At 67.0% G+C, this 113,518-nt stretch carries 96 protein-coding genes (1 of these 96 cut by a window edge); 42 read left to right on the top strand and 54 right to left on the bottom strand.

Annotated elements, in window-relative coordinates:
- Nucleotides 1-307: the 5' portion of a histidine phosphatase family protein gene (locus tag Q9Q79_RS00480; RefSeq protein WP_005407539.1), read on the bottom strand. 170 nt of this gene lie to the left of the window's left edge; the window shows 307 of its 477 coding nt (coding positions 1-307); it begins with the start codon at nt 305-307; its stop codon lies beyond the left edge, outside the window.
- 49 nt (nt 308-356) lie between these two features.
- The gene (locus Q9Q79_RS00475; RefSeq protein ID WP_076738899.1) at nt 357-986 is read right to left on the bottom strand and encodes a ParA family protein; all 630 of its coding nucleotides are present in this window, start codon (nt 984-986) and stop codon (nt 357-359) included.
- 123 nt (nt 987-1,109) lie between these two features.
- Between Q9Q79_RS00475 and Q9Q79_RS00470 the strand changes: the two genes are divergently transcribed.
- A complete protein-coding gene (locus tag Q9Q79_RS00470; protein WP_076738898.1) occupies nt 1,110-2,594 on the top strand; it encodes an AAA family ATPase in 1,485 nt (494 codons plus the stop codon).
- A 120-nt stretch (nt 2,595-2,714) separates the two neighbouring features.
- On the opposite strand, the gene Q9Q79_RS00465 is transcribed toward Q9Q79_RS00470, so the two are convergent.
- On the bottom strand, nt 2,715-3,350 hold the full coding sequence (locus Q9Q79_RS00465; protein WP_076738897.1) for a tetratricopeptide repeat protein: 636 nt from the start codon (nt 3,348-3,350) through the stop codon (nt 2,715-2,717).
- 171 nt (nt 3,351-3,521) lie between these two features.
- On the opposite strand from Q9Q79_RS00465, the gene Q9Q79_RS00460 reads away from it, so the two are divergent.
- The 3 genes from Q9Q79_RS00460 (at nt 3,522) to Q9Q79_RS00450 (ending at nt 8,953) form a co-directional block, all read left to right on the top strand.
- Nucleotides 3,522-7,208 carry an indolepyruvate ferredoxin oxidoreductase family protein gene (locus tag Q9Q79_RS00460; RefSeq protein ID WP_024956262.1) on the top strand — a complete coding sequence of 1,229 codons (3,687 nt, stop codon included), beginning with the start codon at nt 3,522-3,524 and terminating at the stop codon, nt 7,206-7,208.
- A 161-nt stretch (nt 7,209-7,369) separates the two neighbouring features.
- Nucleotides 7,370-7,627, top strand: a complete 258-nt coding sequence (locus Q9Q79_RS00455; protein ID WP_005407534.1) for a helix-turn-helix transcriptional regulator — start codon at nt 7,370-7,372, stop codon at nt 7,625-7,627.
- A 3-nt stretch (nt 7,628-7,630) separates the two neighbouring features.
- Nucleotides 7,631-8,953, top strand: a complete 1,323-nt coding sequence (locus Q9Q79_RS00450) for a type II toxin-antitoxin system HipA family toxin (RefSeq protein WP_049459435.1) — start codon at nt 7,631-7,633, stop codon at nt 8,951-8,953.
- On the opposite strand, the gene Q9Q79_RS00445 is transcribed toward Q9Q79_RS00450, so the two are convergent.
- On the bottom strand, nt 8,954-9,568 hold the full coding sequence (locus Q9Q79_RS00445; RefSeq protein ID WP_201862201.1) for a DUF938 domain-containing protein: 615 nt from the start codon (nt 9,566-9,568) through the stop codon (nt 8,954-8,956).
- A 693-nt stretch (nt 9,569-10,261) separates the two neighbouring features.
- Between Q9Q79_RS00445 and Q9Q79_RS00440 the strand changes: the two genes are divergently transcribed.
- Genes Q9Q79_RS00440 through Q9Q79_RS00400 form a run of 9 tightly spaced genes read left to right on the top strand, consistent with a single transcriptional unit; the run spans nt 10,262 to nt 22,610 of the window.
- A complete protein-coding gene (locus Q9Q79_RS00440) occupies nt 10,262-11,893 on the top strand; it encodes a TldD/PmbA family protein (protein ID WP_012478715.1) in 1,632 nt (543 codons plus the stop codon).
- 30 nt (nt 11,894-11,923) lie between these two features.
- Nucleotides 11,924-13,558, top strand: coding sequence for a TldD/PmbA family protein (locus tag Q9Q79_RS00435; protein WP_005407530.1), 1,635 nt, complete (start codon nt 11,924-11,926; stop codon nt 13,556-13,558).
- A 21-nt stretch (nt 13,559-13,579) separates the two neighbouring features.
- A complete protein-coding gene (locus tag Q9Q79_RS00430) occupies nt 13,580-14,914 on the top strand; it encodes a TldD/PmbA family protein (RefSeq protein ID WP_005407529.1) in 1,335 nt (444 codons plus the stop codon).
- Nucleotides 14,914-15,621: a DUF4159 domain-containing protein gene (locus Q9Q79_RS00425; protein WP_005411842.1), complete on the top strand. Its 708-nt coding sequence runs from the start codon at nt 14,914-14,916 to the stop codon at nt 15,619-15,621. Before Q9Q79_RS00430 ends, Q9Q79_RS00425 begins: the two co-directional genes overlap by 1 nt.
- Nucleotides 15,622-15,637: 16 nt before the next feature.
- Nucleotides 15,638-16,621 carry a MoxR family ATPase gene (locus Q9Q79_RS00420; protein ID WP_005407527.1) on the top strand — a complete coding sequence of 328 codons (984 nt, stop codon included), beginning with the start codon at nt 15,638-15,640 and terminating at the stop codon, nt 16,619-16,621.
- A gap of 7 nt (nt 16,622-16,628) precedes the next feature.
- On the top strand, nt 16,629-17,525 hold the full coding sequence (locus tag Q9Q79_RS00415) for a DUF58 domain-containing protein (protein WP_049395464.1): 897 nt from the start codon (nt 16,629-16,631) through the stop codon (nt 17,523-17,525).
- A complete protein-coding gene (locus Q9Q79_RS00410; RefSeq protein WP_201863846.1) occupies nt 17,522-18,643 on the top strand; it encodes a BatA domain-containing protein in 1,122 nt (373 codons plus the stop codon). The genes Q9Q79_RS00415 and Q9Q79_RS00410 overlap by 4 nt, the downstream gene beginning before the upstream one ends.
- Entirely contained in the window at nt 18,640-20,805 is a 2,166-nt protein-coding gene (locus Q9Q79_RS00405; RefSeq protein WP_201863848.1) for a hypothetical protein, read from the top strand. The genes Q9Q79_RS00410 and Q9Q79_RS00405 overlap by 4 nt, the downstream gene beginning before the upstream one ends.
- The gene (locus tag Q9Q79_RS00400) at nt 20,802-22,610 is read left to right on the top strand and encodes a hypothetical protein (protein ID WP_201863849.1); all 1,809 of its coding nucleotides are present in this window, start codon (nt 20,802-20,804) and stop codon (nt 22,608-22,610) included. The genes Q9Q79_RS00405 and Q9Q79_RS00400 overlap by 4 nt, the downstream gene beginning before the upstream one ends.
- Nucleotides 22,611-22,669: 59 nt before the next feature.
- Here the strand turns inward: Q9Q79_RS00400 and Q9Q79_RS00395 are convergent, their stop codons facing one another.
- Together Q9Q79_RS00395 and Q9Q79_RS00390 are read right to left on the bottom strand one after the other, a co-directional pair.
- Entirely contained in the window at nt 22,670-23,344 is a 675-nt protein-coding gene (locus Q9Q79_RS00395; protein ID WP_012478708.1) for a hypothetical protein, read from the bottom strand.
- A 40-nt stretch (nt 23,345-23,384) separates the two neighbouring features.
- Nucleotides 23,385-23,903, bottom strand: coding sequence for a hypothetical protein (locus Q9Q79_RS00390; RefSeq protein WP_044569323.1), 519 nt, complete (start codon nt 23,901-23,903; stop codon nt 23,385-23,387).
- A gap of 211 nt (nt 23,904-24,114) precedes the next feature.
- Here Q9Q79_RS00390 and Q9Q79_RS00385 point away from each other — a divergent pair, with 211 nt between their 5' ends.
- From Q9Q79_RS00385 to Q9Q79_RS00375, 3 genes are all read left to right on the top strand, one after another.
- Nucleotides 24,115-26,604, top strand: a complete 2,490-nt coding sequence (locus Q9Q79_RS00385; RefSeq protein ID WP_049395469.1) for a DEAD/DEAH box helicase — start codon at nt 24,115-24,117, stop codon at nt 26,602-26,604.
- Entirely contained in the window at nt 26,601-27,623 is a 1,023-nt protein-coding gene (locus Q9Q79_RS00380; protein ID WP_111197704.1) for a ribonuclease H-like domain-containing protein, read from the top strand. The genes Q9Q79_RS00385 and Q9Q79_RS00380 overlap by 4 nt, the downstream gene beginning before the upstream one ends.
- Before the next feature lie 66 nt (nt 27,624-27,689).
- Nucleotides 27,690-28,004: an I78 family peptidase inhibitor gene (locus Q9Q79_RS00375; RefSeq protein WP_201863851.1), complete on the top strand. Its 315-nt coding sequence runs from the start codon at nt 27,690-27,692 to the stop codon at nt 28,002-28,004.
- Nucleotides 28,005-28,070: 66 nt separating this feature from the next.
- Here the strand turns inward: Q9Q79_RS00375 and Q9Q79_RS00370 are convergent, their stop codons facing one another.
- Complete coding sequence (locus tag Q9Q79_RS00370; protein WP_111197701.1) at nt 28,071-30,068, bottom strand: M56 family metallopeptidase; 1,998 nt, start codon at nt 30,066-30,068, stop codon at nt 28,071-28,073.
- Between the two features lie 3 nt (nt 30,069-30,071).
- Nucleotides 30,072-30,458 (bottom strand): BlaI/MecI/CopY family transcriptional regulator, encoded by a 387-nt coding sequence (locus Q9Q79_RS00365; RefSeq protein ID WP_005407516.1) that lies wholly within the window; start codon nt 30,456-30,458, stop codon nt 30,072-30,074.
- 191 nt (nt 30,459-30,649) lie between these two features.
- Between Q9Q79_RS00365 and Q9Q79_RS00360 the strand changes: the two genes are divergently transcribed.
- Nucleotides 30,650-31,771 carry a serine hydrolase domain-containing protein gene (locus Q9Q79_RS00360; RefSeq protein WP_201863853.1) on the top strand — a complete coding sequence of 374 codons (1,122 nt, stop codon included), beginning with the start codon at nt 30,650-30,652 and terminating at the stop codon, nt 31,769-31,771.
- Here Q9Q79_RS00360 and Q9Q79_RS00355 read toward each other — a convergent pair.
- From Q9Q79_RS00355 to Q9Q79_RS00345, 3 genes are all read right to left on the bottom strand, one after another.
- A complete protein-coding gene (locus Q9Q79_RS00355) occupies nt 31,706-32,347 on the bottom strand; it encodes a hypothetical protein (RefSeq protein WP_024958664.1) in 642 nt (213 codons plus the stop codon). The two genes, Q9Q79_RS00360 and Q9Q79_RS00355, sit on opposite strands and share 66 nt — an antisense overlap.
- Nucleotides 32,348-32,521: 174 nt before the next feature.
- On the bottom strand, nt 32,522-33,928 hold the full coding sequence (locus Q9Q79_RS00350; protein ID WP_286244886.1) for an XVIPCD domain-containing protein: 1,407 nt from the start codon (nt 33,926-33,928) through the stop codon (nt 32,522-32,524).
- Between the two features lie 131 nt (nt 33,929-34,059).
- On the bottom strand, nt 34,060-35,178 hold the full coding sequence (locus tag Q9Q79_RS00345) for an SDR family oxidoreductase (RefSeq protein ID WP_005411829.1): 1,119 nt from the start codon (nt 35,176-35,178) through the stop codon (nt 34,060-34,062).
- 217 nt (nt 35,179-35,395) lie between these two features.
- On the opposite strand from Q9Q79_RS00345, the gene Q9Q79_RS00340 reads away from it, so the two are divergent.
- On the top strand, nt 35,396-35,704 hold the full coding sequence (locus Q9Q79_RS00340; RefSeq protein WP_005407511.1) for a hypothetical protein: 309 nt from the start codon (nt 35,396-35,398) through the stop codon (nt 35,702-35,704).
- On the opposite strand, the gene Q9Q79_RS00335 is transcribed toward Q9Q79_RS00340, so the two are convergent.
- Nucleotides 35,682-36,737 (bottom strand): DNA topoisomerase IB, encoded by a 1,056-nt coding sequence (locus tag Q9Q79_RS00335; RefSeq protein ID WP_005407510.1) that lies wholly within the window; start codon nt 36,735-36,737, stop codon nt 35,682-35,684. The genes Q9Q79_RS00340 and Q9Q79_RS00335 overlap by 23 nt on opposite strands.
- A 111-nt stretch (nt 36,738-36,848) precedes the next feature.
- On the opposite strand from Q9Q79_RS00335, the gene Q9Q79_RS00330 reads away from it, so the two are divergent.
- The 3 genes from Q9Q79_RS00330 to Q9Q79_RS00320 all read left to right on the top strand — a co-directional run bounded on the left by Q9Q79_RS00330 (nt 36,849) and on the right by Q9Q79_RS00320 (nt 43,397).
- Complete coding sequence (locus Q9Q79_RS00330; protein WP_005407509.1) at nt 36,849-37,238, top strand: I78 family peptidase inhibitor; 390 nt, start codon at nt 36,849-36,851, stop codon at nt 37,236-37,238.
- 174 nt (nt 37,239-37,412) lie between these two features.
- Complete coding sequence (gene gltB / locus Q9Q79_RS00325) at nt 37,413-41,867, top strand: glutamate synthase large subunit (RefSeq protein ID WP_201863855.1); 4,455 nt, start codon at nt 37,413-37,415, stop codon at nt 41,865-41,867.
- Nucleotides 41,868-41,951: 84 nt separating this feature from the next.
- Entirely contained in the window at nt 41,952-43,397 is a 1,446-nt protein-coding gene (locus tag Q9Q79_RS00320) for an FAD-dependent oxidoreductase (RefSeq protein WP_012478696.1), read from the top strand.
- On the opposite strand, the gene Q9Q79_RS00315 is transcribed toward Q9Q79_RS00320, so the two are convergent.
- A complete protein-coding gene (locus tag Q9Q79_RS00315; protein WP_044571112.1) occupies nt 43,383-45,791 on the bottom strand; it encodes an ATP-binding protein in 2,409 nt (802 codons plus the stop codon). The genes Q9Q79_RS00320 and Q9Q79_RS00315 overlap by 15 nt on opposite strands.
- Nucleotides 45,792-45,958: 167 nt before the next feature.
- Between Q9Q79_RS00315 and Q9Q79_RS00310 the strand changes: the two genes are divergently transcribed.
- Nucleotides 45,959-46,825 (top strand): methylglyoxal synthase, encoded by an 867-nt coding sequence (locus Q9Q79_RS00310; protein ID WP_012478694.1) that lies wholly within the window; start codon nt 45,959-45,961, stop codon nt 46,823-46,825.
- Nucleotides 46,826-47,150: 325 nt separating this feature from the next.
- On the opposite strand, the gene Q9Q79_RS00305 is transcribed toward Q9Q79_RS00310, so the two are convergent.
- Genes Q9Q79_RS00305 through ttcA form a run of 3 tightly spaced genes read right to left on the bottom strand, consistent with a single transcriptional unit; the run spans nt 47,151 to nt 49,852 of the window.
- Nucleotides 47,151-47,930 (bottom strand): SprT family zinc-dependent metalloprotease, encoded by a 780-nt coding sequence (locus Q9Q79_RS00305; protein ID WP_201863857.1) that lies wholly within the window; start codon nt 47,928-47,930, stop codon nt 47,151-47,153.
- Between the two features lie 59 nt (nt 47,931-47,989).
- Entirely contained in the window at nt 47,990-48,895 is a 906-nt protein-coding gene (locus Q9Q79_RS00300) for a recombination-associated protein RdgC (protein WP_005411825.1), read from the bottom strand.
- A gap of 36 nt (nt 48,896-48,931) precedes the next feature.
- Nucleotides 48,932-49,852, bottom strand: a complete 921-nt coding sequence (gene ttcA, locus Q9Q79_RS00295) for a tRNA 2-thiocytidine(32) synthetase TtcA (RefSeq protein ID WP_171956739.1) — start codon at nt 49,850-49,852, stop codon at nt 48,932-48,934.
- A gap of 90 nt (nt 49,853-49,942) precedes the next feature.
- Between ttcA and Q9Q79_RS00290 the strand changes: the two genes are divergently transcribed.
- The gene (locus Q9Q79_RS00290; protein ID WP_005407501.1) at nt 49,943-50,146 is read left to right on the top strand and encodes a YdcH family protein; all 204 of its coding nucleotides are present in this window, start codon (nt 49,943-49,945) and stop codon (nt 50,144-50,146) included.
- Nucleotides 50,147-50,234: 88 nt separating this feature from the next.
- Here Q9Q79_RS00290 and plsB read toward each other — a convergent pair whose 3' ends face one another.
- The 4 genes from plsB to Q9Q79_RS00270 form a co-directional block, all read right to left on the bottom strand.
- Nucleotides 50,235-52,871 carry a glycerol-3-phosphate 1-O-acyltransferase PlsB gene (gene plsB, locus Q9Q79_RS00285; RefSeq protein ID WP_044569309.1) on the bottom strand — a complete coding sequence of 879 codons (2,637 nt, stop codon included), beginning with the start codon at nt 52,869-52,871 and terminating at the stop codon, nt 50,235-50,237.
- Nucleotides 52,871-53,824 (bottom strand): hypothetical protein, encoded by a 954-nt coding sequence (locus Q9Q79_RS00280; RefSeq protein WP_012478691.1) that lies wholly within the window; start codon nt 53,822-53,824, stop codon nt 52,871-52,873. The genes plsB and Q9Q79_RS00280 overlap by 1 nt, the downstream gene beginning before the upstream one ends.
- Nucleotides 53,825-54,248: 424 nt before the next feature.
- Nucleotides 54,249-54,974 carry an orotidine-5'-phosphate decarboxylase gene (gene pyrF, locus Q9Q79_RS00275; RefSeq protein WP_005411820.1) on the bottom strand — a complete coding sequence of 242 codons (726 nt, stop codon included), beginning with the start codon at nt 54,972-54,974 and terminating at the stop codon, nt 54,249-54,251.
- Nucleotides 54,971-55,894 (bottom strand): 5'-nucleotidase, lipoprotein e(P4) family, encoded by a 924-nt coding sequence (locus Q9Q79_RS00270; RefSeq protein ID WP_021202272.1) that lies wholly within the window; start codon nt 55,892-55,894, stop codon nt 54,971-54,973. The genes pyrF and Q9Q79_RS00270 overlap by 4 nt, the downstream gene beginning before the upstream one ends.
- 101 nt (nt 55,895-55,995) lie before the next feature.
- On the opposite strand from Q9Q79_RS00270, the gene Q9Q79_RS00265 reads away from it, so the two are divergent.
- Nucleotides 55,996-56,649, top strand: coding sequence for a DUF480 domain-containing protein (locus Q9Q79_RS00265; RefSeq protein ID WP_012478689.1), 654 nt, complete (start codon nt 55,996-55,998; stop codon nt 56,647-56,649).
- A 77-nt stretch (nt 56,650-56,726) separates the two neighbouring features.
- On the opposite strand, the gene Q9Q79_RS00260 is transcribed toward Q9Q79_RS00265, so the two are convergent.
- Both Q9Q79_RS00260 and Q9Q79_RS00255 read right to left on the bottom strand, forming a co-directional pair.
- Complete coding sequence (locus tag Q9Q79_RS00260) at nt 56,727-57,251, bottom strand: GNAT family N-acetyltransferase (RefSeq protein WP_012478688.1); 525 nt, start codon at nt 57,249-57,251, stop codon at nt 56,727-56,729.
- 260 nt (nt 57,252-57,511) lie between these two features.
- Nucleotides 57,512-59,488 carry a UvrD-helicase domain-containing protein gene (locus tag Q9Q79_RS00255; RefSeq protein WP_012478687.1) on the bottom strand — a complete coding sequence of 659 codons (1,977 nt, stop codon included), beginning with the start codon at nt 59,486-59,488 and terminating at the stop codon, nt 57,512-57,514.
- 99 nt (nt 59,489-59,587) lie between these two features.
- Between Q9Q79_RS00255 and Q9Q79_RS00250 the strand changes: the two genes are divergently transcribed.
- The 3 genes from Q9Q79_RS00250 (at nt 59,588) to Q9Q79_RS00240 (ending at nt 61,582) form a co-directional block, all read left to right on the top strand.
- Nucleotides 59,588-60,316: an SEL1-like repeat protein gene (locus Q9Q79_RS00250; protein ID WP_049418736.1), complete on the top strand. Its 729-nt coding sequence runs from the start codon at nt 59,588-59,590 to the stop codon at nt 60,314-60,316.
- A gap of 66 nt (nt 60,317-60,382) precedes the next feature.
- Nucleotides 60,383-60,952, top strand: a complete 570-nt coding sequence (locus Q9Q79_RS00245; RefSeq protein ID WP_111193564.1) for a sel1 repeat family protein — start codon at nt 60,383-60,385, stop codon at nt 60,950-60,952.
- Between the two features lie 9 nt (nt 60,953-60,961).
- A complete protein-coding gene (locus tag Q9Q79_RS00240) occupies nt 60,962-61,582 on the top strand; it encodes a thymidine kinase (RefSeq protein ID WP_005407490.1) in 621 nt (206 codons plus the stop codon).
- A gap of 548 nt (nt 61,583-62,130) precedes the next feature.
- On the opposite strand, the gene Q9Q79_RS00235 is transcribed toward Q9Q79_RS00240, so the two are convergent.
- The 4 genes from Q9Q79_RS00235 to Q9Q79_RS00220 all read right to left on the bottom strand — a co-directional run bounded on the left by Q9Q79_RS00235 (nt 62,131) and on the right by Q9Q79_RS00220 (nt 66,205).
- Nucleotides 62,131-63,735: a glucan biosynthesis protein D gene (locus Q9Q79_RS00235; protein ID WP_012478684.1), complete on the bottom strand. Its 1,605-nt coding sequence runs from the start codon at nt 63,733-63,735 to the stop codon at nt 62,131-62,133.
- Nucleotides 63,736-63,841: 106 nt separating this feature from the next.
- Complete coding sequence (gene mutM, locus Q9Q79_RS00230) at nt 63,842-64,654, bottom strand: bifunctional DNA-formamidopyrimidine glycosylase/DNA-(apurinic or apyrimidinic site) lyase (protein WP_005407488.1); 813 nt, start codon at nt 64,652-64,654, stop codon at nt 63,842-63,844.
- 19 nt (nt 64,655-64,673) lie between these two features.
- Entirely contained in the window at nt 64,674-65,006 is a 333-nt protein-coding gene (locus Q9Q79_RS00225) for an EF-hand domain-containing protein (protein WP_005407487.1), read from the bottom strand.
- Nucleotides 65,003-66,205: a fatty acid desaturase gene (locus Q9Q79_RS00220; RefSeq protein WP_044569304.1), complete on the bottom strand. Its 1,203-nt coding sequence runs from the start codon at nt 66,203-66,205 to the stop codon at nt 65,003-65,005. Before Q9Q79_RS00220 ends, Q9Q79_RS00225 begins: the two co-directional genes overlap by 4 nt.
- A gap of 151 nt (nt 66,206-66,356) precedes the next feature.
- On the opposite strand from Q9Q79_RS00220, the gene Q9Q79_RS00215 reads away from it, so the two are divergent.
- Entirely contained in the window at nt 66,357-67,178 is an 822-nt protein-coding gene (locus tag Q9Q79_RS00215) for an ATP-binding cassette domain-containing protein (protein ID WP_012478682.1), read from the top strand.
- Nucleotides 67,179-67,361: 183 nt separating this feature from the next.
- Here Q9Q79_RS00215 and Q9Q79_RS00210 read toward each other — a convergent pair whose 3' ends face one another.
- The gene (locus Q9Q79_RS00210) at nt 67,362-68,564 is read right to left on the bottom strand and encodes a DUF4785 domain-containing protein (protein WP_012478681.1); all 1,203 of its coding nucleotides are present in this window, start codon (nt 68,562-68,564) and stop codon (nt 67,362-67,364) included.
- An 11-nt stretch (nt 68,565-68,575) separates the two neighbouring features.
- A complete protein-coding gene (locus tag Q9Q79_RS00205; protein ID WP_201863883.1) occupies nt 68,576-69,454 on the bottom strand; it encodes a hypothetical protein in 879 nt (292 codons plus the stop codon).
- A gap of 263 nt (nt 69,455-69,717) precedes the next feature.
- On the opposite strand from Q9Q79_RS00205, the gene Q9Q79_RS00200 reads away from it, so the two are divergent.
- Nucleotides 69,718-70,557 carry a phosphatase PAP2 family protein gene (locus tag Q9Q79_RS00200; RefSeq protein WP_005411807.1) on the top strand — a complete coding sequence of 280 codons (840 nt, stop codon included), beginning with the start codon at nt 69,718-69,720 and terminating at the stop codon, nt 70,555-70,557.
- A gap of 111 nt (nt 70,558-70,668) precedes the next feature.
- Here Q9Q79_RS00200 and Q9Q79_RS00195 read toward each other — a convergent pair whose 3' ends face one another.
- The gene (locus Q9Q79_RS00195) at nt 70,669-72,939 is read right to left on the bottom strand and encodes a TonB-dependent receptor (RefSeq protein ID WP_012478680.1); all 2,271 of its coding nucleotides are present in this window, start codon (nt 72,937-72,939) and stop codon (nt 70,669-70,671) included.
- Nucleotides 72,940-73,096: 157 nt separating this feature from the next.
- Between Q9Q79_RS00195 and Q9Q79_RS00190 the strand changes: the two genes are divergently transcribed.
- Both Q9Q79_RS00190 and Q9Q79_RS00185 read left to right on the top strand, forming a co-directional pair.
- Nucleotides 73,097-74,113 carry a TIGR00266 family protein gene (locus tag Q9Q79_RS00190; RefSeq protein ID WP_049418874.1) on the top strand — a complete coding sequence of 339 codons (1,017 nt, stop codon included), beginning with the start codon at nt 73,097-73,099 and terminating at the stop codon, nt 74,111-74,113.
- A 450-nt stretch (nt 74,114-74,563) separates the two neighbouring features.
- The gene (locus Q9Q79_RS00185) at nt 74,564-75,556 is read left to right on the top strand and encodes a patatin-like phospholipase family protein (protein WP_005411784.1); all 993 of its coding nucleotides are present in this window, start codon (nt 74,564-74,566) and stop codon (nt 75,554-75,556) included.
- 46 nt (nt 75,557-75,602) lie between these two features.
- Here the strand turns inward: Q9Q79_RS00185 and Q9Q79_RS00180 are convergent, their stop codons facing one another.
- Together Q9Q79_RS00180 and Q9Q79_RS00175 are read right to left on the bottom strand one after the other, a co-directional pair.
- On the bottom strand, nt 75,603-76,346 hold the full coding sequence (locus Q9Q79_RS00180; protein WP_005411783.1) for a hypothetical protein: 744 nt from the start codon (nt 76,344-76,346) through the stop codon (nt 75,603-75,605).
- A 147-nt stretch (nt 76,347-76,493) separates the two neighbouring features.
- On the bottom strand, nt 76,494-76,979 hold the full coding sequence (locus Q9Q79_RS00175; protein ID WP_005411782.1) for an Lrp/AsnC family transcriptional regulator: 486 nt from the start codon (nt 76,977-76,979) through the stop codon (nt 76,494-76,496).
- Nucleotides 76,980-77,104: 125 nt separating this feature from the next.
- Between Q9Q79_RS00175 and phhA the strand changes: the two genes are divergently transcribed.
- A complete protein-coding gene (phhA, locus tag Q9Q79_RS00170) occupies nt 77,105-77,998 on the top strand; it encodes a phenylalanine 4-monooxygenase (protein WP_201863882.1) in 894 nt (297 codons plus the stop codon).
- A gap of 242 nt (nt 77,999-78,240) precedes the next feature.
- A complete protein-coding gene (locus Q9Q79_RS00165; RefSeq protein ID WP_012478677.1) occupies nt 78,241-78,711 on the top strand; it encodes an Imm26 family immunity protein in 471 nt (156 codons plus the stop codon).
- Nucleotides 78,712-78,875: 164 nt separating this feature from the next.
- Here Q9Q79_RS00165 and Q9Q79_RS00160 read toward each other — a convergent pair whose 3' ends face one another.
- Nucleotides 78,876-79,931 carry a LacI family DNA-binding transcriptional regulator gene (locus Q9Q79_RS00160; RefSeq protein WP_024957474.1) on the bottom strand — a complete coding sequence of 352 codons (1,056 nt, stop codon included), beginning with the start codon at nt 79,929-79,931 and terminating at the stop codon, nt 78,876-78,878.
- A 238-nt stretch (nt 79,932-80,169) separates the two neighbouring features.
- Between Q9Q79_RS00160 and Q9Q79_RS00155 the strand changes: the two genes are divergently transcribed.
- From Q9Q79_RS00155 to Q9Q79_RS00140, 4 genes are all read left to right on the top strand, one after another.
- Nucleotides 80,170-80,760 carry a cysteine dioxygenase family protein gene (locus Q9Q79_RS00155; RefSeq protein ID WP_005411799.1) on the top strand — a complete coding sequence of 197 codons (591 nt, stop codon included), beginning with the start codon at nt 80,170-80,172 and terminating at the stop codon, nt 80,758-80,760.
- A gap of 113 nt (nt 80,761-80,873) precedes the next feature.
- On the top strand, nt 80,874-81,512 hold the full coding sequence (eda, locus tag Q9Q79_RS00150; RefSeq protein WP_005411778.1) for a bifunctional 4-hydroxy-2-oxoglutarate aldolase/2-dehydro-3-deoxy-phosphogluconate aldolase: 639 nt from the start codon (nt 80,874-80,876) through the stop codon (nt 81,510-81,512).
- A 96-nt stretch (nt 81,513-81,608) separates the two neighbouring features.
- A complete protein-coding gene (gene adhP / locus Q9Q79_RS00145) occupies nt 81,609-82,637 on the top strand; it encodes an alcohol dehydrogenase AdhP (RefSeq protein WP_033833528.1) in 1,029 nt (342 codons plus the stop codon).
- A gap of 167 nt (nt 82,638-82,804) precedes the next feature.
- Nucleotides 82,805-83,197, top strand: coding sequence for a hypothetical protein (locus Q9Q79_RS00140; RefSeq protein WP_005411776.1), 393 nt, complete (start codon nt 82,805-82,807; stop codon nt 83,195-83,197).
- Nucleotides 83,198-83,268: 71 nt separating this feature from the next.
- Here Q9Q79_RS00140 and ligD read toward each other — a convergent pair whose 3' ends face one another.
- The 3 genes from ligD to Q9Q79_RS00125 all read right to left on the bottom strand — a co-directional run bounded on the left by ligD (nt 83,269) and on the right by Q9Q79_RS00125 (nt 87,242).
- Nucleotides 83,269-85,755: a DNA ligase D gene (gene ligD / locus Q9Q79_RS00135; RefSeq protein ID WP_201863881.1), complete on the bottom strand. Its 2,487-nt coding sequence runs from the start codon at nt 85,753-85,755 to the stop codon at nt 83,269-83,271.
- A gap of 3 nt (nt 85,756-85,758) precedes the next feature.
- Nucleotides 85,759-86,679 carry a Ku protein gene (locus Q9Q79_RS00130; RefSeq protein WP_201863879.1) on the bottom strand — a complete coding sequence of 307 codons (921 nt, stop codon included), beginning with the start codon at nt 86,677-86,679 and terminating at the stop codon, nt 85,759-85,761.
- 164 nt (nt 86,680-86,843) lie between these two features.
- Nucleotides 86,844-87,242 carry a hypothetical protein gene (locus tag Q9Q79_RS00125; protein ID WP_014035432.1) on the bottom strand — a complete coding sequence of 133 codons (399 nt, stop codon included), beginning with the start codon at nt 87,240-87,242 and terminating at the stop codon, nt 86,844-86,846.
- Between the two features lie 147 nt (nt 87,243-87,389).
- Between Q9Q79_RS00125 and Q9Q79_RS00120 the strand changes: the two genes are divergently transcribed.
- The gene (locus tag Q9Q79_RS00120) at nt 87,390-87,728 is read left to right on the top strand and encodes a hypothetical protein (protein WP_005411772.1); all 339 of its coding nucleotides are present in this window, start codon (nt 87,390-87,392) and stop codon (nt 87,726-87,728) included.
- Between the two features lie 80 nt (nt 87,729-87,808).
- On the opposite strand, the gene Q9Q79_RS00115 is transcribed toward Q9Q79_RS00120, so the two are convergent.
- Nucleotides 87,809-89,902 (bottom strand): TonB-dependent receptor, encoded by a 2,094-nt coding sequence (locus Q9Q79_RS00115; protein ID WP_201863878.1) that lies wholly within the window; start codon nt 89,900-89,902, stop codon nt 87,809-87,811.
- Nucleotides 89,903-90,073: 171 nt separating this feature from the next.
- Here Q9Q79_RS00115 and Q9Q79_RS00110 point away from each other — a divergent pair, with 171 nt between their 5' ends.
- The 3 genes from Q9Q79_RS00110 (at nt 90,074) to Q9Q79_RS00100 (ending at nt 93,525) form a co-directional block, all read left to right on the top strand.
- Nucleotides 90,074-91,276, top strand: a complete 1,203-nt coding sequence (locus Q9Q79_RS00110; RefSeq protein ID WP_005411770.1) for an amino acid aminotransferase — start codon at nt 90,074-90,076, stop codon at nt 91,274-91,276.
- A 413-nt stretch (nt 91,277-91,689) separates the two neighbouring features.
- Nucleotides 91,690-92,706, top strand: coding sequence for a class 1 fructose-bisphosphatase (locus Q9Q79_RS00105; protein WP_043035283.1), 1,017 nt, complete (start codon nt 91,690-91,692; stop codon nt 92,704-92,706).
- Between the two features lie 108 nt (nt 92,707-92,814).
- Nucleotides 92,815-93,525, top strand: a complete 711-nt coding sequence (locus tag Q9Q79_RS00100) for a 2OG-Fe(II) oxygenase (protein WP_024958796.1) — start codon at nt 92,815-92,817, stop codon at nt 93,523-93,525.
- Nucleotides 93,526-93,587: 62 nt separating this feature from the next.
- Here Q9Q79_RS00100 and Q9Q79_RS00095 read toward each other — a convergent pair whose 3' ends face one another.
- From Q9Q79_RS00095 to Q9Q79_RS00085, 3 genes are all read right to left on the bottom strand, one after another.
- Entirely contained in the window at nt 93,588-94,058 is a 471-nt protein-coding gene (locus Q9Q79_RS00095; protein ID WP_197633364.1) for a hypothetical protein, read from the bottom strand.
- A 687-nt stretch (nt 94,059-94,745) separates the two neighbouring features.
- Complete coding sequence (locus Q9Q79_RS00090; protein ID WP_223846460.1) at nt 94,746-94,928, bottom strand: hypothetical protein; 183 nt, start codon at nt 94,926-94,928, stop codon at nt 94,746-94,748.
- A 351-nt stretch (nt 94,929-95,279) separates the two neighbouring features.
- On the bottom strand, nt 95,280-95,873 hold the full coding sequence (locus Q9Q79_RS00085) for a hypothetical protein (RefSeq protein ID WP_049461433.1): 594 nt from the start codon (nt 95,871-95,873) through the stop codon (nt 95,280-95,282).
- A gap of 318 nt (nt 95,874-96,191) precedes the next feature.
- Between Q9Q79_RS00085 and Q9Q79_RS00080 the strand changes: the two genes are divergently transcribed.
- Nucleotides 96,192-96,497: a hypothetical protein gene (locus Q9Q79_RS00080; protein WP_138970112.1), complete on the top strand. Its 306-nt coding sequence runs from the start codon at nt 96,192-96,194 to the stop codon at nt 96,495-96,497.
- A 148-nt stretch (nt 96,498-96,645) separates the two neighbouring features.
- Here the strand turns inward: Q9Q79_RS00080 and Q9Q79_RS00075 are convergent, their stop codons facing one another.
- The 15 genes from Q9Q79_RS00075 to dnaA all read right to left on the bottom strand — a co-directional run bounded on the left by Q9Q79_RS00075 (nt 96,646) and on the right by dnaA (nt 113,518).
- Nucleotides 96,646-97,737 carry a PA0069 family radical SAM protein gene (locus Q9Q79_RS00075; protein WP_049450315.1) on the bottom strand — a complete coding sequence of 364 codons (1,092 nt, stop codon included), beginning with the start codon at nt 97,735-97,737 and terminating at the stop codon, nt 96,646-96,648.
- A gap of 101 nt (nt 97,738-97,838) precedes the next feature.
- The gene (locus tag Q9Q79_RS00070; RefSeq protein WP_005411743.1) at nt 97,839-98,582 is read right to left on the bottom strand and encodes a pyridoxine 5'-phosphate synthase; all 744 of its coding nucleotides are present in this window, start codon (nt 98,580-98,582) and stop codon (nt 97,839-97,841) included.
- 9 nt (nt 98,583-98,591) lie between these two features.
- Nucleotides 98,592-98,861 (bottom strand): hypothetical protein, encoded by a 270-nt coding sequence (locus tag Q9Q79_RS00065; protein WP_012478631.1) that lies wholly within the window; start codon nt 98,859-98,861, stop codon nt 98,592-98,594.
- A gap of 40 nt (nt 98,862-98,901) precedes the next feature.
- A complete protein-coding gene (gene cls / locus Q9Q79_RS00060; RefSeq protein WP_012478630.1) occupies nt 98,902-100,362 on the bottom strand; it encodes a cardiolipin synthase in 1,461 nt (486 codons plus the stop codon).
- 102 nt (nt 100,363-100,464) lie between these two features.
- Entirely contained in the window at nt 100,465-100,878 is a 414-nt protein-coding gene (locus Q9Q79_RS00055; RefSeq protein WP_005411740.1) for a biopolymer transporter ExbD, read from the bottom strand.
- Nucleotides 100,879-100,881: 3 nt separating this feature from the next.
- Entirely contained in the window at nt 100,882-101,307 is a 426-nt protein-coding gene (locus tag Q9Q79_RS00050; protein WP_005411739.1) for a biopolymer transporter ExbD, read from the bottom strand.
- 62 nt (nt 101,308-101,369) lie between these two features.
- Nucleotides 101,370-102,131, bottom strand: coding sequence for a TonB-system energizer ExbB (gene exbB / locus Q9Q79_RS00045; protein ID WP_005411738.1), 762 nt, complete (start codon nt 102,129-102,131; stop codon nt 101,370-101,372).
- 94 nt (nt 102,132-102,225) lie between these two features.
- Nucleotides 102,226-102,783 (bottom strand): energy transducer TonB, encoded by a 558-nt coding sequence (locus tag Q9Q79_RS00040; protein WP_169449073.1) that lies wholly within the window; start codon nt 102,781-102,783, stop codon nt 102,226-102,228.
- A 254-nt stretch (nt 102,784-103,037) separates the two neighbouring features.
- A complete protein-coding gene (locus tag Q9Q79_RS00035; protein WP_005411736.1) occupies nt 103,038-104,225 on the bottom strand; it encodes a tetratricopeptide repeat protein in 1,188 nt (395 codons plus the stop codon).
- Between the two features lie 132 nt (nt 104,226-104,357).
- Nucleotides 104,358-105,164 (bottom strand): M48 family metallopeptidase, encoded by an 807-nt coding sequence (locus Q9Q79_RS00030; RefSeq protein ID WP_005411735.1) that lies wholly within the window; start codon nt 105,162-105,164, stop codon nt 104,358-104,360.
- A 71-nt stretch (nt 105,165-105,235) separates the two neighbouring features.
- Nucleotides 105,236-106,081 carry a CPBP family intramembrane glutamic endopeptidase gene (locus Q9Q79_RS00025; protein WP_012478629.1) on the bottom strand — a complete coding sequence of 282 codons (846 nt, stop codon included), beginning with the start codon at nt 106,079-106,081 and terminating at the stop codon, nt 105,236-105,238.
- Nucleotides 106,082-106,148: 67 nt separating this feature from the next.
- Nucleotides 106,149-108,608 carry a DNA topoisomerase (ATP-hydrolyzing) subunit B gene (gene gyrB, locus Q9Q79_RS00020; protein WP_005411733.1) on the bottom strand — a complete coding sequence of 820 codons (2,460 nt, stop codon included), beginning with the start codon at nt 108,606-108,608 and terminating at the stop codon, nt 106,149-106,151.
- A gap of 112 nt (nt 108,609-108,720) precedes the next feature.
- Nucleotides 108,721-109,815 (bottom strand): DNA replication/repair protein RecF, encoded by a 1,095-nt coding sequence (recF, locus tag Q9Q79_RS00015; RefSeq protein WP_012478628.1) that lies wholly within the window; start codon nt 109,813-109,815, stop codon nt 108,721-108,723.
- A gap of 995 nt (nt 109,816-110,810) precedes the next feature.
- Nucleotides 110,811-111,911, bottom strand: a complete 1,101-nt coding sequence (gene dnaN / locus Q9Q79_RS00010) for a DNA polymerase III subunit beta (RefSeq protein WP_005411731.1) — start codon at nt 111,909-111,911, stop codon at nt 110,811-110,813.
- A gap of 275 nt (nt 111,912-112,186) precedes the next feature.
- Complete coding sequence (dnaA, locus tag Q9Q79_RS00005; RefSeq protein ID WP_049418155.1) at nt 112,187-113,518, bottom strand: chromosomal replication initiator protein DnaA; 1,332 nt, start codon at nt 113,516-113,518, stop codon at nt 112,187-112,189.

The following is a 113,518-nucleotide window of genomic DNA, read 5'->3' as shown; positions in this document are numbered from 1 at the left end:
GCACCCGGTCGAGATCACGGCGGTCGTCCACCAATGCCGCCAAGGTGCCGGGGGTGGCTTCGTAGATGCGGTCTTCCAAGCGCTTTTCCACGTAACCGATGGTGCCGAGCACGGCTTCCAGGGTTTCGCGGGTACGCCGCGCCGGTGAGCACAGCACGCAGTCCGGCAGCAGGTTGTTCTCCTTCAGCCACTTGCCGGCGGCTTCGGCTTCGGCGAGCCCCACCGGCGACAACGGCCGGTCGAGGTCGGCCTGGCCGGGGGTAGCCGGTTCGGCATGGGCATGGCGCAGCAGGATCAGTTCACGCATCGCGGGTTTCCATGAAGAAGAGGATGCAGCAGGAAGAGTGACGCAGGCATCAAAGCTTGAGCCAGGACAGCAGCGGCTCCCAGTCGGCCTGATGCTCCCGCACCTGGGCCGAGCGGTAGTCGAACAGGCTGCGGCCGAGGCCGGTCATGACCACGTAGCTCTGGCTGTCACGCAGCTGCGCGACCACCGGGTACGGCCATTCGGCCAGCATCTGCAACGCCTGCTGCGAGGTCTGGGTCCAGGGCTTGGTGCGGTTGAGGACCAGCCCCACCGGCAGCTTGCGGCTGTGCACCCGCGGGTTCTGGGCCAGGCTGTTGAGGAAGCCGACGATGGCTTCGATGTCGAGCGCCGAGGGCAGCACCGGCACCACCACCGCGTCGGCAGCGTCAAGGAAATGGGGGATATCGTCGGCCAATGCGCCCGCCGGTGCGTCGATGATGACGGTTTCGGTGCCATCGGGCAGCTTCTGCGCCCACTGCTTCTTCCGATACACATCAATGGGGAGCACCGCGCTTTCCAGCCCGGCCCGCCGTTGCGCCCAGCGGGTGCTGGAGCCCTGAGGGTCGGCGTCGGCGATCACCGTGGCCCTGCCCCGCAATGCCGCGTACGCGGCCAGGTGGGTGGCGACGGTGGTCTTGCCCACCCCGCCCTTGGAACCGGCCACCAGGATCGTCTTCATGCCAGCCTCGCTTCCGGGTACGTGCCCCGAGCGTACACCGGCGGTGGTGACGGGAGGTAGCACCGCGCTGAACCTGCGGCCATCGCCTTTGCTATCGTGGCGCCCCCGAAGGATCGAACCGGCATGAGCGAGCTGCAGGACCTGAGCGCACTGATCCGCGCCAACACCCCCCTGATCGTGATCGAGACCCAGGACGAGGGTCGCATCGTCGACCTGTTCCGGCAGACGCTGATGCACGTCTGGCGGGCGCTGCACCGGTGGTCGATCACCGAGGGCCTGCGCCGCATCGACCTGGACAGCGAAGATCCGCCGGCCGGGCCACCCGACGCCAGCGCGGCCCTGCAGATGATCCGCCAGGCCGAGCAGCGCGGGGTCTACCTGCTGCTCGATTTCCACCCCTACCTGGGCTATGCCAGCCACCAGCGCGCCCTGCGCGACCTGATCCAGCGCCGCCACAGCGAACCGCACGTGCTGGTGCTGATCGGCGCCAAGGTCGAACTGCCGGCCGAGCTGGAAGCGCTGGCGGTCCGCTTCAACCCGCGCCTGCCCGATGCCAACGCCCTGCTGAAGATGCTGCGCGAGGAGGCCGATGCCTACGCCCGCGAACATGGCGGCCGCCGCGTCGAAGTCGACAGCGAGGCGGTGAAGAAGATCCTGAAGAACCTGCAGGGCCTGAGCCTGGTCGATGCCCGGCGCATCGCCCGGCAGCTGATCTACGCCGACGGCGCGCTGCGCGACGACGACCTGCCGCAGCTGGCACGGCTGAAGTTCGAGCTGCTCAACCGCAGCGGCCACCTGTTCTTCGAGCATGACAGCGCGCGGTTCGGCGACGTGGCCGGCGCCAACCGGCTCAAGCGCTGGATCAACCAGCGGCGTGTGGCGTTCATCGCTGGCTCCGCACCGGCCGGGCTGGACCCACCGCGCGGCATGCTGCTGCTGGGCGTGCAGGGTTGCGGCAAGTCGATGCTGGCCAAGGCCACCGCCGCCGGTTTCGGCGTACCGCTGCTGCGCCTGGACGTGGGCGCGCTGTACAACAAGTACCACGGCGAGACCGAGGCCAACCTGCGCCAGGCCTTGGCCTCGGCCGAGCAGCTGGCGCCCTGCGTGCTGTGGATGGATGAAATCGAGAAGGGCCTGGCCAGCGGTGGCGAGGACGGTGGCGTGTCACGCCGGGTGCTGGGCCATCTGCTGACCTGGATGGCCGAGCGCAAGGCACCGGTGTTCATCGTGGCCACTGCCAACCAGGTGCACGAGCTGCCTGCCGAGCTGCTGCGCAAGGGCCGCTTCGACGAGATCTTCTTCGTTGACCTGCCTTCGCCGGAGGTGCGCGTGGAACTGCTGCGGCTGCACCTGGGTCGGCGCCAGCTCAATGCCGACGACTTCGCGCTGCCGGCGCTGGCGGCCGCGGCGAATGGTTTCTCAGGTGCGGAGATCGAGCAGGCGATCGTGGCCGGGCTGTATGCGGCGCACGCCGAAGGGCGGCCACTGGATACCGAGCTGCTGATGAACGAGATCCGTGCGACGCGGCCGCTGTCGGTGCTGATGGCCGAGCAGGTCGAGGCACTGCGGGCATGGGCGTCGGGGCGGACGGTTTCCGCGGACGATTGAGGTTTCCCGCGAACGGCGCAGCCCCTCGTGGCGGCTGGTTGGCTGTGAACATCAAAAGCCGCGCTTGGCCGGGCGGGGTGGATTCGCGGGGGACGCCGTGAACCCGGCCGAACCCCTCCCTCAGGGCCACGCAGGCGGGGCCGCCGCCCAGGCCTGCTGCACTTCGGCCAACGACGCGCGCTCATCCTCGCGCCACTGCGGCAGCAGCTGCGCGTAATTGGCACTGGTGCTCCATTGCGACGGCTCGGTACGCACTGCTGCGGCATACCACTGCACGGCCTCCTGCTTCTGCCCCATCCGCCATAGGGCCAGCGCGTACGTGGGTGGCACCCAGCTGGGCTTGCTGCGCGCATTGCCGGCCGACGACAACCATTGCTCCAGCGCCGCCTCCGGCTTGCCCTGGCGCAGCAGGTCCCAGCCATAGTTCCAACGCACGCTGCGGCCCGCGCTGCTCTGTGCCGGCGCCTCCTTCAGGGCCTCGCCATACAGCTGGTCGGCCAGCTCGGCACGGCCCTGGGTGCTGGCCACCGAAGCCAGCTGCACGGTGGCTTCCACCGCGCGCCGGCCGCGCTCGCGCAGCCTCACCAGCTGGGTGACCAGCTCATCGCCTTCGCCCTGCATCACCACCATCGGTGCCGCCGCAAGGTCGCTGTCGAAGTAGAACTCCTGTGGTGCCGGCATGGCCGGCGCGGCCCACGCCGTGGCCGCTCCCGAGGCCAGCAGCACGCTGGCCAGGATCTTTCCTGGAACTGACATCCCTTCTCCCCAGGCTGCACAACCGCAGCCTCCCTCTCTCGCCCCGATCCTAACCCCAGCAGCGGCGCGGGCGCGAGTGCCGGGCCCACCACGGCCCCGCTGCTACAATTCGCGCCTTTCCCGCCGCGTGCCTGCACGCGGCCGGTGCCAGCCGATCCTACCGGGCCAGCCATGACCAGTACCGCGCAACTCACTTCGCCCTCCTCCGCCGACCTGCTCGACCGTGATTACACGCTCGACCACAAGTACACCCGCAACGAGGGGCGGATCTACCTGAGTGGCGTGCAGGCGCTGGTGCGGCTGCCGCTGATGCAGCGCCTGCGCGATGCCGCCGAAGGCATCGACAGCGCCGGCTTCGTCAGTGGCTACCGTGGCAGCCCGCTGGGTGGCTTCGACCTGGAACTGTGGCGCGCGCGCAAGCATCTGGAAGCGGCCAAGGTGAAGTTCACCCCCGGCCTGAACGAGGACCTGGGCGCCACCATGGTATGGGGCACCCAGCAGACCAACCTGTTCCCCGGCGCCAACGTGCAGGGCGTGTTCGGCATGTGGTACGGCAAGGGACCGGGCGTGGACCGCTGCGGCGACGTGTTCAAGCATGCCAATGCGGCCGGCACCTCGCGCTATGGTGGCGTGCTGGCACTGGCCGCCGATGACCATGCCTGCCGCAGTTCGACCCTGCCGCATGGCAGCGAGGACGAGTTCGTCAGCGCGATGATGCCGGTGCTGAACCCGGCCGGCGTGCAGGACATCCTCGACATGGGCCTGCTGGGCTGGGCGATGAGCCGCTATACCGGCCGCTGGGTCGGCTTCAAGACGATCGCCGAGACGGTGGAATCGTCGGCGTCGGTGCAGGTCGATCCGATGGCGCGCCGCATCGTGCTGCCGGAAGACTTCGAGATGCCGTCGGGTGGCCTCAACATCCGCTGGCCGGACCCGCCGCTGGACCAGGAAATGCGCCTGCACCGCTATGCGGTGAAGGCCGCGCAGGCCTTTGCCCGCGCCAACGGCATCGACAAGGTGGTGATGGATGCGCCGCGCGCGCGGCTGGGCATCGTCACCACCGGCAAGAGCTACCTGGACGTGCTGCAGGCGCTGGAGTACCTGGGCCTGGACGAAGCCGCGTGCGCCGACATCGGCATCCGCGTGTACAAGGTCGGCATGACCTGGCCGCTGGAACCGCAGGGCATCGCGCGCTTCGCGCAGGGCCTGGAAGACATCATCGTGGTGGAGGAGAAGCGTGCCTTCATCGAGCGCCAGATGAAGGAACAGTTCTTCAATTGGCCGGCCAGCTGGGGCCAGCGCCCGTCCATCGTCGGCAAGTACGACGAGAGTGGCGAATGGATCCTGCCGTCCACCGGTGAACTGACCCCGGCCACCATTGCCGGCGTGATCGGCCGCCGCATCCAGAAGTTCTTCAACAACGAATCCATTGAACAACGCCTGCAGTGGATGCAGCAGAAGGAAGCCGAGCTTGCGTTGCCGCGCGCCAGCTTCCCGCGCGTGCCGCACTACTGCTCGGGCTGCCCGCACAACACCTCCACCCAGGTGCCGGAAGGCTCGCGGGCACTGGCCGGCATCGGTTGCCATTACATGGTGACCTGGATGGACCGCAGCACCGACACCTTCACCCACATGGGCGGCGAAGGCGTGACCTGGGCCGGGCAGGCGCCGTTCACCGATACCCCGCACGTGTTCCAGAACCTGGGCGACGGCACCTATTTCCACAGCGGCTCGCTGGCGATCCGCCAGGCGGTCGCGGCCGGCGTCAACATCACCTACAAGATCCTCTACAACGACGCGGTGGCGATGACTGGCGGCCAGCCGGTGGACGGCCCGTTGAGCGTGCCCGACATCGCAAAGCAGATGCGCGCCGAAGGCATCCACACCATCGTGGTGCTGTCGGACAACATCGGCAAGTGGACCGGCCAGCGCGAGCACTTCCCCAGCGACGTGGAGTTCCACGACCGCAGCGAACTGGAGGAGGTGCAGAAGCGCCTGCGCGAAGTGAAGGGTGTTTCGATCCTGATCTACGAACAGACCTGCGCCACCGAGAAGCGTCGCCGCCGCAAGCGCGGCAAGCTGGAAGATCCGCAGAAGCGGGTGCTGATCAATTCGCTGGTCTGCGAAGGTTGCGGCGACTGCGGCAAGAAGAGCTTCTGCGTGTCGGTGCTGCCGAAGGAAACCGAGTTCGGGCGCAAGCGCGAGATCGACCAGTCCAACTGCAACAAGGACTATTCGTGCGTGAACGGCTTCTGCCCGAGCTTCGTCACCGTACACGGTGGCCAGCCGCGCAAGGGCAGCAAGCGCGATGCCTCCACGCTGCTGGACAACCTGCCGGCACCAACCATCCGCGGCACGCTGGAACAACCCTGGAACATCCTGATCACCGGCGTCGGCGGTACCGGCGTGGTGACCATCGGTGCACTGCTGGGCATGGCCGGCCACCTGGAAGGCAAGGGCGCGACCGTGCTCGACCAGACCGGCCTGGCGCAGAAGGGTGGCGCGGTGACCACGCACATCCGCATCGCACGCCGCCCGGATGACATCCACGCCGTGCGCATCGCCGCCGGTGAAGCCGACCTGGTGCTGGGCTGCGACATGGTGGTGGTCAACGACTACTGGGCGCTTTCGAAGGTGCGCGCCGGCCGTTCGCAGGTGGTGCTGAACACCTACGAAGCGATGCCGGGCACGTTCACCACCCGTCCGGACATGCAGTTCCCCGCCGCCGACATCATCGCCGGTGTGCGCGTAGCCCTGGGCGGCCAGGAGCCGTTGCTGCTGGATGCCACCCAGCTGGCCACCGCGCTGCTGGGCGATGCCATCGCCGCCAACCTGTTCATCCTCGGCTACGCCTGGCAGCAGGGCCTGGTGCCGCTGTCGTTCGAGTCGCTGATGCGCGCCATCGAACTCAATGGCGCCGCCGTGGCGATGAACCAGCAGGCCTTCGCCTGGGGCCGCCTGGCGGTGGTCGACCCGCAGGCCGTACAGCAGGCCGCCGGCCTGGTGCACAACCGCCACACCGATACCGAGTCCACCCCCGGCCCGCTGCACCCGCTGCCGCCGGGCGAGTGGGAAGGCAATGAATGGGGTGCGACCGCGGCACCGCGCAACACCGGCGACGAACGCGAGCTGCGTGGCCTGCCCTCGCACGGTGGCGACGTGGCATTCCTGCCGCTGGACGACGCACGCCTGTCGCGTTCGCTGGACGAAATGATCGAGCGTCGCGCCGCCTTCCTGGTCGATTACCAGGACGCTGCCTATGCCAAGCGCTACCGTGATCTGGTGGCACGCGTGCGCGCCACCGAGGCCGAGCGCATCGGCGGTTCCACTGCGCTGACCGAGACCGTCGCCCGCTACCTGTTCAAGCTGATGGCCTACAAGGACGAGTACGAAGTAGCCCGCCTGTACACCAGCGGTGACTTCCAGCGCCGCCTGCAGCAGCAGTTCGAGGGTGACTACCAGCTGCGCTTCCACCTGGCGCCGCCGCTGTTCGCAAAGAAGGATGAGCAGGGCCGCCTGCTGAAGAAGGAATACGGCCCGTGGATGTTCAAGGCCTTCGGCCTGCTGGCCAAGCTGAAGTTCCTGCGTGGCGGCCGCCTGGATGTATTCGGCCGTACTGAAGAGCGGCGCATGGAGCGCCAGCTGATCGCCGATTACGAAGCCACCGTGCAGCTGCTGCTGGATGGCCTGGAGGACGGCCGCCTGGCCCTGGCGGTGGAGATCGCCAGCGTGCCCGAGCACATCCGCGGCTTCGGCCACGTCAAGGAAGCGCACTACGAACAGGCCAAGGCGCGCGAGGCTGCCCTGCTGGCGCAGTGGCGCAACCCGAAGGCGCTGCATATCGTGCAGGTGGCTTGACGCGGCGCTGCGTCATGGAAAGGCAACCTATAGGTTGCAAAGCGATATAGCAATCGATAGGTTGCCTCCTCAGCGAGAAAGCGATAGGTTGCTTGTCGTAAAGCAACCTATCCTTTGCGTACGCGTTGGCGTACGGTCATCTTTCCTTGAGGACTGCCGGTATGGACAGGCCGCTGCACACAGTGAGGACAGCCCAACAACTTGCGCCCCTGATGCGTGCTTTCCGGCGCCAGGCGGGCCTGAGCCAGGCTCAGCTGGCGGAGCGACTCGGGATCAGCCGCCAGGCAGTGGGCGCGCTGGAACGCGACCCTGCATCGGCAAGTTTTGAACGCCTGATGCGGATCTGGGCGGTGCTGGGTCTGGAGGTCAGCCTCCAGCAACGAAGTCCCCAGGAGAACACGTCGTCATTGGAGTGGTGAGCCATGGGTACGCTGCAGGTCTGGATGAATGGTGTGGAAGTCGCACTTTGGGATGATGTCCGGAACGGGTCATCCCGGTTGTCGTATGTCAGCCAGTGGATCAGCTCGCCCCAGTCCCGACCGTTGTCGCTCTCTCTACCCCTGCTCCCAGATGGCGAGAGCCATCGGGGCAACGTCGTCAACGACTACTTCGATAACCTTCTTCCCGATAACGTCGCCATACGCAACCGGATCCGCGACCGGTTCGCCACGCGCGGCAGCGATACGTTCGATCTTCTTGAAGCCATTGGACGGGATTGTGTCGGCGCAGTGCAGCTGTTGCCGCCTGCGCATCCACCCGAAGACATCCAGCAGATCACGTGCGAGGTGTTGGACGAAGCAGGTGTCGCTACGATCCTGCGTCAGGTGACGACAGGGAACCTGCCTGGCGCACCCAGCCGTGATGATGCATTCCGCATTTCCATCGCCGGTGCGCAGGAAAAGACCGGTCTTCTGCTGCATGCTGGCCAATGGTGCATTCCTACCGGCAACACACCATCCACTCACATCTTCAAGCTGCCGCTTGGCATTGTTGGCAACATGCGGGCAGACATGCATCAGTCCGTGGAGAATGAATGGCTGTGCATGCATCTGCTTTCCGCCTTTGATATCCCCGTGGCCGAGACGCAGATGGGCCGCTTCAACGACCAACGTGCTCTCATTGTCGAGCGGTTTGACCGTCGCCTGTCTGCCGACCGCCGGTGGTGGCTGCGACTGCCACAGGAAGACATGTGTCAGGTCTTTGGTCTGCCGGCTGCCAGAAAGTATGAATCCGATGGCGGCCCCGGTATCGTTCCGATCATGGATCTGCTTCGACAGTCCGAACACCCCGAGGATCGCGCGATCTTCTTCAAGACGCAGATTCTTTTCTGGATGCTGGCCGCAACCGACGGCCATGCCAAGAATTTCAGTGTTCACCTGGAAGCCGGTGGACGCTTCCGCCTGACGCCCGTCTACGACGTGCTGTCGGTATATCCCATCCTCGGCTGGGGACCCAATCAACTCGATCCACGAAACGCACAGCTCGCCATGGCCGTACATGGCAAGAACCGCCACCGGAAACTGCACCTTGTGCGACGGCGGCACTGGAATGAAACCGCGCGCGCCTGCGGCGTTGCCGATGGTGCAGAACCATGGATCAAGACATTGATCGCGGCCGTCGAGCCCGCCATCCAGCAGGTCACCCGTCAGCTCCCGGATGACTTCCCCTCAAACGTGTCCGAACCGATTTTCAACGGACTTCGTGCTGCGGCAGCACGCCTTTCCAGCATGGCCCCCGAGGCTTGATCACCCAAACCGCCACAGCAGGAGGCGGTTGTTGGCCGGCATCGCCACGTCGCGCAGGCGGGTGAAGCCGTTGTCCTCGGCCAGCGCCTGCACGGCTTCCACATCGCGTATGCCGCTGCGCGGGTCACGTGCCTTCAGCCACGCATCGAACTGCGCGTTGCTGTCGCTGGTGTAGCGGCCGCCGTAGTTGAACGGGCCGTAGACCGCCAGCAGCGCACCGTGGCGCAGCAGCGGTGGCAGCGCGGCAAACAACGCCTGCACGTGCTCCCAGCCCATGATGTGCAGGGTATTGGCAGTGAACGCCGCATCGAACGTGCTGCCCTGTGGCAGGCTGAGCCCGGGCGCCGGTGGCAGTTCCACCTGCAGCGCCGCCGGCGGCAGCAGGTTCAGCAGCGCGGCCTCTGCACGCCAGGCTTCGATGCCGGGCAGATGGTCCGGATGATCACTGGGCTGCCAGCGCAGCCACGGCCAGCGCTCGGCGAAGAAGGCCGCATGCTGGCCGGTGCCACTGCCGATCTCCAGCACCCGACGGCGGTCGCCCATCCACGGGTCGAGTGCGGTGGCGATGGGCTCGCGGTTGCGCTCGCAGGCTTCTGAATACGGCTTGCTCGACATCAGGACGGGGTCCAGGCGGGGTCGGCCCCATTGTGCACGAGGGGGTGTTGCTCGGCAGGGCTTGCAGCCCTGCACCTGCTTCAAGCCACAGCAACGGCAACAGCCACGTCAAATTCAAAAGCGGGCTTTCCGTGGGATGGCGGGGTGGGTCCGATTGAGGGGGACGCTGCAAGTACGTCCATGTAAGCTCGGTCGCCGCATCCATGCGGCTCACGCCCCCTCAACCGGACCCACCCGCCTTCGACAGTTGGCCGCGATCTGTCGGAAACACTCTTGGGGTCAGATCCGTTTTCCGCAGGAAAACGGATCTGACCCCGAATTTCATTCGATATCTGACAGATGTGCCGACCAACGGTCGGCACCCACCAACAGCCACCGGCCAGCTGTCAGAGGTGGGGCGGTGTGGGTGGGCAGGACCGTTGGCGCCATGGATGGCGCCATCGAGCCCCCAGGGACGGGTTTACGGCGTGTCCTGCCCACCCACACCGCCCCGCCATCCCACGGAATGCCGCTCTGGCTCTGGCTTTGGCCGTTGCCGTTGCTCTGAGCAGGTGCAGGGCGCAGCCCTGCCGAAACACCCCCAACCATGACTGCAGTCACTTGTCCCCACGCCCCGCGCTGGCGAAAGTCGAGGAGTTGACGTGATCGGTCCGGCCCATTGCCAACCGCACGCAAGCGAGAGAGAGAAACGCTGTGCAACGACGTGAGTTCCTGGCTTTTTCCGGTCTGGGCCTGGCGGGCCTGCTGCTGCCGCATTCCCGTGCCATCGCCGCCGAGCAGCTGCTCGCCCCGGTCGATACCGCCCAGCGCAGGCGCCTGGCGGACGTGGCGCTGGCCGCCGCACGCACCGCCAAGGCCAGCTACTGCGATGTCCGCATCGGCCGCTATCTCAACCAGTCGGTCATCACACGCGAGCATCAGGTCGGCAATGTGACCAACCGCGAATCGTCCGGCGTGGGCGTGCGGGTGATCGTCAACGGTGCCTGGGGCTTCGCTGCAACCCATCAGCAGACCGAGGCCGCCGTGCGCGCTGCGGTCGAGCAGGCGGCGGCGATCGCCCGTGCCAACGCCAGCATCCAGACCCGGCCGGTGCAGCTGGCGCCAACGCCGTCGGTCGGCGAGGTGCACTGGAAGACCCCGATCCGCAGGAACGCGATGGCGGTGCCGATCCAGGACAAGGTCGAGCTGCTGCTGGCACTCAATGCCGCTGCGCTGAATGCGGGCGCCGACTACATCAATTCCACCCTGTTCCTGGTCAACGAGCAGAAGTACTTCGCCTCCAGCGACGGCTCGTTCATCGACCAGGACATCCATCGCATCTGGCTGCCGTTCACCGCCACCGCCATCGACAAGGCCAGCGGCAGGTTCCGCACCCGCGCCGGCCTGTCCTCGCCGATGGGCATGGGCTACGAGTTCCTCGATGGCGATGCGCGCGGCAAGGTGCAGCTGCCCGGCGGCATCACCGCTTACCGCGATTCCTACGACCCGGTCGAGGACGCCATCGCGGCCGCCCGCCACGCGCGCGAGAAACTGAAGGCGCCGTCGGTGAAGCCCGGCAAGTACGACCTGGTGCTGGACCCGTCCAACCTGTTCCTGACCATCCACGAGAACGTCGGCCACCCGCTGGAGCTGGACCGCGTGCTTGGCTACGAAGCCAACTACGCCGGCACCAGCTTCGCCACCCTGGACAAGCGCGATGCGGGTTTCCGCTGGGGCAGCGACATCGTCACCTTCTTCGCCGACAAGACCCAGCCGGGCAGCCTCGGCGCCGTCGGCTACGACGATGAAGGGGTGAAGACGCAGCGTTGGGACCTGGTGCGCGACGGCATCCTGGTTGACTACCAGGCCACCCGCGACGAGGCCCATATCCTCGGCCGCGATGCATCGCATGGCTGCAGCTATGCCGATTCCTGGTCCAGCGTGCAGTTCCAGCGCATGGCCAATGTCTCACTGGCACCGGGCAAGCAGCCGCTCAGCGTCGAGGACATGATCAAGGACGTGGAGAACGGCATCTGGATCCACGGCCGCGGTTCGTATTCGATCGACCAGCAGCGCTACAACGCGCAGTTCGGCGGCCAGCTGTACTACCAGATCAAGGACGGAAAGATCGCCGGCATGGTCGAGGATGCGGCCTACCAGATCCGAACGCCGGAATTCTGGAATGCCTGCACCGCCATCTGCGATGAACGCGACTTCCGCCTGGGCGGTTCGTTCTTCGACGGCAAGGGCCAGCCCGGCCAGGTCTCGGCGGTCTCGCACGGTTCGTCCACCACCCGCTTCAACGGCATCAACATCATCAACACCGCGCGCAGTCTCGGCGCTTGAGCCACCCATCCTTCGACATGGAGAGCAGCCTTGCAAAGACGTGACTTCCTGGCCCTGACCGGGCTTACCGCGGGCGGGCTGATCGTGCCCTCCTTCTTCGGCAAGGTGATCGCCGCCGAACAGCTGCAGAGCTCGCTGGACCTGGGGCTGAAGAAGCGCCTGGCCGATGCGGCGCTGGCCGCCGCCCGCCAGGCCGGCGCCACCTACTGCGACGTGCGCATCGGCCGCTACCTGCGGCAGTTCGTGATCACCCGCGAGGACAAGGTGCAGAACGTGGTGAACACCGAGTCCACCGGCGTGGGCATCCGCGTGATCGTCAACGGTGCCTGGGGCTTTGCCGCCACCAATGCGCTGGGTACGGCCGATGTGGCCAAGGCCGCGCAGCAGGCGGCGGCGATCGCCAAGGCCAACGCCGGCGTGCAGACCGCGCCGGTGCAGCTGGCCAAGGCGCCGGGCGTCGGTGAGGTGAGTTGGCGCACGCCGATCCGCAAGAACGCGATGGAGGTGCCGATCAAGGACAAGGTCGGCCTGCTGCTGGACGTCAACGCTGCGGCGATGGGTGCCGGTGCCAGTTTCGTCAATTCGATGCTGTTCCTGGTCAACGAGCAGAAGTACTTCGCCTCCACGGACGGTTCCTACATCGACCAGGACGTGCACCGTATCTGGGCGCCGATGACGGTCACCGCCATCGACAAGTCCAGCGGCAAGTTCCGCACCCGTTCGGGCCTGTCCTCGCCGATGGGCCTGGGCTACGAGTACCTGGATGGCGCCGCCGCAGGCAAGGTGGTCGGCCCCAATGGCGTGGTCAACTACAGTTCTTCCTACGACATGAAGGAAGACGCCATCGCCGCTGCCAGGCAGGCGCAGGAAAAGCTGAAGGCACCGTCGGTGAAGCCGGGCAAGTACGACCTGGTGCTCGACCCGTCGCATACCTGGCTGACCATCCACGAATCGATCGGTCACCCGCTGGAGCTGGACCGCGTGCTTGGCTACGAGGCCAACTACGCCGGCACCAGCTTCGCCACCCTGGACAAGCGCGAACAGCATTTCCAGTACGGCAGCGAACTGGTCAACATCTTCGCCGACAAGACCCAGCCGGGCAGCCTCGGCGCGGTGGCGTACGACGATGAAGGCGTGAAGTGCAAGCGCTGGGACCTGATCAGCAACGGCAAGCTGGTGGACTACCAGACCATCCGCGACCAGGCCCACATCCTCGGCAAGACCGAGTCCGACGGCTGCTGCTATGCCGACTCGTGGTCCAGCGTGCAGTTCCAGCGCATGGCCAACGTGTCGATGGCACCGGGCAAGAAGCCATTGAGCGTGCCGGACCTGATCAAGGACGTGGAGAACGGCATCTACATCATCGGTGATGGTTCGTTCTCGATCGACCAGCAGCGCTACAACGCGCAGTTCGGCGGCCAGCTGTTCTACGAGATCAAGAACGGCCAGATCACCCGCATGCTGGAAGACGTGGCCTACCAGATCCGCACGCCGGAGTTCTGGAACGCCTGCACCGCCGTGGCCGACGAGCGTGACTACCGCCTGGGCGGTTCGTTCTTCGACGGCAAGGGCCAGCCGGGCCAGGTCTCGGCGGTCTCGCACGGTTCGTCCACCGCGCGCTTCAACGGCATCAACGTCATCAACACCGCACGCAGCCTCGGCTGATCGGTCAGGAGCCCTTACACCATGAGTATCTTCACCGAAGCCCAGGCCAAGGCCATCCTCGACAAGGTCATCGCCCTGTCCAAGGCCGACGAATGCACCGCCGTGCTGGCCGGCGCGATCGACGGCAACATCCGTTTCGCACTGAACAATGTCTCCACCAGCGGCATCGTCGACAACACCGAACTGGCGGTCACCGTTGCCTTCGGCAAGCGCGTCGGCACGGCCTCGATCAACGAGTTCGACGATGCCGCGCTGGAACGCGTGGTGCGCCGTGCCGAAGACCTGGCCCGCCTGGCCCCGGAAAACCCGGAGTTCATGCCGGCCATCGGCAAGCAGACCTACCGCGCCAGCCCAACCTTCAGCGAATCCACTGCCGCGATCGATCCGGCGTTCCGTGCCAAGGTTGCCGCAGATTCAATCGCGCCGTGCCGTGGCCATGGCCTGATCGCCGCCGGCTTCCTCGAAGACGGCCAGGGCTTCCAGGCCACCGCCAACAGCAACGGCAACTTCGCCTACCAGCGCACCACCAACTTCAATTACACCTGCACCGTGCGCACCGAGGATGGCCGTGGTTCGGGCTGGGTCGGCCGCAACCTGAAGGATGCGGCTGACTTCAAGGCGGACCAGGACATCCGCATCGCCATGCGCAAGGCCACCGAATCGGCCGAAGCCAAGGCGCTGGAACCGGGCAAGTACACGGTGATCCTGGAGCCGGCTGCGGCGGCCGGCCTGATCAGCTTCATGATGAACTTCTTCAGCGCACGCTCGGCCGATGAAGGCCGCAGCTTCCTGTCCAAGAAGGGCGGCGGCAACAAGCTGGGCGAGCAGGTCTACGACCCGCGCGTGACCATGATCGCCGACCCGTGGCACCCGGACGCACCGGTGCTGCCGTGGGACAACGAGGGCCTGCCCCGCGAGCGCATGGCCATCATCGAGAACGGCAGGATCGCCAACCTGGACTACTCGCGCTTCTGGGCGCAGAAGCAGGGCAAGACCGCCAAGGCGTCGCCGGGCAACCTGCTGATGAGCGGTGGCGACAAGAGCACCGCCGAACTGGTTCGCGGCACCCAGAAGGGCATCCTGGTCACCCGCACCTGGTACATCCGCATGGTCGATCCGCAGACCGTGCTGCTGACCGGCCTGACCCGCGATGGCACCTTCTACATCGAGAACGGCCAGATCAAGCATCCGGTGAAGAACTTCCGCTTCAACGAATCGCCGGTGATCATGCTCAACAACATCGAAGAGCTGGGCAAGCCGGTGCGCGTGGCCGGTGATGAATCCAGCTACGTGATGATGATCCCGCCGATGAAGCTGCGCGATTTCACCTTCACTTCGCTGTCCGACGCGGTCTGATGGATCGCCGGGCCTGCCTGCGCTGGTTGGCCGCTGCCGCTTCGGCGGCGGCGCTGCCAGCCTGGGCACAGGCAGGCCCGCGCAGTTCGCGCTACGACTTCTGGTTCACCCGCCTTCAGTACGACTCCGGTGACTGGGACGTGGACGCGCGCATGCCGTCCAACCTGATCACCTCGCTGATCGACTACACCTCGCTGCGCGTGGACCCACAGGAACACGTGGTGGCGCTGGCCGACCCACGCATGCTGGAAGCGCCGTTCTGCTACCTGGCCGGGCACACGCTGGTGGAGTTCAACGCCGCCGAGCGGCAGAACTTCGTGCGCTACGTGCGCAATGGCGGCTTCGTCTTCGTCGACGACTGCAACCACGATATCGACGGCCTGTTCGCTACCTCGTTCGAGGCGCAGATGGGTCGCCTGTTCGGGCCCAGGGCATTGCAGAAGCTGCCCAACAGCCACCCGCTGTACCGCAGTTTCTTCCGCTTCCCGGATGGCCCGCCTGCCACCAGCTTCGAACTCAACGGCTGGGGCGACGACCTGGTGCACGACTACCTGAAGGGCATCGAGGTCGACGGCCGCCTGGGCCTGCTGTACAGCAACAAGGACTACGGCTGCGAGTGGGACTACGACTGGCGCAACAAGCGCTTCCTGGCCGAAGACAACACCCGCTTCGGCGTCAACATCGTGATGTACGCGTTGAACAACTGATAGGACCTGCACGCCCATGACCTCCCCCGACCTCGATTCCCTGCTGCCGCGCCTGGATGAGCTGCGCGCCGCGCTCGCACGCGCAGTAGTGGGCCAGAACACCGTGGTCGAGCAGCTGCTGATCGGCCTGCTGGCCGGCGGCCACTGCCTGCTGGAAGGCGCACCCGGGCTCGGCAAGACCCTGCTGGTGCGCTCGCTGGGCCAGGCACTGGAGCTGCAGTTCCGGCGCGTGCAGTTCACCCCCGACCTGATGCCCAGCGACATCCTCGGCACCGAGCTGCTGGAGGAAGACCACGGCACCGGCCATCGCCACTTCCGCTTCCAGCAGGGCCCGATCTTCACCCACCTGCTGCTGGCCGACGAACTCAACCGCACCCCGCCCAAGACCCAGGCCGCACTGCTGGAAGCGATGCAGGAGCGCACGGTCAGTTACGCCGGTACCACCTACGCGCTGCCCGCGCCGTTCTTCGTGCTGGCCACGCAGAACCCGATCGAGCAGGCCGGAACCTACCCGCTGCCGGAAGCGCAGCTGGACCGCTTCCTGCTGCACGTGCTGGTGGATTACCCCAGCGAAGACGAGGAACGGCAGATCCTGGAACAGACCACCGGCGGTGCCACCGACGCGGTGCCGAAGGTGATGGATGCCGACGCGGTGATCGCGCTGCAGGCCGCGGTGCGCCAGGTGCATGTCAGCCCGGATGTGCTGGCCTGGATCACCCGCCTGGTGCGCGCCAGCCGGCCCGGCGACGGTGCTCCGGCGGCGATCAACCAATGGGTGAAGTGGGGCGCCGGCCCGCGTGCCGGCCAGTCGCTGGTGCTGGCAGCGAAGGCACGCGCACTGCTGCAGGGCCGTTTCGCCGCCACCCGCGAGGACGTGCAGGCGCTGGCCGCGCCGGTGATGCGCCATCGCCTGCTGCTGTCGTTCGCCGCCGAGGCCGAGCAGAAGCGTGCCGACGACGTGGTCGCCGCGCTGCTGCAGGCCGTGCCCTTCCCGGGTTGAGCCACGCGTGAACGCAGGTACGCCGTTGACCCTGCCGCCGGAACTGCGTGCGCGCCTGCGCCTGCTGCGGTTGCGGCCGCGCCTGGCCAGCGGTGCCAGTGGCATCGGCCAGCACGCCAGCCGCAGCCGCGGTGCCGGCCTCGAATTCGCCCAGTACCGTGCCTACGAACCGGGTGACGAACTCCGCCAGATCGACTGGAAGCTGTATGCACGCTCGGACCGCTTCTTCGTGCGCGAGTCCGAACGCGAAAGCCCGATCACGGTCTGGCTGCTGCTCGATGCCACCGCCTCGGCCGGCCAGGCGGATCGCGCGGCACCGCAGCACTCGCGTCTGGACCATATGCGCGGAGTGGCCGCGTGCGTGATTGAGCTGGCCTTGCAGCAGGGTGACCGTTTCGGCCTGCTGGCAATCAATGGCGATGGCCTGCAGCTGGTCCCCGCGGCGAACGGCGCGCGCCAGCGTGATCGCGTGCATCTGCAACTGCACGCCCTGCAGGCGCGCGGCGCCTGGCCTGCGGCCGATCGCCTTCGGCCGCTGTGGGAGCGCGTGCGCCCGGGCGACCTGCTGCTGGCAATCGGTGATGGCTTCGACGACGCCGGCATCGTGCTGCTGGAACAACTGGCCAGCGCGCGCCGCGAAGTGGCACTGCTGCAGATCCTCACCGCCGACGAGCGCGACTTCCCATTCGACGTCGGCCACCGCTTCCGCGACCCGGAGACCGGCGAGGAACTGCTGGGCGATGGCGCGGCGATCCGCGCTGACTACCTGCAGCGCTTCGCCGACGCACGCAGCGCATTGCATGCGCGCCTGCAGGCCAACGGGATTGCCAGTGCCACCGGCTGGCTGGACCAGCCGCTGGACCAGGCGCTGCAGGCGCTGTTTGGCCGTGGGGGCGATGCATGACCCTGCTGTTCCCGCTCGGCCTGGCCGCGCTCGCCGCAGGGTTGCTGCCGCTGCTGATCCACCTGGCCCGCCGCCATCCGTACACGCCACTGGATTTCGCCGCGCTGCGCTGGCTGCGCGCGCAGATACGGCCACGCCAGCGCATCCGCTTCGATGACTGGCCGTTGCTGCTGGTGCGCCTGCTGTTGCTGGCCGCACTGGCCCTGCTGCTGGCACGACCTGTGTTGACTGGCCCGACGGCGCCTCCCGCTGCATGGACCGTGGTAGCGCCGGGACTGGATGCTACGACCCTGCATGGAACGGCCGAGGATGGCAACTGGCACTGGCTGGCACCCGGCTTCCCCGCCATTGATCAGGCACCCCCTGCAGCCACCGCCTCCCTACCCAGCCTGCTGCGCGAACTGGACGCGCAGCTGCCCGTCGGCACCGCATTGACCGTGCACGTTCCCGATCCCCTGCCCGGCCTGGATGGTGCCCGCCTGCAGCTGTCGCGCGACGTGCAGTGGCACACGCAGCCGATGCCGGTCACTGCGCAACCGAGTGCCGCGACGTCGCCGCGCCTGCGCGTGCACAGCGATGCTTCGGCCACTGCCCAGCGCTGGTTGAACGCACTGCAGCGCGCGTGGGGCGTGCAGTCACCGCTTGCTCCGCTGCCGGCGGATGCCCTGCCGGAGCGCGGTGAGATCGGCGTGTGGAGCCGCAGCGATGCACTGCCGGCGAACTGGCAGGCGTGGCTGCGCGGCGGCGGTCGTGTCATGACTGCCGGCAAGCCTGCTGCCAGCGCCCGCATCCTGCTGCGCGATGCCGAGGGCGCACCGCTGCTGTGGCAGCAACGCATCGGCCACGGCTATCTGCTGGCGCTGCCGGGTGGCTGGAATGCCGCCAGCAACCCTGCGCTGCGCGATCCGCGCCTGCCACGTGCCCTGCTGCTGGCGCTGCAGCCGCCTACGGCCCCGCGCCTGGGCGATGCACGTGACCAGGCACCGCAGCGGACCGCATTGCCTGCTGCAACACCACCGCTGCGTGAGCCCACGCCTTGGCTGTTGCTGGCCGTCGTGCTGCTGTTCGCGCTGGAACGCTGGATGGCCAGCAGCGCCCGGCGCAGGGTGGGCGCATGAATGCCCTGCAACACGCCTGGCAACGCGCGCGCCGCCGCCGTGCGCTCATCACCCTGCTGCTGTGCCTGCCGTGGGCGCTGGCCGCAACGATACTGGCCCTGCGTCTGGCAGGCTTCGATATCGCCTGCGTCGTCGGCACGATCAGCCTGCTCGCGTGTGCGGCCTTCGCCACTGCACGTGCCCGCCAACTGGACCGGCAGTGGCTGCAGCGCCAGCTCGATGGCAGTGGTGCCAGCGAGGACAGTGCCGATCTGCTGTTCGCCGATGCCGCCACGCTCAATCCGCTGCAGCAGCGCCAGCGCACGCATGTGCTGGCCATGCTGGAACGCGCGATGCCGGAGCTGCGTCCACGCTGGCCGCGTGGGGCATTGGCGCTGTGCTGGATCGCAGGCCTGGCCATTGTTGTGCTGGCATTCGGCTGGCCACGTTCCGGCCCCGGCTCCGTGCCTGTCCGCACGCCGGTGCCTGGCAGCGCTGCTGCTGCGGGCCCGCTGCGCCTGCAGTCCACCCGCCTGCGCATCGACGCGCCGGCCTATACCGGCCAGGCCACGCTCACCCAGAATGCGCTGGATGCGAAGGTTGCCGCCGACAGCCGGCTGTCCTGGTCCCTGCGCTTCGACCGCGCCCCGGACAAGGCGTGGCTGCAGTTCCACGATGGTCGCCGCTTGCCACTGAGCGAGCGCGAAGGACAGTGGCAGGCGCAGGATGTGGCACGTATGCCGCTGCTGTACCGCGTGGTGAGCGAACCGGCGCTGGCAGAGACCCGCCTGCATCGGCTGGATGTGGTGGCCGACCGTGCACCCAGCGTGCGCGTACTGGAGCCCACGGCCAGCCTGGTGCTGGGCACGCCGGGGCAACGGCAGTGGGCACTGCGCTTCGAGGCCAGCGACGATTACGGTGTCGCGGCGCAGGCAACGCTGTCGATCACCACTACCCAGGGCAGCGGTGAGAACATCACCTTCGTAAAGCGCAGCGTCACGCTTGCCGGCAGCGGCGAAGCCACCGCGCGGCGTTTCGCCCACACCCTTGATCTGGCTGCGCTGGGCGCGCAGCCTGGCAACGATGTGATCGCCCAGCTGGAAGTACGCGACAATCATGCACCCACGCCGCAGACCGGGCGCAGCAGCAGCGTGATCCTGCGCCTGCCCAGCGCCGAAGTCGCGCTCGGTGCAGAGCTCGAGGGCCGCATCAAGAAGACCCTGCCTGCGTATTTCCGCAGCCAGCGGCAGATCATCATCGATACCGAAGCGCTGATCCGGCAGCGACGCAGCCTGGCCGCCGAGGACTTCGTGAAGCGCAGCGATGCGATCGGTGTCGACCAGCGCATCCTGCGCCTGCGCTACGGCCAGTTCCTGGGCGAGGAAAGCGAAGGTGCGCCGAAGCCGCCGCCGACCAGCGACCTGCCCACCAGCGATGCGCCGACCGCAGACGGCCACGACGACGATCACGAGCACGACCATGGCGCGCAGGCCGGTGCGCAAGACGACCATGGCCACGATCATGGCAGTACAGCCAACGCAGATATCCCGCCGGTGTTCGGCAGCGAGACCGACGTGCTTTCCGAATACGGGCACACCCATGACCACGCCGAGGCGACCACCCTGCTCGATCCGCAGACCCGCGCCACGTTGAAGGCCGCGCTGGATCAGATGTGGTCGGCCGAAGGCGAGCTGCGCCAGGGCCGCCCGGAGCAGGCGCTGCCATTTGCCTACAAGGCGCTGGGCTTCATCAAGCAGGTGCAGCAGGCCGAGCGCATCTACCTGGCCCGGGTCGGGCCGGAGCTGCCACCCATCGATGAAAGCCGCCGGCTAGGCGGTGATCGCGCCGGACTGGCCAGTCGTGAACTGCCGTTGGCCGCGCGAACCCCGCCGGACCCGGCCATCGTTGAAGCCTGGCAACGCCTCGGTGATGACAACGGCGCACCGGATCTCGATGCGCTGGCGGCCTGGCAGCAGCGCAACGCCGCCTACCTGCCCGATGCACTCGATCTGGCTGCGGCCATCGAGCAGCTGCGCATCGAGCCCGACTGCGGCGACTGCCGCCAGCGCCTGCGCGCACAGTTGTGGCGGGCGCTGCAGCGTCCTCTGCCACAGACGATGCGGCGCAGTGCCGCCGATGCGATGGGCCAGCGCTACCTCGACGCGCTGGAGGCGCAGCCATGAACGCCTCCGCTGTGAACCTGTGGATTGCACCGGCACTCGCCCTGATCGTGGTCATCGCCAGCGTGCGCCAGCTGCGTGCGGACACTGCGCACCCCGGCCGCCGGTGGGTCGTGATCGCACTGCAGATCGTCGTCGCCACGCTGCTGTATTTCTGCCTGGCGCCCCCCACCCGCCAGCAGCCCGCAGGCGGGCTGGTCGTACTTGGCGTCGATGCCGGCAAGGCCGACTCACTCCCGGCCAGCGAAGGCCCGCTGTTGCTGTTGCCGGAAGCTGCCGATGTGCCCGGCGCACAGCGCGTACCCGACCTGGCCACCGCGCTGCGCCAGCATCCGGCCGCCACGCTGACGCTGGTCGGTGCGGGCCTGGTCGCACGTGACCGCGACGCGGTGCTGCCGCCGGATGTGCGTTGGCAGGCTGCACCGGAGCCGCGCGGCTGGATCGCGCTGCAGCCGCCGGCCGATGTCGCACCCGGTGCCCGCTTCGACGTGCTGGCGCAGGCGCGTGGCGCGGCCAAGGCGAAGGCCGAACTGCTCGACCCGGCCGACAGCGTGGTCGATCGCACGGAGGTTGCCGACGACGGCCGCGTGCAGCTGAGTGGTGTCGCCCGCGCCGAAGGCCGCAGCGTGTTCCAGCTGCGCCTGCTCGATGCCGACGGCCATGTGGTGGACAGCGTACCGGTGCCGCAGCAGACCCTGCCGTCCGCACCGCTGCGCCTGCTGGTGCGCGCCGGCGCGCCGGGTCCAGAGCTGAAGTACCTGCGGCGCTGGGCAGCCGATGCAGGCATCCGTGTGCAGGTGCAGGCGGATACCGGGGCCGGACTCAGCATCGGCGATGGCGCGGTGTCGATCGATGCAGCATCGCTCACGCGCAGCGATCTGTTGCTGCTGGACGAGCGCAGCCTGGCGGCATTGAGTGCTGGCCAGCTGGCCGCCGTGCGCCAGGCGCTGCGCGATGGACTGGGCGTGCTGGTGCGCAGTGCGGGCGCACCTTCGGCCAGCGCGCGGCAACGCCTTCGCGATCTGGGCCTGCCAGTGCAGGGTGATGGCAGCAGCCACCCCCTCGAACTTCCCGGCGATGGCGAAAGCGCGGTCCTCGCCGCACGCCGTGGCCCGCTCGCCGCTGGCACATTGCCGACCGGCTACGGCGAAGAGGCCGACCGCAGCTCGCACAGTGCCGCGCTGTCTTCGCTGGAAGCACTGGCGTTGCAGGCGCCGGGCAGCAACGCGCTGCTGCACGATCGGGGCGGTCAGGCCGTCGGCGGCTGGCGCGCGGTCGGCAAGGGCCGCATCGGCCTGCTGCCGCTGACCGACAGCTGGCGCTGGGTGCTGGCAGGCCGCGATGACCGCCACGGCGAACTGTGGAGCGACGTGGTTGCCACGCTGGCACGCGCGCAGGGCAGCGGTGATGCGCTGTGGTCACCACAGCCCATCAGCTGGGCAGGCGAACGGCAGGCGCTGTGCGGCGTGCAGGCGCCGCTGCAGGCCTTCAACCTGCGTGGCGACAGCGTGGCGCTGATCGCCGATGGTGCAACGTCGGCGCTGCGCTGCGCCGGCTGGTGGCCCCGTGAGGCAGGCTGGCAGCGCCTGCAGCATGGCGACAGCATCGTCTGGCGCTATGTGTTCGACCCAAAGGACGCCGCTGCACTGCATCGGCAGGCGATGATCGATGCGACCACGCAGGCGTTGGCCTCCAGCACGTCGGCGAACGCGTCGGTGATGCAGCCCGTGCCGGGCTCACGCTGGCCGTGGTGGCTGGCGTTCGTGTTGTGCGCATCGCTGCTGTGGTGGCTGGAACGGCGGCGCTGACCCGGGGTCGGATCCCTTTCGCCCGCGAAAGGGCTCTGACCCCCTCCGTCAGGCGTTCTTCAACGCGAGCCCGCGCGCCGGTACACGCCATTGAAGCGCACGTTCATGCCACCGCATTCGCTGTTGTCGGCCACGATCAGCACCTCGCCCAGCGAATGCACGCGTACCTTGCAGGTGTCCTCGACGAACTCGACGTCGGCACCGCGCGGCGCGGCGCGCGCTTCCACCTGGCCCATGTTCGGTCCGTAGGGACGCTGCTCCGGCGTGGGGTTGGCGGAGGGCCAGTAGGCGTCCCCCTCCACATGCAGTTGCCCACCCTGCACGGTGATGCGCAGGCCGTTGTCGCCGTCCTTCCAGTTGCCCGCCCAGTCCTGCAGCGACGGCACGGCCACCGGCAATGGCTGCAGCTTGCTGCGGTCCACCCAGCCGGCACTGCCACCCACCCTGTTCGGGAAGAACGCGCAGCGATAAGCGCCCAGGTCGCGCCCGGTCACCACCGTATCGCCGTTGACCACATAGCTGCGCTGTCGGCAGGCCGGTTCGCCCTTGGCCGGGCAGCCGTCCATGTCGCCAAGCAGGTACAGGCGCGGTGCATCGACCACCCGCGCCAGTGCGAACCGGCTCTGTTCGGACGGGAACGCGCCATTGCGGCAGGCGCCGTCATCGGCGATGCCGGAAGCGAAGGCGGAGGCTGGCAGCAACGCGGCCAGCAGGCAGAACGAACGCAGGGACATGGCGATGGCACCGATGGGGAAGCCGGCAGGATATACCGGGCTACTTCACCGGCGGCGCGTCGCCAGCATTCTGCTCCTGGGAGAACCGCAGCGCGCGCCGCTGCTGTTCCGCACTGAGTTCCGGCGGCGGCCGCGCCACGGCGGCCTGGATCTGCGAAGGTCCACCCGTGAGCTTGTTCACGCCCTTGGCGGCCGCCATCACACCCTTGACCACGCCCATCATGATGTAGCCGCCGCCCATGCTCACCTGCTCCGGCGATGGCGGTTCGCTCCAGTCACGGCTGAAGCGGTTGTCGCCGAACTTCACCGGGTTCTTGAAGCGGTAGAGATCCAGCGGCTCGTCTTCCGGCTTGAGCGCACGCACTTCGCCGAGGGTGGTGACGTTGTCCTGCGGCAGAGCGGTGGAGATCGGTGCGGTGGTTGCCGCCGAAGCATCCACCGGGGGAACGGGCGCCGGATCGGGCACCGCCACCGGCGCGGCCTGCTGCGCCTGCGCGATGCCGGCCAGCAGCATGCCGGCCAAGAGGGCTCCCTGCGTTCCACGTCGTGCCACAGCCATCCACCTGTTGGTTGCGTCCAGCGCCCAAGGATACGGATGCCGGCTTCAGATTTCGTTGCTGCACTGGCAGCTGTTCAGCCAGGGGAGATGCGGCGACGCTACGGGACGCGGGCACTGAACGGTTCACGCCCTCCGTGTGCGGTGTCTCACATCCTGAGACGTGAGTGTGGTGCCATGTGACCCCTCGCAATCCGTCCCGGCTCCATCTTCCATGGCCTACGAACTCGCCAAGCGCACCGCCGATGCCGAGCAGAAGCTCGCCACGCGCGACGGCCTGCCCGCCCGCGACGGCGCCCTGCTCAGCGCGCGCCTGCAGCGCCGCTACCAGGACCGCATCACCGGCAGCTTTGCCATTCCCGGCCGCGAAGGCCGCTATGCGCCCATTCCCGATTCAGTTCCGCCTGCCCTGGCCGCTGCGCTGAAGGCGCGTGGCATCGAACAGCTCTACAGCCACCAGGCCGAAGCTTGGGAGGCCAGCCAGCGCGGCGAGCACGTGGCCATCGTCACCCCCACCGCCAGCGGCAAGTCGCTGTGCTACACCCTGCCGGTGGTCAGCGCGGCAATGCAGGACAAGGCCAAGGCGCTGTACCTGTTCCCGACCAAGGCACTGGCCCAGGACCAGGTGGCCGAGCTGCTGGAACTCAACCGCGCCGGCGATCTGGGCGTAAAGGCCTTCACCTTCGATGGCGACACGCCCGGCGATGCACGACAGGCCATCCGCCTGCATGGCGACATCGTGGTGTCCAACCCGGACATGCTGCACCAGGCCATCCTGCCGCATCACACCAAGTGGGCGCAGTTCTTCGAGAACCTGCGCTACATCGTCATCGACGAGGTACACACCTACCGCGGCGTGTTCGGCAGCCACGTCACCAACGTGCTGCGCCGGCTCAAGCGCATCTGCGCGTTCTACGGCGTGCAACCGCAGTTCATCCTGTGCTCGGCCACCATCGGCAACCCACAGGCGCATGCCGAGGCGCTGATCGAGGCCCCGGTGACTGCCATCACTGAATCCGGTGCGCCCAGCGGGCCGAAACAGGTGCTGTTGTGGAACCCGCCGGTGATCAATCCGGACCTGGGCCTGCGCGCCTCGGCGCGCTCACAGAGCAACCGCATCGCGCGCATCGCGATCAAGTCCGGGCTGAAGACCCTGGTGTTCGCGCAGACACGTTTGATGGTGGAAGTGCTGACCAAGTACCTGAAGGACATCTTCGACCACGACCCGCGCAAACCGCCGCGCATCCGCGCCTACCGCGGTGGCTACCTGCCCACCGAGCGGCGCGAGACCGAGCGCGCGATGCGTGCCGGCAACATCGACGGCATCGTCAGCACGTCGGCGCTGGAACTGGGCGTGGATATCGGCAGCCTGGACGTGGTCATCCTCAACGGCTACCCCGGCAGCGTGGCCGCCACCTGGCAGCGCTTCGGCCGCGCCGGCCGCCGCCAGCAACCCGCACTGGGAGTGATGGTGGCCAGCTCGCAGCCGCTGGACCAGTACGTGGTTCGCCACCCGGACTTCTTCGCCGAGGCCTCGCCCGAGCACGCGCGCATCGCGCCGGACCAGCCGCTGATCCTGTTCGACCATATCCGCTGCGCGGCCTTCGAGCTGCCGTTCCGGGTCGGCGATGGCTTCGGCCCGATCGATCCGGAGGTATTCCTGGAAGCGCTGGCAGAGACAGAAGTGATCCACCGCGAAGGCGAGCGCTGGGAATGGATCGCCGACAGCTATCCGGCCAACGCGGTCAGCCTGCGTGCGGTGGCCGACGGCAACTTCGTGGTGGTCGACCGCAGCGATGGCCGCCAGCAGATCATCGCCGAGGTCGATTACTCCGCCGCCGCGCTCACTCTGTACGAGGGCGCCATCCACATGGTGCAGTCCACGCCGTACCAGGTGGAGACGCTGGACTGGGAGGGGCGCAAGGCCTACGTCACCCGCACCCACGTGGACTACTACACCGACAGCATCGACTTCACCAAGCTCAAGGTGCTGGACCGTTTCGATGGCGGCGTGGCCGGCCGTGGCGATTCGCATCATGGCGAAGTGCACGTGGTGCGCCGCGTGGCCGGCTACAAGAAGATCCGCTATTACACCCACGAGAACATCGGCTACGGACCGGTGAACCTGCCCGACCAGGAACTGCACACCACTGCGGTGTGGTGGCAGCTGCCGCAGGCGCTGCTGCTGCGCGCGTTCGCCAGCAAGCAGGATGCGCTGGATGGCTTCCTCGGCGCCGCGTATGCACTGCACATCGTCGCCACCGTGGCGGTGATGGCCGATGCGCGCGACCTGCAGAAGTCGGTGGGCAACGGCGATGGTTCCTGGTTCGCGATCGCCGACCAGAGCGGCCGCGGCCAGCTGCGCGGCAGCGAGGGCGATCCCGGTGGGGTGGAGCTGCTGCAGGAGTTCGTGCCCACCGTTTACCTGTACGACAACTTCCCCGGCGGCGTCGGCCTCAGCGAACCGCTGTGGCAGCGCCAGGCCGAACTGGTGCAGCGCGCGCGCGAACTGGTGCAGCGCTGCGACTGCAGGGCCGGCTGCCCGGCCTGCGTGGGCCCGGTGCTGGCCGCGCAGGAAGACGATGAGACTTCGCCGCGCGCGCTGGCGCTGCGCGTGCTCGACCTGTTCGATGCCGACGCCTGCCAGCACGTGCCCGACGTGGTGGTGACCACGCGCGACCCGATGGAGCTGCTGGCACCGTGAGCCTGAGCCTGGACAAGCTGCGCCTGCTGCGCAGGCAGGCCGGCGACACGAAGGCGAGCACACCGGCCGCGCCGGACGTGCCCCCTGCGCCACCGGCACCCGTGGCCGCGAACGATGCGCGGCAACCACCGGCCGAACGTTCGGTGTTCGCCTGGGTCGAACAGGAGATCCGCCACAAGCCGACCGGCGCTGCGGTCTCCACACCGGCACCCGCACCGCTGCGTCGGCCGGAAGTGGGCGGTCTGCATCGCCTGCTCGGCCTGCGTTCGCGCGGTGGAGCCGCGCCGGCACGCGCCAGTGCACAGGTTCGTCAGTTGCCCGGCGAGGAGATCGCGCCGGGCCTGTTCCTGATCGAATCGCTGCAGCCGCAACCAATCCCGACCGCCCCGCTGTCATTGGCCTTCGCCAAGCGCGAGGACCAGCATGTAGCTGCGCGCGACCTGCTGTTCTTCGATACCGAGACCACGGGCTTGGCCGGTGGCACCGGTACGCGTGCCTTCATGATCGGCGCGGCCGACTGGCACGTGTGCCCGCAACGTGGCGAAGGCCTGCGCATCCGCCAGCTGCTGATGTCCACCATGGCTGCGGAAGAAGCGATGCTGGCCACCTTCGCCAGTTGGCTGCAGCCCTCCACCGTGTTCTGCAGCTACAACGGCCGCAGCTACGATGCGCCGCTGCTGAAGGCGCGCTACCGGCTGGCGCGCCAACGCGATCCGATCACCGCGCTGGACCATGTGGACCTGCTCTACCCCACCCGTCGCCGCTATCGCGGCACCTGGGAGAACTGCAGGCTGTCCACCATCGAGCGCCAGCTGCTGCGCGTGGTGCGCGAGGACGACCTGCCCGGCTCGGAAGCGCCGGGCGCATGGCTGCGCTTCCTGCGCGGCGGCGACGCGGTGAACCTGCGCCGGGTGGCCGACCACAACCATCAGGACGTGGTGACCCTGGCCCTGCTGCTGCAACGGCTGGTGCACGAGGAGCAGCGCGAGCGCGAGACGCTGGCGCTGGTCGGTCAATAGGCCTTGACGCGGCCTGACGGTGGCAGCGGTGACACTGCCGCCACCATCCACGCCTGGAGCCCGACGATGCGCCTCAATCCCCTGGTCCTGCTCGCCATCCTGCCCTTGGCCGCCTGCAGTCATGCCGGCAGCAGCACCTCCCACGATCCCGCGCCAGCGCCCGTGGCCGATACCGCGCACGAATGCAAACCGGAGGCGCTGGACGCCTTCACCGGCAGGACCGCCGACGAAGCCACGATCAAGAAACTGGTGGCTGACAGCGGTGCGCGCGGTGCACGGGTGGTCAAGCCGGGCATGGCGGTGACCATGGACTTCCGCCAGGACCGCGTGACCGTGCAGGTGGATGCGCAGAACCGCATCGAGCGCGCCAGCTGCGGTTGATGTTCCCAGGGTAGTGCCGGCGCTGGCCGGCCCCCCCCATTGCCGGCCAGCGGCCGGCACTACCGATCAGAGTCGCTCGGCCTTGCCACTGGCCAGTGCGCGCGCGATCACCTGCTGCGCCTGCTGCGATGCCTGCGCATGCACGCGTGCCTGGCGCTCGCCCAACGCGGCCTGTTGGCTGCCCAGCGTCGCCTGGCGGCTGGCCAGTTCAGACTGCTGGCTGGCCAGGCGCTGCATGGCGCGGGTGCGGCTGGCACGCGCGGTTTCGTTGTCCACTTCCTGCATCGCACGACGCGCCTCGGCGGCAGCCTCACGTGCGGCCTCACGTGCAACCGCCGCGTCGTTGGTCGCGCCCCGCGCCGCCTTCGCCGCTTCGGCCGCCGCTTCGCGATTGATGTCATGCGCGGCCATCGCACTGCGCGCGGCCTCCGCTGCGGCCAGTGCCAGGCGGCGCGCCTCTTCACCCTGCAGACGCCCCATCTCACCCATCTGCTTGCCCAGGTCGCCCTGCTGGCGGCCCAGCGCACTCTGCTGGCGGCCCAGTTCGCTCTGCTGGCGACCAAGGTCCGCCGCACCGGCATAGGCGCGCTGCAGCGACTGGATCAACATCGGGTCGCGCACCACATAGCGCTTGTCGCCCTGGCGGAACCACAGCGCCGGGCCCTTGCCGAGCTGCCTGCGGGCCACCATCACGTCGTCCATGCCGCCGTTGGCGAAGGTCGAATCACCATCGACCAGCACGAAGGCCTCCCGGGGCGACTTGCCCAGATCGAGGCGACCGTAGGTCGTGATGGAGGAGGTGGTGGTCGTGCCGTCATGGTCCTCATCCATGCCAGCGGCATCGTCGACATCGGCCACATCGGCCACATCGGCATCGTCGGGACCGGAGGGTTCTTCCATATCGGCCGGTTCTGCGGGCGGTGCGGGAGCCACCGGCTCGGCCGGAACGCGCGCGGCCGAGGCTGGTGCGGGCGGGGCTTCCGGAGCCTTCGGCGGGGGCGGCACCACGGCCGTCGGGGCGGCCGGAGGTGCGGGCGGGGCCGGCGGCACCGGCGCTGCGACCAGCCGCATCGGCGCCACGCCCACCACCACCACCACAGCGGTCAGCGCCACCGCCAGCAGACGCGGGCAGGACCGGTGCGACTGCAGCGAAAGCAGGCGACGCTTGAGGCTGGTGGTGCTCGGTGCGGCGCTGGCCACGCCCAGATGCGGCTGCGGGGCCACGCCCAGCTGCAGCAACAGGCGGCCATAGGCCTGGCGGCTGGCGCCATGTTGGCCGACCACCGCCGCATCCACGGCTTCCTCGCGGGCCTGCGCGTATTCGCGCACCGACAGGCGCAGCAGCGGGTGGAAGAAGAACAGGTGCTGGGCCAGCGCGGGCAGCAGGCCCCATTGCAGGTCACGGCGCTGCAGGTGCTGCAGTTCGTGGGTCAGTGCCAGGTCCAGCGCATCGCCCTGCAGGACGTTGTCGCCGGCCGGCAGCAGCAGCACCGGGCGGAACGGCCCGACCAGCTGCGGTGCGTCCACCTGCATGCTCATCCACAGTCGCGGCGCACGGCGCACGCCGTGGGCATCGGAGGCCAGCTGCAGGGCCTGCACCAGCGCCTCGTCCTCGCAGGGATACGCCGCAGCCAGCAGTGCGCGGCAGCGGCGCCACTCACCGAAGGTGCGCAGCGCCATCATCAGCACGCCGGACAGCCACAGCGCGGCCAGTGCGACCGCCCACCACGCAACTGCCGGTACTTCGGCCGCGGGCAGCGGCATCGCGGCCAGCAGCTGCGCCGAGGCCTCCGGGGCCAGCGGGTAGACGATGTCAGCGGCCACGTCGGTCGCGGTCATCGCCACCGCCTGCGGCGCCGGCAGCCAGGCCAACTGCAACGGCTGGCTCCAGAACAGGCCGAGCACGGCCTGCAGCGAGACCAGCCACCACAGACGGCAGCGGGTCGCCGCCGACAGCGACGGCAGCGCGCGGCACAGGCCGTACACCAGCGCCACCAGCAGCACGGTCTGCAGGCTGGTCCAGCCCAACCGTTCCAGCATCGGAATCAGCATCGTGGTGTCCATGGCTCAGCCCTCGTGGCGACGCGATTGGAGTTGGGCGACCAGCGCTTCCAGCTCGGCCAGTTCGTTGTCGCTGACCTGCTGGCGCTGCGACAGGTAGGCCACGAACGGCGACACCGAGCCCTGCAGGGTGTTGTCGACGAACTGGGCCACGGCACCCTGCAGCACGCTCTGCGGGCCACGGGTGGCCTGGTAGCGGTAGACGCCGTCCTGCTGCCGGCGCTGAAGATACCCCTTCGCCCGCAGCCGCTCCATCATCGTCAGCACGGTGGAACGGGCCAGGCCGCGGGCCTCGCCGTAGCCACTGGCGACCTCGCCGACCGTGGCCGGCGCATGTTCATCGATGTACTGCAGCAGGGCCAGTTCCTGATCCCCGATGGTCTTGCCACGCATGACACCACTCCCTTGACTACACGTGTCGTCACTGTCAGCTTGACGACAGCTGTAGTCAACCCCCCGGAAGTCATGGGCCGACGAACGGTAGGCACCACCGAGCGCTTAAACCTTTGACCCGCCCGCTGCATCCGATCCGCAACGCCCCGCTGGAATTCCGCATGTCCCGCCCAATGCTCCGAGTCCTGCTCATGCTCATCAGTGCACTGCCCTTCGCCGCTGTCTCTGCCAGCCAGGACCAGGCCAACGACCAGACCCGCCGCCTGATCCGCCAGATCATGCTGGAGCAGCGCATCCCGGGATTGCAGATCGCGGTGGTCAAGGACGGGCAGACGGTGTTGTCCGAGGCCTACGGGCTGGCCAACGTGGAGAACGGTGTGCTTGCCTCGCGCGACACCCGTTTCCCGCTCAATTCGGCCACCAAGGCGTTCACCGGCGTGACCACCGCGCAGCTGGCCCAGCAGGGGCAGCTGGATCTGGACGCACCGGCCTCGCGCTACCTGGATGACCTTCCGCCAGCGTGGAGAGACGTACGCATACACCAGCTGCTGGCGCATACCTCCGGCCTTCCCGACATCCTTGATGCGAAGGGACTGCTGGGCGGTGGCTCAGAAGCGCAGGCGTGGGCGGCCGTCACTGCGCAGCCGCTCGAAGCCGAACCCGGGCAGCGCTTCGCCTACAACCAGACCAACTACGTACTGCTGGCACGAATCATCGCGAAGCAATCCGGCATGCCCTACGAACGTTTCCTCGCCACCGGCCAGTTCAGCAGCGCGCGCATGGCCCGCACCACCTTCGGCGACAGCTACGACCTGATTCCCGATGCGGCGACGATGTACAGCCTGGCCCCGCGTGCCACCGACGCTGCGGATGCACCGTCCCGCCTGTCGCACTGGTTCTACGACATACCGCCTTCGCTGTGGGCCGGTGGCGGCATCCTCACCACCGCCGACGACACCGCGCGCTGGCTGGTCGCGCTGACCGAAGGCCGCCTGCTGCCGGAGACCGCCCTGCGGCGGATGTGGAGCGCGGAGCGCCTGGCGGATGGCCGTGCCGGCCCGTGGGCGGGGGGCTGGCCGGTACTGCGCGCATCGCCCGACCTTCAGGTGGCCGGTATCGGCGGTGCGCGCTCGGCGTTCGTGGTCTATCCCGAGCGCGGCGTGGCGGTGGTGGTGCTGACCAATCTTGTCGGTGCCAATCCGCAGCAGTTCATTCCACGCATTGCCGATTTCTATGCGCGCGATGCCTCAACGCCCAGTCACGAACGGGTCGCCCCTGCACGGCAACAACGGGCTGTCATCGCAGGGCCATAGCCCGGCCGGCACGGTCCTGGCCACTTCGAAGTGATCCTGGTTCCAGCGCAGGAAACCGCCGTGGATGGCATTGCCATGGTCGAAGCTGCGCGCATCGTCGGCCAATGGCTGCTCGGGGTCGGCTTCGGCCACCCAGCGCACCACCGGCACCTTGTCCAGCTGCCCGATGAAGGCGAACAGATCGCCCGCGCCCCTGTCCTGGTAAGCCGTCATCGTCGCCGTATCAGGCAGCTCGGCCTGCGCCAGCAACGACGCGGTGACATCCTGCAGCGGTGCGGCTCCCTGTGCGATGTAGGCGCGCATGCCCGTGGTGGTTGCTGGGCAGTCCTGCAGCTGCACGAGATACCCGGTGGTACCGCCATTGCTGGAGAACGAGCGCATCCAGTAGCGGAAACGCGGTCCGCTGCGATCGGTGACCATGAAATCCTGCTGGCCACCCTGCGCGGGAATGGAAAGCACCTGCGCATTGCCGGCACTCTCCACGTTGCACTTCAACTGCGCCAGCACCCGCCTGGCCGGTTCGGGCAGCGCAGCGTAGCGGCCGCCGGAATGGGCGCTGCCGGAAGCTTCCGGCAATGCAGGCAATCCGCGTTCAGTGGGTCCTGCCTGCGCAGGCAAGGTCTCCGGTTTCGCCTCAGGCTTCGCAGCAGGTGCGACCGGCACGGTGTACTCCCCGGCGGGTGCGCATGCGCTGCACGCCAGCAGCAACACCCACGGCAAACCGGACATCAAGGGTAGACGGACCATCCTTCAACGTCCTCCCATCGCGGGTGCTTCGTGCTGCTGTGCCGGCGCGGGCACGGGTGCACCCTGTTCGCGCGCTTGCTGCTGCAGCTGGCGCAGGCTGGTTTCCACCGCAGTCTCGCGCACCTCGGCTGCGTTGACGCCTGCGCGCACGGCCGCCGGATCGCCCGGATTGCCCTGCACCAGGAACAGTGTCTCACCCGCAGCGCGGCCGCCACTGGGATTGCTGGCCACGATCTGGTCGACCCGGGTGATGCCTGCGGCCTTCGCTTCGCGCAGCAAGACCAGACTGTAGTCATCGGCATGCTCGGCGTAGCGCCCGCCCAAGGCCTGCAGGTGCGTGCTGATCTGCTGCTGCAGGGCATGGTCGCGATGCTGCGGCTGCCGGGGATCGTCATTGGCCGCGAGCGGCGTGTCCTGTCCCAGCCCGCGCGCCTGGCCCGGCGCAACCGAGGTCAGCACATACTGCCAGCGGTTCTGCCCGGGGGTGCCGCGTACCGTCGCCACGAAGTCGTCGTACTCACCGCCGCCGATGGTCTGGCAGCCCGCCGAATCGGTATTGGACCGGCTGCCACGATGGATCTTGAAGGTGTCGTTGAGGTGCTGCACGCCCTGGGTATCGCGCGCATCGAACCAGCCATCGCCATTGCTGTCGCGCTCCACCCGTCCAGCGCCGGCGGTGATCGCCGCCTGCGAAGGGCGCAACGCGAACTCATCGGGATGGCCGTTGCGCGGATGCGTGGTCGCGCGCATCTCGGTGGTGCCTTCGCCCAACCGTCCAAGATCCTTGACCCGGTCGCCGTTGACGTCCTCGCCCTCGGTCTTGGTACGCGGCGCCACGTTGCCGAAGCCAGGGCTGCGTGGCGTGGTCTTGGCGTGTCCGTCGTACTGGGCGGTCGGTTCTGTCGTGGCCTGGTTGAACTCGCGCACATGGCCGTGGTCCTGCGCATCCTTCCACAGCACCACGATGCGGTCGTCGTAGACACCACGTCCTCGCGCCTCGGTGGTGCGGTTCTCGTCGCGCAGCCCCAGCACCACGCGATCCTGCGTGGCCATCGCATCGTTCGCTGCGGCGTTGCCGCGCTGGGCCACGATGCTGCCATACACGTCGTACTGCTGGGCCTGGCTCAGGCCCGCAGTCTCCGCGGCGTCGGGCATGCGCGGTGGGCGCGTCGCGTCGCTCAGGCGATCCAGCATCGGCTTGACCGTGGCCGCGTCAGTGGCGGATACGCCACCGCTCCGTCGCAGCGCCTCAAGCTCGGTGGCGCCCCGCGCCGCGATGTAGCGATCCAGCGATTCCTGCACCACCGCACGCTGGCCGTTGTGCAGGGCCTCCAGGCGGGCGGCCGCGCCACGGGCATCGTTCTGCCGCAACAGGGCGACGACTTCATCGGCCGCTGCGCTGATATCCATCTCCGGCATGATCTTTCCCTGAACGTGATCGTATGGGAGTCCAGCCTACCCCACCGCACCGGCGCAGCCGTTGACACACGCCACACACCTGCGCGAAGCCCCGTTCAGCAGGCGCCACGCCGTAGTGCTGTTCACCCGCGTGGCCCGCCCATCACCGGCAGGATCACCCCGCTGATGTAACTGGCACAGGCCGGCGAGGCCAGGAACACGTAGGCCGGCGACAGTTCCTCGGGCTGTGCAGGCCGGCCCATGTCGCTGTCCTTGCCAAATTCCGCCACGTCCTGCGCCGGCTTGTCGGCCGGGTTGAGCGGCGTCCATACCGGCCCCGGCGCCACGCAGTTGACCCGGATGCCGCGCGGCAGCAGCTGGCTGGCCAGCGATTTGGTGAACGCGTGGATCGCACCCTTGGTCGCCGAGTAATCGATCAGCGCCTTGCTGCCGAAGATTCCCGTTTCCGAACCGGTGTTGATGATGCTGGCGCCCTCGCCCAGATGCGGCAGCACCGCGCGCGCCATCTGGATGTACCCGCCGATGTTGGTCTGCAGGGTCTCCTGCAGGTGCGCGTCTTCCAGGTCTTCCAGCCGCTCGCAGTGCAGCTGGAACGCGGCGTTGTTGACCAGGATATCGATGCCGCCGAACGCCTTGGCCACCTGCTTCACCGCTTTGTCGCAGAAGCGCGGATCGCGCACGTCACCGGCGATCACCACGCAGCGACCGCCTTCGCGCTCCACGTGCTGGCGGGTGATGTCCGCGTCCTCGGCCTCGTCCAGGTGCAGCACGGCCACGTCGGCACCTTCGCGTGCGAACAGCACCGCCACCGCGCGGCCGATGCCGGAATCGCCACCGGTGACGATCGCACGCATGCCCTGCAGTTTGCCGCTGCCGGTGTAGTCGGGTGCAAGGAAACGCGGCGCCAGCTCCAGTTCGTGTTCGTGCCCGGGCTTGGCCAGCTGCTGCGCCGGCATCGCCTCCGGCTGGCGTCGTGCTCCGGCCTGGGTCGCGGTCTTCTTTGTTGCCTTCTTGGTTGCCTTCTTGGCCGCGCGGGCGTCCTTGGCCTTCTCCTGGTCCTGCAGGCGCCGCTGCCGTGCCGCAACGCGGGCGGCGCGGGGATCGCTGGCGGCGGCCTTGCGGGTTGCAGTCTTCACCACGCGCGGGCGATCGGGGTCGGCGATGGTCCTGGTTGCAGTGCTGCCTTTGCGCACCTTGGGTGAGGCTTTGCGGCGGGCGGGGGTTTTCCTGGTGGTGGCCATGCAGGTCTCCTCGGGGGGGGAATGGGATTGCCGGCCAGCGGCCGGCACTACCGGGCGCATGCGCCGCAGTACCGGGGGCGGCATCCGCCGCTCCTGCAGTGTCTCCACCCCTGCTGTTGGCGGCAGTGAGCGCGCCGTGTCCATGATGTGCACGGCATTCATTCCGCCACCACGTGCGCCGTCGCACCCTGCACGCAATCACACAAGGAACGCCTCCATGAAACACGCCATCGCCACCGCCGCCGTCTGCTTTGCCCTCGCCGCCTGCAGCAGCACACCGGTGGCCCAGGTACAGCCGATCGACGGTGTGATTTCCGGCCAGTGCCACAGCGACAGGGTGCGCGGCGCACTTGGCCTGGCCGCGTCGGACGCCACCGTCGCACGCGCACGGGTGGACAGCGACAGCCTGCACGTACGGGTACTGCGCCACGACGGCCCGCGGGTGCCGCCGGCCAGCGAAGGCGGCGACCGCCTGACCATCGAAAAGGGACGCACCAACAACATCACCGCGATCTACTGCGGCTGAGCCGGCGCGCCCTGCGCAGCACGCGCAGGGTCGCCTGTTCCCACTGGCGCGGCCCACGCAGGCCGGCCAGCGTGGCCAGTTCGCCGCGCTCCCAGCCGGCGAACACGCAGGGGTCGATATAGGCCTTGCGGCACACCGCCGGGGTATTGCCCAACAGCGACGCCACTTCGCACACCACCGCGCGCTGCGCCTGCGCCAGCGCGCGCTGGCTGGCCGGTTCCGGCAGTTCGGTGGCGGCAAACGCCTGCACCGCCGCAACCGTCCCGCCCCAGGTGCGGAAATCCTTGGCAGTGAAGTCCTCGCCCATCACCTCGCGCAGGTAGTCGTTCACCGCGCCGGAGTCGACCGGCTGCAGCGCACCGTCGTCATCGCGGTACTGGAACAACGCCTGCCCCGGCAGCTGCTGCAGGCGCCGCACCAGCAGCCCCAGCCTGCGGTCGCCCACGGTGACCTCCTGCAGCTGCCCGGACTTGCCACGGAAGCGCATGCGCACGCGGCCACCGCGCAGCAGCTCCAGATGCCGGTTTCGCAGTGTGGTCAGTCCAAACGAACGGTTCTGCTGCGCATAGGTCTCATTGCCGACCCGCACCAGCGTGTCCGCCAACAGCGCGACCACCATGGCCAGCACCTTCTCCTTCGGGAAACCGGGGCGCTTGAGATCCCGCGACAGCCGCCGCCGCAGCGTAGGCAACGCCTCGCCAAAGGCGATGATGCGGTCGAACTTGCCGGCATCGCGCTCCCTGGCCCAATCGGGGTGGTAACGGTACTGCTTGCGACCGCGCGCATCACGACCGGTGGCCTGCAGGTGGCCGTTGGCATGGGCGCAGATCCACACCGCGGTGTAGGCCGGTGGGATCGCCAGTGCGCGGATGCGTTGCAGGGTGGTGGCGTCGCGTATCGCGTGGCCATCAGCATCGCGGTAGCTGAAGCCCTTGCCGGCGCGGCGCCGGCTGATGCCCGGCTGGGTGTCGTCGACATAGCGCAGGCCGGCCGCGCGCGCTGCCTGTCGTTCGGGGGTGGAGGGAGTTGGCATGCCGCCAGTGTCGCCGTCGCCATGCCGCGATCCTGTCGATAACACAAGACAAACACGTGAGGGCCGGTTCGCCGCTATGCTCGGGTCTTCACAACCCCTTCCGGAGTCATGATGTCGTTCCCGATTCGCGCCCGTTCGCTCTCCGCCCTGTTGCTGCCGGCCGTGCTGGCCCTGACCGCCTGCCAGGCACCGGCGCTGGATGAACAGGATTCGGCCACCGCCCACGCCCAGCAGGCCGCCGAAGCAGCCAAGGCGCCGGCCGACGACGCCGGCAAGGCCACCGAGGCTCCGCCGGTCGGCACCTGCGATGCCAGCCAGGTACAGAGCCTGGTCGGCCAGGCCTACACCGATGCCCTCGGCAAGCAGGCACAGGAAGATGCAGGTGCCAGCCAGGTGCGCGTGCTCAAGCCCAATGATGTGGCCACGATGGAGTTCCTCGGCGACCGCCTGAACATCGAAGTGGACGACAAGGGCGCCGTCAGCGGCGTGCGTTGCGGCTGAGTCCCGCCCCGCGCCGGCACTGGGTTGCCGGCGCGTTCCGTTGCACCTGCAACCGTGTATTGCGGCGTTGCAGCAACCTGTGATCTAGTCGAGGCATCCGGTGGCCTCACGATGCGCTCCAGGGAATGAGCGGGGACGAGTGTCGCCGCCAACCCTATACGCATCGAGGTAGAGATGGCCCCCCGCAACCGCCAAGGGCTTTACGACCCGCGCTCCGAGCGCGATGCCTGTGGATTTGGCATGGTCGCCCAGCTCGACGATCAACCATCGCGCCTGTTGGTTGATACCGCCATCGCCGCGCTTTCGCGCATGACCCACCGTGGCGGTGTCGCCGCCGATGGCCTGACCGGTGATGGCTGCGGCCTGCTGCTGCGCCGCCCCGATGCGTTCCTGAAACTGCTGGCCAGCGAAGCCGGCATCACCACCGCCGCGCGTTTCGCCGCCGGCCTGGTATTCCTGCCGCATGACGCCGACGCTGCGCAGGCCTGCCGCGCGCAGCTGCAGGCGCAGGTGGAAGCGGTGGGCTGCAAGGTCGCTGGCTGGCGCGAGGTACCGACCGACGACAGCGTCTGCGGCCAACTGGCGCGCGACACGCTGCCGCGCATCGAGCAGGTGTTCGTCGATGCCGGGGTTGGCCAGGATGATGCCGGCTTCGCACTGGCGCTGTTCCTGGCCCGTCGCCGCAGCGAACAGCAGCTGCGCGAACACGCCGACTTCTACGTCACCACCCTCACCCCGGATGCGATCAGCTACAAGGGCATGGTGCTGCCGGACAAGCTCAGCCGCTTCTTCCCGGACCTGCAGCGCCGCGAGCTGGCCTCCAGCGCGATCGTGTTCCACCAGCGCTTCTCGACCAACACGCTGCCGCGCTGGCCGCTCGCCCACCCGTTCCGCATGCTCGCCCACAACGGCGAGATCAACACCATCGAGGGCAATCGTCGCTGGGCGCAGGCGCGCAGCAAGGTGTGGAAGACGCCGCGCTTCGATATTGGTGAATTCGACCCGGTCATCTCCATGCACGGTTCGGATTCGCAGAGCCTGGACAACATGCTGGAGCTGATGGTCGCCGGTGGCATGGAGCTGATCCAGGCGCTGCGCATCCTGGTGCCGCCCGCCACCCAGTCGCTGGAGTTCAAGGACCCGGACCTGGCCGCGTTCTACGAGTTCCACGGCCTGAACAGCGAGCCGTGGGATGGCCCGGCCGGCATCGTCGCCTGCGACAGCCGCTATGCGGTGTGTACGCTGGACCGCAACGGCCTGCGCCCGGCGCGCTGGATGCTGACCGCCGACCGCCACTTCCTGGTCGCCTCCGAGGCCGGCGTCTGGGAAGTGCCGACCGAGCGCGTGGTGCGCAAGGGCAAGCTCGGCCCCGGCGAGATGATCGCGATCGACCTCAAGCGCGGCGACCTGCTCGACTCCGACGCGGTCGACCGCATCAACCGTGGCCGTGCGCCGTACAAGCAGTGGCTGCAGCAGGGCGTGACCTACCTGCAGACCGAACTGATCGACCCGTCGCTGGTGGAGGAACCCTTCGACGAAGGCACCCTGCGCAGCTACCACAAGCTCTACCAGCTCAGCAGCGAGGAAGTGGAGCAGGTGCTGCGTCCGCTGGCCGAGACCGAGCAGGAAGCCACTGGCTCGATGGGCGATGACACGCCGATGGCGGTGCTGAGCCAGCGCAGCCGCCCGCTGTACGACTATTTCCGCCAGGCCTTCGCGCAGGTCACCAACCCGCCGATCGATCCGCTGCGCGAAGACTGCGCGATGTCCCTGTCCACCCAGCTCGGCAAGGAGACCAACATCTTCCATGCTGGCCCGGAGACGGTGAACCACGTCATCCTCAATTCGCCGGTGCTGAGCCAGCGCAAGCTGCGCCAGCTGCTGAAGATGGAGCAGTACGTGCAGGCCAACCGCCTGCTCGATCTGTCCTACAGCGAAGACGAGGGCCTGCGCGCCGGCATCGAGCGCATCTGTGCCGAGGCCGAACAGGCCGCGCGCGATGGCATGGTGATGCTGCTGCTGTCCGACCGCTACCCGGTGGCCGGACGCCCGATGGTGCATGCCCTGCTCGCCACCAGCGCCATCCACCACCACCTGTCGCGGCTGGGCCTGCGCTGCGACGTCAACCTGATCGTCGAGACCGGCACTGCGCGCGATCCGCACCACATGGCCTGCCTGCTCGGCTTCGGTGCCACCGCGGTGTACCCGTACCTGGCCTATCAGACCCTGTTCGACCTCGGCCGTCGCGGCATCCTCAAGCTCAGCAAGGGCGGTGAGCAGTCGCAGATCGGCCGCCGCTACCGCAAGGGCGTCTACAAGGGCCTGTCGAAGATCATCTCGAAGATGGGCATCTGCACCGTGGCCAGCTACCGCGGCGCGCAGCTGTTCGAGATCATCGGCCTGGAACCGGAAGTGGTGGACCTGTGCTTCCCGGATACGGCCTCGCGCATCGGTGGCGCTGGCTTCGCGCGCCTGGATGCCGACGCACGCGAGCTGTGCGCGCAGGCCTGGGACGCGCAGCAGGACGTGGACGTAGGCGGCCTGCTGAAGTACGTGCACGGCGGCGAGTACCACATGTACAACCCGGACGTGGTCACCACCCTGCAGCGCGCGGCGCGCAGCGGTGACCCGCGTGCCTGGCAGCAGTACTGCGATGCCGTGCATGCACGGCCGCCGTCGGCGTTGCGCGACCTGCTGGAACTGGTGCCGGCGGCCACGCCGGTACCGCTGGACGAGGTGGCTCCGGCCAGTACCCTGTTCCCGCGCTTCGATACCGCGGCGATCAGCCTGGGCGCACTGTCGCCGGAAGCACATGAAGCATTGGCCATTGCCATGAACCGCCTCGGCGGCCGCAGCAATTCCGGCGAAGGCGGTGAGGATCCCGCCCGCTATGGCACCGCAAAGCGCAGCAAGATCAAGCAGGTCGCCTCGGGCCGCTTCGGCGTCACCGCTGAGTACCTGGTCAACGCCGAAGTGCTGCAGATCAAGGTCGCGCAGGGCGCCAAGCCCGGCGAGGGCGGCCAGCTGCCGGGCCACAAGGTGAACGAACTGATCGCGCGCCTGCGCTATGCCCGGCCTGGGATCGGCCTGATCTCGCCGCCGCCGCACCACGACATCTATTCGATCGAAGACCTGGCGCAGCTGATCTACGACCTCAAGCAGGTCAACCCGACCGCGCTGGTGTCGGTGAAGCTGGTCAGCCATGCCGGCGTGGGTACGATCGCCGCCGGCGTGGTCAAGGCCGGTGCCGACCTGATCACCATCTCCGGCCACGACGGCGGGACCGGTGCTTCGCCGGTCAGCTCGATCCGCTACGCCGGCGTGCCGTGGGAACTGGGCGTGGCCGAAGCGCACCAGGCGCTGCTGGCCAACGACCTGCGCGGGCGCACCCTGCTGCAGACCGATGGTGGCCTGAAGACCGGCCTGGACGTGGTCAAGGCCGCGCTGCTCGGCGCGGACAGCTTCGGCTTCGGCACCGCGCCGATGATCGTGCTGGGCTGCAAGTACCTGCGTATCTGCCACCTCAACAACTGCGCCACCGGCGTGGCCACCCAGGACGAGCGCCTGCGCGAGAACCACTTCACCGGCCAGCCCGAACGCGTGGAGAACTTCTTCCGCCTGCTGGCCGAGGAAGTGCGCGGCTGGCTGGCGTACCTGGGTGCACGTTCGCTGGAAGAGATCGTCGGCCGTACCGACCTGCTGCGGCAGATCGAGGCCGCGCCGCGTGACGGCGTGCGCGTGGACCTGTCGCGCCTGCTGGCCGATGCCCGCTACGAAGGCAGCCACTGCGCCGCCCAGCGCCTGTACGAATCGCCGGACGGCCTGGCCACGCAGATGGATGGCCTGCTGGCGCCGGCCATCGAACACAAGCGCGGTGGCGAGCATCGCTTCCTGATCCACAACACCGACCGCAGCATCGGCACGCGCCTGGCCGGTGCGGTGGCGCGCGCGCACGGCAACCAGGGCATGGCCGAGGCACCGCTGGAACTGCGCTTCCGTGGCAGCGCCGGGCAGAGCTTTGGTGCCTTCAATGTCGGTGGCCTGCACCTGGAAGTGGACGGTGAAGCCAACGACTACGTCGGCAAGGGCATGGCCGGCGGCCGCCTGGTGGTGCGCCCGCCGCGTGGCGCGCGCTTTGAAGCGCGCAGCACCGCGATCATCGGCAACACCTGCCTGTACGGCGCCACCGGTGGCGAGCTGTTCGCCGCTGGCCGCGCCGGCGAGCGTTTCGCGGTACGCAATTCCGGCGCGCTGGCGGTGGTGGAAGGTGCCGGTGACCACTGCTGCGAGTACATGACCGATGGCGTGGTGCTGGTACTGGGCAAGGTCGGCCTGAACTTCGGTGCCGGCTTCACCGGTGGCCTGGCCTACGTGCTGGACGTCGACCGCGATTTCGTCGACCGCTACAACCACGAGCTGATCGACATCCATCGCGTCTCCGCCGAGGGCTTCGAGAACTACCGCCAGCACCTGCACCGCCTGATCGGCCGCCACCGCGAGCTGACCGGCAGCATCTGGGCGCAGCAGATCCTGGACGAGTTCCGCGATTACATCGGCAAGTTCTGGCTGGTCAAACCGAAGGCCGCCAGCATCGAGTCGCTGACCGAAACCCTGCGACGCGCCGCGTAACGGTAGTGCCGGCCGCTGCCGGCAACCCAGGACCACGTAGTGCCGGCCGCTGGCCGGCGACCGCAAAACACCACAGAGCCCGCCATGAGCCGCAAGCACGCCTTCCAGTTCCTCGACCTGCCCCGCACCATGCCGCAGCGCATTCCGGTGGAACTGCGCACGTCCGGCGACTGGGGTGAGTTGTACGGCAAGTTCGGTAAGGAAGATGCCCAGTACCAGGCCGGTCGCTGCCTGGACTGCGGCAACCCCTACTGCAGCTGGAAGTGCCCGGTGCACAACGCCATTCCACAGTGGCTGCAGCTGGTGCAGGAAAACCGCATCCACGAAGCGGCCACGCTGTGCCACAGCACCAACCCGCTGCCGGAAGTGTGCGGCCGGGTCTGCCCGCAGGACCGGCTGTGCGAGGGCAGCTGCACGCTGGAAGAGTTCGGTGCGGTCACCATCGGCGCGGTCGAGAAGTACATCGTTGATACCGCGCTGGCCACGGGCTGGCGCCCGGACCTGGGCGCGGTGCAGCCGACCGGCCGCAGCGTGGCTGTGATCGGCGCCGGCCCGGCCGGGCTGGCCTGTGCCGACCGTCTGGCGCGCGCCGGCATTGCCGCCGTGGTCTACGACCGCTATGAGCAGATCGGCGGCCTGCTGCAGTTCGGCATTCCCAGCTTCAAGCTGGACAAGGATGTGATCCACCGCCGCCGCGAAGTGCTCGAGGGCATGGGCGTGCAGTTCCGCCTCGGTGTGGAGATCGGCCGTGACCTCAGCGTGCAGCAGCTGCTGGACAGCCACGATGCGGTGTTCGTCGGTACCGGCGCCTACCGCTATACCGACGGTGGCCTCGACGGCCAGGACCTGAAGGGCGTGCTGCCGGCACTGCCGTTCCTGGTGCAGAACAGCCGCATCGTCGGCGGCGATGATCCGAAGGGCCGGCCGATTGCCGGCTGGGAAGACAGCATCGCCCTGCCCGACCTCAACGGCAAGCGCGTGGTGGTGCTGGGCGGCGGTGATACCGGCATGGACTGCGTGCGCAGCGCGGTGCGGCTGGGCGCGGCCAAGGTCACCTGTGCCTACCGCCGCGACGAAGCCAACATGCCCGGCAGCGCGCGCGAAGTGGCCAATGCGCGCGAGGAAGGCGTGCGCTTCCTGTTCAACCGCCAGCCGCTGTCGATCGAAGCCGGCGCCGACGATGAGGTGATCGGCGTGACCGTGGTCGAAACCCGGCTGGGTGAGCCCGATGCCAATGGCCGCCAGAATGCGGTGCCGATCGAAGGCAGCGAATCGCTGCTGGAGGCCGACGTGGTGATCATCGCCTTCGGCTTCTCGCCAACCGTGCCGGCGTGGCTGGCCGAGCACGGCGTGGAAGGCCGGTCCAACGGCCGCATCGTGGCTGGCGGCAAGGACCGCCTGCCATTCCAGACCGCGCACCCGCGCCTGTTCGCCGGCGGTGACGCAGTGCGTGGCGCCGACCTGGTGGTGACCGCCGTGGCCGAAGGCCGCGACGCCGCCGCCAGCATCATCCGCCTACTGGCGCATTGATTCCGGCGCCAGCAGCACGGCCAGCAAGCCCCGCAGTTCCTGCGCCGCCACCGGCTTGGCCAGGAAATGATCGATGCCCGCTTCGCGGCAGGCCTCGCGGGTGCGACCCAGCGCGCTGGCCGTGAGCGCGATGATCGGGACCTGCGCGCGAACCGCGCAGGCGTCGGCGCGGATGGCCCGTGCCAAGGCAAAGCCATCCATGTGCGGCATGTGGCAGTCGGTGATGACCAGGTCGAACGCCCGCGCCTGCCAGGCCTCGAAGGCCTGGCGACCATCGGTGCAGGCGTGCACCTGCAGACCCAGATCATGCAGGCGCTGCTCCAGCAGGTGCAGGTTGGTGGGGTGATCTTCAGCTACTAGCACCCGGGCCGACGACAGTGGCCGCGCCGCCTCTGCCGGAAGCGGCAATGCCTCGGCAGGCAACTCACAGGCGTCCAGATCCAGTTCCAGCCACACGGTGGTGCCCTTGCCTGGCGCGCTGCGCAGGCACAGTTCTGCTTCCATCGATGCAGCCAGTTCACGGCAGATCGCCAGGCCCAGGCCGCTGCCGCCGAAACGGCGCGTTGTCGATGCCTCGGCCTGGGTGTAGGCAGCGAACACCGCCTGTTGCCGTTCCGGGCTGATGCCCACCCCGCTGTCACTGACCTGCAGGCGAAGACGTTGGCCGCGATCGTGCTGCTGCAGCACCTGCACCTGCAGATCCACGCCGCCATGCTCGGTGAACTTGAGCGCGTTGCCGGCAAGGTTGAACAGGATCTGGCGCAGGCGCAGGCCGTCGGCCAGCGATCCGGCCTGCAATTCCGGATCAAGTTGGATACGCAGATGCAGGCCCCGGCTGGCCGCCACCGGCATCAGCAACTGCTGCACCGCGCGCACCAGTGCCGCCACGCTCGTGGGTCGCAGCTGCGGCGGCAGTGCCTGCAGCCGTTGGCTGTGCAGCACGTCGTCCAGGATCTGCCGCAGCATCTGGGCAGCATCACCCACGGTCACCAGCACCTGTTGCTGGCGATGATCCAGATCGCTGCCCTCCAACCGCTCGAGCATGCCCAGCAGGGTGCTCATCGGCGTGCGGATCTCGTGGCTCATGGTCGCCAGGAAGTGGGCCTTGGCCAGCGCTGCCTGCTCGGCCGCACGGCGCGCCTCGGCCAGCGCATGGGTGCGCGCCTGCACTCCGCTTACGTCGATCCAGTAGCCACTCCACTCGACGTCGCCGCTGTCCAGGGACAGCGGCCGTCCATGCGAGTGGACCCAGCGCCAGCCTTGTGGCGAGCGCGTGCGGAAGGTGACATCGATCGGGCCCCGCGCCAGGGCAGCGGCGTCGACGGTGTCCATCAGCCGCGAGCGATCGTCGGGATGAACCGCTGCCAGCAGGCGCTGATGATCGATCAGGGCGGTTTCCACGCTGATTCCGAACAACGCCTGCACGTCGCCTGCGATCTGGGGAAAGCTGTAGTGGCCGGTGGCAGAGCGACGCACCTGATAGACCACCGCTGGCAGGTTCGAGGTCACCTCCTGCAGGCGTTGCGCAGCCACGCGGCGACGCTCGCTCTCGCGATGCACGCGCCAGTAGCCGAAGGCGTACACCAGCATGAGCGCCAGCAGGGTCAGCGAGGCCGGCACCAGCCAGCGCAGGGGGGACGCAGAGGGCGGGTGTCGCGGCTGGTTCGGCAGCCAGGCCGTGCGGATCGCCTCGCGTTCGTTCGCGGTCAGCTGCGACACGGCCCGCTCGAACACCGGGATGACGTCGGCGCAGGCGGGCACGGTGGCCAGCACCGGCGCGTCGTCGATTCCGGCGGGCGCAGCGATTACCAGCGGCTCGCCCTGATAGTGGCGCAACGCGGCCTCGACCTCTCCAAGATTGGCGACCACGGCATCGACCAGGCCCGTGCCCAGCAGTGACAGGGCGTCGTCGATGGGGGCGGGGGGCAACAGCTGCACGCCAGACGCCTGTTCCGTCAGCGCCCCGACCAGCGACAGCGGGTCGGGACTGGCCACGGTGCCTCCGCGCAACGCCTCCAGGCCCAGCACCGGCGATGCATCCCGGCGCCGCACAATGACCTGTGGCAGCTGCACGTAGGGCGCACTGGCCACCCACCCCGTCGGCAACTGCGAGCGCGACCAGCCCAGCAGCGCCTGGACGTCGGGCGGCACCGTTCCCTCGGCGATGGCGGCGGTTGGCAATGGCTGCATCTGCAGTGGTCGCTGCGCGCCCAGCAGCTTCAGGTACTGCGCGCTGAGCCCGCGCGGCTGGCCCTGCTCGCTGGAGGACAACGGCGCGCGGTCGGCGGGCCAGGCAATGCGCAGCGGCGTCCTGCAATCCGCAGCGGCGGCCAGGGCAGGCAACAGCAGGCCGGCCACGACCGCGGTGGCGGCACGCAGGCCAGCGGCGTTCACGATGGGCATCCTCTTCTGGCGGGCGGAATGAACGGCCGCGCAGCGGTACCGCTGCCTCTTACGCTAGCGGCGCGTGGACGAAGCGCAATGAAGAAAGTTGTAAAAACACCAAGATAGGTGAATGGCGACATACACTGCCGCTTTCACCCGTATCTGCGGAGCATTCGATGCGCATCGGCCTGGCTGCCAACCGTCTCCATCACCACGACGCGCGCGCCGCCCTGTTCCGCTGGCTGCGCGTCAGCGAACCCGGCCTGCGCGAGCTGGGCGTGTCGCTGCACGCGGTCGGCCGCACCCATGACGCGATACAGCGTCAGGGCTTCCTGACCGGATACGCGGGCCTGCATCGCTACCCCTATGGTCGCGAGGGTGGCTTGATGAAGCTGGTGGCCGAGGTGGTTGGCATGGGGCCGGATCGGACACTGGATGGCGCGGTCTACCTGATCGATCCGGTCGATCCATCCTCGGTGTTTCCGGAAGCCACGGCGCTGAAGCGGCAGTGCGTGATCCACGGCAAGCCTTTCATTTCCACCGTGGCCACCGCGCGCGACTGGATCGAGGTGGAACGCATCCATGCCGGACTGGCTGCCGATGCTGGCGCCGACGACCTGCATGCGTTCGAAGGACAGACGCTGGCGCTGATCGCGCACGACGCGATGAAGCCGGCGATGCTGGCCTTCGCCGATGAGCACTTCGATGTGCTGGCGCGGTTCGGTGAGCGGGTGGCAACCGGAACCACCGGCCAGCGCTTGAACGAGCTGGCGTGGAGCCGTGGCTGGCCCAGCGATACGCCCTGGGTGACGCGCTACCAGAGCGGCCCGATGGGCGGCGATGCGCAGATTGCCGACCGGGTACTGGAAGGGCGCTGCCAGCGCGCGATCTTCTTCGAGGATCCGCACGTGGCGCGCCAGCATGAGGCGGATATCCAGCTGCTGGAGCGCGCGGTGACGACGGTGACCGACCAGGCGGTGTGCATTACGGCGCCGCGGGTGGCGGCGCGCTGGGCGGCGGCGGCGGCGTTGCGGGCGGGGTGAGGGTTTCAGCCAACGGCTGAGCCCCTCGTGGTAGGTCGTTCAAATCAGAAGCCGTGCTAGGCCGGGCGGGGTGGATTGCGCAGGGGTCGCTGCAAGTACGTCCTTGTAAGCTCGGTCGCCGCATCCATGCGGCTCACGCCCCTGCGCAACCCACCCCGCCCGGCCACGGACAGTTTCCTGTGTGCCCATCACGGAAGAAAGAAGGAAGAGCAGGAGCGGGTCGCGCGCTGCGCGCGCTTTTGTAGAGCCGAGCCATGCTCGGCTGCTGTTGATCGCGAGGGCTGGATATCTGCGCCACGCGCGTCAGCCGAGCATCGGCTCGGCTCTACAGCAGCTGGCGAAGCATCGCCTTCAGTCGGCGGCCTTCCAGCTGGAAGTAATCGCGCTGTTCGCGCCAGGCGGGGAAGCGTTGTTCCACTTCGTGCCAGAACGCGGACGAGTGGTTGGGCTGGATCAGGTGGCAGAGCTCGTGCACCAGCACGTACTCGAAAGCCTCAGGGCGGCCCAGTACCAGCGCCAGGTCCAGTGCCATGCTGCCATCGGGGGCGAGCGAGCCCCATTGCGAGGACATCACCTTCAATCGCAGGCGGCTGGGTGCGCGCGGCAGTGTGGGCAGGTACTTCGGCAGCCAGCGGCCGACGTCGGCGCGGGTCTGTGCTTCGTAGAACTCGCGCAGCAGGCGACGCAGGGTGGCGTCACCACCACGTGTCGGCCACTGCACGCAGGCACCATGCGCGTCGATCTCCAGGCGCGCGTAGCGGCCTTCCTGCCAGCGCAGCGGCAACAGTTCGCCGCGCAGGGGCAGCACGCCGTCTTCGCCCGGCTGCAGCGGTGCCGGCAGGCGCTGGCCCTGGTACTGGCGCAGCTGCAGTGCCAGCCAGTCGCGGTGCTGTTCCAGGAAGCGTTCGCCCATCACCAGGCTTGCGCGCGGCGGCAGGGTCAGGCGCGCGCCGCGTTCGTCCACGCTCAGCTTGATGCGGCGCGCACGCGGATCGCGCACGCGCAGTACCTCGATCTCGGCATCCTCCAGGCGCAGGCGAACGGTGTCGCGCTGTACGGTGGCGGGCGGGGTCGGGCTGATCAGGCGGCGCAGCAGACGGCTCATGCGCCCAGCATAGCGCCGCTTCGGGCCGCCGGATGACCGGCGGCCGTCGGGCTGCCTGTTCAGTCAGCCTTGCTGAGCTTGAAGGCTTCTTCCAGCAACAGGAACAGACGGCGGATCTCGGCGCTCTGCAGGGCGAAGCGGGCGTCGAACTCGGCGCGGCGGCCGTCTTCGTCGGCATGCTCCAGCTGGTCCAGGGCACCGTCGAGGAACTTCAGCTTGCGCACGATCAGGTCGTCGCCGATGACGAAGGACAGGTTGTCCTCGAAGATCAGCGCCAGCTTGGTCACCTGCTTGCCGGCATCCAGGTGCTTGTCGATCTCATCGCAGCGCAGTTCCTGGTGCTGGCACTTGACCACCGCGCCGCCTTCCACCGGGTCCTTCATCTCGCACTCTTCGCCCAGGCTCAGCCCGGTCGGCAGCGGCTCGCCGGCGATCCAGCCGGTCAGGATCGAACGCGGCGCGACTTCGGCGTTCAGCGGCATCGCCGGGAAGCTGCCGAGCAGGCCGCGGATGTCGGACATGAAGTACTCGCCGGTCTTGCGGCTGGAGGTATCCACCGCGACGTAGCCGTGCTGCAGGTCGATGAAGGCGTCGTTGCGCGAGGACTTCACGAAGGCGCGCGGCAGCAGTTCATGCAGCAGGTCGTCCTTCATCCGCTTGCGTTCGCGGCCACCCGGGCGGCGGCCTTCCTTCTCCTCGATCTCCTCCAGCTTGCGCTCGAGCAGGTCGTTGACCACCGCCGCCGGCAGGATCTTGTCCTCGCCGCCCACGGTCAGCCACAGGTGTTCGGCGATGCGGTGGGAGAGCAGTTCCTTCTCCTCGCGGCCGAACGGCGAGATGAAGCCGCGCGAATTCATTTCCAGTGCGCCGACCGGCTTCAGCAGGGCGTGCGGCAGCAGCGTGTCGACTTCGGAAAAATCGGTGGTGGTCGGGAAACGGAAGAACGTCAGGTTGCGAAAGAACATGGAATTCCGGATGGCAAAGAGGAAGGGCGACCGACCTTAAACGGTGGGCGTCTCGGGATCTGCGTCGGCGTCGGCCGGGGAACCGGCCAGCCAGGCATGGGCGTCGGGCAGCGGCGCGTCGTCGCGACGGCCCAGCGCCATGAAGTCGAACAGGGTGGTGTCGGCCAGCTGCGAGGGCCGGACTTCGCCCATGGCGCGCGCGATCTGCTCGATGCGGCCCGGGTGGTCCTTCTCCCACTGCTTCAGCATCAGGCCGACCTGGCGGCGCTGCAGGTTCTCCTGGCTGCCGCACAGGTTGCAGGGAATGATCGGGAACTGGCGTGCCTGCGCGTAGTCGACGATGTCGCTCTCGCGCACGTAGGCCAGCGGCCGGATCACCACATGCTTGCCGTCATCGCTGCGCAGCTTCGGCGGCATGCCCGACAGCTTGGCGTGGTGGAACAGGTTCATGAAGAACGTGGCCACCATGTCGTCGCGGTGGTGGCCCAGCGCGATCTTGGTGAAGCCGTGGGTCTCGGCGTAGTTGTACAGCGCGCCACGACGCAGGCGCGAGCACAGCGAACACATGGTCTTGCCTTCCGGGATGACCCGGCTGACCACCGAATAGGTGTCCTGCTCGATGATGTGGTACGGCACGCCCAGCCCGGCCAGGTACTCCGGCAGCACGTGCTCGGGGAAGTCCGGCTGCTTCTGGTCCAGGTTCACCGCCACCAGCTCGAACGGCACCGGCGCCTTCTTCTGCAGCTGCAGCAGCACGTCCAGCAGGGTGTAGCTGTCCTTGCCGCCGGACAGGCAGACCATCACCTTGTCGCCGGCCTCGATCATGCCGAAGTCGGCAATCGCCTCGCCGACCTGGCGGCGCAGGCGCTTGGCCAGCTTGTGCTGCTCGCGCTCGGCCACGCGCGGATCGCGGGCGGCGCGTGGCTGGGGATCAGGGAGGGAAATCACGGCACTCATGGGCTCCATTCTAACGGCTCGGAGCGGCCACGGCCGGGGGTCGGGATTCCCCTCTCCCGGCGGTCATCATCGCTGTGTATCCTCGAAGCCGTGGATACCTACGACCCCGCCGAGATTGTCGAACGCCTCGCCGCCCTGCGCGCCGAGCACCGCCTGCTGGATGAACAGATCACCCGCATGGCCGCCAACGGCGAGGACGAGCTGGAAGCCAAGCGCCTGAAGCGGCGCAAGCTGCAGTTGAAGGACTGCATCGCCAGGCTGGAAAGCCTGCAGATTCCCGACGAACCGGCCTAAGGACCGTCCTGGTGGGTGCCAACCCTGGTTGGCACGGCTGGAAGGTGTGGACCAAGGTCCACACCCACCGCATGGCCCGGCGCTGCCTTCAATCCTGCGGCGCCGGCTCGTCCGGGCGCGCTGCTTCCGGGCTGACCCGTTCGATGGTGTGGCGCAGCTCGCGGCCGAGGATGAACTTGGCGTCCTTGGCCCAGGCATCCAGGCGCTCGTCGAACAGCAGCTTGCTGTTCTCGTCCGGCCACACCAGGCGCAGTTCGCGCAGCTTCTGGATGAAGCCGCGGAACAGGGTGCGGTCGAAGAACTCCGGCGCGGCCGGTGCATAGAGCAGACTCAGACGCTGCGCCGCCTGCTGGCACAGGCTTTCCAGCTCGGCCGCGCCCAGCACGCCCGGGCCGTTCTTCACCAGCACCGAAATGGCGATGTAGTAGCGCTCGAAGGCCTGCTGCAGCGAGTGGCCGATCGCACGCAGGCGGAACACCTCGTCGGTCTGCCCGGTGTTGCGCGCCAGGATGCCGCCGTCGTCGTCATTGACGTTCTGCAGCAGGCCCTCACGCACGAACACGTTGATGGTCTGGTCGATGCGCTGTGCGAATTCGTCCTCGCTCCACGGCAGGAACAGCTCGGCCTGCAGGAACGGGTACACCGTGCGGCCCAGCTGGACCAGGCCGGTACGGCTCATGCGGCGGTTGTTCTGGAAGCAGCAGGCCACCCACGACGAGGCGGTGAACAGGTGCAGCACGTTGTTGCGGAAGTAGCTCAGCAGCACCGCGGTATCGCCGCTGACGCTGAGCACGTCGCCCAGCGGGTGCTTGATGCGGGTGAGGACGTTGATTTCCTCGGCGTGGGCGATGATCCGCTCCGGCGAGTGCGGGGTCACCGTCACCCGGTCCGAATACGGCATCTCGACCAGCAGCGTCTTGCACAGCTCGATCTGCGCGATCAGGTCGGCCTCGCCCATCGCGTGCTTCGGCGTGGACAGCAGGGCCAGCGCCAGCAGGTTGATCGGATTGACGTCAGCTGCGCCGTTGATGCGCACCTGGATGCGTTCGGCCAGCGTGTCCACCGTGGTCGACAGCCAGGCTGGCTTCTCGTCCTCGGACACCGCCTCGCCCTTCCACTCCGGCGCCTTCTCGGCCAGTACGTCGTTCAGTGCGATCGGTTCGCCGAAGTTCACCACCACCTGGCCGTAGTTCTGCTTGAGCACCTTCGGGATGCCCCACAGCAGCGACCAGATCGATTCCTTTTCCTTCGGCCGGCCGGACAGTTCGTCCAGGTAGCTGCCGCCTTCCATCAGCTTCTCGTAGCCGATGTAGATGGGCTGGAACAGCACCGGCTTGCGCGGCTGGCGCAGGAACGCACGCAGCGTCATCGAGATCATGCCGCCCTTGGGCTGCAGCAGTCGGCCGGTACGCGAGCGGCCGCCTTCGACGAAGTACTCCAGCGAGTAGCCGCCGGCCACCAGCTGCGCGACGTACTCACTGAGCACGGCCGAGTACAGCGCGTTGCCACGGATCGAGCGGCGGATGAAGAACGCACCGCCCTTGCGCAGCAGGGTGCCGACCACCGGCAGGTTCAGGTTGATGCCGGCCACGATGTGCGGCGGCACGATGCCACGGTCGTACAGCAGGTAGGACAGCAGCAGGTAGTCCATGTGGCTGCGGTGGCTGGGCACGTAGACCACTTCGTGACCCGGCGCGGCGGCCTTGAACTTGTCCAGATGGTGCACCAGCACGCCCGCATAGATGCGGTTCCACACGTGGCTGAGCATGAAGCTGGCCGAGCGCACCACCGGGCTGGAATAGTCCGCGGCGATTTCCCAGGCGTAGGCGTGTGCCTTCTTCCAGGCATCGGCCGTCTTCGAATTGTCGCGCTTGGCCTGCGCGGCGATCGCTTCGCGCACCGGTTCGGCGGCCAGCACCTGGTCCACCAGCAGGCGACGGGTCGACAGGTCGGGGCCGATCACCGATTCACGGATGCGGCGGAAATGGGTGCGCAGCACGCGCTGCAGCTTGCGTACCGTGCGTTCCGGCTCCAGGCCTTCGTCGATGATGGAACGCAGCGAGATCGGCGGCGCGAAGCGGACGATGGTGCTGCGGCCATTGAGCAGCACCGCCAGCAGGCGGCGGAAGCGGCCGACCAGCGCCCAGTTTTCCGAGAACAGCACCGCGAACCAGCCGCTCTGCTTGTCCGGCGCGCGGCCGACGAAGATCGACACCGGCACCAGGTGCACGTCCAGGTCATCGCGCACGCGATGTGCCTGCAGGACCTTGGCCAGCGAGTCGGAATGGGTCTTGGCACCGCGCTGCTCGGGGATCAGCGAATTGCTGGAGCTGCGCCGCGACAGCGCCAGGTAGGCGCGCTTGCGGCCGGTCGGGTCACCGGCCAGCGGCACCAGCGGCGACGGCAGGCCGGCCTGGCGGCAGGCCTTGTCCAGGATCAGCGCGTTGGACAGGCCGTAGTCTTCCAGCACGTACATGACCGGGCGGCCATCGTTGTACTGGCCCGGGTCTTCCGGCTCGATCTTCAGCGACAGCCACGGCTCGACCAGGCGGCCCAGCAACCGTGCCCACAGTGGGCGTCGGCCGGCCGGACGCGCGTGCACGGGCGGCGGTACCGGGTTCGGGCCGGTACCGGTCGAGGGGGACGCCGGCACCGTATCGGCGGGCGTCGACTGGGATTCTTCGCCGGGGAACGGCAGCGGGTTCTGTTTCGACATCGGCGCCATTATGGCTTAGGCGGCGGCGTTGCCGCTTCCCCACCCTCGGCGGGGGCTTCAGCCGGCGACGGCGACGCAGCGGCGCGGGCCGCCTCGGCCTTGCGCAGCAGCGCGTCGGTGTCGGCCAGGGTGCGGGTCAGGTACCAGTGGCCTTCGCGGCGGCTCAGCGGCAGCTGCAGGCTCATCTCGCGACCGGCGAGGTCGTAGCGCAGGCGTACCAGGGCGTTGTCACCTTCCACCGACAGCAGTTCGCCGCGCACGCTGCGCAACGCGTCGTCCACGCCCAGCCCGTAGCTGCCCAGCACCGCCTTGAGGGTGTGGATGAACGGCGCCAGCTGCGCCAGGCTGCCTTCCATGCCCGCGGCCTGCAGGCCGGCTTCGTCGTCGAAGCCGACCTTGTTGGCGGCGCCGACCAGCGCGGCGATGGTGCTGCGTGCGCGGGCCCGGTCACTGATCGGGGCACCCTGCGCCCAGCTGGCCAGGGTTTCGACCAGGGCGATGTAATGCGCCTGTTGGCCAGGCGTATAGCCCTTCTGGTGGCGAAGGTACTGCACACCGAAGTTGCCCATCGATTGCGCGGCCTGGCGAACCGCGCCGGCCTGTCCGGCCAGCTGGCGATCGAAGCTGCGCTGCAGTTCGGCGCTGGCATTGGGCTTGCGCAGTGCGGCCAGCATCGGCAGCAGCTGGTCACCCAGCGGCAGTTCGGTCAGCGGCCACTGGCTGTGGCCTTCGGTCCAGGCCTGTTGCAGGCGCTGGTACTGGCTGGGCGGTACCGACAGCTTTGCATAGCCGACCAGATCGTCCTCGGCCAGGCGCAGCGCCATGGCCTGCACCGCCGCGACCGGCTCGGCCGCCGGCTTGGCCGGGTCCTGGGCCGATTCACGACACGCCGCCACGGCCAGCAGCAGCATGGCTGCCAGCCCCCATCCACGCGCAGACCTTCCTCGCACTGCCACGCTCATGCACTCGGACTCCCCGGACCGGTCCGCATCTTGCGGCCTGTGACGTGACAGCGGCAAGCCGGGACGTCACGGTTTCCGCTGTTGCTTGTGCAAGTCACTGATGGGAATAAAAAAAGAGCCGGGATCACGGGGATCACAGGCTCTTCAAACCGGCGCAGGGCCGGTGGACAGTGTTGTGGCACATGTCCGGCCCGAGGACCGGATGGCGGCGATCCTACGCTGCCGCTCAAGTTAAGGCAACACTTCACGTAGTGCGGCCTAAATTATTGATTTTATTGATCGTCCTGATGCCTGGCATGGAGGCCATGAAATCTACGGCAGGTTTTGCGGCGATTCGGGCACAACCGCTCGGTGGACGGATGCAGAAACGCCATCCCGCGCGGGTCGGGATGGCGTTCGGGCCTGCAGCCTGCGCAACGGAATCTCAGCGCGCAGCCAGCGCCGACGCGATTTCCTGCTGGATGGCCCGCGCCGCGGCCTGCGGATCGGTGGCCAGGCGGATCGGGCGACCAACCACGATGGCATCGGCGCCATCGGCAAAGGCCTGGGCCACGCCAACGGTACGCTTCTGGTCATCGCCGACCGGGCCACCGGGGCGGATGCCCGGGCAGACGATCGAGAACCCGGCGCCGGTAGCGGCGCGGATCGGGCCGGCTTCCTGGCCCGAGGCGATCACGCCATCGATACCGGCCGCCTGCGCGGCCAGCGCGCGTTCGACCACTACGTCCACCGGTTCACGGTCGATGCCCATCTGCGCCAGGTCCGGGCGGCCCATCGAGGTCAGCACGGTCACCGCCAGCAGGCGCATGTCGCTGCTGTTGGCGGCGGCGCAGGCTTCCATCATCGCCGGGTGCCAGCCGTGGATGGTGGCGTAGCTGACCGGCCACTGCGACAGGCGCTTGATCACCGCCGCGGCAGTGGCCGGGATATCGAAGAACTTCAGGTCGACGAACACGCGCTTGTCGCGGCGGGCCAGCTCGTCCAGCACCTGGAAGTACTCGCCCGACGCCAGCAGTTCCATGCCGATCTTGTAGAACGCCACGCTGTCGCCGAGGCGGTCGACCCACTCCAGCGCCTGCGCGCGATCAGGCACGTCCAGCGCGAAGATCAGGCGCTCGTCATCGCGCAGCGGCAGCGGCGCGCGGCTCACGGCGCGTAGTCCAGGGCAGCGCGCTTGGCGTCGTGGCGGGCCTGGCGCGACTGGCTGTAGTCATTGTTGAACTGCGCCGGCTCGAAACCGCCGTAGGTCGGGTTCGGCAGCATCCACCAGCGCTCGCCGAACCAGTCGTGGTACTGCTGCAGCAGGGCGTCACGGCCTTCGTTGGTGTTGGCGGTCACTTCCACGAAGTCGCCCAGCTGGTCGCCGAACTGCATCAGCACGCGGTACTTCTGCCCGGCCAGGCGGCGGCGGCAGTTCTTCTCGCTGCCGGCCTGCTCGCAGCCTTCGACCACGGTGCCCAGGCCCAGGAACACGCTGTCATCGGCCACCGGCAGGCCCTGCTCGCGCAGGTTGGCCAGGGTCGCGTCCTTAAGGTGCACGGCGCGGTTGGAGATGTACAGCAGGGTTACGCCCTTGGCGTTGGCGGCCTTGGCGAAATCGACCACGCCCGGAATGGCCTTGGCCTTCTTTTCGGCCACCCACTGGTCCCAGCTCAGCTCGTCGTATTCCTTGCCGTCGCGCACCAGGCGCGCCTGGTAGGGCGAGTTGTCCAGCACGGTCTCATCCACGTCCAGCACCACGGCCGGCTTCAGGCCCTTGGCCTCGTTGCCGCGTTCCTCCGGCACCAGCGCATCCCAGTGCGCTTCCTTCAGCGCGGCGTCCAGGTGGTCGGCGGCGGCGCGGTAGGTCTGCTCGGTGATTGCCTTGTACTCCTGCGCGCGCTGCATCCACAGCACGGCGTTGAGATTGTCGTTGGCGGTCGCATCAAGCGCGCCATCAGCCTTGGCAGCGGCGGCCGGGGCCTCCGGGGCAGCGGCTTCGGCAGCAGGCGCATCCACGCGCTTGCAGGCGGACAGGCCCAGCGCCGCAGTGGCGAGCAGGGTCAGGGACAGGGAAACGGGACGACGCATGGATTCACCGGCAATCAGATATACCGGCGCATTTTACCGGCAAAGGCGGCCCCGGGACGGCTATGCTTGGCGGTTGACCCGTTGCCCTTCCGGAGGCCGCCATGACCGATTCCGTCCAGACCCCCGACGTCCCCCTGCTCGACGCCGTGCAGGCCCGCCTGCTGGGTTGCCTGGTGGAAAAGGAGGCGACCACGCCGGACACCTATCCACTGACGGTCAATGCCGCCCAATCGGCTGCCAACCAGAAGACTGCCCGCGAGCCGGTGATGAACATCGACGCCGGCAGCGTGCAGCACGCGCTGCGCCAGCTGGAGGCGTTGGGCCTGGCCCGCCAGCACTTTTCCTCGCGCGCGGACCGCTACGAGCACCGCCTGCAGGCCGCGCTGGACCTGACCCGGCAGCAGACCGTGCTGCTGGCGCTGCTGTTGCTGCGTGGGCCGCAGACGCTGGGCGAACTGATCACGCGCAGCGAGCGCCTGCACCGCTTCGCCGACACCGACGAAGCCCGCCACGCCATCGAGCGCCTGCAGCAGCGCGCGCTGCTGGTGGTGCTGCCGCGTGCCAGTGGGCAGCGCGAAGACCGCTACATGCACCTGCTGTGCGGGGAAGTGGACGGTGCGGCGCTGGCGGCCAGGTACGCCAGCAGCGGCGGTGGCAGCAGCGATGCAGCCGACCCGGGCCTGGCCGAGCGCGTGGCCCAGCTGGAAGCGGCCGTGGCCGAACTGCAGGCACAGCTGGCCGAACTGCGCGGCTGAGGGGTGGGTGCCGACCGTTGGTCGGCACTGCATCTGAATCGTGCCGACCAACGGTCGGCACCTACCAACATCAGGGGTCAGATCTGCGCCGCACCCGGCGTGGCATACAACCGGCTCGGGCTGTCCACGCCCGGCAGCTGGATCACCCCGCGCTCCTGCATGCCCAACCCCAGCAGGATCTTCCCGGACACCACGTTGTCCAGATCGGTGATGCCATACAGATCGTGCAGGCCCAGCCCAGCGCGCGCATGCGCGAACACTGCCCGCGCCGCCTCACCGGCATAGCCCTGCCCGGCGAATTCCGACAGCACCGCATAGCCGATGTCCGGACCCGGCAGCCCATCACGCCGTACCAGTCCGGCATTGCCCAGCCAGGCACCATCGGACAACCGCTCGATGGCATACATGCCAAAGCCATTCAACGCATAGCTGTGCAGCACACGCAGCGCGATGTAGTCCCGCGCCTGCTCCTCACTGCGCACATTGCGGTCGCCAATGAAGCGCACGAAGCCCGGATCATTCAACAGCGCCAGCATCGGCGCCGCATCGCGATCAGGCTCGATGGCACGCAGGCGCAGGCGTTCACTCTCGATCGGTTGCACAGGTGGACCTCCAGCCGAAACCCCGATTCTGCCTCAACCCCGGCTGCTGCTTTTGATTTTCTTTGCATTGCCGTGGAAGGAAGCGCCCGGCATCTGTCAGAGGCCGATCGGGGTGGGTTCGCGGGGGTATCCGCGCCATGGATGGCGCGGCTAAGCCCCCAGGGACGGGTTCACGGCGTCCCCCGCGAACCCACCCCGATCGGCCACACTGCGGAACCAACGCGTGCTCCACCACGGAGGGGCGGCGCCGTTGGAGCGCCCTAGTCGAACAACGCCTCGATCGCCGCCAACCCCGCACTCGCCCGTTCCTTCTTGCGCGCCGCATCGGCCACCGGATCAGCGCCATCACGCTGGATCTCCTCCGCCGGGATCTCATCGAAGAACCGGCTCGGCTTCAGCCGCACATGCTCACCGAACTTGCGCGTCAGCTTGCTGTAACTCATCCACAGCTGGATCTTGGCGCGGGTGATGCCCACGTACAGCAGCCGCCGCTCTTCCTGCAGGTTGCCCTCGTCCAGGCTGACCTGGTGGGGCAGCACGCCATCCTCGCAGCCCACGATGAACACGTACGGGAATTCCAGGCCCTTGGAGGCGTGCATGGTCATCATGCGCACCTGGTTGCCGCCCTCGTCCTTGTCGCTGCGTGACAGCAGCGCCAGCTGGCCGGCCAGGTCGGCCGCGGTGGCACCGCGCGGGCCGCCCTCGAACCACTGTGCCAGTTCCTCGATGTTGTTGGCACGGCGCTGGTAGCTGGCTTCTTCCTTGGCCTGCTGGCGCAGTTCGCTGAGCAGGCCCGATTCCTTGGCGACCTTGCGGATCATGTCGCCCGAGGTGACCTGACGCATCTGCGCGCGCAGGTCGCGCAGGATGTCGGTGAAGCGCGCCAGGCTGTTGGCGGCGCGCGGCGGCAGCTGCTGCAGGGCGCCGATCGCCTCGGCAGCCTGTGCCATCGGCATGTCCTTTTCCTGCGCCAGCTCGGCCAGCCTGGCCAGCGTGCCGGCACCGACATCACGCTTGGGCGACTGCACCGCACGCATGAACGCGGTGTCGTCGTCCGGATTCACCAGCAGCCGCAACCAGGCCAGCGTGTCCTTCACTTCCTGACGCTCCAGGAACATGGTGCCGCCGGTCAGGTGGTAAGGGATGCGCAGCAGCTGCATCGCCTTTTCCAGCGGCCGTGACTGGAAGTTGCCGCGGAACAGGATGCAGAAATCACTCCAAGGCACGTTGCGCGACTGCGCCACGAAGGCGATCTCGGCCGCGACCTTTTCCGCTTCGTGCTCGCTGTTGCGGCATTCCCATACGCGGATGCGTTCACCGTCGGCCTGGTCGCTCCACAGCTTCTTCAGGTGCTCATGCGGGTTGTTGGCGATCAGCGCATTGGCGGCGCGCAGCACGCGGTTGGAGCAGCGGTAGTTCTGCTCCAGCTTGATGATTTCCAGCGCAGGGTAGTCGCGCCCCATCTGCTGCAGGTTTTCCGGGTTGGCACCGCGCCAGGCGTAGATCGACTGGTCATCGTCACCCACGCAGGTGAAGTTGCCCTTGTCACCGGCCAGCTGCTTGAGCAGGCGGTACTGCGCGTCGTTGGTATCCTGGCATTCGTCCACCAGCAGGTAGCCGATGCGCTCGCGCCAGGCCAGCGCGATCTCCGGATTTTCCTCCAGGATCTGCACCGGCAAACGGATCAGGTCATCGAAGTCGACCGCGTTGAACGCCGTCAGGCGCAGCTGGTAGCGCTCGTAGACGCTGGCCGCTTCCTTCTCGCGGTTGCTGCGCGCGGCGGCCATCGCCTGCTCGGGCGACAGGCCGGCGTTCTTGGCGCGCGACACCAGGTTCTTCATGTCCTCGATGTCGTCGGGCTTGGCCCCGTACATCAGGTCCTTGATCTGCGCAGCGGCATCATCGGCATCGAAGATCGAGAAGCCACGCTTCAGGCCCACGGCCGCGTGTTCGATCTGCAGGAACTTCAGGCCCAGCGCATGGAAGGTGCAGATGGTCACCTCGTCGGCGTCCTGCTCGCGCAGGCGCTTGGCCACACGCTCGCGCATTTCCTTGGCCGACTTGTTGGTGAAGGTGATCGCTGCGATGCGGCGTGCCGGGTAGCGGCCGCTGCCGATCAGGTGGGCGATCTTTTCCACGATCACGCGCGTCTTCCCGCTGCCCGCGCCGGCGAGCACCAGCAACGGACCTTCGATGTGCAGGACGGCGGCGGCTTGGGGGGGATTGAGACCGTGCATGGGAATGGGATTGTAGCGGGGCCGCAGCGGGCGGACCTGACTTGCATGCACGCCGTTCCTAAGCTATTGATTCGCCACCGGAGCACTGGAGCCAGGTGCATGCGCCCGACCGCCTCTGCCGCCCTGCTGGGCACCCTGCTGTTGCTGCTGGCGCCGTTGGCTGCCCGCAGTGCGGACTGCGCGCCCGATGCTGGCGCGTCGTTGCGGTCGGCGCTGATGACCCCGGGCTTCCTGCAGGCTCATCCTGACCTGCACTGGCGCGAGCTGGGCCTGCAGTCGTGGCGCCAGGGCCGGCCCGATCATGCGCTGGTGCGTTTCAAGCGGGCGGCCGCGCACGCCGACAAGCTGTCGCAGTCGCTGGTCGCGCGCATGTACCAGGAAGGCACGGGTACCGCCCCTGATCCGGTGCTGGCCTACATCTGGATGGACCTGGCCGCCGAACGCGGCTACCGCGACCTGCTGCTGGAGCGCGAGCGCTACTGGAACCGCCTGGATGCCGCGCAGCGGCAACGGGTGCTCGCCGAAGGGCCGGCGCTGTATGCGGCCTACGGCGATGCCACGGCCAAGCCGCGCATGGAGGCTGCCATGCGCGTGGACCGCAGCGGCATGACCGGCAGCCGTACCGGCTGGGTCAGCTCGATGCTGCAGGTGGAACTGTCCGACGGCCCGGAAGCCGGCTGGCCGACCCGTGGCGATGACTACTATCGGGATGCGTACTGGGACCCTGCAGCGTACTGGTGCATGCAGGACCGCATCTGGGAACAGGAATTCCGCGGCCGCAGCGTCGAGGTCGGCCCACTCAGCCCCGTGGAAGGCGCGGGGCGCTGACGTTTCCCGCCAACCGTCCTGACCGGAGGCTTCTTCGATGCCCATCCGGACCTGTTCTGGCGCAGCATGGCCCAGCGGGCCGAACGGGACAGGCAGCCCGCCAGGGCGCTGGATTACTACAAGCGTTCGGCGCGCTACGCCGACAAGTTCTCCCAGGCCATGGTGGCGCGGCTGTACCAGGAGGGCGTCGGTACCCGGGCCGATCCGGTGATGGCCTACATCTGGATGGACCTGGCCGCCGAGCGCATGTATCACGACTTCCTGGTGCTGCGGGAGCACTACTGGGCACGCCTGGACGCACTGCAGCAGGCACAGGCGATCGAGCGCGGCCAGCAGGTCTATGCCGACTATGGCGACCGCGTGGCCAAGCCTCGCATGGAGCGCGCCCTCAGGGACGGTCGCCAGCAGATCACCGGCAGCCGCCTCGGGTACGTGAGCTCCGGCCTGATCGTCGTCCAGCGCCGCGGCAACGAGCAGGGCATCGTGACGCCGGGCAGCATCGTCTACGACAACGACTACTGGCGCGCCGCCGACTACTGGTGCCTGCAGGACAACTACTGGCGCCCCGCGCTGACCCCCAGCGTCGAGATAGGACGGCCGGACGCGGTCCGCGACGACAAGGCGGTGGACGACTAGAATTGGGCGATGGCCAAGCTCTATTTCTACTATTCGGCGATGAACGCCGGCAAGACCACGACCCTGCTGCAGAGCGCGCACAACTACCGCGAACGCGGCATGCGGGTGGCGATCCTGACCCCGCGCCTGGATGATCGTGCCGGCGCCGGCGTGGTGGCCTCGCGTATCGGCCTGCGTGCGGACGGCATGGCCTTCGACCGTGACACCGACCTGCAGCACTGGGTCGAACAGGACCTGGCCGCCAACGGCCCGATGGGCTGCGTGCTGGTGGATGAAGCACAGTTCCTCACGCGCGCCCAGGTCTGGCAGCTCAGCGAGGTGGTCGACCAGCTGCGCATTCCGGTGCTGTGCTACGGCCTGCGCACCGATTTCCGCGGCGAGCTGTTCGAGGGCAGCCAGTACCTGCTGGCCTGGGCCGACGAGATGCAGGAGATCAAGACCATCTGCCACAGCGGGAAGAAGGCGACGATGACCGTGCGCGTAGACGAACATGGCCATGCGGTGAAGGATGGCCCGCAGGTGGAGATCGGTGGCAACGACCGCTACGTGTCGGTCAGCCGTGCCGAGTTCAAGAAGATCACCCGCGGTGAAGGGCGGATCGATCCGGCGCAGGCGCCCCTGCCGCTGTAAGGGGGGGGTCTTGTGCAGGGCTTGCAGCCCTGCACCCGCGGTAGTGCCGGCGCTGGCCGGCAACAGCAACAGCAAGAGCTGGCATTGCGTGTGATGGCGGGGCGGTGTCGGACTGCGGGGACGCTGCAAGTACGTCCCTGTAAGCTTGGCAGCCGCATCCATGCGGCTGACACCCCGCACTCCGACACCGCCCCACCTCTGACAGATCCCCGCAGCTGTTGGTGGGTGCCGACCGTTGGTCGGCACATCTGTCAGATATCGAAATTCATCTATCGAAATTCATCTGGGTCAGAGCCCGTTGCGCAGCAACGGGATCCGACCCCGTGCTCCGACAGATCGCGGAGGTCTGTCGAAGGCGGGGTGGGTCCGGTGGCGGGAGTGTCCGCGGCATGGATGCCGCAGCCAAGCCCCCATGGACGGGTTTACGGCGTCTCCCGCCACCGGACCCACCCCACCTACCCTCAGGAAACCAGCTTCTGCTTCGGCTGTTGCTGTTGCTTTGACCTCGGCAGGTGCAGGGCTGCAAGCCCTGCAAACCCAACCCCCTCTCAGTACAGCGTGCGCTCCGGCGCACCGGCCGGCGGCGGGGTGTACTGGTACAGCCAGGTCTCGGTCAGGGTCTTGCCGCCACTGCGCAGGAACAGGCGGATGTCGATCTGCTCGGTACTGCCCTCCGGCGGCACCAGGTCGAACATCGCGCGGTAGCCGTTGATCTCGCGCAGCGGACGCGCCGACACGATCTCGACCCGGCCGCGGCTGGCTTCCACCACCGCCTCGACCTCGCCCTTGTCGATCAGCCTGGCCAGCTCGCCACCTTCGAAGTCCACCGCGAAGCGCCAGCTGAAGTACTCGCGCTTCTTGCCGACCACGCCACCCAGGCCGGTGCGGCTGGCCACGCAGTGCGCCAGCGGCGGCCGTGCCGGCGGTTCGGCACCCCAGTACAGGCGGTAGCCGACCAGCAGTTCCTGGCCCGGCTGCGGTTTTTCCTTCGGGTTCCAGAACGCCACGATGTTGTCGAAGGTTTCATCCACGGTGGGGATCTCCACCAGCTGCACCGAGCCCTCGCCCCATTCGCCCTTCGGCTCCACCCACAGGCACGGGCGCTTCTCGTAGAACACGCCGTCGTCCTGGTAATGGTCGAAGTTGCGGTCGCGCTGCAGCAGGCCGAAGCCGCGGGGGTTGCGGTCCACGAACATGTTGAAGCGCAGGTTGCGCGGGTTCAGCAGCGGCCTCCAGATCCATTCGCCGGCACCGGTCCACAGCGACAGGCCGTCGGTGTCGTGGATCTCCGGGCGCCAGTCCCAGGCCATGCGGCGGTCGTTCTCGCCCACCTGGTACATGCTGGTGCACGGGGCGATGCCCAACCGCTCGATCGCCTTGCGCGGGTACAGCGCGCTGTCGATGTCCATCAGCAGCACGTCGCCATTGGTGATCGCGAAGCGATAGGCGCCGGCCACGCTGGGCGAATCCAGCAGGCCGTAGACCACGATCGTGTCCGAATCAGCCGAGGGTTGTTCCAGGTAATAGGCGATGAAGTCCGGGAATTCCTCCGGCTTGCCCATGCCGGTATCGATTGCCAGGCCACGCGCGGACTGGCCGTACTGGCCTTCCTTGCCGACCGCGCGGAAGTAGCTGGCGCCGAGGAAGGCGGCGAAATCGCGATCGGTGTCCTTGCGGGTGTTCAGGCGGAAACCGGCGAAGCCGAGATCGGCCGGCAGCTCGCCGTCCTTGATGCCGCTCTTGCCGTAGTTGAAGGCCGCGCCGTCATAGGCCAGCTCCTGCGCCTTGCCGTCGACCACGTCGAACATGCGCACCGGCGAATGGAAGTACAGGCCCAGGTGGAAGAACTTGGCCTGGAACTTGCCCGGCTGGTCGGCCCACAGCGCATGGTCCTGGCGGTAACCGATCGACTGGTACTGGTCCCAGTCCAGCCCTTCCAGGCGGCCCGGCAGCACCCGCTTGTGGCTCTTGTAGGGCGCCTGTGCCAGCGCGCGCGCCTGGCCCTTCAGGGTGGCGAAGTCGAACGGCTGCGGTTGGCCGAGGCGGCGCAGGCCCATCTGGCCGCTCCTGCTGGCCGCGCACGCGGGCAGGGACGGCAGGCCGAATGCAGCCAGGGCGAGGGAGGCATTGCGGATGAAGTCGCGTCGTTGCATGCAGGCGCGTCAGGCACAGAGGGGAAGGTCGGCCATCATAGGCAGACAAACGTTAACGGGCAGCGGAGACGTGCCCTGCCCGTTCAGCTGCCGCTGGCCACCTGCCTCAGCGCTGGCAGTGGCTGCACCAGACGCTGGCGCGCTGGCCGATGGTGGCGTGCTTCAACGCGCGGCCACAGTTCGGGCAGGGCAGCCCGTCACGGCCGTACACCAGCAGTTCCTGCTCGAAGTAGCCCGGCGCGCCATCGGGGCTGATGAAGTCACGCAGGGTGGTGCCACCACGGGTGATGGCGTAGCCGAGGATCTCCTTCACCGCATCGGCCAGCCGCTGGTAGCGCTCGCGCGAGATTTTCCCGGCCTCGCGCAGCGGACTGATGCCGGCCTTGAACAGGCTCTCGGCGGCGTAGATGTTGCCCACGCCCACCACCACCGCCTGGTCCATCAGGAAGGTCTTCACCGGCGCGCTGCGGCCACGGCTGCGGGCGAACAGGTAGTCCCCGTCGAAGGCATCGTCCAGCGGCTCCGGGCCCAGCCCCTGCAGCAGCGGGTGGACTTCGCCGGCCGGCTGCCACAGCAGGCTGCCGAAGCGGCGCGGGTCGTTGAAGCGCAACAGGCGGCCGTTGTCCAGGCTGATATCCACATGGTCGTGCGCGCGCAGCGGGGTATCGCCGGGCAGCACACGCAGGCTGCCGGACATGCCCAGGTGCAGCACGGCGCTGCCGATGGCGGTGTCCAGCAGCAAGTACTTGGCGCGACGGCGGATGTCCTCGATGCGCTGCCCCGGCAGCAGCTCGGCCACTTCCGGCGGAATCGGCCAGCGCAGGTCGGCGCGGCGCAGGATCACGCCATGCACGCGGCGGCCCTGCAGGTGCGGCGCCAGGCCGCGGCGGGTGGTTTCGACTTCGGGCAGTTCAGGCATGAACCGATTCTACGCCCGCTCAGCGTGGCGGCGCCGCCAGTTCACGGGCATCCAGGACGCCATCACCGTTGGCATCCTGCTTATGGAAGCGCTGCACGATCACCTGCCGCTGCTGCTCGCGGCGGATCGCCCTGCCCTTGCCACCGGGCAGCTCCTCGGCGCTCAGCACGCCATCGCCATTGCGGTCCATGCGGTCGAAGGCATACAGCATCCACTGCACGTACTCGGCCTCGCTGACCTTGCCGTCGCCATCGCTGTCCATCCGCTGCAGGTAGCTGGCGGTATCGGTGACCTGGGCCAGCGCCGCACCCGGCAGCAGCACCGCCAGCAGAACGCCGTACCCTGCCCTCACGCGCCCACCAGGCTGTAGCCCTTCAATCGCGCAGCGTAGGCCTGCAGCGCCGCGATTCCGCTTTCCTCGGCCTCGCGGCACCAGGCCTGCAGCTGGTGCAGGCGCTCGGCGGCATCGTGGCCGCGGGCCTCGAGCAGCGCCGCCAACCGCGCGCGGTACTCGACCAGGGTGCGGATGCGCGGGCGCTGTGCCACCCATTCGCTGAGCTGGGCACGACTGTCCGGCTTCAGCCAGCGGCCATCGTTGACCAGGCCACGGCGCAGCCGGCGCGGCAGCAGGCGCCGCAGCTTGGCCCCAGCGTGGGCGGCTTCCTCGCGCAGGGCCGGCATGAACACGTTGCGCTGGTAGTCGGTCATCGCCTGGAAGCGGTGCGAGAGCAGCGCCTTCAGGGTCTCGGCATCGGGCACGGCGATGTTCGGGCGTACGTCCATGGCCGGTGCAACGCGAAGCACCTTGGCCAGGCGCAGCGCCTGCAGCAGGCGGATCGCACTCCAGCCGATGTCGAACTCCCAGCGCCGCATCGCGAAGCGCGCCGAGCTGGGGAAGGCATGATGGTTGTTGTGCAGCTCCTCACCACCGATCCAGAACCCCCACGGCGTCAGGTTCGTGGAGGTATCGGCCGATTCGTAGTTGCGGTAGCCCCACCAGTGGCCCAGGCCATTGACCACGCCGGCCGCCCAGAACGGGATCCATGCCATCTGGATCGCCCACAGGGCCACGCCGGGCAGGCCGAACAGCACGCTGTTGATCGCCAGCAGCAGCACCGGGCCCAGCGTGGCGTGCGGGGTATACAGGTGGCGCTCGATCGCATCATCCGGGGTGCCGCGCCCGTACTGCTCGATGTCCGCGCGCATGCCGCGTGCCTCCCGGTACAGCTCCACGCCATGCCAGAACACCGTGCCGATGCCGCGGGTGACCGGGCTGTGCGGGTCGTCCTCGGTCTCCACCTTGGCGTGGTGCTTGCGGTGGATGGCCACCCATTCGCGGGTGATCATCGAGGTGGTCAGCCAGAGCCAGAAACGGAACACGTGGGCCAGCGCCGGGTGGAAATCGACGCCGCGATGGGCCTGGCTGCGGTGCAGGTACAGGGTCACCGAGAAGATGGTGATCTGGGTGAAGACCAGCAGCACGCCCAGCATGGCCCACCAGCCGAGGCCGAGCACACCACCGGTCAACAGGGACATCAGGGCATCGGGCATGGCGGCTCTCCGTATCGACGCGGGGATGGCAGACATCATGGGCGCTTGCGTTGCAAACTGCATCCCTGCGGCGGTGATTGCCACCGTCATCCGTGGCACCGTTCACAGTTGGGGACCTGAGTTGTCGAGCCTTGATCCACGCGCCAGCACCATGACTGCCGCCCCGTCCGTTGCGGAGCTGCCCCCCTTGATCGAACTGGACCGCGCCACCGTGGTGCGCGGCCAGGTGAAGGTGCTGCACGGGCTCAGCCTGCGCATCGCGCAGGGCCAGCACACCGCCCTGCTCGGCCCCAACGGCTGCGGCAAGTCGACCTTCATCAAGCTGATCACCCGCGAACTGTATCCCCTTGCACAGGGAGACGGCTCGGTGGCGGTGAAGGTGCTGGGCCAGAACCGCTGGCAGGTGGACCGGCTGCGTTCGCAGCTGGGCATCGTCACCGGCGACCTCAGCAGCAATCTGGCCGACATGCCCGGGCTGACCGTGGAACAGGCGGTGCTGTCCGGCTTCTTCGCCAGCTACGTGGTGCCGGCCTTCCGCGAAGTGACCGCCGACATGCGCACGCGCGTCGGCGAGACACTGGCGATGACCGGCGCCCTGTCCCTGCGCGAACGCGCCTATGCCGAGCTGTCGGCCGGCGAGACCCGCCGCGTGCTGATCGCCCGCGCGCTGGTCAATCGGCCGCAGGCACTGCTGCTGGACGAACCCTCCACCGGGCTGGACCTGGTCGCCCGCGAGCAGCTGGTGGCGACCATGCGGGTGCTGGCGCAGCAGGGCATCACCCTGGTGCTGGTGACCCACCACATCGAAGAGATCATTCCCGAGATCGAACGCGTGGTGCTGCTGCGCGACGGCCGTGTGCTGGCTGATGGCACCCGCGCCGAACTGCTGCGCAGCGCGCCGCTGTCGGCGGTGTTCGGTGGCCCGATCACCGTGTGCGAGCAGGAAGGCCGGCTGACCGCGTACGCGGGGTGAGGCGGAGCCCTCGGGGGAAACAAGGAGCCTGGAAACCGACAGGCCTGGGAGACCGACTCTACCCCGTCGTGGTGTCATTCCCGTCGTGATGTCATTCCCGCCGTCACGCCATTCCCGTCGCGATGCCATTCCGTCGCCATGCCGGTGCAGCGGGCCGGATGTTCCGGCCCGCCACCGCCTTGCTCAGAACCTCAACGCCAGCGCGCGTGACTCGATCGGTGCCATCCGGCTCTGATCCTGCAGCTGCAGGTCGCGCAGCTCATACGGCGCACCGAAACCGGCCGGCAATGCGGCCTGGTCGAACGGCAGCACCAGCTGGCCACGCCCCGGACCATCGAACCACGCGGCCGCATGCGCCTGCGCGACCGGCTTCAGCTGGCCATCGCGGCCGGTGGCATACAGCGTGCCACGCGCCTCGTAGCGGCCAGCGGCGGCTACCTGCAATGGCAGTGCGACCTGTCGACTGGCCGGGTCCGGCGCCGCCTGGCCACTGAAGCGCGCGGTCGGACGCGCCACCGCGAAGGCGACCTTGCCATCGCGCAACACACCATCGGCCTGGGCGAACACCTGCAGCTCCCACAACCCCTGCGCGTTGCCGACATCAGCCGGAATCCGCACCTGCGCACGCAGGGCACCATCGGTGGTGCGCAGCAGGCGCTGCGGCCAGCTGCGGCCGTCCGGCGCAACCAGCAACGCTTCACCGCCCAGGCTGCTGCGGCGTGAGGCCAGCGTTGCGGGAGTAGCGCCGTCTTCCAGCAGGCGCGCCTGCAGCTGCAGGTTGCCACCGGCCAGCACCTGCCCTTGGTTGGCCTGCACCTCCAGCCGCAGCGGACTGTTCGGCTCCAGTACCTGCACCACGTAGCGGCCCTGTGCCTGCGCGCTCTGCAGCGTGTACGCACCGGCCGCACTGGTCGCGCCGGTACGCAGCATGCTGCTGCCATCACTCACCGGCATACCGGCCTCCTGCAGCGCGCGCGCGTCGACACTGCGGGCCACGCTGCTGCGGCCTGCCGGGTCGCGCACCTGCAGCGAGTTGGCCGGCACTGCACGCGCGCCTTCTGCCGGGCTCAGCTGGATCACCGCATCGGCGGCCGTCAGCGGTAGATCGAGGCCGCGCTGCAGTTGCGTGCCATCGACCTGCTGCCAGTAGCTGCGGCTGACCGAGGCATACGGAGTCGCCGCCTGCAACGATTGCGCCGGGTCCAAGGCCCAGGCGAAGGACAGCGGTGCGCGTTCGCTGTCATCGGCCGGCAACGGCGCGGCAACCAGCGCCGCGGGCACCTGGTCGCCTGCGCGGGCGGCCTGCAGCGGCTGCGCGGCCTGCGCTGCGGAAAGGGACAGTGCTGCCAGCACGGCGCCGGCCAGCAGGGTGGATTGAATCGTCATGGTCGTCTCCCTCACTGGGTCAGGTCGTTGCGCAGCAGGGTGCCGAGGCCGAAGCACTCGCGGCGGCTCTGGTTGTGGCTGAGCGGTTCTGCGCCCTGGGTACGCGCCTTGTCGGTGAACCAGGTGGTGCCGGCGGCCTTCTGGCTGCTGCACTCCAGGAAGCCATCGGAGCAGGACGACAGCCAGTTCTGGGTGAACTCCAGGCCGACGTTGGCGGCATAGCCGCCGCAGTAACTGTTGCTGTCCCACACCGCCGATTCCACGTCGCTACCGACCACCGCGCGGAACGGCTTGGGCAGCGCTGGGCGACCGGCCGTGCCATACAGGTTCTGCGCGTTGTAGGTGGCCATGCTCGCCACCTTCTGCTGGCGCACCGCGTCGTTCTTGTAGCCCAGCAGCCAGCCCAGCGAGGTTTCAAAGGTGTTGCCGTTGAGTACCGCATCGGCCAACGGCGTACCCGCCGAGGAAGGTGCCAGCGCGGTGACCTTGCGCACCGTGCGGATGATCTTCGGATAGCGGCTGTCGTAGGTCGGGTTGGACAGGATCCAGCGCACCACATTGCCGCCGTTGGAATGGGTGATCACCACCAGCTGGGTGATGCCACGGCTGTCGATGAAGCTGGTCAGCTGGTTGGCCAGGCAACCGGCAGCTTCGGGCTTCCACATGTACTGGGTGAAGTCACAGTTGATGACCACGTAGTTGCTGCTGTTCGGCAGGCCCTGGCGCACGGTGTCGATGATCGCCGGCTGCCAGTAGTCCTGGGTGGCGTTGGTCTGCGCGCCGGTGCCATGCACGAAGGCCACGCCGACCACGTCGGCGGCCTGCGCCGGCGCTGTTGCAAGCCCGAGGAGCAGGGCCAGGACGGTACTTCCTGTTGCGGTGCTGCGCATCGCTTCTCTCCCTCTGTCTTCGGATCCCCCCCGACCCGGCTGGAACTGGACGGCCCTGGCGCTTGCCGTTGTGCCGATGCTCGCGGTGCAGCGGCGTGAAAGTCCGTGCGCTGCGCCCGGAATCAGGAGACTGACGTCAAACGATGACGCTTTTCATATCGCGACAATGACCATGCCGGGTCTGGCCGTATGACCGATGGCCACTGCAGTGTCGTATGGGGGCTGCGATCATGGCGCGTTGTTTTCTCTCCCGGAGCCTGTCCATGTCGCTGATTTCCCACCCTGCCCGCCCGCTGCTCGGCCTTGCCGTCGTCGCGGCCCTGGCCGGTTGTGCCGCCACCGCCACCAAGCCGACCGCCGTCGAAGCCAACATCACCACCAAGGCGGTGGGCTATCTGGACAAGAGCGCGGTTCCGGCCAGCCTCGACCTGGTACCGGCACCACCGGTGGCCGGTTCGGCCGCGCTCGCCCTGGACGAGCAGGTCAGCCGTGAAGCCCGCGCGCTGCGTGGCAGCCCGCGCTTCGCCCAGGCCGGTGTCGATGCGGAACTCGGTTTCCCCGAAGGCGCCAACCACTTCTCCTGCGCCGCCGACATCGACGTCGATGCGGTGAAGACCCCGGCGCTGTATCGCCTGCTGGAGCGCAGCCGGATCGACGCCAGTGCGGCGACCAAGGCGGCCAAGAACCACTACCAGCGCCCGCGCCCGTTCATGGTCAATGGTGAACCGACCTGCTCGCCGAAGGACGAGGAAGGCCTGCGCAAGAACGGTTCCTACCCGTCCGGCCACACCTCGATCGGTTGGGCCTGGGCACTGATCCTGTCCGAGATCGCGCCGGACCGCGCCGATGCCATCCAGGCCCGTGGCCGCAACTACGGCGAGAGCCGCCTGGTCTGCAACGTGCACTGGCAGAGCGACATCCTCGAAGGCCGCTTCATGGGCGCCGCCGCGGTGGCCCGCCTGCACGACAACGCTGCATTCAACAAGGACCTGCTGGCCGCACGCAAGGAAATCGCGGCCGCACGCAAGGCCGGCCTGCACTCCAGCCGCGATTGCACTACCGAGAACGCGGTGCTGAAGGTGCGCCCGCAGAGCGCGCTGTAAGCGCGCGCCGGATCACTCGTTGCCGGCCAGCGGCCGGCACTACAATGGGCGTAAGGAAAAAGGGCCGGCATTGCGCCGGCCCTTTTTCATTGCATCAACGCAGCCACCGCATCAGAACTTCGCGGTGAACTCCACGCCCCAGGTACGCGGCTCGTTGAGGAAGCCGGTCAGGTTGTTGAAGTCGATCGCGCCGACCACGCGGGTCTGGTTGGTCAGGTTGCGGCCGAACACGGCCACGTCGTACTGGCCGTAATCCCAGTTGTAGCCCAGGCGCAGGCCGCCTTCCAGCGAACTACGGCCGCGGAATTCCGGCGACTCGTAGATGAAGAAGTTCACCGCACTGCGGTAGGCCCAATCGGTGTAGGCGTACAGCTCGCTGCCATCGCTGAGCGGGAAGCCCACGCGCAGGGTCGCGTTGTGGATCCACTTCGGCGCCTGCGGCAGCGGGTTGCCGTTCACCAGCGCATAGGTCTGGCCGTTGATCACCGTGGTCGGGTCGTTGATGGTGCAGCCACCGCCGCAGATCGCCACCGCCAGATCCTTGTCCTTGATCTCGGTGTCGTTGTAGCTGCTGCCGAAGGTCAGCAGGACGTTGTCGGCCAGGTAGGCTTCCAGGTCCAGTTCCACGCCCTGGCCGATGGTCTTGTCGGCGTTGAGCAGGGTGGCGGTGTTGTTGCTGCCACCCACCGCGATCAGCTGCTGGCCATCGACGTTGTAGCGGAACACGCTCAGGCCCAGGCGCGCGCGGCGCTCGAACAGGTCGGCCTTGATGCCGGCTTCATACGAGAGGACCTTCTCCGAGTCGGCCTGCGACAGGCCCGGCGCGAAGGCTAGGCGGCCCTGGATCGACGGTGCGCGGAAACCCTTGGCCACGCGGGCGTAGGCGTTGATGTCGTCGGTCAGCTTGTAGACGCCGCTGACATCCCAGCTGACGTCGTTGACGTCGGTGTTGGCCAGGTACGGGCCGCTGACCGGGGTGCCGAACGGAACGGCCTGCAGCACGCTGGCGCTGAAGTCCTTCTTGTCCTGGGTGTAGCGCACGCCGGCGCGCAGCTTGAAGCGATCGGTGACATCGAAGTCGCCCGAAGCGAACACCGCCCACGCCTTGTTGCGCTGGTTCTGCACCACGTGGCCGGTCTGTGGATTGCCCGGGGTCAGCGAGTCGTAGTTGAAGTTGTTGATGGTCACGTCTTCATCGAAGTAGAAGACGCCGGCCTGCCAGTCGAAGCGGCCCCACTCGTTGGACTCGATCCGCACTTCCTGCGTCCACTGGCGGTGGTGCGGCAGGCCGTCGGCCGACTCCGACGAGAATGGAATCAGGCCCGGGCCGTAGTTGCCGGCACCGAGGAAGGCCGCACCGTAGCCGCCGTCGATGTCGCCACGGTTGAGCGATTCGGCGGTCTCGTAGCCGGTGATCGAATGCAACGTCACCGAGCCGAGGTTCCACTGCAGGCGCGCGCTGCCGCCCCAGGTTTCCAGGTCGGAGAAGTTGACGCCGTCGTTGGCCACCTTGTCGCGGTCGAAGTTCTCGACCAGCGAATTGCCACCCTTCTGGATGATGTTGGCGCGGAACAGGCGGGCGGTGCCGTTGAGCTTGCGCTTGTGCAGGTTGAACAGCGCTTCGAAGTCGTCGCCTTCGTACAGGAACTGCACGCGGCCGGCGGCTTCGTCATAGCCTTCGAAACCACTGTTGGGGGCACCGGCGCGGGTGTTGTCGACCCAGTCATCGCGGCGCTGGTAGATCGCCGAGACACGTGCCGACCAGCGGTCGGTCAGCGGGCCGCCGTAGGCGCCCTGCACGTTCCAGCTGTTGTAGCTGCCGTAGCCCACGCGCACGTAGCCGTCGGCATCCTGCGACGGTCGCGCCGAATCGAACTTGACCACGCCGGCCGGGGTGTTGCGGCCGAACAGCGTGCCCTGCGGGCCACGCAGCACTTCCACGTTGGCCAGGTCGAACAGCGGGAAGCCCTTCAGCAGCGGGCTTTCCTGCACCACGTCGTCATACACCAGCGACACCGGCTGCGAAGCATTGAGGTCGAAATCGGTGTTGCCCAGGCCGCGGATGTAGAAGCGCGGGAAGGCACGGCCGTAGGACGACTCGATGTTGAGGCTGGGCACGCGCGCGGCCAGGAAGCGGATGTCATCGCCGGCCGAGCCGAGCACATCCAGCTTCTCGCCCTGGATCGCGCTCAGTGCGACCGGTACGTCCTTGGCGTTCTCGACGCGGCGCTGCGCGGTCACCTGCAGGGCATCGAGGGCAACCGGATCCTTGGCGGCGGGGGTTTCCTGAGCGGCTGCTACCAGCGGCAGCAGGGCGGAAAGAGCGGCAACGAGGGGGCGCGCGACCGGAAGGCGGCCACGGGAAGTACGGGTCGGGGACATGGCGGTAGGCTGTGTTTGGAGGGGTGGTAAAACGGCGCTACCAGATAATTGTTGCAATACAGCACCTACGCCGCAAATGCCCGCCGTTCATGGCCCCGTCGCCGGCGCCCCGGGCGCTCGCTAGACTCGGGGTTTCCAACGCGACGGACCCGCCGCCATGACCCAGTGGTACTTCCATGCCTCCGCCCAGGCCGAGCGCATCGGCCCGCTTGATGACGAGGCCGCGCGCCGCTACGCGCAGGCCAATCCGCGCGCGCTGGCCTGGTGCCAGGGCATGAGCGGGTGGACACCGATCGCCGAGGTGGCCGAGCTGCAGGCGGTGGCCCCGGGCATGCCCAACACCCCACCGCCGGTCCCCGTCGGCGCCAGCGGCCGCGCCGACGACATCGAGTTCCGCATCGTCGGCCATGAAATGCAGTTCGTGGAGATCGAGCTCGACCCCGGCGAGAGCGCGATCGCCGAGGCCGGTGCATTGATGTTCAAGGACGCCACGGTACAGATGGACACGGTGTTCGGCGCCGCCAACGGCGACCAGGGCGGCGGCTTCATGGGCAAGGTGATGGCCGCCGGCAAGCGCGTGCTGACCGGCGAGAGCCTGTTCGCCACCGTCTACACGCAGAGCGGGCACGGCAAGGGCAAGGTCGCCTTCGCCGCGCCCTACCCGGGCACGGTGCTGGCGATGAAACTGGACCAGCACGGCGGCCGCCTGATCTGCCAGAAGGACAGCTTCCTGGCCGGTGCGCGCGGCGTGCAGATCGGCGTGCAGTTCCAGCGCAAGATCATGACCGGCCTGTTCGGTGGTGAGGGTTTCATCATGCAGAAGCTGGAAGGCGACGGCTGGGTGTTCATCCACGCCGGCGGCTGCGTGGTGGAACGCGAGCTGGCTGCCGGCGAGCGCCTGGACGTGGATACCGGCTGCGTGGTGGCCTACCACCCGACCGTGGACATGGACGTGCGCCGTGTTGCGGGCATCAAGAGCATGCTGTTCGGCGGCGAGGGCGTGTTCCTGGCCACGCTGACCGGCCCAGGCAAGGTCTGGCTGCAGTCGCTGCCGTTCTCGCGCCTGGCCGGCCGCATGTGGATGGCCGCGCCGCAGGGCGGTGGCCAGAACCGCGGCGAGGGTTCGGTACTGGGCGGCCTGGGCCGGATGCTGGACGGCGACAAGCGCTTCTGACCGCCTCCGGTCGTGCCGTCCGCTGGCCGGCAACCCATGGACCCTGGCACGCATCCCGGTAGTGCCGGCCGCTGGCCGGCAACCCCATGGACCTTGGCACGCATCCCGGTAGTGCCGGCCGCTGGCCGGCAACCTCATGGACCTTGGCGCGCATCCCGGTAGTGCCAGCCGCTGGCCGGCAGCCCCATGGACCTTGGCGCGCATCCCGGTAGTGCCGGCCGCTGGCCGGCAGCCCCATGGACCTTGGCGCGCATCCCGGTAGTGCCGGCCGCTGGCCGGCAACCCCATGGACCTTGGCGCGCATCCCGGTAGTGCCGGCCGCTGGCAGGCAGCCCCATGGACCTTGGCACTACCTTTATGAATGGGCGATATTTCCCACCCTGCCCGCCCCGCCACGGCTTCGGTATGCTGGCGCCCTTTCCTGAATCCGGCGCCGCGAGCGCACTGCCGATGAGCCTGTTCCGCCCCCGCATGCTGCTGTCCGTCGCCCTGATCGGCCTGCTGGCCGGCTGCGGTGGCGATCCGGTCCGCCCTACGCCGCCGCCGGCGCCGACCGTGGTGCCACAGGCCAAGCCGGTGAAGATCGGCATCGCACTCGGCGGTGGCGCGGCCAAGGGCTTTGCCCACATCGGCGTGATCAAGATGCTGGAGGCCAATGGCTTCGAGCCCGCGGTGGTGTCCGGCACCAGTGCCGGCAGCGTGGTCGGCGCGCTGTACGCCAGCGGCATGGACGCGTTCCAGATGCAGAGCAAGGCGGTGGCGCTGGATGAAGCCAGCATCCGCGACGTGCGGCTGTTCTCCGGTGGCCTGGTGCAGGGCCAGAAGCTGCAGGACTACGTCAACGAACAGGTTGCCAACCGTCCGGCCGAACGCCTGAAGAAGCCGTTCGCCGCCGTCGCCACCCAGCTGGAAACCGGCGAGCGGGCGATCTTCGTGCGCGGCAACGTCGGCCAGGCGGTGCGCGCGTCGAGCAGCATTCCCGGCGTGTTCGAACCGGTGAAGATCGGTGGTCGCAACTACATCGATGGCGGCGTGGTCAGCCCGGTGCCGGTGGATGCCGCGCGCCAGCTCGGCGCCGACTTCGTGATCGCCGTGGACATCTCCAGCAAGGCCAGCGGCAAGGCGCCGACCGACATGCTGGGCATCGTCAACCAGTCCATCTCGATCATGGGCCAGCGCCTGGGCGAACAGGAACTGGCACGCGCCGACATCGTCATCCGGCCGAAGGTGCTGGACATCGGCGCTGCCGATTTCAGCCAGCGCGGCACGGCGATCCTGGAAGGCGAAAAGGCCGCGATGGCTGCAATGCCGCAGATCCGCGCCAGGATCCAGCAGCTGCAGCGTGCGCGTGCTGCGGCCGCTGCACCGGCGCCGGTGGCTGCTCCCAAGTGCGAGGAAGCCTCGCGCCTGGGCAAGCTGATGGGCCGCAAGGACAAGTGCTGAGGGCAACCCGCTCCATGCGGGTCACCCCCAGGGGCCTCACGACGGGTCAGGCGCCGATCTGGGCCAGTGCGTCGTTGGCTGCGGCCGTCACCGAGCTGCCGTAGCCATGGATGTACGAGCCGTTGCAGACCAGCGTGGCGTGCAGAATGACGCCATTGATTTCGGCCTTCTCGAAGTTGCAGCTCTGGCCTGCCGCTGTGGAGTAACGCATCAGTCGCATGGCGATGACGTTGGCGTCATCGATGCTGGCACCGAGCCCACTGATGGACCAGCTCTTCAGGGTCTGCGTGTTGCCGCAGTCGTAGCGGAAACGGAACCCCCAGGATTCCGGATAGTACGAACCCTGCAGCGGCGCTGCGCAATGGGTACCCGTGGCCGCCATTTCCGTCGCGATGGCCAGCGAGTTGCGCGCCGCGGTGGTGGGTGAGTTGCCCACGCCGGCGATCGACCAGCCATTGCAGACAAACTGGGCGAAAACACCCTTGCCGTAGGCACCACTGACGATGCTGCTGGCATCCGCGCTGCAGCTCACGCCGGCCTGCAGCACCGCCATGAAGCCGTTGAGGTTCTCCACCGCTTCATTGACCGAGACGCCGATTCCATAGACATAGCTACCATTGCACTGGCGCTTGGCCAGCGTCGACGAGTTGCTGGTCATGCCGACGAATTCAGTGGTACCGCAACTCAGCGCCAGAGGTTGGGCGTTGGCGATCTGGGGGGAAGCACCCGCAGCGGCCGGCATCAGGCCAGCGACAAGCAGGGCAATGACTGGAGCAAGGCAGACTTTCATGTCGATCTCTCCGGACAGGGTTGTCCAGTGAGTCTAGGAAGGCTGATTGCGTCACTCTGTCAGAGGTTCATCCGTCTCGCCGTAGGAAAATGCCTTGCGTCGCCCAGGATGCAAAGCAAGTCACGCTCTCCCACATCCGCCGGATGATCACGACTCCAGCTGCGAAAGCGGCAATGCCTGGAAGCCCTTCACCGTGCGCAGCACGAAGCTGGAATTGGCATCGGCCACGCCACCGGCGTTGAGCAACCGGTCCAGCAGGAAGCGAGAGAAGTGCTCCAGGTCGCGCACGTAGACGTGCAGCAGGTAGTCCATGTCGCCGGTCAGCGCATGGCAGGCCACCACCTCGTCCCACGCTTGCACGCTGTCCACGAAGTGGCCGATGGCGGCCTGGTCGTGCTTTTCCAGCTGCACGCGCACGAAGGCCTGCAGGCCCAGCCGCAGCTGCCGCGGCTCCAGCCGCGCGCCATAGCCGACGATCACACCCTCGCTTTCCAGCCGCTGCAACCGCCGCAGGCAGGCCGAAGGCGAAAGATTCACCCGCGCCGCCAGTTCGGCGTTGGTGGCGCGCCCATCCCGCTGGATTTCAGCCAGCAGGCGTATATCCGTGCGATCAAACTGGACTTCTCCGGCCATTGTTGCCCCGCAACATGGTGAGTACGCAAGGATATTGCGCCAACAGGGCCAACGGGCGCAACTTTTGCAACCCTGTTGCGCATGCTCTGCCCTAGCATCGTAGGCATCCCGTCAAGGAGTGCCCCATGGACCTCGCCCAGCCCCGCCGCGTCGAACACCAGCAGACCGACAAGGGCTACGTGCCGGTGTACACCACCGCGCTCGTCGAGCAGCCGTGGGACACCTATACCGCCGACGACCACGCCACCTGGAGCACGCTGTACCAGCGCCAGCGCGAGCTGCTGGTCGGCCGCGCCTGCCAGGAGTTCCTGGATGCACAGGACGAGATGGGCATGAGCGCGCACATGATTCCGCGCTTCGACCAGCTCAATGAATTACTCGGCGCCGCCACCGGCTGGACCCTGGTCGGCGTTGAAGGCCTGCTGCCGGAACTGGATTTCTTCGATCACCTGGCCAATCGCCGTTTTCCGGTGACCTGGTGGATCCGTCGCCCGGACCAGATTGATTACATCGCCGAGCCGGACCTGTTCCACGATCTGTTCGGCCACGTGCCGCTGCTGATGAACCCGGTGTTCGCCGACTACATGGAGGCGTACGGCCGTGGCGGCGTCAAAGCCCACGCGATCGGCCCGGACGCGCTGCAGAACCTCACGCGCCTGTACTGGTACACGGTGGAATTCGGCCTGATCGACACGCCCGAGGGCCTGCGCATCTACGGCGCCGGCATCGTGTCGTCGAAGGGCGAGTCGCTGTACTCGCTGGAATCGGCCGCGCCCAACCGCATCGGCTTCGACCTGCAGCGGATCATGCGCACGAAGTACCGCATCGACACCTTCCAGAAGACCTACTTCGTCATCGACAGCTTCGAACAGCTGATGCAGGCGACGTCGCCGGACTTCACCCCGATCTACGCGGCACTGGCCAGCCAGGCGCATCTGCCGGCAGGCGATGTGCAGGGCGATGACCGCGTGTTCCAGAAGGGCACCGGTGAAGGCTGGGCCGACGGCGGCGACGTGTAAGGTGTATGAGTGCTGCGCGACCGATGGAAGATGACTGCCGTTATGCAATGCGTGACACTCTGTCGCAATCGGCCTTGAACTTCGGTTCGAGGTCGAATCATCCTCTACGCACTGTCCTATCTGATTGACCAAAATTGATCGAGGCCGCGCTCGATCGAGAGACAGTCATACCGCAAGGGCTGTGCTGCACCGACTGCTACCCCAAGCTACCAGCCATTCATTAGAGATGATTTCACCCGCAGATGAGCGTTGAGACCAAGCCCAGGAAGAGGGTCCGCGTCATCGCTGGAGACGTCTATGCTGTTCCATTGGATGCTGAGCATCAGAGCTTTGGCTATATTCGTGCATATCGGGACGTTGACATCGCCGTCCTTCCTGTTTTGTCCAAAGGACGCATTCTCTCCATCACGCAGATTTCTACCTTAAACAGCGTATTGGACGTGTTCCTGTTTCAGGAGGCGATCAGGGAGGGCAGATGGCCACGCGTCGGCAATGTGCCATTCGAGGACGATGCCTCCGCATGGGCCCCACCCAGGAAGCAGGTTGCCGCGATACGACCGGATGTCAGGATGGTCGTCTTTCAGGGTCACTTCATTCCGGCCGCCAAGTTCGGCCAGTACGACAATCTCCCTGAATTTCGCAAATTCGACGAAAACGATGTCATCGAGGAGATACTGCGAAGATCCGGCGATTTTTTGGTCTTCGACTCGTAAGAAATACTGGTTTCGCAACACTAGAGAGCTGGGGGCCGACGGCGGCGACGTGTAAGCGCACGGCGCACACCGCTTTGCACTGAAAACGGCGCACCTCGATGCGCCGTTCTCGTTGATACCTGATGCCTGATGCCTTCGCGGCGGTGCAGGCGAGGGCAGGGCACTCAGGCGTCCACGGCGCGGCAGGAACCACGCACCATCAACTGCGGATGCACGCTGGCTGCGGTCGGCGCATCCGGCAGATCGGTCTGCACCAGCATCGCTGCGGCCATGCGGCCGATGTCGGACACGTGGCGGCGCACCGAAGTCAGCGGCGGCCACAGCCGCGAGGCCAGCGGGCTGTCGTCGTAGCTGACGATCGACAGCTGCTGTGGCACGGCAATACCCGCACGCAGCGCGACCTGGTAGACACCGGCCGCCATCTCGTCGTTGCCGGCGAAGATCGCACTGGGGCGGCGTTCCCCCAGCAGCAACCGTTCGGCGGCATGCACGCCGGATTCGAAGGTGTCGCCCGCTTCCAGCACACGCTCGCCCGGCAAGGTCAGCCCCACCTGGGCCAACCGGTCAAGGAAGCCATGGGTACGCTCACGCGCCGCGCGCCGGTCACCCGGTCCGGCGATCACCGCGATGTCGCGGTGGCCGAGCGAGAGCAGGTAGCCCGCTGCTGCTGCCGCGCCATCGCGATCGTGGGTGACCACCGCCTGCACGTCTTCTTCCGACGCATGCGCGTTGATCCGCACGTAGCGGCAGTCGATGTCGTCCAGCATCTGCGCGAGTGCAACCGATTCGGATGCACGCGGGCCGAGGATCACCCCATGCAGCTTCTGCTGCTGCACGAAGCGGCGCACGCCGTCCGCACAGTCCGGATCCTGGCTGTTGCACGGGTGCACCACCAGCTCATAGCCGGTGCCGCGCAGCGCTTCCAGCGCGCCGTGCTGCAGGTCGACAATGCATTGGGCGCCCGGGTCGTCGTACACCAGCCCGATCAGGAAGGAGCGGCGGAACGCGAGTCCGCGCGCCAGGGGGTCGGGCACGTAACCGACCTCGCGCATCAACGCCTCGACCTTGTCGCGGGTGTCTTTGCGCACCAGCGGCGAGTTGTTGATGATTCTTGAAACCGTTTTCTTGGAAACTCCCGACAGTCGTGCGATGTCGTTGATCGTGGCAGCCTTGCCTTTCGATGCCGGCAACGCGGCATCGCTCATATTTCGCACTGACATGTATAGAACCAGGTAAGTCGGAGAATTCTAGCCTTGCGCGCGTCGGGCGCGAAGTTGCGGAATGTCGCAGCTGGAGCGGCACAGACCGTGTTCGACACGTTCCACCGCGTGGGGTTCCATTGTGATCGCTCTACTGCGTTTGCATCTGAACCGTTTTTCACGCGTGCTTGCCATGAATGCGGGTGCCACGCGCGCGAACACCAACATTCCCTTAACCATGCTCCGCTACAGTCGGGGCATGGACCTGCAGACCTCTCCGTTTCCGGCGTTCCGTGGCCGCGACAGGTTGATCGCCGCAGTCGACGCGGCGATGACCTCCGGTGATGCCGGGCGCATCACCGCCGACCTGCAGCTGGCGCTGCAGGAAGCCATTGCGGACAGCCGCATCGAGCTACCCGAATGCGTGCACCGTCCGGTCAGTGATCATTACGCGCGACGCCCGCTGTACCACAGCCAGGAACACGGCTACAGCGTGATTGCCATGAGCTGGGGCCCAGGGCAGGGCACGCCGCTGCACGACCACGATGCCATGTGGTGTGTGGAGGGCGTGTGGTTGGGGGAACTGGAGATCACCCGTTACGAGCTGCTGGAATGCGCCGGCGAACGCTGGCGCTTCCGACGCCACGCCGCGCTGCGCGGCGGCTGCGGCAGCGCCGGCAGCCTCATTCCACCTCACGAATACCACACCCTGCGCAATGCCAGCGATGAAGCCCTGGCCATTTCGGTGCATGTATACGAAGCGCCGATGGAACGTTCGGCGGTGTTCGACCCGCTTGGGGGTGACTGGTACCAACGCCGCATCCAGGCACTGCAGGCCGACGCAGTCTGAATCCGCCGCAGGGCAGGGTACCAGCACCTTCGCAGCGTGCATGGCATCATGCGCCGCTGCGCTGCCGGACCCGGCGGCGATCCGCGATGCCCCATCGGGCAAGGAGCAAGACCATGTCCAGCGCTGATCCGCGCCTGCGCGCGCTGTTGAAGCTGGCACCGGTGATTCCGGTGTACACCCCCGAAGATGTGAATGAGGCGGTCGAAGTGGCCCAGGCGCTGTTCCGCGGCGGCCTGCCGGTGATCGAAGTGACGCTGCGCACGCCGCAGGCGCTGGATGCGATCAAGGCCATGGTCGAGGCCGTGCCCGATGCTGTCATCGGCGCCGGCACCGTGCTCAACGCCACGCAGATGCAGGCGGCGAAGCAGGCCGGCGCGCGCTTCGCGGTGTCGCCCGGTGCAACGCCGGCGCTGTATGCCGCCGCGCGCGATGCCGACCTGCCGTACCTGCCCGGTGCCGCCACCGCCTCGGACCTGATCCTGGGCCTGGAGCACGGCACGGACACCTTCAAGTTCTTCCCGGCGGTGCAGGCCGGTGGCGCTGCGTTGCTGGCGGCCTGGCACGGCCCGTTTGCCGACGTGCGGTTCTGCCCGACCGGTGGCATCAGCGCGCAGACCGCGCCGCAGTTCCTGCACCTGCCCAACGTGCTGTGCGTGGGCGGTTCGTGGCTGACCACCCCGGCGCTGCTGCAGACCCGTGACTGGGACGCCATCGAACGACTGGCGCGCGAAGCATCGGTGCTGGCCAGCTGAACCTGCTGCACGGATCTTCAAAGGTTTGATCGTGATCAAAGCGCCGGCCTCGAGCCGGCGTCATTCTGTGGGCAAGCGCACTGCGGAGATCCGAACATGCAATCCACCATGAAGGCCGCCGTCGTACGCGAGTTCGGCAAGCCGCTGGTCATCGAGGAAGTCTCGGTACCGCGCCCGGGGGCGGGCGAGGTGCTGGTCAGGATCGAGGCCTGTGGCGTCTGCCACACCGACCTGCACGCCGCCGAGGGCGACTGGCCGGTGAAACCGAACCCGCCATTCATCCCCGGCCACGAGGGCGTGGGGCACGTCGTGGCCGTGGGAGGCGGGGTAGGGCACGTCAAGGAAGGCGACAGGGTCGGCATCCCCTGGTTGTACTCGGCGTGTGGCCATTGCGAACACTGCCTGGGTGGCTGGGAAACGCTGTGCGAGACGCAGCGCAACACCGGTTACTCGGTCAACGGCGGCTTCGCCGAGTACGCACTGGCCGATGCCAACTATGTCGGCCTGCTTCCGAAGGAAGTGGGCTTCGTCGAGATCGCGCCGGTGCTGTGCGCCGGCGTGACCGTCTACAAGGGCCTGAAGGTGACCGACACCAAGCCCGGGGACTGGGTGGCGGTTTCCGGCATCGGTGGCCTGGGCCACATGGCGGTGCAGTACGCCCGTGCGATGGGCCTGAACGTGGCTGCGGTGGACGTGGACGACAACAAGCTGGCATTGGCCCGGCAGCTCGGCGCGCAGATCACCGTGAACGCGCGTACCACCGATCCGGCCGCATTCCTCAGGAAGGAGATCGGCGGCGCGCACGGCGCTCTGGTCACCGCAGTGTCGCCCAAGGCGTTCGAACAGGCTCTGGGCATGGTCCGCCGCGGTGGCACCGTGTCGCTCAATGGCCTGCCGCCCGGCAACTTCCCGCTGGACATCTTCGGCATGGTGCTCAACGGCATCACCGTGCGCGGCTCGATCGTCGGCACCCGGCTGGATCTGCAGGAGTCACTGCAGTTCGCCGCCGAAGGCAAGGTCGCAGCCACGGTCAGCACCGACCGCCTGGAGAACATCAACGACGTGTTCGCGCGCATGCACGCGGGCACCATCGAAGGCCGCGTGGTGCTCGACTTCGCCGCCTGACTGCCTGTGCATGGCCGCCGCTGCTCCGTACCCCTCTCCCACGGGCACGGCGGCCATGCCGATCCATCGGTAGTGCCGGCCGCTGGCCGGCAAAACCCCAGTCGGTTCGGTAGTGCCGGCCGCTGGCCGGCAACGCGGGCACTCTGTGGCAGCCGTACAATACGCGCATGCCTGGCCTGCTCAAGACCCTGTTCCTGTCCATCGTCGCCCTGATCGGCGGCGTGCTGTCGCTTGCGCTGGTCAGCAGCGTCGCCGGCTGGCTGCCGCCGTTGCTGGGCCTGTCGCCGGACAGCAACAGCGTGCAGCTGGGGTGGGACCTGGCCTTCAGCGTACTCGGTGGCGTCGCCGGCATTTCCTTCGCCACCTATTACGCGCCGTGCTGGCCGCGTTCACATGGCTTCTCGATCTGGTCGCTGATCGCGCTGGGCTGTGGCTACGCGATGTGGACGGCGGGTGCGGACTTCCCGTTCTGGTTCGTCATTTCGCTGTTGGCATCGCTGCCGTTGCAGCTGCTGGTGGGCTGGTGGTTCGGCCGCCGCCCCTCGCGCGATCTGCGCTGAGCGCATGCAGGTAGTGCCGGCCGCCGGCCGGCAACTGCAGGATGGCCGAGGTTGCCGGCCAGCGGCCGGCACTACCGCTTCAGCGACGGCAGCCTCTGCTTCAACCGCGCGATGCCCTGCCATGGGTCGCCCTTCAGCCGCTTGGCGCGCGCCAGCGCCTTGGCCATCGGAAACGCATCGGCCGCGCTCACCCGGGCCAGTTCTTCCCAGCGCAGCGGCACCGCCACGCCGGCAGCATCGCGCGCGCGCAGCGACCACGAACACACGCTGGTGGCACCGCGTGTGTTGCGCAGCCAATCGATGAAGATCACGCCGCCGCGCTTGGCCTTGCTCATCGTCGCCACGTAGCGATCAGGCTGCTCCAGCGCCATTGCCTGCGCGAACGCCTCGCAGAACGCCTTGGCCTCGTCCCAGCCAGCCTTGGGCTGCAGCGGCACCACCACGTGCACGCCCTTGCCACCGGACAGCCGCACGAAGCTCTGCAGGCCCACCTCCTGCAGGCGGTCACGGACATCGCGCGCAGCGGCCTTCACCTGTGCCCAGCTCACCCCTTCGCCGGGGTCGAGATCGAACACCAGACGATCCGGGTGCTCGGGATCGGCCACGGTCGCGCCCCACGGATGCAGTTCCAGGGTATTCATCTGCACCAGCTGCAGCAGGCCCCGCGCATCGTCGACGTAGACGTAATCCTCGCGGCCGCTCTTCTGCTGCAGGGGTACCGCATGTACCGCGTCCCCCAGGCCGGGGCCATGGTGCTTCTGGAAGAAGCAGGCCTTGCCCACGCCGTCCGGGCAGCGCAGCAGTGACAGCGGACGTCCGGCAATCTCGGGCAGGATCCAGCGCGCCATGCGCTGGTAGTAATCGGCCACGTCACCCTTGCGCAGTTTCTGCCTTGGAAACACCACCCGCTCCGGATGAGTGATCTCGACCTCGCCTCCGGTTTCGGTTTCTGCGGTGCTCATTCCCAGGTCCTCCTTCTGCTTGTCGCTGCGCAGTCGCTTGAAACTGGCCTGGCGCAGCAGGCCTTCCTTGCCCCAGCCACGGAAGGCCACCTCGGCAACCGCCACCGGCTTCACCCAGCGTACGCTGGCAGCGCGGAACGGCACATGCGCCGGCAGCTGCAGCACGGGCGTCTTCACCACCAATGGCTGCAGTGCCTTGAGCAGCGCGCGCAGGCTTTGGTCGTCGAAACCGGTGCCAACGCGGCCCACATAGCGCAAGCCGCCCTTGTCCGGCGTCGCCAGCAGCAGCGAGCCGAACCCCACCCGGGAACCCTTGGGTGCCGTGTAGCCGACGATCAGGAACTCGTCGGTGTCTTCGTGCTTCACCTTCACCCAGCTGCGCGCGCGGGTATTCACGTACGGGGCATCCACCTGCTTGCTGACGATGCCTTCGAATCCGGCCTTGCCACTGGCATCGAACACCTGCGGGCCATGGTCGATCACGTGCTCGCTGAAGGCCAGGGTGCCAGGCGCCGGCCCAATGAGCTCTTTCAGGAGTGCTTTGCGCTCCAGCAACGGCGCACGACTGATATCCGCTCCAGCCACGCCCGGAAGATCGAACATGATGTAGCGCAGCGGTTGCTTCGAACTGCCGTCGATCACCCGCTGCAACGCTGCGAAGTCACTGCGTCCCTCCTTGTCCAGCACCACCAGTTCGCCGTCCAGGCGTGCATCGCGCACCGGCAGCGCCTGCACGGCCTGCACCACTTCGGGAAAATCACCGGTCCAATCCAGACCATTGCGGGAGCGCAGCTTGACCTCGCCATTGTGCAGATCCGCCAGCAGGCGATAGCCATCCCACTTGATCTCGTGAAGCCAGCGGTCGCCGTCCGGCGCACTGTCGCGATGATCGGTCAACTGCGGTTTGAATGCATGCGGGTAGGGTGCGTCACGTGCGCCGTGCAGTTGCAGCGCGCGTGCATGCCAGCGCACATCGGCCTTGCGTGTGGTCGTGCGTGCTACGGGTGCAGCTCGCGCCGTCTTGTCCGCGGAACGCTTCTTCGCCGCAGGTGTTCGTTTGGGCATCGGTGCCGTCAGCAGGTCATCCGCCTCCGCGTCGCGCGCTTCCCCGTCACCGCGCTTGATCAACAGCCACTGCACCTGGCGTCCTTTCATCGCGGTCCGCACCAGCTTCCAGCCACCGGCCAGGCGTTGTCCATGCAGCACGAAGTCGATCCTGCCCGCCGCCAGTGCCTGCAGTGGATCGCCTTCACAGGCCCAGGTGCCGTGATCGAAGACTTCCACGTGGCCCGCACCATAGTGGCCTTCAGGAATGTCTCCCTCGAAACCGGCGTAGGAGAGCGGATGGTCTTCCACTTCCACGGCCAGCCGCTTTTCACCGACGCGCAGGGAAGGCCCCTTGGGCACCGCCCAGCTCTTCAGTACGCCGTCCATTTCCAGGCGGAAGTCATAGTGACGCGAGCTGGCATGGTGCAGCTGGATGACAAAGGTCGGCCGCTGCTTCGGGTCGCCCGGTGCGGGCGTGTCGTCGGGCTCCGTTGTCTGCCCGGCGCCACCGCCAAGCCGGCGTTTGCGCCGATACTGGTGCAACGACATGGCTCACCCCGCCTTGCGTCGGGGTGCGGTCTTCTTTGCAGCCTTCTTCGTTGTCTTCTTTGCGGCCTTCTTCACTGGCGACTTGGCGGCTGCTTTGCGCGTTGCGGCCTTCTTCGCTGGCGTTCGCTTGTTCGCGTCCAGGCTCTTCTGCAGCAGCGCCATGAAGTCGACCACATTGGTACTGGCGTCCTCGCGCGGTGCCGGCTCATCGTCCACCCGCGTGGTGCCGCCCTTGGACTTGATGCGCTCGTTCAACACCTGCTGCAGGCGCTCGCGGAATTCATCGTGGTACTGCGACGGATCCCAGTCGCCGGCCATCGACTCGATCAACTGCTCGGCCATCGCCGTTTCCTTGCTGGTGATGCGGTAGTCGGACAGTTTGCCGGTGGGCAGCTTGTAGTCCTCGGGATCCACCAGTTCCTGCGGATAGCGCAGGATCATCAGCACCAGCGCGTCCTCATGCGGCATCACCGCACACAGGTATTCGCGCGTACGCACCACCACCCGCGCGATGCCCACCTTGCCGGTGCTGCGCAACGTTTCGCGCAGCAGCACATAGCCCTTCTCGGCCTTCTTGCCGGGCACCAGCAGATACGGTTTCTCGTAATAGCGCGGGTCGATCTGCGCCGCATCCACGAATGATTCCACCTCAACCGCTTCGTGGCTTTCAGGCGCGGCCGAGCGGATATCACCTTCCTCCAGCACGACATAACTGCCCTTGTCGTACTCATAGGCTTTGACGATGTCCTTCCAGGGCACTTCCTCGCCGGTGTCGGCGTTGACCCGTTCGAAACGGATCGGCTTGCGGTCGCGGGAATCGAGCATGCGGAACTGCAGGTCGACCTTGCGTTCGCCGGACATCAGCGACACCGGCACGTTGAGCAGGCCAAACGACAGCGTGCCGGTCCAGATCGGGCGGGCCATGGGCGTACCTTTGGCGGGGCAGGGCATCCAGCTTCGGATGGGCGGTGTAAACCACCCGTGTCGATACCGTGCACGTGGGTTCTACGCAGATGCGGTAGTGCCGGCCGCTGGCCGGCAGAGCTCGCGGCCTGAAGTTTCCTGGGGTTGCCGGCCAGCGGCCGGCACTACTGCAGCAACGGCCTCACCGCCGCCGCCGGAATATGGTCCAGCGCGCGCCAGGCGTCTTCCACCACCGGCCGCGCCTGCGACCAGCCCAACCGTGACTGCCCGCGCATCTGTTCCCAGTGCTCGGCCAGTTCCTCGCAGGTATCGGCGGCATCACCGCGTGGCCAATCCGCAGCATGCGTGGTCAACGCGAAGGCATACACCGGGCACAGGTCGCGCCAGTTCCGGTGGCTCTGCCCGCGGCGCTCCTCGTAGTCGCTGAGCATGTACTGCAGGTAGTCCTGCGCCACCGCCTGGGGGTCTTCATGGCGACGCGTACGGCGCTGCGCGGTGCGCTGGCCGAGCGGATCGAGCAGGGCGTTGAACACGGACGGTGCGGGTCGTTCAAGACGGGGCATGGCCGGCTCCTGCAGCGGGGGCGGGTGGGCAGGAATACGCGCGGTGCCGTTACCGGGGGGTGAGCGAGATGTTCATGACGCCAGGTTCGCAACGGCTTTACCTGCGGGGCGGTGTAGTGGAATCCCCCCAAGGGCAGGTACCAGACCATGAGCCGAGAGACCTCGCGAGACCCGCTGCGGGAGAACCACCCGCCCATTCCCGGCGAGCAGCGCGGCAAGCGCGATGCCGACAACGCCGACTACCGCGGAACCGGCGCGCCGTTCTTCGATGCCGAGCACGACCACCTGCCGGTGAAGCACGAGGCTGAACAGGCGGCCCAGGACCGCAAGGATGGCGGCGACCGCCATCGCGGTGGCCAGGAGAGCCCGCTCAAGCGCCGTGAACGCAAGCAGCGCGCCAGCGACAACCAGGACGAGGCGCTGGAGGAGACCTTCCCGGCCAGCGACCCGACCTCGCCGTTCGTGCCAGCCAAAGCCCCCGACTGACCGGTAGTGCCGGCCGCTGGCCGGCAACGTCTGGGCTGCCCTACACAGAGCGATGCCGGCCAGCGGCCGGCACTACCAACTCAACGCCACGACCATTGCAGGCCGACGTTGGCTCGCCGTCCCGGTCCCGGCTCGTAGAAGCGACCATTGCCGTCATTGACGATCACCGAGCCGATGTAGGCCTGGTCCAGCACGTTCTCCAGCCTGGCGAGGGCGCGCAGCTCGCCGCCCGGCAGCGTCCATCGACGGCCGGCTTCCAGGTGCAGCAGGGCGTAGCCCGGCGCGCGCTCGGTGGCCACGTCATTGACCACGGTATCGCTGCTGGCCGTTGCCTCCAGCGCCCACTGCCAATCGGCAGGGCTCCACTGCAGCCGGGCGAAGGCCTGCTGGCGCGGCACGCCGGGCAGGCGGCTGCCTGCAGCGACCAGGGTGTTCGAGGTCAGGTACGGCGAGCGCACCTGCGCCTGCAGCCAGGTCCACGCCAGCTGCAGTTCCAGGTGCTCGGCCAGCGGCTGTCGGTACTGCAGCTCCAGCCCCTGGCGGCGGGTGCGGCCAATGTTGCGGTAGGTGCTGCGTCCGCCGATATTGCTGGCAACGGCCAGCTCGTCGTCGGTATCTGCACGGAACAGGCTGATATCGAGTTGGTTGCCATCCTGTGCGTGCCACTTGCTGCCAACCTCGATGGAGCGGCTGCGCGCGGCGGCCAGATCCAGTGCCAGCCCGGCTTGGCCGTCGGCGCGATAGCCCAGTTCGTTGAAGGTGGGGGTCTCGAAACCACGCCCCACGGCCGCGTGCAGCCGCCACTGCGGGCTGGCCTCGAAGCTGACGCCTGCCACCGGCGTGGTCGCCTGGTAGCGGCGGTGGCCACTGTCGTCGGGGTTGGCGCCGACGATGTAGCGGTCATTCGATTCGAATCGCACGGCGCTGTGGCGCAGCCCGGCCAGCAGCGACCAACGCGGGCTCCATTGCCACCAGGCCTGGGTGAACTGATCCACGTTCTGCACGACGTCGATCTGGTCACGACGCAGCCGCCCACGCACGCCCAAGGCGCTGCCGATGAAGTTCTCGAAGCCGGTGCGGTGCTGGCGCTGGCGGTCGGCGCTGAGCCCGGCTACCAGGTCCAGCGGTCGCCCGGCCAGATCACCGTGCCAGCCCCAGCGCGCGTCCAGCCCGCCATAGCCGCCCTGCAGATCGATCACGCCGCCGGCATGCAGCGGGCTGTTGGTCTGGGGTGCCGGCGGAATCGGCAGGTACTGGCGTACCGCGCGCTGGCCGGCATAGCCCATCAATTGCCAGCGCTGCGCTCCCGTTTCACGGGTCCAGCGCAGGCCGGCCTGCTGCTGGCGCACGGTTTTGCGGGTGTTGTACTGGTGCGCGACTGCCGTGGCCTGGCGCGGATCAGCCGCCACCTGGGCACGGGTCAGGCCCAGCGGATCCTGCGCATCGGGGGCGTCAAGCGCATTGAGCAGCAGCTCCAGCCGCCCGCCGCCCAGCTCTCCACCGATGCGTGCGTTGAGCGATTCACGGCGCGCGCGGCTATGGTCCCGCCAGCCATCGGTGCGGAAGTGATTGGCGGCGATGTTGTAGTCCAGCACTTGACCGGCACCCTTCAGCTGCGCACCGACACTGAGCGTGTTGTCGGCGCCGGCATTCACGCGCAACCGCCAAGGGTCGCCGGCCTGGCCCTGCGCGCTCCAGACCTGCAGCACGCCGCCGGAGGAATTGCCGTACAACGCCGAGAACGGCCCGCGCAGCACCTCGATGCGCTCGGCGCCCAACAGGCTGGCATGCGACAGCTGACCCTGGCCGTCAGGCATGGTCGCCGGCACCCCGTCGATCAGCACCCGCACCCCGCGCACGCCAAAGGTCGAGCGTGCGCCGAAGCCACGAATCGACAGCTGCGTGTCCTGGGCGAAGTTCTGCCGGTCACGTGCCAGCAGTCCGGGGACCCCGGCCAAGGCCTCAGACAGCTGCGCGCCGGTGCCCGCGCGGCTGGCGTCGATCCAGACCGTGTCCTGGCTGGCCGGCAGCGCAAACGGATCGATGCCCGGCACCCGGGCGGCCTGTACCTGCACCGCAGGCAGGGCGGTGGGCGCAGGCTCGGCCACCGCCGTCCAGGGCGACAGCAGCAGGGCGGACAGCGGCAGGCAACGGTGTCGTGCGGCGGGATTCATGATTCAGGTTGATGGATCGGGCGGCAACGCACGCCATGGTACGGGGCCGCGGATGACGATGGCGGCGGCCAGCCCCGGCAGGCTTTGTTACGATGGGCTGTTTCCGGCCGAAAAGCCGCGGACCGCGTAGCGCACTTCCTCCCCCTTTCCGTCTACCGAACGAGTACCGCCGTGTCCTTCTTTGCAAACGTGGAACTGGTCCCAGGCGACCCGATCCTGGGCCTGACCGAGGCGTACAACGCCGACAGCCGCCCGACCAAGGTCAACCTGGGTGTGGGCATCTACTACGACGAGAGCGGCCGCATTCCGCTGCTGCGCGCCGTCAAGCAGATCGAGCAGCAGCTCGCCGCCGAGGCCAAACCGCGCGGCTACCTGCCGATCGATGGCCTGCCGGCGTACACGCAGGCGACGCGTGAGCTGGTGTTCGGCAAGGACTCGCCGCTGCTGGCCGCCGGCCGCGTCACCACCGCACAGACCGTCGGCGGCAGCGGTGCGCTGCGCGTCGGCGCCGACGTGCTGAAGAAGCTGCTGCCGCACGCCACCGTTGCGCTGAGCAACCCGAGCTGGGAAAACCACCGTGCGGTGTTCAGCGCCGCTGGTTTCGACGTGCTGGATTACACCTACTTCGACCCGAGCACCCATGGCGTCGATTTCGACGGCATGCTGGCCGACCTGGGCAAGCTGGACGCCGGCACCGTGGTGCTGCTGCACGCCTGCTGCCACAACCCCACCGGTGCCGACCTGACGGTCACCCAGTGGAAGCAGGTCGCGCAGCTGCTGAAGGACAAGCAGCTGTTCCCCTTCATCGACATGGCCTACCAGGGCTTCGACAAGGGCATCGAGCAGGACGGCGCCGCCGTGCGCATCATCGCCGAAGCCGGCATCGACAGCTTCATCGTCGCCAACTCGTACTCCAAGTCGTTCTCGCTGTACGGCGAGCGCGTGGGTGCGCTGTCGATGGTGGCACCGACCGCCGCTGACGCCAAGGCGGTGCAGTCGCAGGTCAAGCGCGTGATCCGCACCATCTACTCCAGCCCATCCACCCACGGTGCTGCGCTGGTGGCCGGCGTGCTGACCAACCCGGAACTGCGTGCGATGTGGGAGCAGGAGCTGACCGAGATGCGCGAGCGCATCCACGCCCTGCGCCAGGGCCTGGTCGAGAAGCTGGCTGCCGCTGGCGCGCCGCAGTTCGGTTTCATCAACGAACAGGCCGGCATGTTCTCCTACTCCGGCCTGAGCCGCGAGCAGGTCGAGCGTCTGCGCGACGAGTTCGGCATCTACGCCGTCGGCACCGGCCGCATCTGCGTGGCGGCGTTGAACCAGAACAACCTGGAATACGTCGCCAAGGCCGTGGCCACCGTCGCCAAGGGCTGAAACAACGCTCCAGTAGCTTGAAGACAAAGGCGCCGAAAGGCGCCTTTGTTTTTTGCTTTTGTTCTTACCCTCCCACCGCGCTCGCGGCGAACCCTGAAGCGCGCGGGAGGGGGAGGCGATGCAGGACCGTTGGCGCCATGGGCCCGAGGCATGCCTCGGGCGGGTTGGGCAGGACGCCCCCACCCCGGTCTTGCCGTGTGCGCAGGACAGCGCACACGAGCAAGGCGCCATCGAGCTTACATGGACGTACTTGCAGCGTGTCCTGCATCGCCTCCCCCTCCCGTGAGCCTCGACAAAAGGAAGGCGCCACGAGCGCAACGCATCTGGAAACGATTACGCCTTCCCGCGCTCACGCACGGCCCCGCCATACGGGCGACAATAGGCGTTTTCCCGCTGCCGAGACCTGCCCGCTCATGTCCCGTACTTCGTTGACCCGCTTCCTGATCCAGGAACAGCACGCCGGCCGCATCAACGCCGACCTGCGCCAGCTGATCGCGGTCGTCGCCCGCGCCTGCACCAGCATCTCCATCGCCGTCAGCAAGGGCGCCCTCGGTGGCGTGCTGGGCGATGCCGGTACCGGTAACGTGCAGGGCGAGGCGCAGAAGAAGCTGGACGTGATCAGCAACGAGATCCTGCTTGAAGCGAACGCCTGGGGTGGCCACCTCGCCGCGTGCGCCTCGGAGGAAATGGACCACAGCCAGCCGGTGCCGGACATCTACCCGCGCGGTGATTTCCTGCTGCTGTTCGATCCCCTCGACGGCAGCTCCAACATCGACGTCAACGTCTCCGTCGGCACCATCTTCTCGGTGCTGCGCTGCCCGACCAATGTCGAACTGCCGGGCGACGACGCCTTCCTGCAGCCGGGCAGCAAGCAGATCGCCGCCGGCTACTGCATCTACGGGCCCAGCACCCAGCTGGTGCTGACCGTCGGCCATGGCACCCACGCCTTCACCCTGGACCGTGAGAAGGGCGAGTTCGTGCTGACCACCGAGAACATGCAGATTCCGGCGGCTACCCAGGAGTTCGCGATCAACATGTCCAACCAGCGCCACTGGGAAGCACCGATGCAGGCCTATGTCGGTGATCTGCTGGCGGGCAAGGAAGGCACGCGCGGCAAGAACTTCAACATGCGCTGGATCGCCAGCATGGTCGCCGACGTGCACCGCATCCTGACCCGCGGCGGCATCTTCATCTACCCGTGGGACAAGAAGGATCCATCCAAGGCCGGCAAGCTGCGCCTGATGTACGAGGCCAACCCGATGGGCCTGCTGGTCGAACAGGCCGGCGGCGCCGCCTGGACCGGCCGCGAGCGCATCCTCGACATCCAGCCCGACCAGCTGCACCAGCGCGTGCCGGTGTTCCTGGGTTCGCGCGAGGAAGTGGCCGAAGCCGTGCGCTACCACCGCGCGCACGACGACGCGCAGGGCTGATTGGCGGTTGCCTGACGACGGTCATGGCAGATCGATGACATGACCGTGGGGTGACACCGAGGGCGGCAAACGGCACCATCAAGCCGTTGCCGCCTAAGGAATGCACGCATGCACGAGCAGGGCCCGGTCGATTTCATCGAGGTCATCCACAACGCGGTCCCCAGCGAGGTCTGCGCGGCGATCGTCGAGCGCATGCGGGCGGCGCGTGGCCTGCAGCCCGGTGCCGTGGGCAGTGGCGTGTTCCCGGAACTCAAGCACAGCAAGGATCTGCGCATCAGCGGCCTTGATGGCTGGCAGGATGTGGACCATCAGCTGCAGCACGCGGTGTTCAACGGCCTGCTGACTTATCTACGCCGTTATCCACAGGCATTGATCGCGCCGCTGATGTTGCAGATCCAGGACAGCAAGGGCCAACCGCGACGCCTGTCTGCCGAGGACTTCCCTGACATGCCGCAGCAGCAGCTGGCCGACCTGGCCCGCACCTGCCTGCGCCCGGGCGCCATCAACCTGCAGTGGTATGCGGCGGGCGAGGGCGGTTACCCGTACTGGCACTGCGAGCTGTACCCCAAGGATGCGCAGGCCGAGACCCTGCACCGGCACGTGCTGTGGACGCTGTACCTCAACGAGGAATTCGAAGAGGGCGAGACCGAGTTCCTGTTCCAGGGGCGGAAGATCGCACCACGCACCGGCAGCCTGCTGATTGCGCCGACGGCGTTTACCCATACCCATCGCGGTAACAGGCCGCAGGGGGGGGACAAGTTCATCGCGACGAGTTGGATCCTGTTCCAGAGCGCGCAGAAGTTGTTTGGGGGACGGTGAGGTCATCGTACTCCTCCCGATTGGAGCCGATATCCAGGCAAGTTCGTTATGCCGTCGGTGGTTTACCGGGCCTCAGGAGAGCAGTAGTAGTCGCCGCCCCTGTCCGAGTCCCAGTAGGTTCCTCCATAGAGCTTCACCGTACTGCCTCTTGTCGTCAGCTCTACCGAGCGCGCCAGGCGATCCTCGCAGAAGACCATCAATCTGTAATGGCGCTGCCGTTTGTCTTTCTGCAGTCGCCACCGCTTCTCTGCGGCTTGTTTGATGAAGAAAGCGGCGATCTGCTCTGGATCAGATTCGAGTTCGGCGTCGAAGACGGCCCCCAGGAACGTGACCTTCGGTAAGAACTTAACGTTCGTGGGATGGCTCCCTGAAGGAAGTTCAAAGGTCTCGGTAGCAGCGCGCAGTTCTGATTCTGTTGGCTTTCCGGTCCAATCGCCACCTCCAATGGATCCAAACATTGAAAGATAGGTACCGCCTATCAGGGCCGCAATCACAGCGTATAGAAGCAAATGAGCCAATGATTTCTTCTTCACCAACCATTCCCCCAATCGCCATCCTTCTTAGACAGCTCACCCGGTGATGCACCGCCGCCAATTCCAATACCAATTTCAGTGGAAGTTCCACCGCCGGCGGAATAGTTGATACCTCCACCAACTCCAGCTCTACATTAGGGCTTCGGCTTCCTCCACGGTCTGATCAGGGTTTTGTACATGACCCAGGCAATCCAGCCGCAGACCAACCCAACCCCAGCGACAGTGATTTCCTCTTCCCCGAAAGGAGATCCACTTACCCCTTGATAGACGACGAAGACAGTTGCTCTCAACGACAACAGGGCAAATATCACTACAGGTGCCCAAAGTATGAACTTCATCATTCCCCCGTGTGCAATGCATGGACCCATGCTCGACAACTGGCCGTCTAGACTCTCTGTCCCGACATCTGCGGCATCATGATCTTCTTGCATGTACGGATTACCGGCATGAGGTTCCTCTTTCCGCTCTTGCCTCCGCGGTACTACCGCCGAGAATCGATGTCAGAAGAGGCAGCATTTTCCCTCAGAACGCGGTGCCAGTACGCGTAACTCCAAGCTTTCCATGCTAGCTGTTGCAGCTTCCAGAACCCGAAAGCCATCAGCCTCAGATTGGCTGTTGCAAGCGGCCGTGGCAAATAGAGTCCAGCTTGCTCGACTTCGCTCCAGATAGAGTCGGGCGGGCTCGACGCTACCGCGGGCGACGGCGATAGAGAATCCCGCCTGCCACAGCGCCGAACACCGCCACACCGAAACCAACGAGCTCTTCTTCTCCAAGCGCGTCGCCGGAGATCGGCTTGCCGCCCGTCAGCAACAGAAGGTTCAACGGAAGCATCCACAGGAACGCGATGCCCAGCCAGTAGATGATCTTCATGTCATGTGCTCACGGGTCCGGATACATCGACTTGAACCAGTAGGCGGATCTGTTCCGCATCCATGAGCTGAATTCTCCCGTCTCCAGTTTCCGCAGCTGGCGCATGTCTATTCCATAGCGCTGGAACAGCGAAATCAACTCTCTCATATCTTCGTCATCCACAGCCGACGGATCAACAGAGACGTTGATCGTCCTGAGGAACCCTTCGACAGACACCACGCCCGGAATCTGGTTCAACCTGGAGAAGAACGCATCCTCGTCCAGTCGTGATTAGAACCTCAGGGAATGAATTTCTATTTTCAGCATTGCCAGTCGTCGCAGAAGTGATTGCATGCAGGCAGTTCCACCCGGCTATCGGGTGGGACCAAAGGATCCCCAGAGATCGTCGTTTCCTCCTTGCCAGGCACTGAGCTTCTCGACAGGGATTTCCTTCAGTTGACAGGTGAACTGGAGATAGAAGGAACGGTCTTCTTTTCGATAACTGTTCCACCCGACAGCCGTCACTTTGACTTCCATCCGATTATCGCGCTCATGCGGCTGATGTAGTTCTACGTCGACTGAATCGGACAGCCAGTTGTCTCCCTTGTGCACAAAGCCCGCGCCGCCACTGGTGAGGCGTGCATCCACTACCTCCGGCGTCCCTTCCGACGAGGGCGCGTATCGCTTCAAGCTGCCTGTGATCTTGATGTACTGCTGGGAGTCGATCACGCCTGGCGACTCCGAGAAGAGGCGCAGCAGAAGGAGGGTATCGGTGCCCTTGCGCACCCTCTGACCTGTATCTGCCACCCACAGACGCTGTTCGAACTCGTCCAGGCCAGCCGGCATGTCAGTGACGATCGCGGCCTGCGGAACGATGATGCATTCGTGAATGGAGCGAGCTTCCACCTGCACGCTCGCAAGGTAGAGAAGGAGACCACTGGCGTGGAAGCAGTGAGTGCGTTTCATCATGTACAGCACGTTCGTGCGGATTCAGTTGCGCGAACGTCTGGAGGGGTGTGCCTGTTCGAAGGGGGATGCCTCCGGATCATGCACTCCCGTCCATGCATCAAGCTGCTCCAGAGACAATGGCTTGGCTCTCAGATGCTCTGACACTGTGGTCGGTGCCTCGCACTCTCCCGGCCACTGCAGTGGGCTTGCAGAGCGAAACGTTGCATCGACCTGGACCTCGATGCCGAAGTCTCCTGCGGAAACCACGGTAATCTGCCCTGCGACCGGCACTGCGTAGCAGCCCGTCTTTCCGGCAAACGCGCTGGACCCTCTGCTATGGAACATCCGTACTCGATCATTTGGGACAGAGAACCGGTCGCCTGCTTTCGCATCAGCGGGGAGCTGGATCGTGAGCTTGCTGAAGGTGGAACGGTCGGTCCTCCACGACGTGCGGAATCGTCTCAGCCCGATCACTCGGCTGTCCCCGGCAACGATCTGGTGACAAGCGAAGAGCCGCTGGCGCGGCTCGACCGTAAGGCAGGTGGGGTCGCGCATGGCAGCGTCTTCAACCACAAACGCACGGGCAGCCTCTGCATCGGTACCACAGAAAAGCAGAAACGCACCACAGCTGAAGGCATGTGAGCGCTTCATGTGCGAACCGATTCGTCGTCAAGCGAACGGCATCGCACTGTCACGGATCCTGGGTCATCCATCTGCATCCCTCCCTGGCTTGCAGGCCATCCGGCCAAGCGCAGATTGTTGCCGGTAAGCCGGGCAGCGGTCCAGCGTTCTAGAACAGACTTCCCTGCGGCGAATCCTTCTTCGGCGTCAGCGGCTTCACGAACCGGCTGCAATCCAGCTTCGGCCAATGGCTGTTCTGCGCATTGAAGCCGAGACGCTTTCGCGCCAGCTTGAAGCGGTTGTTCAACAGATCGGCATACACGCCCTGGCCACGCATGCGGGTGCCGAACTGGCTGTCGTAGTCCTTGCCGCCGCGCAGCTGCTGGATGGTACTCATCACATGTGCGGCGCGATCTGGATGATGGGTGTCCAGCCAGTCGCGGAACAGCGGCGCCACTTCCAGCGGCAGGCGCAGCAGCACGTAGCCTGCGGTGCTGGCGCCAGCATCGTGCGCGGCCTCCAGCACGGCTTCCAGCTCGCTGTCGTTGATCCACGGAATCACCGGCGCCACCATCACACCGACCGGAATGCCCGCTTCATGCAGGCGCTTCATCGCACGCAGCCGTGCATGCGGCGCCGACGCGCGTGGCTCCAGCTTTGCGGAGAGATGCGGGTCCAGCGAGGTCACCGAGAAATGCACGCTGACCAGGTTCTCCGCCGCCAGCGGTGCGAGCAGATCGATGTCGCGCTCGACCAGTGCGTTCTTGGTGATCAGCGAGAACGGATGCCTGGTTTCCAGCATCACTTCGATCAGCTGGCGGGTGAGCTTGAACTTGCGTTCGATCGGCTGGTACGCATCGGTGTTGATGCCCAGCGCGATCGGTTGCGGAACGTAGCCCGGCTTCGACAACTCCTTGCGCAGCAGCTGCGGCGCATTGGTCTTGGCGAACAGCTTGGTCTCGAAGTCCAGGCCTGGCGACAGGTTCAGATAGGCGTGCGAGGGGCGCGCGAAGCAGTAGGAGCAGCCATGCTCACAACCGCGGTACGGATTCACCGATTGGCTGAAGCCGACGTCCGGTGAGGTGTTGCGGCTGATGATGCTGCGTGCGGTCTCGGCACGTACTTCAGTGCGCAGACGTGGGGCGAGGAATTCCTCGCTCTCATCGACCGCCCAGCCGTCGTCCACCGCCTCGCTGACGGTGCTTTCAAAGCGCCCGGCAAGGTGGGACGTGGAACCTCGGCCCTTGATCGCGATACCCATTGCGGCAGGTTACGCCGCAGCCGTCTCAATGGCTGCGACGGCTGCCTGAAGGGTTCAGCGCGGTGCTGCGTCGAGCATGGCTCAACGCTACAGGGGAGCGGTCAGAGCAACGCCAGGTACCCGCGCACGGTGGCATCCAGCCCGTCATACAGTGCCTCGCCGATCAGCGCGTGGCCGATCGACACCTCCAGCACGTCTGGCACGTGAGCCAGGAAATCGCGCAGGTTGTCCTGTGACAGGTCGTGCCCGGCGTTGACGCCCAGGCCCACCGCCTGCGCCCGCCGCGCCGCAGTGGCGAACAGTTCCAGCATCGCCGCAGCGTCGCCGGCCGCGTGTGCTTCGGCGTAGGGGCCGGTATACAGCTCGACACGATCTGCACCGACTTCGGCCGCCTGCTCCAGCAGTGGGTTGCCCGCATCGACGAACAGGCTGACCCGGCAGCCCATCGCCTTCAGTTCGGCGACCAGTGGTCGCAGCCGCTCGGCATCCCGCTCGAAGTCGAAGCCATGGTCGGAGGTGATCTGTCCATCGCCATCCGGCACCAGCGTCGCCTGCGCCGGGCGGGTCTGCGCGCACAGCGGCAGCAGGCCTGGGTAGCCCTCGCGCGGCGGTGCGAACGGGTTGCCTTCGATGTTGAACTCGACACCACGCGCGCGGGTCAGCGTGGACAGCGCCAGCACGTCCTCGGCGGTGATATGGCGGCGGTCCGGCCGCGGGTGCACGGTGATGCCATGTGCACCGGCATCCAGGCAGGCCTGGGCGGCGCGCACCACGTCCGGTTCGGCGCCGCCGCGCGAATTGCGCAGGACGGCGATCTTGTTGACGTTGACGCTGAGCTGGGTCATGGAACGGAACTACTTGGAAAGAGGGGACGGATCGTGGTCGTTGGCGTCGGCATTGCGGCGGGCCTGGGCCTGCTCGCGCAGGCGGCGCAGCTCCTCGGCATCGACAAGGGTGGCAGGGTCCCGCTGAAGGTCGCCGAAGCGGGCTACATAGCGACCGCGCACCCAGGCCAGCAGGAAGGCGAGGGCGGCCAGCAGGCACAGGGTCATCAATGCGGCGCTGGGGGTCTTCAGGGCGAAGGCGAAACAGCCCAGCGCCAGCAGCAGGTACAACCAGTACATAGTCGGGCTCCCCGGATGATCGCCGCAGTGTAGCGCTGCGTCAGAGCAGCGGCGAGGCCAGCCGGGCGAAGGCCTCGGGCAGGCGGTGCAGCCACAGCGAACGGCCAGCCTGGTCGTGCACGCGGGTGGCGCGGTCGAACTCTCCCTGCAGCAGCCCGGCCAGAGCGGCGACGCGGTCACGGTCGCTGATCATCATCGACAGCTCGAAGTTCAGGCGGAAGCTGCGGTGGTCGAAGTTGGCGCTGCCAACGATGCAGACATCGTCGTCGGCGATGAAGGCCTTGGTATGCAGCATGCGCGGGCCGTACTCGTAGATCTTCACCCCGGCGTGCAGCAGTTCGTCGAAATAGGAGCGCGCGGCCTGGGTGACAAACCAGGAGTCGCTCATCTTCGGCACCAGCAGGCGCACGTCCAGTCCACCCAGTGCCGCCGAAGTCAGCGCCATCCGCGCCGCTTCGCCCGGCACGAAGTAGGGCGTTACCAGCCACACGCGCTCGTGTGCTTCCTGGATGGCCGCCACGTGCAGGCGGTGGATCGTTTCCCAGCCCGAGTCCGGGCCGGAGACCAGTACCTGGGCGTTGATCGCACCATCGCCGCGCAGCGGCATGTCGGCCGGCCACAGACGGGCAATGTCCATGCGCGAGGGATCCTGGCCACTGGCATAGAGCCAGTCCTCGGCGAACACCAGCTGCAGGCTTCGCACGACGTGGCCGCGGATGCGCATGTGCAGGTCGCGGTAGGCGTTCGGCTTGCGGCTCTCGTCTTCATCGTCGGTGATATTGATGCCACCGGTGAAGGCCAGCCGGCCATCGACGATCACCAGCTTGCGGTGCGTACGCAGGTTCAACCACGGCCGCTTGAACGGCTTCAGCAGCTGCCGCGGATGGAACCAGACCGCCTCGCCACCGGCATCGATCAGGGGCTGCAGGAAGCGACGAGGCAGGGCGGAAGAACCCACTGCATCCAGCAGCAGGCGCACCTGCACGCCGGCACGGGCGCGCTCGACCAGGGCGTCGCGCAGGGCGGTGCCGGCATGGTCCGGATTGAAGATGTAGTACTCCAGGTGCACGTGATCGCGAGCCTGCGCCACCGCTTCCAACAGAGCGGCGTAGGTAGCGGCACCATCCACCAGCCAGGTCACTTCGGTCGCGCTGCTCGGCGCCAGGCCCGTGGTGGCCTGCGCGATCTTGGCCAGCTCGGTGCAGTCGGCATCCGGTGGGCAGACATCGCTGTAGTGCTCCATGCCCGATCGTGCGCGTCCGCGGCGCAGCCGTTGCCGCTTCACCTTCTGCGGGCCCAGCAGGTAGTAGATGAACAAGCCGAGGTAGGGCAGCAGCGCCAACGACAGGATCCAGCTCAGCGTGGCGACCGGCTCACGCTTCTGCAGCATGATCCAGCCCGCCAGCGCGAACAGATACAGCAGGTAGGCCACCGCCAGGATCGAGCCAAGGTGGGCGATGCCGTCGAGCCAATGACGCAGGGAGTCGAAGAGGGCGAGCATCCGCCGATCATAGCGGTCCAGGCCGGCAGGCATAAAAAAAAACGCCCCTGTCTCCAGGGGCGTCTGCAGTCGCGTCATGACTGTTGTGTTGCGGTGTAGCGATTACTGCTGCACAAAACCGATCTTCTTCATCTGAGCATTCTTCGCGGCGGCCAGAACCTTGGCCATCACGTCGTACTCGGAATCCGGGCTGGCGTCGATGCGCAGTTCCGGCTGGTTGGTCGGGTCACGCTGGACCTCCTGCTCCATCCGCTGCTGCAGCTCGCTGGTATTGATCGGGCTGTTGTTCCACGAGACCTGGTTGCTGGCGTCGATCTTCAGTTCGATCGGCGGCGGCGGTTCGACCAGCTGCGGCGGTGGGTTGAGCACGCGCTGCGGCAGGTCGACGGCGATCGGGTACGTCATGATCGGCGCGGTCACGATGAAGATGATCAGCAGAACCAGCATCACGTCCACGAGGGGCGTGACGTTGATGTCTGCCATGGGGCCCTTGCCACCACCACTACTGAATGCCATGGCTTATTGCCCCTTTTCTTTGGTCGCGACGAAGCCGACGTCCAGCATGCCCTGCTCCTGCGCGACCTTGGTCAGGTCGTTGATGACGCGCATCTTGGTGGTGCGGTCACCACGCAGGTTCAGCGGCGGCTGCGGGGTCTGCTGGGCGGCGGTCGCCAAGCGCGACTCGAGAGTCTGCTTGTTGATTTCTTCGTCGTTCCAGTAGATCGAGCCGTCTTCCTTGACTGCCAGGGTGATCGGTCCGGAACGCTTTTCAGCGTCTTCCGGCTTCTGGATCAGGTTGGCTTCCGGCAGATCCACCTTGACCTTGTGGGACATCAGGGGCGCCGTGATGATGAAGATGATCAGCAGCACCAGCATCACGTCCACGAGGGGCGTAACGTTGATGTCGGCCATGGGGCCGCCGCTGTTACCACTACTGAAAGCCATAACGGGCTCCGTCTAGATCTTGGTGACTACTTACGTTCGTCGCTGGGTGACGCGCGCCGCAATTAGCGGACGCGCGAGCCGGTGGCGAAGAAGTCGTGCAGGTCGTGCGCGAAGGTATCGAACTTGCTGATGGTCGCGCTGTTGATCTTGCTGAAGAAGTTGAAGGCGAACACGGCCGGGATCGCGACGAACAGACCGATCGCGGTCATGATCAGCGCTTCACCCACCGGGCCGGCAACGGCGTCGATCGAAGCGGAGCCGGTGGCACCGATCTTGATCAGGGCGCCGTAGATGCCCCACACGGTACCCAGCAGACCGACGAACGGAGCGGTCGCGCCGACGGTGGCCAGCAGGGTCATGCCCGACTGCAGCTTGTTGCTTTCGCGGGTGACGGCCTGGCGCAGGGCGCGGTCGACGAACTCCGAACGGCTCAGGTTCTCACCCACGCCGCCGGTGGCGCCGCCTTCAGCGCGCTGGTGGTGCGCAGCAGCCTGGGCAGCGTCCAGGGCGATCTTCGAGAACGGCTCCGAAGCCGGCTGCTCTTCCATGGCACGGATGGCGTCCTGCGCGTTCGGGGTATCCCAGAACAGGCTGACGACGCGATCAGCAGCGCTCTTCAGGCGGGTCGCACGGAAGATGTTGATGACGGTCCAGTACCAGGACATGGCCGACATGGCGATCAGGGTCAGCAGCACGACCCAGGAAACCGCGAAATCACCCGGCTTGGTGGTCATTTCGTGGATCAGGTGCTCGAAGCCCATCTGCGACAGGGCGTTGGACGGATTGCCCCCGGCAGCAGCGGCGATGAAAATTTCCTGCAGCATGACGCTTACCTTTGTTGTGTGTGGTGATAAAGGGTGTAGCTAAGCTAAACAATCGAACCGGGAGCGGGGGTGGCCATGCGGCCACCCGGGCGCATCAGTTCAGCGCAAAGTTGACCGGGACGCGAACGCGACCTGCCGCCTTCTTACCGCCAGATTCAGCGGCGTTGAAGCGCCACTTGCGAGCCGCTTCCATCGCGGCACGGTCCAGGTCGCGGTTACGGCTGGACTTTTCCACCGTGACATTGGTGACGTTGCCGTTGGCATCGACATCAATGATCAGGATCACTTCGCCCTGGATACCCGCGCGGAAGGCGGCCGGCGGGTAGCGCGGCGGATTCATGGCCTTCGACGAGATGTCCACGCTGGCCTCGATCGAGGTCGCAGGTGCCGGCGGCGCGGGGGGCGACGGCGGGGTGACGATATCGCTCGGGCGCGGCTCCGGCACGTCCACGACCGGCGCCTGCGGCGGCGGCGGGACCGGCGACGGCTTCGGCGGCGACAGATTCTTCACCGGCGGCGGCGGAGTATCGGTCGGCGGCGGCGGCGGCGGCGGCGGGGGCGGCGGCGGCGGCGCATCGACGATGGTCACCATGACGTTGCGCTCCTTCTCAGCCACGGCCTTGGGAGCCACGGCGGGAATGAGGAGCATCATGAAGGCGGCCAGATGCAGGGCAATTACAAACGCGATGCCGACGATGCGAGGCCAGCTCAGCCCCTTGTCATCGGGTTGTTCGTACCGGTGAACGACTAGTTGTTCCGTCATGCGCCAAGAGCTCAATAGTGGGGCCGGGATGCCGGGGGCGGAATCCCTGATCAGCGGTGCATGACACCGCAGGAACCTCCAAGCTTATACCAATCCTGAGCGCCTGCGCATCAACTGGGCAGGCATTCAGGCGTTATTCCTACTTACTTCAGGTTGATGATTTTCTTGGCATCAGCCTGGTTCTTCACACCCTTCGCCAGCGCCTGCTGGGCGGCCTGCTTGGCCTCCGGGATGCGACCTTCGGCATGCAGGACGCGTGCCAGGTTCAGGTAGGTCTCACCGTCCTTGGACAGCGGGGCAGCCTTCTGCCACGCATCGATCGCCTGCGGCACCTGGTCGGAGTAGTAGTAGGACTGGGCCAGCGCCAGGTAAACCTGGTAGTCCGGCTTCAGGATGCCCTTCTGCAACCCTTCGTTGATGACCGCGATGACGTCCTTTTCCTTTTTGTCGGTGTTGGCATAGATGGAGTACAGCTGCTTGTACTCGCGCTCTTCGGTGAGCTGGCCGCTGCTGCGCAGCTTGTCCATCACCGCGGCCGCCTTGTCCATCTGGTCGGCCTGCATGTACATGCTGGCCAGGTTCAGCTGGGCCTTCTTGTCGTTCGGGTTCTTGGCGGCCAGCGCCTCGGCTTCCTTGACTGCTTCGCCGGACTGGCCGGCTTCGGACAGGGCCGCCATCAGCAGCTGGTTCCAGTTGTCCTTCGGTTCGGCGGAGCCGGCGATGGCCTGCTTCAGCACCGGAATCGCTTCCTGGTAGCGCTCCAGCTGGTACAGCGCCTGGCCCTTGGCGATCAGTTCTTCCGGCTTGGTCGACTTGCTCTCGGCGAAGTACTTGTCGAGGGTTGCCAGGCCTTCGGCTGTCTGGTCTTCCTGCAGCTGCAACTGGCCCAGCATCAGCATCGACTGGAAGTGGCCGTTGTTGTCCAGGCCGTTGAACTGCAGGACCTGCTTCAGGTAGGCGATGGCAGCCGGGGCGTCATCGGTCTGGTAGGCAGCCTGCGAGGCCAGCTGCGCGGCCAGCGACTTGTCGTACTCGTTCGCGGCGCTGTCAGCCAGGATGGCGTCGGCCTGGGTGCGGGTTTCCGGGAACTTTTCCTTGTTGTAGCTGTCGATCATTTTCTGCAGCTTGCTGCCCATCTTGGCCGAAGCCTTGACCGTCGGCTCCTGGCGGGTCGCGTTCGGGTACAGCGCCTCGGCCTTGGCCTGCTTGCCGCCGCGGTTGCCGCGCTCGGAGGAACGCGAGGACTGCGCGAAGGCATCGGTGACCACGGCGCCGGTCAGGGCGGTCGCGACGAGGACGGAAAGCACAGCTTTGTGGTTACGGAAAATCATCGTTCACCTCGATCGAACCGCCGGTTAGCGGCAAAGTCGGACTGTCAGAAAAATCTGAGCCGCCAAACGTATCAGAAACAGATGGCGTGAGAAATCGTTTTATGTGCTGCAATACAGCATAGAACTGCGCACTCATCCGCACTTTGGCCGTAGCCCGGCCGCCTGCGCCTGCTGATAGACCGGCGTCAGGCCCGGGGCATCACGTCGCAGTTCCTGGATCCGGTTGGCCGGATCCGGGTGGGTGGACAGCCATTGCGGGCTGCGACCGCCGCTGGCGGCCATCATGTTCTGCCACAGGTCGACCGCCTGCGCCGGATTGAATCCGGCCTGCGCCATCAGCCGCTGGCCGATCACGTCAGCCTCGCTTTCCTGCGTCCGCGAGCCCGGCAGCAGGAAGGCAGTCTGCGCGCCCATGCCACCGAGCTGGTTGACGGTGCTGGCAGCACCTTCGCCGTAGGCTGCGCCAGCCAGCGCGCCGAGCACGGCCAGCCCGGTCTGTGCGCCCATCTGGCGGGTGATGCGCTCTTCGTGGTGGCGGGCGATGACATGGCCGATTTCATGGCCGATCACGGCAGCCAGCTGATCCTGGTTCTTGGCCACGGTGAAGATGCCGGTGTTCACGCCGACCTTGCCGCCGGGCAGGGCGAAGGCGTTGGGTTCCTTGTCGACGAATACCGCCGTCTCCCACCGTACGCCACGGTATTGAGCTGGCAGCTGCGCGACCAGGGCGTTGACCACGCACTGCACGTAACCGTTCTGGCGGCCGTCGGTGCTGATCTTTTCCTTCTGCTTGGTTTCGGCGAACGCCTGTGCGCCGAGCTGGTCCAGCTGCGCCTGCGAGACGCCGCCCACCATCTGCCGGCGACCGGTAGGGGAGGTGGTGGTCGCGCAGGCGCTGACCAGGGTGGTGATGACAAGGGCCAGCAGCAGTTGTTTCATGGAAACTCCCCCGTGTTCATATGCGGAGTGTGTAGCGTAGCGGCTTAATCTTTCGTCAAGCGGACGCGGCGTTACGTTGACCCCAGGAACACCATCGCGGCAAGGGCGACCGCATTGTTCAGCGCATGGGCGGTGACCGCCGCCCACAACGTGCCGGTGCGCCGGTAGAGCCAGCAGAACGCGGCTCCCATGCCACCATAGACCAGCCACAGCTGTGCGATTTCGGCCGGGCCATTGGCACTGGTGCCAGGGATCTCATGGATCAGGGCAAACGCGAGGCTGCTCAGTACCACGCCCAACCCTGGTCGCCCGGCCTGCCACAGGCGGCCAAACAGCACGCGGCGGAACAGCAGTTCCTCGTAGGCCGGCGCCAGGACCACCGCGAACAGCACCAGGAACAGCGGGAAACGTGCGATCGCGCTCTGCATCAGCGCCAGATTGGTGGGGACCGGCTCGACGCCGACCTGCTTGGCCAGGAAGGCGATGCCGTTGCTGCCGAGCACGATCAGGGTCGCCACCAGCAGGGTCCAGCCCCAGGTGGAGGGGCGGCGCAGCGCCTGGCGCGAGGCGTGGCGCTCGGCGGCGTTGGCCGGCCGTCGCCAGAAGTACAGCAGCAACGCGGCGCCACCGGTGGCGAACAGTGCCATGAGAATCTGCGCAAGCGCGCCGGGCTGGCCCAGTGACGCCGCGACCGAACTGGCGTCGGGTGCGCCAGCGCCAGCCTGCGCGTTCGCGTAACCAACCACCACGCCACGGTACAGGCCCCACAGCAGGCCGCTGACCAGGCTCAGGCCGAACAGGGTGACAGCGGCGATGCCCAGGTCGATGAAGAACCCCGCCAACGGCGAAACGGCACGCGGCGCGGCAGAAGCCGGCGGAACCGGGGGCGGAGCAGAGACCGGGGCGGATGCTGACATCAGGTACCTGTGTTCAAGAGTCGAAGGCCGGCGCGCCTCCCCGCGCGCCGGCCGTGTCCCGATTGTGTCAGATATCCAGGTTTGCGACCTTCAGCGCGTTGTCTTCGATGAAATCGCGACGCGGTTCGACGACATCGCCCATCAGGGTGCTGAAGATCTGGTCGGCTGCGACAGCGTCCTCGATACGCACCTGCAGCAGTCGGCGGGTTTCCGGGTTCACCGTGGTGTCCCACAGCTGCTCCGGATTCATTTCACCCAGACCCTTGAATCGCTGGATCTGGCGGCCGCGCTTGGCCTCCTCGAGCAGCCAGTTCTGTGCCTTGGCAAAGCTGTCGACTTCGATCGACTTGGCACCGCGGGAAATGGTCGCGCCTTCGCGGACCAGACCGTGCAGCAGCTTCGATGCCTGGTGGATTGCGCGCAGTTCGCCGCTTTCGAAGGCCGACATCGGCAGCACCTGGATGTGCTGTTCGCCCATGTGGCGACGGGTCACCAGCACAGCGGCCGGGCGCTCGTCGTTGGCCTCCTGCAGTTCCAGCGTGAAACGCGGGCTGCCCAGGCTGCCCTGGTTGAGGCGCTTGGCCAGTGCATCCAGGCCCTCGCCTTCGCCGGCAGCGCGCAGGCTTTCCAGGTCCATCGGCACGAAATCGACCAGCGCTTCAAGCAGGTTGCGGTCGTAGCGATGTGCGTTGCGCTCGATCGAATCCAGCGCTGCTGCATAGGCCAGCAGCAGCTTCTCCAGCGCAAGGCCTTCGATGCCGGGCTCGCCGGTGGCCGGCACCAGCGCAGCGTTTTCCACCGCGCTGCTGGCCAGGTAGCTGTCCAGCGCCGGGTCGTCCTTCAGGTACAGCTCCTGCTTGCCCTGCTTGATCTTGTACAGCGGCGGCAGGCCGATGTAGACGTAACCGCGCTCGATCAGCTCCGGCATCTGACGGTAGAAGAACGTCAGCAGCAGGGTGCGGATGTGGGCGCCGTCGACGTCGGCGTCGGTCATGATGATGATCTTGTGGTAACGCAGCTTGTCCGGGTTGTACTCGTCTCGGCCGATGCCGGTGCCCAGCGCCGTGATCAGCGTGCCGACCTGGTCGGAGGACAGCATGCGGTCGAAGCGCGCGCGTTCCACGTTGAGGATCTTGCCGCGCAGCGGCAGCACCGCCTGGTTCTTGCGGTTGCGGCCCTGCTTGGCCGAGCCACCTGCCGAGTCACCCTCGACGATGAACAGTTCGGACAGCGCCGGATCCTTTTCCTGGCAGTCGGCCAGCTTGCCCGGCAGGCCGGCGATATCCAGCGCGCCCTTGCGGCGGGTCAGGTCGCGGGCCTTTCGCGCCGCTTCACGTGCGCGCGCGGCGTCGACGATCTTGCCGGCGATCGCCTTGGCTTCGTTCGGGTTCTCCTGCAGGAACTCTTCCAGGCGCGCACCGAAGGCGTTTTCCACCGCCGGACGCACGTCGGAGCTGACCAGCTTTTCCTTGGTCTGGCTGGAGAAGCTCGGGTCCGGCACCTTCACCGACAGCACCGCGATCATGCCTTCTCGCATGTCGTCGCCGGTCAGGTTGATCTTGGCCTGCTTGGCGATGCCGTTCTGCTCGATGTAGTTGTTGAGCACACGGGTCAGCGCACCGCGGAAACCGGCCAGGTGGGTACCGCCGTCCTTCTGCGGAATGTTGTTGGTGAAGCAGTACATCGTCTCCTGATAGGAGTCGGTCCACTGCAGCGCCACATCCACGACGATGCCGTTGTGCTCGCCGGTGACTGAAATGACGTTCGGGTGCAGCGGCGTCTTCAGCTGGGCCAGATGCTCCACGAAGCTGCGGATGCCACCCTCGTAGTGGAAGTCATCGCGACGGCCGTCGCCACGCTCGTCGGCAAGGACGATCTTGACGCCGGAGTTCAGGAACGACAGTTCGCGCAGGCGGCGGGCCAGGATGTCGTAGTGGAACTCCACGTTGTCGTGGAAGGCGACGGTGGACGGCCAGAAGCGCACGGTAGTGCCGCGCTTGGTGGTGGTTTCCAGCTTGGCCAGCGCGGTCACTGCGGCGCCGTTGCTGAATTCCTGCTGGTAGTGGAAGCCGTTCTGGAACACGTCCACCAGCAGCTTCTGCGACAGCGCGTTGACCACGCTGACGCCGACGCCGTGCAGGCCGCCCGAAACCTTGTAGCTGTTGTCGTCGAACTTGCCGCCTGCGTGCAGGACGGTCATGACGACTTCGGCTGCAGACACTTCGCGACCGAGCTTGGCACTCATCTGCTCGTGCTTGCCAGTCGGGATACCACGGCCGTTGTCGGACACCGAGACCGAACCGTCGGCGTGGATCGTCACCGCAACGTGGTCGGCGTGGCCGGCCAGCGCTTCGTCGATCGAGTTGTCGACGACCTCGAACACCATGTGGTGCAGACCGGTGCCGTCATGCACGTCACCGATGTACATGCCGGGACGCTTGCGGACAGCCTCCAGGCCTTCCAGGGCGGTAATGCTGTTGGCGTCGTAATTGCCGTTGTTTGCCGGGGTGTTCTGTTCGTCGCTCATTGCGCTTGCCGTAGGCTCCGCAGGTCGGCCACCGCTTGGAGCGATGTGCCGAGAATGAAAGGATTCCAACCCGAATTATACCAGCCGGGGTCGAGCGGCCCTGGTGTGCCCACTATGGCACAGCCACGATTTGTGCATGTTCCACGTGGAACCGGGCGATGTGGGTCAGGTCCAGCAGCGCCGCCGGGGTTTCGGTAGCGGTGATGAAGATCTGTGCCGGCCCATTGAGCAGGCGCTCCAGCACCCGCGCCTGATGGGTGCGATCCAGCTCCGAGGCCAGATCGTCCAGCGCGATCACAGGCCATTCGCCGCGCTGTTCTGCATAGTCCTCGGCCTGCGCCAGCAGGCAGGCCAATGCCGTCAGCTTGGCCTGGCCACGGGACAACGCATCACGGCCCGGAATGCTGTGGAAATCCACACTCCAGTCTGCCCGGTGTGGGCCGACCGAGGTATAGCCGGCCTGCCGGTCGCGTTCCCGGGCCAGAAGCAGGGCATCGGCCAAGGGAAGCTCATGCCGCCGCCAACCGGGGCTCAGTTCCAGCCCCTGGATGCCGAGTTGCGGAGCCAGGCTGGCGGCCAAGGCCACCGTGCGCTGCTGCAGACGCTCCAGGTAGTGCTGACGGCGGCTGGTCAGCGGTTCCCCGGCCTCGGCCAGCTCGTGATCCCAGGTATCGAGCATCCGCGACGGTCCGCCCTGCTTGAGCAGAGCATTGCGCTGCTTCAGCGCCCGGGAATAGCGGCGCCACAGGGAGAGAAAATCCGGTTCCACGTGGAACAAGCCCCAATCGAGGAAGCGACGGCGAGGTTCGCCCCCCCCACTGACCAGTGCATGGCTCCCCGGCTCGAACGTCACCACGGCCAGCGCTGCGCAGAGATTGCCCAGCTGCGCGACATCCTCGCCGTCCAATCGCCCCTTCCAATCCTGGCCACTGTGGCGCAGCCCGGCCTTTCGGCGGTGCGGCGGGTGATCGGCACGCTGTTCGTCCCATTCCACGAAGATCTCCAACGCTTCCTGGCCCTGGCGCACCAGACCGTCACGCACTCGGCCACGGAAGCTGCGCCCGTAGGCCATCAGGTGCAGGGCTTCGAGCACGCTGGTCTTGCCGGCACCGTTGTCGCCGGTCAGCAGGTTCAATCCAGGCTGGGGCGACAGGTCCACCGCACTGAAGCGACGCAGTTGGTGCAGGGCGAGGCGGCGGATAAGCATGGGGCGCGAAAGACCATCCGCACGAGGCGGTAGTGGGGCAGGGAATCCATCAGCTTACTGCATCGGTCAAGCCAGCCGTGGCGCGCCAGACATCGCCACTGTGCTGAAGCCTCCGCCTGGCAACCCTACGCGTGTTCCACGTGGTGGCGCTCCCTCATCTGGGCTCGCCTGGGTCTGGATATGCCCGGGAATCCTTGAATTCTGAGCGGCGGCGCAGGGTACAGGCCTTCAGATTTCAGCGATTTCAGACTCATTCCGCGAGCATCGCCAGGTGCCCTCGACGGTGGGTTGCGCGAACACCGCGCGGATTTCTTGAAATCTACGATGCGATGCCGTGGAGGGTTCCACAGATTTCAAAGAATTCAGCCCGTTCGTTTCACGCTGTCCACAGCGGGTCTGTATGACTTATACACAAGGTATGGGCAAACTGTGGATAAAAAAGCCCTTTTGCCCGACCTGCCAAACTATCCACAGGTTCCCCCCCAGCCTGAGGGGCCTCTATACAGGGGGTTTCAGCTGCATAAATCTCTTGAAAATCAATTGGATAATGCATTTTTCCACGAAATCTGGGCCCACCATCACCACCATGCTTTAGATTTATACCCAGATTTAGAAGCTAGGCCAGCTCTGATCCGGCCCCAACCAACCCTGTGGACAGTGACGTCTGCAGATGAAGCAACCACTGCGATAGCGGATGCGATCCGCTTCATCCATCCGACCAGATCGGGTCACCCTCAATCAGGCTGAAGACCCGGAACTGCGTACTCGACCGAAGTTGGCTGGGCAGCGCCCAGGTCAGCAACCTGGATTCCTAACGCGCAGGGCCGATTGCATCGGAGGGGCAACCAAGAACAATCGGCAAGCAGCAATCTCGAGCAAGACATTCGCCCAGACCTGGAGATTCCGCGATCCCCGATGCTCCACGTGGAACCTGCAAAAAAAAACGCCCGGGGAGATCCCGGGCGTCCTTCGGTTCCACGTGGAACAGGCTGCTGTCAGAGACGCAGCGGCATCACCACGTGACGCGACTTCTCGCTGCTGGATTCACGAACCAGCGCAGAAGAGTTGGAATCGCGCAGCTGGATGATGACCTCCTCATCGCGCAGCGCGGAGAGGGCGTCCAGCAGGTAGTTCACGTTGAAGCCAATGGCCAGATCACTGACCGTGGTGTCGGCTTCGATCTCTTCCTGGGCTTCTTCCTGTTCCGGGTTGTGCGCGCTGATCTTCAGGTTGCCCGGCGAGACTTCCACGCGGATGCCGCGGTACTTCTCGTTGGACAGGATCGCGGCGCGCTGCAGCGAGGCACGCAGTGCTTCACGATCAACCTTCACTTCGCGGTCGGCACCGATCGGAATCACCGCTTCGTAATCCGGGAAACGACCGTCGATCAGCTTCGAGGTGAAGGTGACATCGTCGCGCTTGACGCGCACGTGGCTGCGGCCGACTTCCAGTTCGATCTCGCGATCGCCGCTCTCCAGCAGGCGCTGCAGTTCGGTCACGCCCTTGCGCGGCACGATGATCTGGCGCTTGGAACCGCTGGGCTTGGCCAGATCGGTTTCACACAGGGCCAGGCGATGGCCGTCGGTGGCGACCGTGCGCAGCGCATCGCCGCGCAGGTCGAACAGCAGGCCATTGAGGTAGTAGCGCACGTCCTGCTGGGCCATCGCGAACGCAGTGCGCTCGATCAGTTCCTTCAGGGTTGCTTCGCCGATGGCCACGCGCTCGGTGGCTTCCACTTCGTCCACCGACGGGAAGTCGTTGGAGGGCAGGGTGGCCAGGGTGAAGCGGCTGCGGCCGGCCTGCACGGTGATCTTGTCACCGGTCTGCGAGACGGTAATCCGGCTGCCGTCGGGCAGGGCGCGGATGATCTCGAACAGCTTGCGGGCGGGAATGGTGGTTTCGCCGTCCTGGGCATCTTCAACCGCGATCCGCGACACCATCTCCACTTCCAGGTCGGTACCGGTCAGCGACAGCTGGCCGTTCTGCACCTGGACCAGGAAATTGGCCAGAACCGGAAGGGTCTGGCGGCGTTCGACCACGTTGACGACCTGTGCCAACGGCTTGAGAAAGGCTTCGCGCTGCAGTGTGAAACGCATGTGGTTCCGTGCCCCTATGCTTTAAAAAATGTGGAATAAATCAAAAGCTTGGTGGTGCTGGTAGAGACAGAATCGCTGGAAAACAACGCTAAGTCTTTGTAAATAAAAGGATTTCAGGCATCGAAACCCTCTGTATTACCGACCCCCAGGGGGTGGGGAAAGCTGTGGATAAAACCGACGCGATTTCAAACGCCATTTTTATCCACAACGTGTCCCGCGCTTGCTACCGGATTCTGCACCGTTTTGTGCGATGACGCCTCATCGGCATCCGTGCATCATTCGCTCAGCTTCCGGATCAGCTTGTCCCAGTCCTCGCGGAGTTTGCCGTCGGTTTCCATCAGGGTCCGGATCTGGCGGCAGGCATGCAGCACCGTGGTGTGATCGCGACCGGCAAAGGCATCGCCGATCTCGGGCAGGCTGTGCTCGGTCAGTTCCTTGGTCAGGGCCATGGCGACCTGGCGCGGGCGTGCCAGCGAGCGGGTCCGACGCTTCGACAGCAGATCCTTGATCTGCAGGCCGTAGTAGTCGGCAACGGTTTTCTGGATGTTGGGAATGCTGATCGCCTGCTGCTGGGCGCGCAGCAGGTCGCGCAGGGTTTCCTGGGCGAATTCGGTGGTGATCGCGCGGCCGGTGAAATTGGCGCGGGCGGTCAGGGTATTGAGCGCGCCTTCGAGGTCGCGCACGTTGGAGCGCATCTTCTTGGCGATCAGGAACGCAACATCATCGGGAATCTCGGCACCGCGTTCGCGTGCCTTGGCCAGCACGATCGCGGCGCGGGTCTCGAAGTCCGGCGGTTCGATCGCGACCGACAGGCCCCAGGCAAGCCGCGACTTCAGGCGAGCTTCCAGGCCCTCGACTTCGCGCGGATAGCGGTCGCAGGTCAGGATGATCTGCTGCTTGCCATCGAACAACGCGTTGAAGGTGTGGAAGAACTCTTCCTGGGTGCGGTCCTTGCCGGCGAAGAACTGGATGTCATCGATCAGCAGCGCATCCACCTGCTGGAACTGGCGCTTGAACTGATCCATGGTCTTTTCCTGCAGGGCCCGGATCATCGCGCTGAAGAACTGTTCCGAACGCAGGTACAGCACCTTCGCGCCCGGATTGGCCTGGCGCATGGCGTTGCCGGCGGCGAACATCAGGTGGGTCTTGCCCAGGCCGGTGCCCCCGTACAGCAGCAGCGGGTTGTGCGCGCGGTCGCCCGGCTTCTGCGCCGCCTGGAAGGCGGCGGCCAGGCCCAGCTGGTTGCTGCGGCCTTCGACGAAGTTGGCGAACGTGTAGTGGTTGTCCAGATTGCCGGCGAACGGCACCTGCGGTTCGCTGGGCACATGCGCCGACGGCGTGGAAACCGGCGCGTTCTGCGCCTCCACAGGGCGCGGGCGCGAGCCGATTTCAAGAAAAACGTCGCTGAAACCGGCGAAGTGCGCCAGCAGTTCGCGGATCCGGGCCAGGTACAGCTCGCGGACCTGGTCGACGATGAAGGCATTCGGTGCATACAGCACCAGGCTGTCCACGCGCAGATCGGCCTGCAGTGGCTTCAGCCAGGTATGAACGTCTTCCGGCGGGAACTCCGCTTCGAGGCGCTCGAGACTACGGGACCAAGCATCCAT

Origin of the sequence: Stenotrophomonas sp. a6 (genome assembly GCF_030913325.1) — a bacterium.
GTDB classification, from domain to species: domain Bacteria; phylum Pseudomonadota; class Gammaproteobacteria; order Xanthomonadales; family Xanthomonadaceae; genus Stenotrophomonas; species Stenotrophomonas maltophilia.
Note: the sequence above shows the minus strand (reverse complement) of the source record. Positions and strands in the feature narration are given on the sequence as shown.

Coding starts and splice junctions, on each gene's coding strand:
- Q9Q79_RS00075 (WP_049450315.1), bottom strand. CDS start 97,737: ATGGGTATCGCGATCAAGGGCCGAGGTTCCACGTCCCACCTTGCCGGG.
- recF (WP_012478628.1), bottom strand. CDS start 109,815: ATGCTTATCCGCCGCCTCGCCCTGCACCAACTGCGTCGCTTCAGTGCG.
- gltB (WP_201863855.1), top strand. CDS start 37,413: ATGGCCCCCCGCAACCGCCAAGGGCTTTACGACCCGCGCTCCGAGCGC.
- Q9Q79_RS00025 (WP_012478629.1), bottom strand. CDS start 106,081: ATGTCAGCATCCGCCCCGGTCTCTGCTCCGCCCCCGGTTCCGCCGGCT.
- Q9Q79_RS00240 (WP_005407490.1), top strand. CDS start 60,962: ATGGCCAAGCTCTATTTCTACTATTCGGCGATGAACGCCGGCAAGACC.
- Q9Q79_RS00220 (WP_044569304.1), bottom strand. CDS start 66,205: ATGCCCGATGCCCTGATGTCCCTGTTGACCGGTGGTGTGCTCGGCCTC.
- Q9Q79_RS00115 (WP_201863878.1), bottom strand. CDS start 89,902: ATGAATCCCGCCGCACGACACCGTTGCCTGCCGCTGTCCGCCCTGCTG.
- Q9Q79_RS00320 (WP_012478696.1), top strand. CDS start 41,952: ATGAGCCGCAAGCACGCCTTCCAGTTCCTCGACCTGCCCCGCACCATG.
- Q9Q79_RS00400 (WP_201863849.1), top strand. CDS start 20,802: ATGAACGCCTCCGCTGTGAACCTGTGGATTGCACCGGCACTCGCCCTG.
- Q9Q79_RS00155 (WP_005411799.1), top strand. CDS start 80,170: ATGGACCTGCAGACCTCTCCGTTTCCGGCGTTCCGTGGCCGCGACAGG.
- Q9Q79_RS00130 (WP_201863879.1), bottom strand. CDS start 86,679: ATGGCCCGCCCGATCTGGACCGGCACGCTGTCGTTTGGCCTGCTCAAC.
- plsB (WP_044569309.1), bottom strand. CDS start 52,871: ATGGCGCCGATGTCGAAACAGAACCCGCTGCCGTTCCCCGGCGAAGAA.
- Q9Q79_RS00460 (WP_024956262.1), top strand. CDS start 3,522: ATGACCAGTACCGCGCAACTCACTTCGCCCTCCTCCGCCGACCTGCTC.
- Q9Q79_RS00345 (WP_005411829.1), bottom strand. CDS start 35,178: ATGGCCACCACCAGGAAAACCCCCGCCCGCCGCAAAGCCTCACCCAAG.
- Q9Q79_RS00030 (WP_005411735.1), bottom strand. CDS start 105,164: ATGAAACAACTGCTGCTGGCCCTTGTCATCACCACCCTGGTCAGCGCC.
- Q9Q79_RS00165 (WP_012478677.1), top strand. CDS start 78,241: ATGAGCGTTGAGACCAAGCCCAGGAAGAGGGTCCGCGTCATCGCTGGA.
- Q9Q79_RS00405 (WP_201863848.1), top strand. CDS start 18,640: ATGAATGCCCTGCAACACGCCTGGCAACGCGCGCGCCGCCGCCGTGCG.
- dnaN (WP_005411731.1), bottom strand. CDS start 111,911: ATGCGTTTCACACTGCAGCGCGAAGCCTTTCTCAAGCCGTTGGCACAG.
- Q9Q79_RS00395 (WP_012478708.1), bottom strand. CDS start 23,344: ATGTCCCTGCGTTCGTTCTGCCTGCTGGCCGCGTTGCTGCCAGCCTCC.
- Q9Q79_RS00235 (WP_012478684.1), bottom strand. CDS start 63,735: ATGCAACGACGCGACTTCATCCGCAATGCCTCCCTCGCCCTGGCTGCA.
- Q9Q79_RS00410 (WP_201863846.1), top strand. CDS start 17,522: ATGACCCTGCTGTTCCCGCTCGGCCTGGCCGCGCTCGCCGCAGGGTTG.
- Q9Q79_RS00390 (WP_044569323.1), bottom strand. CDS start 23,903: ATGGCTGTGGCACGACGTGGAACGCAGGGAGCCCTCTTGGCCGGCATG.
- Q9Q79_RS00425 (WP_005411842.1), top strand. CDS start 14,914: ATGGATCGCCGGGCCTGCCTGCGCTGGTTGGCCGCTGCCGCTTCGGCG.
- Q9Q79_RS00335 (WP_005407510.1), bottom strand. CDS start 36,737: ATGCCAACTCCCTCCACCCCCGAACGACAGGCAGCGCGCGCGGCCGGC.
- Q9Q79_RS00245 (WP_111193564.1), top strand. CDS start 60,383: ATGGCCCAGCGGGCCGAACGGGACAGGCAGCCCGCCAGGGCGCTGGAT.
- Q9Q79_RS00035 (WP_005411736.1), bottom strand. CDS start 104,225: ATGATTTTCCGTAACCACAAAGCTGTGCTTTCCGTCCTCGTCGCGACC.
- Q9Q79_RS00370 (WP_111197701.1), bottom strand. CDS start 30,068: ATGGACACCACGATGCTGATTCCGATGCTGGAACGGTTGGGCTGGACC.
- Q9Q79_RS00195 (WP_012478680.1), bottom strand. CDS start 72,939: ATGTCCCCGACCCGTACTTCCCGTGGCCGCCTTCCGGTCGCGCGCCCC.
- Q9Q79_RS00090 (WP_223846460.1), bottom strand. CDS start 94,928: ATGAAGATCATCTACTGGCTGGGCATCGCGTTCCTGTGGATGCTTCCG.
- Q9Q79_RS00430 (WP_005407529.1), top strand. CDS start 13,580: ATGAGTATCTTCACCGAAGCCCAGGCCAAGGCCATCCTCGACAAGGTC.
- eda (WP_005411778.1), top strand. CDS start 80,874: ATGTCCAGCGCTGATCCGCGCCTGCGCGCGCTGTTGAAGCTGGCACCG.
- phhA (WP_201863882.1), top strand. CDS start 77,105: ATGGACCTCGCCCAGCCCCGCCGCGTCGAACACCAGCAGACCGACAAG.
- Q9Q79_RS00160 (WP_024957474.1), bottom strand. CDS start 79,931: ATGTCAGTGCGAAATATGAGCGATGCCGCGTTGCCGGCATCGAAAGGC.
- Q9Q79_RS00210 (WP_012478681.1), bottom strand. CDS start 68,564: ATGACGATTCAATCCACCCTGCTGGCCGGCGCCGTGCTGGCAGCACTG.
- Q9Q79_RS00055 (WP_005411740.1), bottom strand. CDS start 100,878: ATGGCATTCAGTAGTGGTGGTGGCAAGGGCCCCATGGCAGACATCAAC.
- Q9Q79_RS00420 (WP_005407527.1), top strand. CDS start 15,638: ATGACCTCCCCCGACCTCGATTCCCTGCTGCCGCGCCTGGATGAGCTG.
- Q9Q79_RS00070 (WP_005411743.1), bottom strand. CDS start 98,582: ATGACCCAGCTCAGCGTCAACGTCAACAAGATCGCCGTCCTGCGCAAT.
- Q9Q79_RS00140 (WP_005411776.1), top strand. CDS start 82,805: ATGCCTGGCCTGCTCAAGACCCTGTTCCTGTCCATCGTCGCCCTGATC.
- Q9Q79_RS00040 (WP_169449073.1), bottom strand. CDS start 102,783: ATGATGCTCCTCATTCCCGCCGTGGCTCCCAAGGCCGTGGCTGAGAAG.
- Q9Q79_RS00100 (WP_024958796.1), top strand. CDS start 92,815: ATGCACGAGCAGGGCCCGGTCGATTTCATCGAGGTCATCCACAACGCG.
- exbB (WP_005411738.1), bottom strand. CDS start 102,131: ATGCTGCAGGAAATTTTCATCGCCGCTGCTGCCGGGGGCAATCCGTCC.
- Q9Q79_RS00340 (WP_005407511.1), top strand. CDS start 35,396: ATGAAACACGCCATCGCCACCGCCGCCGTCTGCTTTGCCCTCGCCGCC.
- Q9Q79_RS00445 (WP_201862201.1), bottom strand. CDS start 9,568: ATGTCGAGCAAGCCGTATTCAGAAGCCTGCGAGCGCAACCGCGAGCCC.
- Q9Q79_RS00125 (WP_014035432.1), bottom strand. CDS start 87,242: ATGCCCCGTCTTGAACGACCCGCACCGTCCGTGTTCAACGCCCTGCTC.
- Q9Q79_RS00310 (WP_012478694.1), top strand. CDS start 45,959: ATGCGCATCGGCCTGGCTGCCAACCGTCTCCATCACCACGACGCGCGC.
- Q9Q79_RS00120 (WP_005411772.1), top strand. CDS start 87,390: ATGAGCCGAGAGACCTCGCGAGACCCGCTGCGGGAGAACCACCCGCCC.
- Q9Q79_RS00185 (WP_005411784.1), top strand. CDS start 74,564: ATGAGCCTGTTCCGCCCCCGCATGCTGCTGTCCGTCGCCCTGATCGGC.
- Q9Q79_RS00205 (WP_201863883.1), bottom strand. CDS start 69,454: ATGCGCAGCACCGCAACAGGAAGTACCGTCCTGGCCCTGCTCCTCGGG.
- Q9Q79_RS00365 (WP_005407516.1), bottom strand. CDS start 30,458: ATGCGTGGCAAGACCATCGGGGATCAGGAACTGGCCCTGCTGCAGTAC.
- gyrB (WP_005411733.1), bottom strand. CDS start 108,608: ATGAGCGACGAACAGAACACCCCGGCAAACAACGGCAATTACGACGCC.
- Q9Q79_RS00360 (WP_201863853.1), top strand. CDS start 30,650: ATGCTCATCAGTGCACTGCCCTTCGCCGCTGTCTCTGCCAGCCAGGAC.
- Q9Q79_RS00270 (WP_021202272.1), bottom strand. CDS start 55,894: ATGCGTCGTCCCGTTTCCCTGTCCCTGACCCTGCTCGCCACTGCGGCG.
- Q9Q79_RS00305 (WP_201863857.1), bottom strand. CDS start 47,930: ATGAGCCGTCTGCTGCGCCGCCTGATCAGCCCGACCCCGCCCGCCACC.
- dnaA (WP_049418155.1), bottom strand. CDS start 113,518: ATGGATGCTTGGTCCCGTAGTCTCGAGCGCCTCGAAGCGGAGTTCCCG.
- Q9Q79_RS00175 (WP_005411782.1), bottom strand. CDS start 76,979: ATGGCCGGAGAAGTCCAGTTTGATCGCACGGATATACGCCTGCTGGCT.
- Q9Q79_RS00215 (WP_012478682.1), top strand. CDS start 66,357: ATGACTGCCGCCCCGTCCGTTGCGGAGCTGCCCCCCTTGATCGAACTG.
- Q9Q79_RS00255 (WP_012478687.1), bottom strand. CDS start 59,488: ATGCACGGTCTCAATCCCCCCCAAGCCGCCGCCGTCCTGCACATCGAA.
- Q9Q79_RS00200 (WP_005411807.1), top strand. CDS start 69,718: ATGTCGCTGATTTCCCACCCTGCCCGCCCGCTGCTCGGCCTTGCCGTC.
- Q9Q79_RS00050 (WP_005411739.1), bottom strand. CDS start 101,307: ATGGCTTTCAGTAGTGGTAACAGCGGCGGCCCCATGGCCGACATCAAC.
- Q9Q79_RS00250 (WP_049418736.1), top strand. CDS start 59,588: ATGCGCCCGACCGCCTCTGCCGCCCTGCTGGGCACCCTGCTGTTGCTG.
- Q9Q79_RS00300 (WP_005411825.1), bottom strand. CDS start 48,895: ATGTTCTTTCGCAACCTGACGTTCTTCCGTTTCCCGACCACCACCGAT.
- Q9Q79_RS00180 (WP_005411783.1), bottom strand. CDS start 76,346: ATGAAAGTCTGCCTTGCTCCAGTCATTGCCCTGCTTGTCGCTGGCCTG.
- Q9Q79_RS00450 (WP_049459435.1), top strand. CDS start 7,631: ATGGGTACGCTGCAGGTCTGGATGAATGGTGTGGAAGTCGCACTTTGG.
- Q9Q79_RS00385 (WP_049395469.1), top strand. CDS start 24,115: ATGGCCTACGAACTCGCCAAGCGCACCGCCGATGCCGAGCAGAAGCTC.
- Q9Q79_RS00475 (WP_076738899.1), bottom strand. CDS start 986: ATGAAGACGATCCTGGTGGCCGGTTCCAAGGGCGGGGTGGGCAAGACC.
- Q9Q79_RS00105 (WP_043035283.1), top strand. CDS start 91,690: ATGTCCCGTACTTCGTTGACCCGCTTCCTGATCCAGGAACAGCACGCC.
- ligD (WP_201863881.1), bottom strand. CDS start 85,755: ATGTCGTTGCACCAGTATCGGCGCAAACGCCGGCTTGGCGGTGGCGCC.
- Q9Q79_RS00470 (WP_076738898.1), top strand. CDS start 1,110: ATGAGCGAGCTGCAGGACCTGAGCGCACTGATCCGCGCCAACACCCCC.
- Q9Q79_RS00465 (WP_076738897.1), bottom strand. CDS start 3,350: ATGTCAGTTCCAGGAAAGATCCTGGCCAGCGTGCTGCTGGCCTCGGGA.
- mutM (WP_005407488.1), bottom strand. CDS start 64,654: ATGCCTGAACTGCCCGAAGTCGAAACCACCCGCCGCGGCCTGGCGCCG.
- Q9Q79_RS00455 (WP_005407534.1), top strand. CDS start 7,370: ATGGACAGGCCGCTGCACACAGTGAGGACAGCCCAACAACTTGCGCCC.
- adhP (WP_033833528.1), top strand. CDS start 81,609: ATGCAATCCACCATGAAGGCCGCCGTCGTACGCGAGTTCGGCAAGCCG.
- Q9Q79_RS00065 (WP_012478631.1), bottom strand. CDS start 98,861: ATGTACTGGTTGTACCTGCTGCTGGCGCTGGGCTGTTTCGCCTTCGCC.
- cls (WP_012478630.1), bottom strand. CDS start 100,362: ATGCTCGCCCTCTTCGACTCCCTGCGTCATTGGCTCGACGGCATCGCC.
- Q9Q79_RS00085 (WP_049461433.1), bottom strand. CDS start 95,873: ATGAAACGCACTCACTGCTTCCACGCCAGTGGTCTCCTTCTCTACCTT.
- Q9Q79_RS00265 (WP_012478689.1), top strand. CDS start 55,996: ATGACCGATTCCGTCCAGACCCCCGACGTCCCCCTGCTCGACGCCGTG.
- Q9Q79_RS00080 (WP_138970112.1), top strand. CDS start 96,192: ATGGAACATCCGTACTCGATCATTTGGGACAGAGAACCGGTCGCCTGC.
- Q9Q79_RS00190 (WP_049418874.1), top strand. CDS start 73,097: ATGACCCAGTGGTACTTCCATGCCTCCGCCCAGGCCGAGCGCATCGGC.
- Q9Q79_RS00280 (WP_012478691.1), bottom strand. CDS start 53,824: ATGAGCGTGGCAGTGCGAGGAAGGTCTGCGCGTGGATGGGGGCTGGCA.
- Q9Q79_RS00375 (WP_201863851.1), top strand. CDS start 27,690: ATGCGCCTCAATCCCCTGGTCCTGCTCGCCATCCTGCCCTTGGCCGCC.
- ttcA (WP_171956739.1), bottom strand. CDS start 49,852: ATGAGTGCCGTGATTTCCCTCCCTGATCCCCAGCCACGCGCCGCCCGC.
- Q9Q79_RS00350 (WP_286244886.1), bottom strand. CDS start 33,928: ATGGATATCAGCGCAGCGGCCGATGAAGTCGTCGCCCTGTTGCGGCAG.
- Q9Q79_RS00330 (WP_005407509.1), top strand. CDS start 36,849: ATGTCGTTCCCGATTCGCGCCCGTTCGCTCTCCGCCCTGTTGCTGCCG.